Annotated in this window: 103 protein-coding genes, 3 tRNA genes and 3 pseudogenes (2 of these 109 cut by a window edge); 66 read left to right on the plus strand and 43 right to left on the minus strand. The window is 64.0% G+C overall.

From position 1 onward, the window contains the following. The 11 genes from CR105_RS10690 to CR105_RS10740 form a co-directional block, all read left to right on the plus strand. Positions 1-586, plus strand: partial view of a 3'-5' exonuclease gene (locus CR105_RS10690; RefSeq protein WP_099788439.1) — the 3' portion only. It extends 62 nt beyond the left edge of the window; only the last 586 of its 648 coding nucleotides appear in the window; the start codon falls outside the window, past its left edge; it ends in the stop codon at positions 584-586. Positions 587-607: 21 nt separating this feature from the next. Beyond that, positions 608-961 carry a hypothetical protein gene (locus tag CR105_RS10695; protein ID WP_099788440.1) on the plus strand — a complete coding sequence of 118 codons (354 nt, stop codon included), beginning with the start codon at positions 608-610 and terminating at the stop codon, positions 959-961. A gap of 78 nt (positions 962-1,039) precedes the next feature. Further along, positions 1,040-2,401, plus strand: coding sequence for a putative porin (locus CR105_RS10700; protein ID WP_099788441.1), 1,362 nt, complete (start codon positions 1,040-1,042; stop codon positions 2,399-2,401). A 9-nt stretch (positions 2,402-2,410) separates the two neighbouring features. Then, the gene (locus tag CR105_RS10705) at positions 2,411-3,325 is read left to right on the plus strand and encodes a metal ABC transporter substrate-binding protein (RefSeq protein ID WP_099788442.1); all 915 of its coding nucleotides are present in this window, start codon (positions 2,411-2,413) and stop codon (positions 3,323-3,325) included. After that, complete coding sequence (locus CR105_RS10710) at positions 3,322-4,092, plus strand: metal ABC transporter permease (protein ID WP_099788443.1); 771 nt, start codon at positions 3,322-3,324, stop codon at positions 4,090-4,092. The genes CR105_RS10705 and CR105_RS10710 overlap by 4 nt, the downstream gene beginning before the upstream one ends. A gap of 201 nt (positions 4,093-4,293) precedes the next feature. After that, positions 4,294-5,688 (plus strand): tetratricopeptide repeat protein, encoded by a 1,395-nt coding sequence (locus tag CR105_RS10715; RefSeq protein ID WP_099788444.1) that lies wholly within the window; start codon positions 4,294-4,296, stop codon positions 5,686-5,688. 186 nt (positions 5,689-5,874) lie between these two features. Beyond that, positions 5,875-6,507: a methylamine utilization protein gene (locus CR105_RS10720; protein WP_229413879.1), complete on the plus strand. Its 633-nt coding sequence runs from the start codon at positions 5,875-5,877 to the stop codon at positions 6,505-6,507. A 2-nt stretch (positions 6,508-6,509) separates the two neighbouring features. After that, the gene (locus CR105_RS10725; RefSeq protein WP_099788445.1) at positions 6,510-8,945 is read left to right on the plus strand and encodes a putative bifunctional diguanylate cyclase/phosphodiesterase; all 2,436 of its coding nucleotides are present in this window, start codon (positions 6,510-6,512) and stop codon (positions 8,943-8,945) included. A gap of 70 nt (positions 8,946-9,015) precedes the next feature. Continuing rightward, a complete protein-coding gene (locus CR105_RS10730; RefSeq protein WP_370660680.1) occupies positions 9,016-11,178 on the plus strand; it encodes a prolyl oligopeptidase family serine peptidase in 2,163 nt (720 codons plus the stop codon). Between the two features lie 195 nt (positions 11,179-11,373). Then, entirely contained in the window at positions 11,374-12,708 is a 1,335-nt protein-coding gene (locus CR105_RS10735; protein WP_099788447.1) for a TrkH family potassium uptake protein, read from the plus strand. After that, positions 12,698-13,399 carry a potassium channel family protein gene (locus tag CR105_RS10740; protein ID WP_229413880.1) on the plus strand — a complete coding sequence of 234 codons (702 nt, stop codon included), beginning with the start codon at positions 12,698-12,700 and terminating at the stop codon, positions 13,397-13,399. The genes CR105_RS10735 and CR105_RS10740 overlap by 11 nt, the downstream gene beginning before the upstream one ends. Positions 13,400-13,528: 129 nt before the next feature. Here the strand turns inward: CR105_RS10740 and CR105_RS10745 are convergent, their stop codons facing one another. Beyond that, the gene (locus CR105_RS10745; protein WP_099788448.1) at positions 13,529-14,104 is read right to left on the minus strand and encodes a helix-turn-helix domain-containing protein; all 576 of its coding nucleotides are present in this window, start codon (positions 14,102-14,104) and stop codon (positions 13,529-13,531) included. 204 nt (positions 14,105-14,308) lie between these two features. Here CR105_RS10745 and kbl point away from each other — a divergent pair, with 204 nt between their 5' ends. From kbl to moaD, 6 genes are all read left to right on the plus strand, one after another. Continuing rightward, positions 14,309-15,526, plus strand: coding sequence for a glycine C-acetyltransferase (kbl, locus tag CR105_RS10750; protein WP_099788449.1), 1,218 nt, complete (start codon positions 14,309-14,311; stop codon positions 15,524-15,526). A gap of 47 nt (positions 15,527-15,573) precedes the next feature. Further along, the gene (locus CR105_RS10755; protein WP_099788450.1) at positions 15,574-16,536 is read left to right on the plus strand and encodes an NAD-dependent epimerase/dehydratase family protein; all 963 of its coding nucleotides are present in this window, start codon (positions 15,574-15,576) and stop codon (positions 16,534-16,536) included. 35 nt (positions 16,537-16,571) lie between these two features. Beyond that, complete coding sequence (locus CR105_RS10760; protein WP_099788451.1) at positions 16,572-17,969, plus strand: L-serine ammonia-lyase; 1,398 nt, start codon at positions 16,572-16,574, stop codon at positions 17,967-17,969. A gap of 157 nt (positions 17,970-18,126) precedes the next feature. Continuing rightward, positions 18,127-19,593, plus strand: coding sequence for a threonine synthase (gene thrC, locus CR105_RS10765; protein ID WP_099788452.1), 1,467 nt, complete (start codon positions 18,127-18,129; stop codon positions 19,591-19,593). Between the two features lies 1 nt (position 19,594). Then, the gene (locus CR105_RS10770) at positions 19,595-20,845 is read left to right on the plus strand and encodes a molybdopterin molybdotransferase MoeA (protein ID WP_099788453.1); all 1,251 of its coding nucleotides are present in this window, start codon (positions 19,595-19,597) and stop codon (positions 20,843-20,845) included. 6 nt (positions 20,846-20,851) lie between these two features. Continuing rightward, entirely contained in the window at positions 20,852-21,109 is a 258-nt protein-coding gene (moaD, locus tag CR105_RS10775; protein ID WP_099788454.1) for a molybdopterin converting factor subunit 1, read from the plus strand. Positions 21,110-21,388: 279 nt separating this feature from the next. Here moaD and CR105_RS10785 read toward each other — a convergent pair whose 3' ends face one another. The 13 genes and pseudogenes from CR105_RS10785 to CR105_RS10845 form a co-directional block, all read right to left on the minus strand. Next, positions 21,389-21,577: a hypothetical protein gene (locus CR105_RS10785; RefSeq protein ID WP_099788456.1), complete on the minus strand. Its 189-nt coding sequence runs from the start codon at positions 21,575-21,577 to the stop codon at positions 21,389-21,391. A gap of 63 nt (positions 21,578-21,640) precedes the next feature. Beyond that, complete coding sequence (locus CR105_RS10790) at positions 21,641-22,537, minus strand: acyltransferase domain-containing protein (protein WP_099788457.1); 897 nt, start codon at positions 22,535-22,537, stop codon at positions 21,641-21,643. Next, positions 22,534-23,421, minus strand: a complete 888-nt coding sequence (gene mdcB / locus CR105_RS10795; RefSeq protein WP_229413898.1) for a triphosphoribosyl-dephospho-CoA synthase MdcB — start codon at positions 23,419-23,421, stop codon at positions 22,534-22,536. The genes CR105_RS10790 and mdcB overlap by 4 nt, the downstream gene beginning before the upstream one ends. Beyond that, entirely contained in the window at positions 23,421-24,065 is a 645-nt protein-coding gene (mdcG, locus tag CR105_RS10800; protein ID WP_099788459.1) for a malonate decarboxylase holo-[acyl-carrier-protein] synthase, read from the minus strand. The genes mdcB and mdcG overlap by 1 nt, the downstream gene beginning before the upstream one ends. Then, entirely contained in the window at positions 24,049-24,765 is a 717-nt protein-coding gene (gene mdcE / locus CR105_RS10805; protein ID WP_099788460.1) for a biotin-independent malonate decarboxylase subunit gamma, read from the minus strand. Before mdcE ends, mdcG begins: the two co-directional genes overlap by 17 nt. Next, positions 24,765-25,661 carry a biotin-independent malonate decarboxylase subunit beta gene (locus tag CR105_RS10810; protein WP_099788461.1) on the minus strand — a complete coding sequence of 299 codons (897 nt, stop codon included), beginning with the start codon at positions 25,659-25,661 and terminating at the stop codon, positions 24,765-24,767. Before CR105_RS10810 ends, mdcE begins: the two co-directional genes overlap by 1 nt. Then, on the minus strand, positions 25,658-25,972 hold the full coding sequence (mdcC, locus tag CR105_RS10815; RefSeq protein ID WP_099788462.1) for a malonate decarboxylase acyl carrier protein: 315 nt from the start codon (positions 25,970-25,972) through the stop codon (positions 25,658-25,660). The genes CR105_RS10810 and mdcC overlap by 4 nt, the downstream gene beginning before the upstream one ends. 9 nt (positions 25,973-25,981) lie before the next feature. Further along, positions 25,982-27,649: a malonate decarboxylase subunit alpha gene (mdcA, locus tag CR105_RS10820; RefSeq protein WP_099788463.1), complete on the minus strand. Its 1,668-nt coding sequence runs from the start codon at positions 27,647-27,649 to the stop codon at positions 25,982-25,984. Between the two features lie 59 nt (positions 27,650-27,708). Continuing rightward, positions 27,709-27,930 (minus strand): annotated as a pseudogene (locus CR105_RS10825) (TRAP transporter large permease); the annotation flags it as partial. A gap of 76 nt (positions 27,931-28,006) precedes the next feature. After that, positions 28,007-28,213 carry a hypothetical protein gene (locus tag CR105_RS10830; protein WP_099788464.1) on the minus strand — a complete coding sequence of 69 codons (207 nt, stop codon included), beginning with the start codon at positions 28,211-28,213 and terminating at the stop codon, positions 28,007-28,009. A gap of 10 nt (positions 28,214-28,223) precedes the next feature. Then, the gene (locus CR105_RS10835; protein WP_099788465.1) at positions 28,224-29,147 is read right to left on the minus strand and encodes an alpha/beta fold hydrolase; all 924 of its coding nucleotides are present in this window, start codon (positions 29,145-29,147) and stop codon (positions 28,224-28,226) included. Beyond that, complete coding sequence (locus CR105_RS10840; RefSeq protein WP_099788466.1) at positions 29,144-29,347, minus strand: helix-turn-helix transcriptional regulator; 204 nt, start codon at positions 29,345-29,347, stop codon at positions 29,144-29,146. Before CR105_RS10840 ends, CR105_RS10835 begins: the two co-directional genes overlap by 4 nt. Further along, entirely contained in the window at positions 29,344-29,733 is a 390-nt protein-coding gene (locus CR105_RS10845; RefSeq protein ID WP_099788467.1) for a hypothetical protein, read from the minus strand. Before CR105_RS10845 ends, CR105_RS10840 begins: the two co-directional genes overlap by 4 nt. A 134-nt stretch (positions 29,734-29,867) precedes the next feature. On the opposite strand from CR105_RS10845, the gene CR105_RS10850 reads away from it, so the two are divergent. Continuing rightward, entirely contained in the window at positions 29,868-31,130 is a 1,263-nt protein-coding gene (locus tag CR105_RS10850; protein ID WP_099788468.1) for a TIGR03862 family flavoprotein, read from the plus strand. Here the strand turns inward: CR105_RS10850 and CR105_RS10855 are convergent. The 6 genes from CR105_RS10855 to hpnC form a co-directional block, all read right to left on the minus strand. Further along, a complete protein-coding gene (locus tag CR105_RS10855) occupies positions 31,120-31,932 on the minus strand; it encodes a head GIN domain-containing protein (RefSeq protein ID WP_099788469.1) in 813 nt (270 codons plus the stop codon). The two genes, CR105_RS10850 and CR105_RS10855, sit on opposite strands and share 11 nt — an antisense overlap. A gap of 2 nt (positions 31,933-31,934) precedes the next feature. After that, entirely contained in the window at positions 31,935-32,705 is a 771-nt protein-coding gene (locus CR105_RS10860; RefSeq protein ID WP_099788470.1) for a DUF1700 domain-containing protein, read from the minus strand. 36 nt (positions 32,706-32,741) lie between these two features. Beyond that, positions 32,742-32,903, minus strand: a complete 162-nt coding sequence (locus CR105_RS28285) for a hypothetical protein (protein WP_180288153.1) — start codon at positions 32,901-32,903, stop codon at positions 32,742-32,744. A 133-nt stretch (positions 32,904-33,036) separates the two neighbouring features. Next, positions 33,037-34,410, minus strand: a complete 1,374-nt coding sequence (gene hpnE, locus CR105_RS10865) for a hydroxysqualene dehydroxylase HpnE (protein WP_099788471.1) — start codon at positions 34,408-34,410, stop codon at positions 33,037-33,039. 326 nt (positions 34,411-34,736) lie between these two features. Next, positions 34,737-35,570: a presqualene diphosphate synthase HpnD gene (gene hpnD, locus CR105_RS10870; RefSeq protein WP_099788472.1), complete on the minus strand. Its 834-nt coding sequence runs from the start codon at positions 35,568-35,570 to the stop codon at positions 34,737-34,739. Between the two features lie 71 nt (positions 35,571-35,641). Then, positions 35,642-36,472, minus strand: coding sequence for a squalene synthase HpnC (gene hpnC / locus CR105_RS10875; RefSeq protein ID WP_099788473.1), 831 nt, complete (start codon positions 36,470-36,472; stop codon positions 35,642-35,644). Between the two features lie 151 nt (positions 36,473-36,623). Between hpnC and CR105_RS10880 the strand changes: the two genes are divergently transcribed. Beyond that, positions 36,624-37,676, plus strand: coding sequence for an efflux RND transporter periplasmic adaptor subunit (locus tag CR105_RS10880; RefSeq protein WP_131021681.1), 1,053 nt, complete (start codon positions 36,624-36,626; stop codon positions 37,674-37,676). After that, on the plus strand, positions 37,673-40,768 hold the full coding sequence (locus CR105_RS10885; protein WP_099788474.1) for an efflux RND transporter permease subunit: 3,096 nt from the start codon (positions 37,673-37,675) through the stop codon (positions 40,766-40,768). Before CR105_RS10880 ends, CR105_RS10885 begins: the two co-directional genes overlap by 4 nt. A gap of 141 nt (positions 40,769-40,909) precedes the next feature. On the opposite strand, the gene CR105_RS10890 is transcribed toward CR105_RS10885, so the two are convergent. Further along, complete coding sequence (locus CR105_RS10890) at positions 40,910-43,159, minus strand: TonB-dependent receptor (RefSeq protein WP_229413884.1); 2,250 nt, start codon at positions 43,157-43,159, stop codon at positions 40,910-40,912. 35 nt (positions 43,160-43,194) lie between these two features. Here CR105_RS10890 and CR105_RS10895 point away from each other — a divergent pair, with 35 nt between their 5' ends. The 13 genes from CR105_RS10895 to pbpG all read left to right on the plus strand — a co-directional run bounded on the left by CR105_RS10895 (position 43,195) and on the right by pbpG (position 55,557). Next, positions 43,195-44,364 carry a PepSY-associated TM helix domain-containing protein gene (locus CR105_RS10895; RefSeq protein WP_099788475.1) on the plus strand — a complete coding sequence of 390 codons (1,170 nt, stop codon included), beginning with the start codon at positions 43,195-43,197 and terminating at the stop codon, positions 44,362-44,364. Then, entirely contained in the window at positions 44,354-44,521 is a 168-nt protein-coding gene (locus tag CR105_RS28290; RefSeq protein ID WP_180288154.1) for a hypothetical protein, read from the plus strand. The genes CR105_RS10895 and CR105_RS28290 overlap by 11 nt, the downstream gene beginning before the upstream one ends. Positions 44,522-44,665: 144 nt before the next feature. Beyond that, positions 44,666-44,752: transfer RNA gene (locus CR105_RS10900), tRNA-Leu, on the plus strand. 34 nt (positions 44,753-44,786) lie between these two features. Then, entirely contained in the window at positions 44,787-46,127 is a 1,341-nt protein-coding gene (gene tig, locus CR105_RS10905; RefSeq protein ID WP_099788476.1) for a trigger factor, read from the plus strand. Positions 46,128-46,169: 42 nt separating this feature from the next. Beyond that, positions 46,170-46,787: an ATP-dependent Clp endopeptidase proteolytic subunit ClpP gene (gene clpP, locus CR105_RS10910; RefSeq protein ID WP_099788477.1), complete on the plus strand. Its 618-nt coding sequence runs from the start codon at positions 46,170-46,172 to the stop codon at positions 46,785-46,787. Positions 46,788-46,938: 151 nt separating this feature from the next. Further along, entirely contained in the window at positions 46,939-48,207 is a 1,269-nt protein-coding gene (gene clpX, locus CR105_RS10915) for an ATP-dependent Clp protease ATP-binding subunit ClpX (protein ID WP_099788478.1), read from the plus strand. Between the two features lie 280 nt (positions 48,208-48,487). Then, positions 48,488-50,896 carry an endopeptidase La gene (lon, locus tag CR105_RS10920; protein WP_099788479.1) on the plus strand — a complete coding sequence of 803 codons (2,409 nt, stop codon included), beginning with the start codon at positions 48,488-48,490 and terminating at the stop codon, positions 50,894-50,896. 225 nt (positions 50,897-51,121) lie between these two features. Continuing rightward, the gene (gene hbs / locus CR105_RS10925; RefSeq protein ID WP_099788480.1) at positions 51,122-51,394 is read left to right on the plus strand and encodes a non-specific DNA-binding protein Hbs; all 273 of its coding nucleotides are present in this window, start codon (positions 51,122-51,124) and stop codon (positions 51,392-51,394) included. Positions 51,395-51,480: 86 nt separating this feature from the next. Next, positions 51,481-51,557 (plus strand) — tRNA-Asp (locus CR105_RS10930). A gap of 16 nt (positions 51,558-51,573) precedes the next feature. Then, positions 51,574-51,650: transfer RNA gene (locus CR105_RS10935), tRNA-Asp, on the plus strand. A 132-nt stretch (positions 51,651-51,782) separates the two neighbouring features. Continuing rightward, entirely contained in the window at positions 51,783-53,678 is a 1,896-nt protein-coding gene (locus CR105_RS10940) for a SurA N-terminal domain-containing protein (RefSeq protein ID WP_099788481.1), read from the plus strand. A gap of 227 nt (positions 53,679-53,905) precedes the next feature. Next, positions 53,906-54,409 carry a pyridoxamine 5'-phosphate oxidase family protein gene (locus tag CR105_RS10945; protein ID WP_099788482.1) on the plus strand — a complete coding sequence of 168 codons (504 nt, stop codon included), beginning with the start codon at positions 53,906-53,908 and terminating at the stop codon, positions 54,407-54,409. Between the two features lie 98 nt (positions 54,410-54,507). After that, entirely contained in the window at positions 54,508-55,557 is a 1,050-nt protein-coding gene (gene pbpG, locus CR105_RS10950; protein WP_099788483.1) for a D-alanyl-D-alanine endopeptidase, read from the plus strand. Positions 55,558-55,560: 3 nt separating this feature from the next. Here the strand turns inward: pbpG and CR105_RS10955 are convergent, their stop codons facing one another. Then, positions 55,561-57,099 (minus strand): CYTH and CHAD domain-containing protein, encoded by a 1,539-nt coding sequence (locus CR105_RS10955; protein ID WP_099788484.1) that lies wholly within the window; start codon positions 57,097-57,099, stop codon positions 55,561-55,563. 375 nt (positions 57,100-57,474) lie between these two features. Here CR105_RS10955 and tssA point away from each other — a divergent pair, with 375 nt between their 5' ends. From tssA to tagF, 18 genes are all read left to right on the plus strand, one after another. After that, positions 57,475-58,515, plus strand: a complete 1,041-nt coding sequence (gene tssA, locus CR105_RS10960; RefSeq protein ID WP_099788485.1) for a type VI secretion system protein TssA — start codon at positions 57,475-57,477, stop codon at positions 58,513-58,515. 51 nt (positions 58,516-58,566) lie between these two features. After that, positions 58,567-59,067 (plus strand): type VI secretion system contractile sheath small subunit, encoded by a 501-nt coding sequence (gene tssB / locus CR105_RS10965; RefSeq protein WP_099788644.1) that lies wholly within the window; start codon positions 58,567-58,569, stop codon positions 59,065-59,067. Positions 59,068-59,090: 23 nt separating this feature from the next. After that, on the plus strand, positions 59,091-60,578 hold the full coding sequence (gene tssC, locus CR105_RS10970; RefSeq protein WP_099788486.1) for a type VI secretion system contractile sheath large subunit: 1,488 nt from the start codon (positions 59,091-59,093) through the stop codon (positions 60,576-60,578). A gap of 95 nt (positions 60,579-60,673) precedes the next feature. Then, complete coding sequence (locus tag CR105_RS10975; protein ID WP_099788487.1) at positions 60,674-61,168, plus strand: Hcp family type VI secretion system effector; 495 nt, start codon at positions 60,674-60,676, stop codon at positions 61,166-61,168. A gap of 71 nt (positions 61,169-61,239) precedes the next feature. Further along, a complete protein-coding gene (locus CR105_RS10980; RefSeq protein ID WP_099788488.1) occupies positions 61,240-62,034 on the plus strand; it encodes a type VI secretion system accessory protein TagJ in 795 nt (264 codons plus the stop codon). Further along, a complete protein-coding gene (gene tssE / locus CR105_RS10985; RefSeq protein WP_099788489.1) occupies positions 62,027-62,536 on the plus strand; it encodes a type VI secretion system baseplate subunit TssE in 510 nt (169 codons plus the stop codon). Before CR105_RS10980 ends, tssE begins: the two co-directional genes overlap by 8 nt. Then, entirely contained in the window at positions 62,533-64,392 is a 1,860-nt protein-coding gene (gene tssF, locus CR105_RS10990) for a type VI secretion system baseplate subunit TssF (RefSeq protein WP_099788490.1), read from the plus strand. Before tssE ends, tssF begins: the two co-directional genes overlap by 4 nt. Further along, positions 64,377-65,393 carry a type VI secretion system baseplate subunit TssG gene (tssG, locus tag CR105_RS10995; RefSeq protein WP_099788491.1) on the plus strand — a complete coding sequence of 339 codons (1,017 nt, stop codon included), beginning with the start codon at positions 64,377-64,379 and terminating at the stop codon, positions 65,391-65,393. The genes tssF and tssG overlap by 16 nt, the downstream gene beginning before the upstream one ends. A gap of 13 nt (positions 65,394-65,406) precedes the next feature. After that, positions 65,407-68,070: a type VI secretion system ATPase TssH gene (gene tssH, locus CR105_RS11000; RefSeq protein ID WP_099788492.1), complete on the plus strand. Its 2,664-nt coding sequence runs from the start codon at positions 65,407-65,409 to the stop codon at positions 68,068-68,070. Positions 68,071-68,138: 68 nt separating this feature from the next. Beyond that, on the plus strand, positions 68,139-69,206 hold the full coding sequence (locus tag CR105_RS11005) for a M35 family metallo-endopeptidase (protein WP_180288155.1): 1,068 nt from the start codon (positions 68,139-68,141) through the stop codon (positions 69,204-69,206). Continuing rightward, the gene (locus tag CR105_RS11010; RefSeq protein WP_099788494.1) at positions 69,197-69,646 is read left to right on the plus strand and encodes a hypothetical protein; all 450 of its coding nucleotides are present in this window, start codon (positions 69,197-69,199) and stop codon (positions 69,644-69,646) included. The genes CR105_RS11005 and CR105_RS11010 overlap by 10 nt, the downstream gene beginning before the upstream one ends. Positions 69,647-69,655: 9 nt before the next feature. Next, positions 69,656-70,045, plus strand: coding sequence for a DUF4280 domain-containing protein (locus tag CR105_RS11015; protein ID WP_099788495.1), 390 nt, complete (start codon positions 69,656-69,658; stop codon positions 70,043-70,045). An 8-nt stretch (positions 70,046-70,053) separates the two neighbouring features. Further along, a complete protein-coding gene (locus tag CR105_RS11020; protein WP_180288156.1) occupies positions 70,054-71,949 on the plus strand; it encodes a type VI secretion system Vgr family protein in 1,896 nt (631 codons plus the stop codon). 14 nt (positions 71,950-71,963) lie between these two features. After that, positions 71,964-73,325, plus strand: a complete 1,362-nt coding sequence (tagH, locus tag CR105_RS11025) for a type VI secretion system-associated FHA domain protein TagH (RefSeq protein WP_099788497.1) — start codon at positions 71,964-71,966, stop codon at positions 73,323-73,325. Between the two features lie 10 nt (positions 73,326-73,335). Then, positions 73,336-74,676: a type VI secretion system baseplate subunit TssK gene (gene tssK, locus CR105_RS11030; RefSeq protein WP_099788498.1), complete on the plus strand. Its 1,341-nt coding sequence runs from the start codon at positions 73,336-73,338 to the stop codon at positions 74,674-74,676. Next, entirely contained in the window at positions 74,673-75,980 is a 1,308-nt protein-coding gene (icmH, locus tag CR105_RS11035) for a type IVB secretion system protein IcmH/DotU (RefSeq protein WP_229413886.1), read from the plus strand. The genes tssK and icmH overlap by 4 nt, the downstream gene beginning before the upstream one ends. Beyond that, positions 75,977-79,525, plus strand: coding sequence for a type VI secretion system membrane subunit TssM (gene tssM / locus CR105_RS11040; protein ID WP_099788499.1), 3,549 nt, complete (start codon positions 75,977-75,979; stop codon positions 79,523-79,525). Before icmH ends, tssM begins: the two co-directional genes overlap by 4 nt. Before the next feature lie 2 nt (positions 79,526-79,527). Continuing rightward, positions 79,528-80,160, plus strand: a complete 633-nt coding sequence (gene tagF / locus CR105_RS11045; RefSeq protein ID WP_099788500.1) for a type VI secretion system-associated protein TagF — start codon at positions 79,528-79,530, stop codon at positions 80,158-80,160. 590 nt (positions 80,161-80,750) lie between these two features. Here tagF and CR105_RS11050 read toward each other — a convergent pair. The 5 genes from CR105_RS11050 to CR105_RS11070 form a co-directional block, all read right to left on the minus strand. After that, positions 80,751-82,625 (minus strand): putative bifunctional diguanylate cyclase/phosphodiesterase, encoded by a 1,875-nt coding sequence (locus CR105_RS11050; RefSeq protein WP_180288157.1) that lies wholly within the window; start codon positions 82,623-82,625, stop codon positions 80,751-80,753. Between the two features lie 460 nt (positions 82,626-83,085). Further along, on the minus strand, positions 83,086-83,907 hold the full coding sequence (locus CR105_RS11055) for a PP2C family protein-serine/threonine phosphatase (protein WP_099788502.1): 822 nt from the start codon (positions 83,905-83,907) through the stop codon (positions 83,086-83,088). A 10-nt stretch (positions 83,908-83,917) separates the two neighbouring features. Next, entirely contained in the window at positions 83,918-85,342 is a 1,425-nt protein-coding gene (locus CR105_RS11060) for a serine/threonine-protein kinase (RefSeq protein WP_099788503.1), read from the minus strand. Between the two features lie 16 nt (positions 85,343-85,358). Beyond that, complete coding sequence (locus CR105_RS11065; protein WP_099788504.1) at positions 85,359-86,237, minus strand: Tll0287-like domain-containing protein; 879 nt, start codon at positions 86,235-86,237, stop codon at positions 85,359-85,361. Positions 86,238-86,252: 15 nt separating this feature from the next. Beyond that, positions 86,253-87,041, minus strand: coding sequence for a hypothetical protein (locus tag CR105_RS11070; RefSeq protein WP_131021680.1), 789 nt, complete (start codon positions 87,039-87,041; stop codon positions 86,253-86,255). A gap of 257 nt (positions 87,042-87,298) precedes the next feature. On the opposite strand from CR105_RS11070, the gene CR105_RS11075 reads away from it, so the two are divergent. Beyond that, complete coding sequence (locus CR105_RS11075) at positions 87,299-88,924, plus strand: acyl-CoA synthetase (protein ID WP_099788506.1); 1,626 nt, start codon at positions 87,299-87,301, stop codon at positions 88,922-88,924. Between the two features lie 40 nt (positions 88,925-88,964). Next, positions 88,965-89,741 carry an enoyl-CoA hydratase gene (locus CR105_RS11080; protein ID WP_099788507.1) on the plus strand — a complete coding sequence of 259 codons (777 nt, stop codon included), beginning with the start codon at positions 88,965-88,967 and terminating at the stop codon, positions 89,739-89,741. Here the strand turns inward: CR105_RS11080 and CR105_RS11085 are convergent. Next, positions 89,728-91,257: a PEP-CTERM sorting domain-containing protein gene (locus tag CR105_RS11085; RefSeq protein WP_099788508.1), complete on the minus strand. Its 1,530-nt coding sequence runs from the start codon at positions 91,255-91,257 to the stop codon at positions 89,728-89,730. The two genes, CR105_RS11080 and CR105_RS11085, sit on opposite strands and share 14 nt — an antisense overlap. Before the next feature lie 157 nt (positions 91,258-91,414). On the opposite strand from CR105_RS11085, the gene CR105_RS11090 reads away from it, so the two are divergent. Beyond that, a complete protein-coding gene (locus CR105_RS11090; protein ID WP_099788646.1) occupies positions 91,415-91,615 on the plus strand; it encodes a DUF2905 domain-containing protein in 201 nt (66 codons plus the stop codon). 37 nt (positions 91,616-91,652) lie between these two features. Here CR105_RS11090 and CR105_RS11095 read toward each other — a convergent pair whose 3' ends face one another. Further along, on the minus strand, positions 91,653-92,855 hold the full coding sequence (locus CR105_RS11095; protein WP_218968688.1) for a family 1 glycosylhydrolase: 1,203 nt from the start codon (positions 92,853-92,855) through the stop codon (positions 91,653-91,655). A gap of 196 nt (positions 92,856-93,051) precedes the next feature. Here CR105_RS11095 and CR105_RS11100 point away from each other — a divergent pair, with 196 nt between their 5' ends. Together CR105_RS11100 and CR105_RS11105 are read left to right on the plus strand one after the other, a co-directional pair. After that, on the plus strand, positions 93,052-93,429 hold the full coding sequence (locus tag CR105_RS11100; RefSeq protein WP_099788647.1) for a four-helix bundle copper-binding protein: 378 nt from the start codon (positions 93,052-93,054) through the stop codon (positions 93,427-93,429). A gap of 39 nt (positions 93,430-93,468) precedes the next feature. Continuing rightward, entirely contained in the window at positions 93,469-93,891 is a 423-nt protein-coding gene (locus CR105_RS11105) for a hypothetical protein (protein ID WP_099788510.1), read from the plus strand. Positions 93,892-94,007: 116 nt separating this feature from the next. Here the strand turns inward: CR105_RS11105 and CR105_RS11110 are convergent, their stop codons facing one another. Beyond that, the gene (locus CR105_RS11110; protein ID WP_099788511.1) at positions 94,008-94,226 is read right to left on the minus strand and encodes an aminotransferase class I/II-fold pyridoxal phosphate-dependent enzyme; all 219 of its coding nucleotides are present in this window, start codon (positions 94,224-94,226) and stop codon (positions 94,008-94,010) included. Continuing rightward, positions 94,226-94,612, minus strand: coding sequence for a GntR family transcriptional regulator (locus tag CR105_RS11115; protein WP_099788512.1), 387 nt, complete (start codon positions 94,610-94,612; stop codon positions 94,226-94,228). The genes CR105_RS11110 and CR105_RS11115 overlap by 1 nt, the downstream gene beginning before the upstream one ends. 139 nt (positions 94,613-94,751) lie before the next feature. Here CR105_RS11115 and CR105_RS11120 point away from each other — a divergent pair, with 139 nt between their 5' ends. The 5 genes from CR105_RS11120 to CR105_RS29705 all read left to right on the plus strand — a co-directional run bounded on the left by CR105_RS11120 (position 94,752) and on the right by CR105_RS29705 (position 98,070). Further along, entirely contained in the window at positions 94,752-95,318 is a 567-nt protein-coding gene (locus CR105_RS11120) for a rhodanese-like domain-containing protein (RefSeq protein WP_099788648.1), read from the plus strand. Beyond that, positions 95,206-95,688 carry a GNAT family N-acetyltransferase gene (locus CR105_RS28295; protein WP_267873893.1) on the plus strand — a complete coding sequence of 161 codons (483 nt, stop codon included), beginning with the start codon at positions 95,206-95,208 and terminating at the stop codon, positions 95,686-95,688. The genes CR105_RS11120 and CR105_RS28295 overlap by 113 nt, the downstream gene beginning before the upstream one ends. Positions 95,689-96,156: 468 nt before the next feature. Next, complete coding sequence (locus tag CR105_RS11135; RefSeq protein ID WP_099788514.1) at positions 96,157-96,600, plus strand: Hsp20/alpha crystallin family protein; 444 nt, start codon at positions 96,157-96,159, stop codon at positions 96,598-96,600. Between the two features lie 114 nt (positions 96,601-96,714). Then, positions 96,715-97,305, plus strand: a complete 591-nt coding sequence (locus CR105_RS11140) for an NAD(P)H-dependent oxidoreductase (RefSeq protein ID WP_099788515.1) — start codon at positions 96,715-96,717, stop codon at positions 97,303-97,305. A 681-nt stretch (positions 97,306-97,986) separates the two neighbouring features. Beyond that, entirely contained in the window at positions 97,987-98,070 is an 84-nt protein-coding gene (locus CR105_RS29705; RefSeq protein ID WP_446685948.1) for a small membrane protein YohP, read from the plus strand. Between the two features lie 102 nt (positions 98,071-98,172). Here the strand turns inward: CR105_RS29705 and CR105_RS11145 are convergent, their stop codons facing one another. The 5 genes from CR105_RS11145 to ggpS are packed head-to-tail and all read right to left on the minus strand — an operon-like array spanning position 98,173 to position 104,612. Then, a complete protein-coding gene (locus tag CR105_RS11145) occupies positions 98,173-99,279 on the minus strand; it encodes a mechanosensitive ion channel family protein (protein ID WP_099788516.1) in 1,107 nt (368 codons plus the stop codon). Next, complete coding sequence (locus CR105_RS11150; protein WP_099788517.1) at positions 99,276-100,154, minus strand: PIG-L deacetylase family protein; 879 nt, start codon at positions 100,152-100,154, stop codon at positions 99,276-99,278. Before CR105_RS11150 ends, CR105_RS11145 begins: the two co-directional genes overlap by 4 nt. Then, a complete protein-coding gene (locus tag CR105_RS11155) occupies positions 100,151-101,431 on the minus strand; it encodes a family 4 glycosyl hydrolase (protein WP_099788518.1) in 1,281 nt (426 codons plus the stop codon). Before CR105_RS11155 ends, CR105_RS11150 begins: the two co-directional genes overlap by 4 nt. Continuing rightward, positions 101,419-102,297 carry a carbohydrate kinase family protein gene (locus tag CR105_RS11160; protein ID WP_099788519.1) on the minus strand — a complete coding sequence of 293 codons (879 nt, stop codon included), beginning with the start codon at positions 102,295-102,297 and terminating at the stop codon, positions 101,419-101,421. Before CR105_RS11160 ends, CR105_RS11155 begins: the two co-directional genes overlap by 13 nt. Then, positions 102,294-104,612: a glucosylglycerol-phosphate synthase gene (ggpS, locus tag CR105_RS11165; protein WP_099788520.1), complete on the minus strand. Its 2,319-nt coding sequence runs from the start codon at positions 104,610-104,612 to the stop codon at positions 102,294-102,296. The genes CR105_RS11160 and ggpS overlap by 4 nt, the downstream gene beginning before the upstream one ends. A gap of 290 nt (positions 104,613-104,902) precedes the next feature. Between ggpS and CR105_RS11170 the strand changes: the two are divergent. From CR105_RS11170 to CR105_RS11180, 4 genes and pseudogenes are all read left to right on the plus strand, one after another. After that, positions 104,903-105,088: pseudogene (locus tag CR105_RS11170) on the plus strand (LysR substrate-binding domain-containing protein); the annotation flags it as partial. Between the two features lie 109 nt (positions 105,089-105,197). After that, positions 105,198-105,674, plus strand: coding sequence for a helix-turn-helix domain-containing protein (locus tag CR105_RS11175; protein WP_099788521.1), 477 nt, complete (start codon positions 105,198-105,200; stop codon positions 105,672-105,674). Further along, positions 105,656-105,814: a hypothetical protein gene (locus CR105_RS28845; RefSeq protein ID WP_229413887.1), complete on the plus strand. Its 159-nt coding sequence runs from the start codon at positions 105,656-105,658 to the stop codon at positions 105,812-105,814. Before CR105_RS11175 ends, CR105_RS28845 begins: the two co-directional genes overlap by 19 nt. A gap of 44 nt (positions 105,815-105,858) precedes the next feature. Continuing rightward, entirely contained in the window at positions 105,859-106,221 is a 363-nt protein-coding gene (locus CR105_RS11180) for a hypothetical protein (RefSeq protein WP_229413888.1), read from the plus strand. Between the two features lie 10 nt (positions 106,222-106,231). Here the strand turns inward: CR105_RS11180 and CR105_RS11185 are convergent. Continuing rightward, positions 106,232-106,363, minus strand: a pseudogene (locus CR105_RS11185) (helix-turn-helix domain-containing protein); the annotation flags it as partial. Between the two features lie 221 nt (positions 106,364-106,584). On the opposite strand from CR105_RS11185, the gene CR105_RS11190 reads away from it, so the two are divergent. After that, positions 106,585-107,808, plus strand: coding sequence for an MFS transporter (locus tag CR105_RS11190; RefSeq protein ID WP_099788522.1), 1,224 nt, complete (start codon positions 106,585-106,587; stop codon positions 107,806-107,808). Here the strand turns inward: CR105_RS11190 and CR105_RS11195 are convergent, their stop codons facing one another. From CR105_RS11195 to CR105_RS11215, 6 genes are all read right to left on the minus strand, one after another. Next, positions 107,809-109,824, minus strand: coding sequence for a nitric oxide reductase activation protein NorD (locus CR105_RS11195; protein WP_099788523.1), 2,016 nt, complete (start codon positions 109,822-109,824; stop codon positions 107,809-107,811). Between the two features lie 11 nt (positions 109,825-109,835). Continuing rightward, a complete protein-coding gene (locus CR105_RS11200) occupies positions 109,836-110,663 on the minus strand; it encodes a CbbQ/NirQ/NorQ/GpvN family protein (RefSeq protein WP_099788524.1) in 828 nt (275 codons plus the stop codon). After that, positions 110,635-112,008, minus strand: a complete 1,374-nt coding sequence (locus CR105_RS11205; protein WP_099788525.1) for a cbb3-type cytochrome c oxidase subunit I — start codon at positions 112,006-112,008, stop codon at positions 110,635-110,637. The genes CR105_RS11200 and CR105_RS11205 overlap by 29 nt, the downstream gene beginning before the upstream one ends. Before the next feature lie 53 nt (positions 112,009-112,061). Further along, positions 112,062-112,925 carry a c-type cytochrome gene (locus CR105_RS11210; protein ID WP_099788526.1) on the minus strand — a complete coding sequence of 288 codons (864 nt, stop codon included), beginning with the start codon at positions 112,923-112,925 and terminating at the stop codon, positions 112,062-112,064. Between the two features lie 808 nt (positions 112,926-113,733). Next, the gene (locus tag CR105_RS28300) at positions 113,734-113,889 is read right to left on the minus strand and encodes a hypothetical protein (protein WP_180288160.1); all 156 of its coding nucleotides are present in this window, start codon (positions 113,887-113,889) and stop codon (positions 113,734-113,736) included. Positions 113,890-114,220: 331 nt separating this feature from the next. Continuing rightward, positions 114,221-114,301: the 3' end of a YbaN family protein gene (locus CR105_RS11215; protein ID WP_099788527.1), read on the minus strand. It continues 318 nt past the right edge of the window; 81 of the gene's 399 nt are visible here — the last part of the coding sequence; its start codon lies beyond the right edge, outside the window; the stop codon is at positions 114,221-114,223.

A 114,301-nucleotide genomic window follows, 5' to 3' on the forward strand; every position in this document is an offset into this window, starting at 1 on the left:
GATGGGCGACCGCATCACCGAGGTGGCGGCGCTGCGCATTGTCGGCGGGATCGTCACCGAACGCTACGTCTCGCTGATTAATTGCAACGCCCGCATTCCATCGTTCATCACCTCGCTGACCGGCATTACCCAGCAGATGGTCGACGCTGCGCCGCCGGTGCGCCAGGTGTTGCCGCAGCTGCTAGAGTTCATCGGCAGCGACACGCTGTCGGCCCACAACGCCAGCTTCGACGAAAAGTTCCTCAAGGCCGAGGCGGAGCGGCTCGGCATGTCGACCGCCCACCAGGCGCTGGTCTGCTCGCTGAAGCTGTCGCGCCGCATCTTTCCCGGCATGCCAAGCTATAAGCTCGGCTTGCTGTCCGGCCAGCTCGGCATCCGATTCCGCAGCGCGGCGCACCGGGCCGAGTCAGATGCGGAAGTCGGCGCCGAGCTGCTCAACCACATCGGCCGCCACCTCGGCCAGTCGTTCGGCATGCAGCAGGTCGAGTCGCAGCTGCTGGTGTCGGTCAACAAACTGAGCGCGGCGAAGGTGCCGGCCTACCTCGAAAAATACGCCACTGCAAAAAAATCCGCAGCAGCGGGCTGATCGCATTACAATATTGGCACCATGAGCCGCCAATCCATCATCCGTATCCTGCTGTCGCTATTGCTGCTGCTGTCGCAGCAGATGGCGATTTCGCATGGGATGACGCATTGGGCCGGCACCCACGGTGGCGGCGCGGCCCAGCTGCACCAGGCCGGGTTGCATGAAGATGCGGGTGTCTCGTCGGCGTTCGCCCAGGACCAGACGTGCGAAAGGTGTCTCGGCTTCGCCCAGATCACCGGTGGCATCGGCAGTACCCAACGCTGCTTCATCGCCGACAACGGCGCGTCGTGCGCCACCGGGCCCAGCCCGACCGAACCGGGCTGCGCGCGCACGCACTGCGCCTTCCAGCCGCGCGGACCACCTCCCTTCGAATAGAACCGGCCCTGTACTCGAGTCGCCGCGCCTGCCGCGCTGCGTCTCGCCATATTCTATTTGCCAGGAAGTTAATTTATCATGTTGAAAACCACTGTACTGAGTGCGGCGATTGCCGCTGCATTGTTCAATCCGCTGTCCGCATCGGCCGCCGACGACAAGGAACTGGCGGCCATCCGCGCCCAGATCCGCGACATGAAAGAGTCGTACGAAGCGCGCCTGCAGTCGCTCGAACAACGCCTGCAGGATGCCCAGTCCGCCGCTGCCCAGGCCCAGAACGCCGCGCTGGCCAGCCGCCAGGCGCCGCCCGCCGCGGCCGCTGCGCCGTCGGCGCTGGCCGCAGCCGCGCCTGCCGGCAAGAATGCCTTCAATCCGAGCATCGCGCTGGTGCTCGGCGGCACCTACGCCAACCTGTCGCGCGACCCGGACCAGTATCGCCTGCAAGGTTTCCTGCCGCCGGCCGGCGAAGTCGGCCCGGGCCGGCGCGGCTTCAATCTGGGCGAATCGGAGTTGACGATGTCGGCCAGCATCGACCCGATCTTCTCCGGCCAGCTGACGTTCGCGTTGTCGGGCGAGGATGAGGCCGAGGTCGAGGAAGCCTTCGTCCAAGCGCGCGGCCTGGCGAACGGCGTCAACATCAAGGCCGGCCGCTTCCTGTCCTCCATCGGCTACCTCAACAACAAGCACGCCCACACCTGGGACTTCGTCGACGCACCGCTCGCCTACCAGGCCTTCCTCGGCGGCCAGTACAAGCCGGACGGCTTGCAGGCGACCTGGCTGGCGCCGACCGACACGCTGGTCGAACTCGGCGTTGAAGTGGGCAGCGGCAGCAGTTTTCCTGGCAACGAGCGCAACAAGAACGGCATCGGCGCGGCCGCTGTGTACGCCCACGTCGGCGACGACATCGGCGCATCTGGCAGCTGGCGCGCCGGCCTGTCGCTGTTGCGTACCGGATCGGCCGAGCGCCAGTTCGACGACATCGGCTCGTTTACCGGCAGCTCGCGCATGTTAATTGCGGACGCCATCTACAAATGGGCGCCGAACGGCAATGCGACCCAGCAAAACTTCAAGCTGCAGGGCGAGTACTTCCGCCGCAAGGAGACGGGCGACCTGAGCGATGGCGCCGACACCGGCAGCTTCAACAGCACCCAGTCGGGCTGGTATCTGCAGGGCGTCTATCAGTTCGTGCCGAACTGGCGCGCCGGCCTGCGCTACGACCGCCTGACGTCGGGCACGCCAGCGATCGGCCTGGCCGGCAGCTTCCCGCTGCTGGACGCATTTTCGCCGGTGCGCACCAGCGCCATGCTCGACTACAGCCCGTCTGAATTCTCGCGCCTGCGCCTGCAGCTGGCGCGCGACCGCTCGCGTCCCGGCGTCACCGACAATCAGATCTTCCTCCAGTACATCATGAGCCTGGGCGCCCACGCAGCCCACGCCTTTTAAGGAGTCGCCATGAACTTCAACCGTAAATTTGTTGCCGCTCTCGCGTTCGGCGCTGCCGCCTTGCTGTCGGCGTCAGCCCACGCCGAGCTGAACGTGCTGGCGTGCGAGCCGGAATGGGAAGCGCTGACCAAAGAACTCGGCGGCGACAAGGTCAAGGTCACCAGCGCCACCAACGCGCTGCAGGATCCGCACCGCATCGAGGCGCGCCCGAGCCTGATCGCGCGGACCCGCAATGCCGACTTGCTCGTCTGCACCGGCCTCGAGCTGGAAGCAGGCTGGCTGCCGTTGCTGGTGCAGCAATCGGGCAACGCGAAAATTGCCGCCGGCCGGCCTGGCTATTTCGAGGCCGGCGCCTTCGTGCCGCGCCTCGACGTGCCGGCCCGGGTCGACCGCAGCGAGGGCGACGTCCACGCGGCAGGCAACCCGCACATCCAGCAAAATCCGCGCAACATCGCGCTGATTGCCGTTGCGCTGGCCAAGCGGCTGGCCGAGCTCGATCCGGCCAATGCGGCCTGGTACCAGTCGCGCCAGGCCGACTTTGCCGGCCGCTGGAACGCCGCCATGCTGAAGTGGGAGAAACTGGCGACGCCGCTGCGTGGTGTTGCCGTCGTTGAACACCACAAGAACATGGAGTACCTGGTGAACTGGCTCGGCATGCGCGTGGTCGGCACGCTCGAAGCGAAGCCCGGTGTCGAGCCGGGCGCGGCGCATCTGGGGCAACTGCTTGCCCAGCTGCAGCGCCAGCCCGCCAAGATGGCCTTGCGCGCCGGCTACCAGGACGCGCGGCCGTCGCAGTGGCTGGCCGAGCGCGCAAAAATCCCGGCGGTGCTGGTGCCGTTCACGGTCGGCGCCGACGACAAGGTCACCGATCTGTTCAGCCTGTTTGACGTTACGGTCCAGCGCTTGCTGGAAGCTAACAAATGACCTCGGGCGGGTTCGATCTGCTGATCGTGCTGCCGGCCTTCCTGGCCGGCCTGCTGGTGCTCGCCACACACATCCCGCTCGGCGCCCAGGTGCTCAAGCGCGGCATCGTGTTCATCGACCTGGCAATTGCGCAGATCGCCGCGCTCGGCGTCATCATCGCCGGCTCGGGCAGTCTCGACCCGCATGGCTGGGCGGTGCAGCTGGCCGCCGGCGTCGCCGCCGTGCTCGGCGCCTTGCTGCTGACCTGGACCGAAAAGCGCTGGCCCGAGGTGCAGGAAGCGCAGATCGGCGTGTTGTTCATCCTCGCCGCCAGCGCCAGCCTGCTGCTGGTGGCGCACAATCCGCACGGCGGCGAGCACTTGCAAGACCTGCTGGCCGGCCAGATCCTGTGGGTCAACTACAACCAACTGTTGATGCCTGCGCTCGGCTCGGCCGTCATCGTCGCCGTGCTGGCCGTGTTCGGCGACCGCCTGCCGCGGCTCGGGTTTTACCTGGTGTTCGCGCTGGCCGTCACTGCCTCGGTACAACTGATCGGCGTCTACCTCGTGTTCGCCAGCCTGATCGTGCCAAGCCTGGCGGTGCGCCACTACGCCGGCCGCCGGCGCCTGGCGTTTGCCTACCTGACCGGAGTGGGCGGCTACGCCAGCGGCCTGGTGCTGTCGATCCTGCTCGACCTGCCGTCCGGCGCGCTGATCGTCTGGTGCCTGGCGCTGCTGGCGATGGTGGTCTATGCCGTCGGCCCCAAACCGGCGGCCCAGCCCGCTTGATTCTTTCCGATTGAAATCGAACCCCGCCGGTGCGGGGTTTTTTTACGCCTGCGCATGCTGACAACCTGATAGCACGCTTGTGCGCAGTCAAACTCCGACACGCTGCGCCTATTAAAATTTTTACAATACTTATCAGGTCGCTTGCGTTATCCTGCAGCCGATATTTCTGCGTTGTCACGGCCAGCCTGCCGGAGGATCAGCATGAACCGCCAGAATATTACACGCGAGAACTACCAAACCTATGTGTGGTTCCGCCAGGCTGCTGAGCGCGGCGACGCCTATGCCCAGTTCAACCTGGGCCTCATGTACAAGAAAGGCGAGTGCATCGAGCGCGATTACGCCAACGCCTTCAAGTGGCTGCGCCAGGCCGCGCTGCAGGGGCTCGCCTTCGCCCAGAACCACCTCGGCGCGCTGTACTACAACGGCCGCGGCGTCGAAAAAAGCGATCCCGAGGCGGCCTACTGGTTCCGCCATGCGGCCGAGCAGGGCGACGCCTCGGCCCAGCAAAACCTTGGCCAGATGTACCGCAAGGGCCGCGGCGTCGAGCAAAACCACGAACTGGCGCTGGCCTGGTTCTATCGCGCCGCCGAGCAAAGCGTCGCGACCGCGCAAAACCTGCTGGCCGAATGCTACCTGTACGGCCACGGCGCCAGCGTCAACTATCCGCTGGCAATGGCCTGGTTCCGCAAGGCCGCGGTGCAGGGCGAACCGCAGGCGCAACTGAACCTGGGCATGATGTACAAGCGTGGCCAGGGTGTCGAAGCGAGCGACGCCCAGGCGCTGTGCTGGTTCCGCCAGGCCGCCGCGCAAGGCGATCCGGTGGCGCAGCGCCAGCTTGGCATGGCCTATTCCGAAGGGCTCGGCGTGCGCGCCGATCCGCTGCGCGCGGTGGCCTGGCTGCAGCGCGCCGGCGACCAGGGCGACAAGGACGCCCAGTTCCACCTCGGCGTCATCCTGTCGGGCGGGCAGGGTGTCGAGCAGGACGAGTCCCGCGCCCTTGTCTGGTACCTGCGCGCCGCCGAACAGGGCCATGTCGCCGCCCAGTACAACCTCGGCAGCATGTACGCCAACGGCCGCGGCGTCGGCCGCGACGAGCAGCGCGCGCTCGAATGGTACCGCCGCGCCGCCGACCAGGGCGCCGCCAATGCCCAGTTCAACCTCGGCGTCATCTTCGCCAACGGCCAAGGCGTCCCCAAGGACGACGTCAAGGCGGCGCACTGGTACCAGCAGGCCGCCGAGCAGGGCGACGCCAGCGCGCAAAACAATCTGGGCGTCATGTTCGCCAGCGGCCAGGGCGTTCCGCGCGACGACGCCATGGCCGTCTACTGGTACACCCAGGCAGCCGAGCAGGGCCATGCACTGGCCCAGTACAACCTCGGCACCATGTATGACGGCGGCCGCGGCGTCGCCCGCGACACCGTGCGCTCCTACATGTGGATGCTGCTGGCGGCCGAGGGCGGCGACGAGACCGCCGGCGCCAACAAGAGCGTCGTCGCGCGCCGCTTGTCGCCATCCGAAATCGGCTGTGCCATGGACCTGACGCGTCAGTGGCAGGTCACCCACGCCGGCGTTGACGGCCAGCCGCGGCCCTGCTGACCGCGTGCCCCATCGTCCCTATCGCGCCGGCTGAGCCGGCGGCATTGCGTTGCGAAACTACCCACTACGTTGTATTTGTGCAGTAACGGAAAGTTCCCGAAGGAATTTTTTGCCGCCAGCACTACATTTGCCGGGCGCGATGCCGTAACATGAGTATTACTTCTGTACATCATTTTGATCGCGTTCATGAAAATTGTTACCCGCGGCGCCGTGTCGGCCTGGTTTTGCTTCCTTTCCGTCCCTGTTTTCGCCTCGGCTGTCGTTGTGCAGGTCAATGACGCCGCCGGCAAGCCGCTCGCCGATGTGGTGGTCTACGCCGAACCGGAATCGGGCGCGGCAGTGCCGGGCAACCCGAAACCGGCGCTGATCGAACAGGCAGGCCTGCAGTTCAAGCCCCTGGTGAGCGTGATCCAGGCCGGCAGCCAGGTGTCGTTTCCGAATAACGACAAGGTGCGCCACCATATCTACTCGTTCTCGCCGGCCAAGAAATTCGACCAGAAGCTGTATTCCGGCGTCGCCGCCGCGCCGCAGGTGTTCGACAAGGCCGGCACAGTCGTCCTCGGCTGCAACATCCACGACCGCATGATCGCGTACGTCAAAGTGGTCGACACGCCGTATTTCGCCAAGTCCGGCGCCGACGGCGTCGCCAGGGTCGACGTGCCGGTCGCCGGTAAATACACCCTCAGGGTGTGGCACTTCAACATGGCAGCAGGCGCCGCCGCCGAACAGCCCTTGACCGTCAAGGCCGGTGACGCCGCCGCTATCTTCAAGCTGGCCATGAAGCCCCCCGTCGCCGGCACCGAAACGCACGCGCACTGACAATGAAATTTGGCTTCCACAGCCTGGAAGGGCGCATCGTCACGCTGTTCCTGGTGCTGATCATCGCACTCCAGGTATTCGCCCTGGTGGTGATCCAGAAGGGTATCGACAGCAACGCGCGCGCTTCGATCGCCACTGAACTTGCCAACGGCGAGAAGGTGTTTCGCAAGCTGATGGAACAGAACGCCCAGAAGCGCCGCTTCGGCGCACAGGTGCTGGCGCGCGACACCGGCTTCGTGCAGGCGGTCGGCAACGACGCCGGCGGCGACCGTGAAACGATCAAGTCGGCGCTCGAAAACAGTGCCCGGCGCGTCCGCGCCGACCTGACCATGCTGGTCGACGGCGAGCGCAAGGTGATGGTCTCGACCGGCATCGGCCGCGATCCGGCACTCGAAAAACTGGTCCTTGGCCTGCTCGACGAGGCAGAGCTGAGCGACGGCGCCATCGGCACCGCGCTGGTTGGCAACAAGCCGTTCCAGATCGTCGTCATGCCGGTCAAGGCGCCGATCACCATTGCCTGGATCGTGATGGGCTTTGCCATCGACCGCCAGCTGGCCGTCGACATGAAGGCGCTGTCGGCGCTTGACGTGGCGATCGTCGCGCGCGGCGCCGATGGCCGCTGGCTGCCGGTCGAGGCCACCGTCGCCCCGGCTGTCGCCGGTGCCATGGCCGCCAGGCTGCCGGCCGCCGCGGCGGACCTGAAAAGCGCATTCGACGTCGAGATCGACGGCGATCAATACAGTGCCCGCCTGGTCGACATTGGCCGCGACGGCGAGCGCGGCGCCGGCGTCATGCTGGCGCGCTCGATCGAAGAAGCCACCGCCGAATATACACGCCTCGAACGGCGCCTGATGGTCCTCACCATCGTCGGCATCATCATCGCCGTCGTCGCCAGCGTATTTACCGCCAAGCGTATTGCGCAGCCGTTGCGCCAGCTGGCCGGCATCGCCGCCCGGCTCGAACGGGGCGACTACCGCGTGCAGACCGGCTTCGCCGAGCGGCGCGACGAAATCGGCGCGCTCGCCCACGCCTTCGACAGCATGCGCGAAGGGATCGCCAAGCGCGAACAGGAAATCCGCCGGCTGGCGTACTGGGACCCGCTCACCAACCTGCCGAACCGCGCCCAGTTCGTGCTGCTGCTGAACGAATCGCTGGCCGAAGCGAAAAAGCGCGAGCAGCAGGTGTTCTTGCTGATGATGGACCTCGACCGCTTCAAGCACGTCAACGACGTGATGGGCCACAGTTTTGGCGATGCCTTGCTGCGCCAGGTGGGCGGCCGCCTGCAGTTGCAGCTGGCCGGCGCCCACGCCGACGCCCACGTCGCGCGCCTGGGCGGCGACGAATTTGCCGTGCTGCTGCCGGCCTGCGACATCGACGGCGCACACGTCATCGCCGCCAACATCCGCGCCGCGCTCGAGCAGCCGCTGTCGCTCGACGACCAGACTGTCGACATCGGCGCCGGCATCGGCATTGCCGGCTATCCGGTGCACGGCGACGACGCCGAGGCGCTGCTGTCGATGGCCGAAGTGGCGATGTACAACGCCAAGCAGCGCAACGACGGCGCGGTGGTCTACGATCCGATGATCGACAAGGCCAGCGAAACGAGCCTGTCGCTGCTCACCGAACTGCGCAACGCCATCGAAAACAACGAGTTCCGCCTGCACGTGCAGCCGAAGATGAAGCTCGCCACCGGCGAAGTGGTCGGCGTCGAGTCGCTGGTGCGCTGGGCCCATCCGGTGCGCGGCAACGTCTTCCCCGACGAATTCATTCCGTTCGCCGAGCAGACCGGTTTTATCCGCGTATTGACGCACTGGGTGCTGGAACAGTCGGCCGCGCTGTGCCGCGAAATGGCCGCCAAGGGCATTCACCTGAAGGTGTCGGTCAACCTGTCGACGCGCGACCTGCTGGACCAGGAACTGCCCAACAAATTCGGCGGCATCCTGGCGCGCCACCAGGTGCTGCCGCAGTCGTTCTGCCTGGAGATCACCGAGAGCGCCATCATGGACGATCCGGTGCGCGCCCAGCAGACGCTCGAGCGCTTGCACGCGATGGGCGTCGACCTGTCGATCGACGACTTCGGCACCGGCTATTCGTCGCTGGCCTACCTCAAGCGCTTGCCGGTGGACGAACTGAAGATCGACAAGTCGTTTGTGCTGAACATGGAAAACGACATTGGCGACACCAAGATCGTCCGTTCCACCATCGACCTTGGCCACAACATGGGCCTGCGCGTCGTCGCCGAGGGCATCGAGAGCGAAGCGGTGTGGCGCCTGCTCGCCGCGCTTGGCTGCGACGAGGGGCAGGGCTACTTCATGAGCCGTCCTATCCCCGGCGACAAGCTGGTCGATTGGATCCGCAACTGGGTGCCGCCGGTGCGCTCGCCGCTGCCGTACGCCGACACCCGCGACAGCGCCGCCACCAGCAACACCATCGGCTGAGCAAAACGCGCTATCATCTCGGCGGGCGGATCCGCCCCTTCCTCAACTCTTCACCGAGAGATCACAATCTATGCAAATGAGACATGCATCGCTGGTCGTCAGCCTGCTCGCAACGTTCGGCGCCAACGCGCTGGCCCAGACCTGCCCAGGCGGCCCTGCCGTAACGGCCTATCCGGCCTCCAAGAAGGTCGACCAGCAGGATAACTATCACGGCACCACCATCGCCGACCCGTACCGCTGGCTCGAGGACGCCAACAGCGCCGAGACCAAGGAGTGGGTCGATGCGCAGAACCGCGTGACCCAGTCGTACCTGGGCCAGATTCCTGCGCGCGAGGCGATCAAGCAGCGCCTCACCAAGCTTTGGAACTACGAGCGTTACAGCGTGCCGTACAAGGAAGGCGGGCGCTATTTCTACAGCCGTAACGACGGCCTGCAGAACCAGTCGGTGCTCTACACGATGGACAAGCTGGGCGACGCGCCGCGCATGCTGCTCGATCCGAACACCCTGGCGCTTGATGGCACCGTGGCTTTATCCGGCGTCGCCGTCAGCCCGGACGGCAAGCTGCTCGCCTACGGCACCGCCGCTTCCGGCTCCGACTGGAACGAGTGGAAGGTGCGCGACATCGCCACCGGCAAGGACCTGGACGACCACGTCAAGTGGGTCAAGTTTTCGGCCACCTCGTGGACCCGCGACGGCAAGGGTTTCTTCTACAGCCGCTACGACGAACCGAAGGAAGCGACCAAGCTGGCCGACGTCAACTACTTCCAGAAGCTGTACTTCCACAAGGTCGGCACGCCGCAAAGCGCCGACGTCCTGGTGTACGACCGCCCCGACCAGAAGGAGTGGGGCTTCAGCGGCCAGGTCAGCGACGACGGACGCTACCTCATCATCTCGGCCAGCCAGGGCACCGCGCGCAAGAACCGCGTGTTCTACAAGGACCTGAGCCGCCCCGATGCGAAAGTCGTCGGGCTGATCGAAGTGCTCGAATCGGGCTACCGCTTCATCGATAACGACGGTCCGGTGTTCTACTTCTCGACCGATAACAAGGCGCCGCGCCAGCGCATCGTCGCCATCGACACGCGCAAGCCGCAAGAGGCGAACTGGAAGGTCGTGGTGCCGGAAGGCGCGCAGACGCTGGTCTCGGCCAACATGCTCAACAACCAGTTCGTCGCCAGCTACCTGGCCGACGCGCGCAGCATGGTCAAGGTCTACGACCGCAACGGCCGCATGGTGCGCGAAGTGGCGCTGCCTGGCATCGGCGCGGTGGCCGGTTTCGGCGGCAAGCGTGGCGACAGCGAGACGTTCTACTCGTTTACCGGCTTCACCAACCCGACCACGATCTACCGGCTCGACCTGAAGAGCGGCGAGAGCACCGTGCTGCGCCAGCCGAAGGTCGACTTCGACCCGTCGCAATACGAGACGCGCCAGCAGTTCTTCGCCAGCCGCGATGGCACCAAGGTACCAATGTTCATCGTCTCTAAAAAAGGCCTGAAGCTCGACGGCTCTAACCCGACCTACCTGTACGGCTACGGCGGCTTCAACATCTCGATGACGCCGGGCTTTTCGCCGGCTAACCTGGCGTGGATGGAAATGGGCGGCGTCTACGTGGTGGCTAACCTGCGCGGCGGCGGCGAGTACGGCCAGGCCTGGCATGAAGCGGGCACCAAGCTGCAAAAGCAGAATGTGTTCGACGACTTCATCGGCGCGGCCGAATGGCTGATCGCCAACAAGGTGACGTCGCCGGCGAAACTGGCGATCGGCGGCGGCAGCAACGGCGGCCTGCTGGTCGGCGCGGCGATGACGCAGCGTCCGGAGCTGTTCGGCGCGGCGATCCCGCAGGTCGGCGTGCTCGATATGCTGCGCTTCCATAAATTCACCATCGGCTGGGCATGGGCGTCGGACTACGGCTCGTCCGACCATCCGGAGCAGTTCAAGGCGCTGGTGAAGTATTCGCCGCTGCACAACCTGAAAGCGGGCGGCTGCTATCCGGCCACGATGATCACCACCGCCGACCATGACGACCGCGTGGTGCCGGCGCACAGCTTCAAGTTCGCCGCCGCCGCCCAGGCAGCGCAGGCCGGGCCCGCGCCGATCCTGATCCGCATCGACGTCAAGGCCGGCCACGGCGCCGGCAAGCCGACCGCCAAGCAGATCGAGGAAGTGGCCGACCGCTGGGGCTTCCTCAGCCGCGCGCTGCAGATGGACACACCGGCCAAGGTTGCCGCCAAGTAAGCACGCTTTGAGTGAAGTTGGTCCGAGCCAGCACGGCCTGTGATGCAAGGCGTGGCTGGCGGAACGATTGACGAGCAAGACTTGGCCCAGTGGTTCCGGCAGCGCGTGATATCGGGAACACTGTAGATAAATAGTGAGGCGGCCAGGTTTATTTGCGCCGCCGAGTAAGCGCTGATTCGGGAAAAATGGCAACAAATGATCAGACAACGATTACTCCACCCCGCGCGCATAGTAGCGCTTGCATTTTTTGTCTTAATCGCTGTTGGCACTGTACTGTTGATGATGCCGCTCGCCAGAGCCGAAGCAGGTTCAGCGCCACTGCTCGTTGCGCTTTTTACCGCCGTATCGGCCGTGTGTGTAACTGGGCTCGTCGTGGTCGACACGGGCACGTATTGGTCTCCTGCTGGACAAGGCATCGTTTTGGTACTTTTCCAACTGGGCGGCTTCGGCATGATGACTGCCGCGACATTGCTGGGTTTGATGGTGAACCGCTCGCCCAGGCTGCGGCTTAAACTGATCACACAAACCGAGACGCATTCATTGGGTCTGGGTGATGTCGCCAACGTGGCCAGGCTTGTTCTAACGGTCACCGTAGCCGCCGAACTTATTGTTGCGCTAGTCCTAGCTTGCCGCTTCCATTTCGCGTACGGTCTACCCTGGCCGCAGGCGACGTGGAGCGGCTTTTTCCATGCGGTCTCCGCATTTAACAACGCTGGTTTCTCGATACACGCTGACAGCGTCATGCGTTTTGCGACGGACGCGCTTGTTTTGCTGCCACTCATGCTGGCTATTGTTGTCGGCGGCATCGGCTTTCCAGTCATGCTGGATCTACGGAACAAGTTCAGATCGCCCCGCAGCTGGTCGCTCCATACGAAACTCACGCTGGCAGTAACCATTGTGCTGTTAGTACTCGGTTTTCTCGGCGTGCTAATGTTTGAGTGGGCGAACGCAAAAACCCTGGGGGTAATGCCGCTCCCCGATAAGATACTGACGGCCGCGTTCACTTCGGTATCAGCCAGGACCGCGGGATTCAATTCGATCGATTTCGCAGTGGCTAGCCGGGAAACCTTGGCGCTTCATTACCTGCTCATGTTTGTCGGAGCCGGAAGCGCCGGAACTGCCGGCGGCGTCAAGGTAGGCACTGTCGCAATCCTGGTCTTACTTGTCATTGCGGAGATACGTGGCCAGCCTGATAGCGAAGCATTCGGTCGGCGCGTCGGCACTGCCGCGCAGCGCCAGGCGATCACGGTCCTGGTGCTGGGCAGTGCGATGGTGGTATTGGGGACGATGATTTTGCTGAGGGTGAGCGACGCCTCGACTGACCGCATTATTTTTGAAGTAATTTCCGCGTTCGGTACCGTCGGACTGTCGACAGGAATTACTGCCGACCTTCCGACGGAAGGACAACTTGTACTCGTCGTACTAATGTATTTGGGCCGTATAGGGACGATCACCCTTGCTACGTCGCTCATACTTGGCGAGCGGCGCATGCCGTATCGCTATCCTGAGGAGCATCCAATTGTTGGGTAGAATTTTCACAGAACAGTTCGCCTTTTCGGCGGGCGACAGCGTATTAGTCATCGGCTTGGGCCGCTTTGGTAGTGCGGTGGCGCAGTCTCTTGTCCGACTGGGGCACGATGTTATGGGCCTCGACAGTGACAGCGAACGCGTACAGCTGTGGGCAGACAAGCTCACGCACGCAGTGCAAGCGGATTCCACCAAAGAAAATGTCATGCTTCAGCTCGGCGCCGCCGACTTTTCCCATGCGATTGTAGCCATAGGTGGTGATATCGCGGCCAGTCTCTTGACGCTGATGGTACTGACCGAGCTAGGAATAAAAGACATCTGGGTCAAGGCGCTTGACCATGATCATGGGCAGTTGGCGAAGAAAATGGGCGCCCATCATGTCGTAACCCCCGAAGCCGACATGGGAGAGCGCGTCGCGCACCTCATCACAGGTCGCTTGATTGACTTCATTGAATTCGACGATGGATTCGCCATTGCAAAAATTCATGCTCCTTCGATCACCCACCACAAGACCTTGATGGAATCGCGGGTACGTGAGCAGTTTGGCGTCACGGTCGTTGGCGTGAAGCGAACAAATACAGACTTTCAGCACGCGACCCCAGAGACATCGGTTGAACCCGGCGATTTGCTAATCTTGTCGGGGCCGACGCGCAAAATCGAATTGTTCGCCAGCGGCACTCAGCGGAAGAAATAGGCGGTAGGGAGTCGGTTAAAGCGACGTATGTATTGTCAGATGCCCACATTGATCCAGCCTCGAAGGGCGGCGCCTTGCGACTCGATGAAACTACACCTGCGCTGAGCCGACTGTCCGGGCCGAACAAGTTCAGCGGTGCACCACCACCAGCAGCGCCTTCGCCTCGGTCTTGCCGATGTTGCGGATCACATGTCCCTGGTCGGCCGCGTAGCGTGCAGTGGCGCCGATCTTGACCTTCTTCTTGATCACGCCTACTTCGACTTCGAGCGCGCCGTGCGTCACCGTCAGGTGTTCGCCGGTGCCCGGGTCATGCGCCTGCGACGCCAGCTCACCCCCCGGCGCCAAGGTCAGTTCATACCACTCGTACTTGCCGGCCAGGTCCATCGGGCCGAGGATGCGCAGCACATAGCCGGCGTGGGCGCCGGGCAGGGTAGGGGTCTCGTGCGCCTCGAGCACGCGGATCGGCTCGACTTCGCGCGTTTCCGCCGTCAGCAATTCGCTGATCGCCACGCCCAGCGCATTGGCCAGGCGCCACGTGATGGCGATGGTCGGGTTGGCCTTTTCGCGCTCGATTTGCGATAACATGGACTTCGACACCCCGGCGATGCGCGACAGGTCTTCCAGCGTCAGTCCGCGCGCCAGCCTCAGCCGCTGCAAGGTGGCGCCCACTTCAGGCGGGGAATTGCTTGATACAGGTGTAGTCATCGTCTTGTTTAGTGTAAATGATCGGGACTATCCACAATGGAAGCTTGCCAAGTTCAACCGGCTTGGGTAATATCCATTATATTGAATACGCGTTCGACATAGTGGATTTACGGAATTCCATTTAAATCGTTCAGGATACGCAACAGACGGTACAGCATACCGCGACAGTCGGTCAAGCCGGCATTCACCACCATGAGGATAAAGATGAGCGACCAAGCGAAAGCCACGTTTTTCAGCGCGCTGCAAACCAGCCTGGACACACTGCGCGAGCAGGGGCTGTACAAGCCCGAGCGCGTGCTCGCCTCGCGCCAGGGCGCCGAAGTCGAAGGCGCCGACGGCCGCCACCTGATCAACATGTGCGCCAATAACTACCTCGGCCTGTCGGGCGACCTGCAAACCCAGCAAGCGGCCATCGCCGCCACCGAAAAGTACGGCTACGGCCTGTCGTCGGTGCGCTTCATTTGCGGCACCCAGACCGTCCACAAGGAACTCGAGCAGGCCATCTCGAGCTTCCTCGGCATGCAAGACACGATCCTGTACGCCGCCGCCTTCGACGCCAACGGCGGCCTGTTCGAGCCGCTGTTCGACGAAAACGACGCCATCATCTCGGACGCACTGAACCACGCCTCGATCATCGACGGCATCCGCCTGTGCAAGGCGGCGCGCTACCGCTACCAGAACAACGACATGGCCGACCTCGAAGCGCAGCTGCAGGCCGCGCACGCCGCCGGCAAGCGCCACAAGGTGATCTGCACCGACGGCGTGTTTTCGATGGACGGCACCATCGCCAAGCTCAACGAAATCTGCGACCTGGCCGACAAGTACGGCGCCCTCGTCATGATCGACGAGTCGCACGCCTCCGGCTTCATGGGCGCCACCGGGCGCGGCACCCACGAGCACCACAACGTCATGGGCCGCATCGACATCATCACCGGCACGCTCGGCAAAGCGCTCGGCGGCGCGATGGGCGGCTTCACCGCCGCGCGCAAGGAAGTGATCGACACCTTGCGCCAGAAGTCGCGTCCCTACCTGTTCTCCAACACACTCGCGCCGATGATCGCCGGCGCCTCGCTGTCGGTCCTCGATCGCATCACCGCCTCGACCGAACTGCGCGACCGCCTGCACGAGAACACCGCCTACTTCCGCAAGGAGATCGAGCGTATCGGCTTCACCATCAAGCCGGGCACCCACCCGGTGGTGCCGGTGATGCTGTTCGAGGCGCCGGTTGCGCAGAAATTTGCCGCCCGCATGTACGAACTGGGCGTGCTGCTGTCCGGCTTCTTCTACCCGGTGGTGCCGATGGGGCAGGCGCGCGTGCGCGTCCAGCTGTCCGCCGCCCACACCCGCGAGCAGCTCGACATCGTGCTCAAAGCGTTCGAGCAGGCCGGCCGCGAACTCGGCATCCTCAAGCATCAGTCGTAACAAGATCAACCGTAACAAGATCAACCGCAACAAGAACAAGGCATCTCATGGAACGCATCCTCATCATCGGCGCCAACGGCCAAATCGGCAGTGAACTGGTCGGCGCGCTGGCAGCGCAGCACGGCGAAGCGAACGTCTTCGCCGCCGACATCGGCGCCACCAACGTCTACCACGCCAGGTGCTACGTCCAGCTCGACGTGCTCGACAAGCCGCGCCTCGACGCGCTCGTCGCCGACGAAGGCATCACCCAGGTCTACCAGCTCGCCGCGTTGCTGTCGGCCACCGGCGAGCAGATGCCGCTCAAGGCGTGGACCTTGAACATGGACGGCCTGCTCAACATCCTCGAAGTGGCGCGCGAGAGCGGCGAAGCGGGCAAACCGCTGCGCGTTTTCTGGCCGTCGTCGATCGCCGCCTTCGGCCCCAACACGCCGCCGGTCAATACGCCGCAATACACGGTGATGGATCCGACCTCGATCTATGGCATCAGCAAGCTCGCCGGCGAACGCCTGTGCGAGTACTACTTCACCAAGTACGGCGTCGACGTGCGCAGCATCCGCTACCCCGGCATCATCAGCTTCAAGTCGCCTCCGGGCGGTGGCACCACCGACTACGCCATTGCGATTTTTCACTCCGCGCTGCGTGGCGAGCCATACGAGTGCTTCCTCGAAGCCGAGACCACGCTGCCGATGATCTACATGCCCGACGCGATCCGCGCCACCATCGAACTGATGGACGCGCCGGCCGCCAAGGTCGCCATCCGCTCTTCCTACAATGTCGCCGGCGTCTCGTTCAACCCGCGCGAACTGGCCGCGGAAATCAAGCGCGTGCTGCCGGCCTTCGAGATCACCTACAAGCCCGATAGCCGCCAGGCGATTGCCGCAACGTGGCCGCAAAGCCTCGACGACAGCGCCGCTACCGCCGACTGGGGCTGGAAAGCGCAGGTCGGCATCCCCGCGATGGTGGCCGACATGCTTGAAAATATCGACGTCGGCCTCGGCCAGGCCGCCTGATTCGTCCCATAATAAGAATATATTCGGAGACAACGATGGACATGAGTGTGTTTGACCTGTTCAAGATAGGCATCGGGCCTTCCAGCTCGCACACGGTGGGGCCGATGGTCGCGGCGCGCCGCTTCCTGGTTGAATGCGGCCCGCTCGACGACGCCACCGGCATCGAAGTCGGCCTGTATGGCTCGCTCGCGCTGACCGGCATCGGCCACGCCACCGACAAGGCCATCATCCTCGGCCTGATGGGCGAGACGCCGCAGGGCGTCAACCCCGGGCAGGTCGACGACATGCTGGCCGAAGTCGAACTCGATGGCGCCATACGGCTGCTGGGCGTGAAGGAAGTGCCGTTCAGCGCGAAAACCGGCCTGGCCTGGAACCGCTCGTCGTCGCTGCCGGAGCACCCGAACGGCATGCGTTTCAAGCTCACCAAGCTTGACGGCAGCATCATCGAGCGCATTTTCTATTCGGTCGGCGGTGGCTTCATCCACGCCGCCGGCGAGTCGCACGCGCGCCAGGGCGCCGGCGCCGGCACCGCGCCGATTCCCTATCCCTTCGATACGATGGACCAGCTGCTCGCGCACGGCAAGGCGAGCGGCCTGACGATTCCGCAAATGTTGCGCACCAATGAGTGCGCCCACATGAGCGAGGAAGACCTCGACGCCGGCATCGACAACATCTGGCAGGTCATGCGCGACTGTATCGCCCATGGCCTGGTCACCGACGGTCAGCTGCCCGGCGGCCTGAATGTGAAGCGCCGCGCCGCCAACCTGTGGCGCCAGGCGCTGGCCGCAAAAAATGGCGACAACCGCGCCAACGACCTGCCGCACGACGCGCTGCATCAGGTCAGCCTGTATGCGATGGCCGTCAACGAGGAAAACGCCGCCGGCGGAAGAGTCGTGACGGCGCCCACCAACGGCGCCGCCGGCATCATCCCGGCGGTGATGCGCTACTACGCCGAGGATTGCCGGCCCAGCGATCCCGTCAAGGGCGTGCGCGAGTTCATGCTGACGGCAGCTGCCATCGGCATGCTGTGCAAGAAGAACGCGTCGATCTCCGGCGCTGAAATCGGCTGCCAGGGCGAAGTCGGGGTGGCCTGCGCGATGGCCGCCGCCGGCCTGGTGGCGGCCCTTGGCGGCTCCAATGAACAGATCGAGAACGCGGCCGAAATCGGCATCGAGCACCACCTCGGCATGACGTGCGACCCGATCGGCGGCCTGGTGCAGATTCCGTGCATCGAGCGTAACGGCATGGGGGCGATCAAGGCGATTACCGCAGCGTCGCTGGCGTTGAAGGGCGACGGCACCCACTTTGTCAGCCTCGATGATGTCATCGAAACGATGCGCCAGACCGGCGCCGACATGCAGGACAAGTACAAGGAAACGTCGCTGGGCGGCCTGGCCATTCACGTCGTCACCGTCAACCACGCCGCCTGCTAGCTGATTCGGGGTCTGACCTAGGTCAGACCACATCAGAGCATTGTAAGTTCAGTTAAAAGAGGCGCCGGCTCCGCCCGGCCATGCCGCTACCCAAGAAAATCCCGGTCGCACTATAATAAACGCTCGATCGCAGCGCAAACCGGACTTTTCTCACTGTATGCAATACGTCTCTACTCGCGCCACGCCGGCGTCCCAACCCCAGCAATTTTCCAGTATCCTGCTCGGCGGCCTCGCGCCCGACGGCGGCCTGTATCTGCCGGCCGCATATCCACAAGTGACAGGCGCCGAGCTCGATGCCTGGCGCAAGCTGCCGTACGCCGACCTGGCATATGAGATTCTGAGAAAATTCGCGACCGACATCCCTGACGCCGACCTGAAGGCGCTGACGGCCAAAACGTACACACCGGCGGCATACCGCAATGTGCGCGAGGGCGAATCGGCGGCCGACATCACGCCGCTGCGGGTGCTCGAACAAGACGGCGACAAGACCCTGATCCTGCAAGCGCTGTCGAACGGCCCGACGCTGGCGTTCAAGGACATGGCGATGCAGCTGCTCGGCAACCTGTTCGAGTACACGCTGGCCAAGGAAGACGCCGAGCTCAATATCTTCGGCGCGACGTCGGGCGACACCGGCAGCGCCGCCGAATACGCCATGCGCGGTAAAAAAGGCATCCGCGTCTTCATGCTCTCGCCGCACCAGAAGATGAGCGCATTCCAGAGCGCGCAGATGTTCAGCCTGCAGGATCCGAACATCTTTAACATCGCCGTCGAAGGCGTGTTCGACGACTGCCAGGACATGGTCAAGGCGGTGTCGAACGACCTGCGCTTCAAGGCCATGCAGAAGATCGGCACCGTCAATTCGATCAACTGGGCGCGCGTCGTCGCGCAGGTGGTGTACTACTTCCGCGGCTACCTGGCCGCGACGACCGACAACGGGCAGAAGGTGTCGTTCACTGTCCCATCGGGGAACTTCGGTAACATCTGCGCCGGCCACATCGCGCGCATGATGGGACTGCCGATCGACAAACTGGTGGCCGCCACCAACGAGAACGACGTGCTCGACGAGTTCTTCCGCACTGGCGTCTACCGTGTGCGCAAGTCGGCCGAGACGTATCACACCAGCAGCCCGTCGATGGACATCTCGAAGGCGTCCAATTTCGAGCGCTTCGTGTTCGACCTGGTCGGGCGCGATCCGGCGCGCGTTGGGGTGCTGTTCCACAAGGTCGAGACCGAGGGCGGTTTCGATTTGTCGGGCAAGCCTGGCAGCGACGGCGACGAGTGGACGCAAGTGGCCCGGTATGGCTTCCTGTCGGGCCGTTCGACGCACAAGGACCGTGTCGCCACGATCCGCGACGTGCAGGACGACTACGGCATTACCATCGACACCCATACCGCGGACGGCGTCAAGGTCGCGCGCGAACACATGGCGCCGGGCGTGCCGATGATCGTGCTGGAAACCGCGCTGGCGGCAAAATTCAACGAGACCATTCTGGAAGCGCTGGGCATGGACGCCGAGCGGCCGGCCGGATTCGAGGACATCGAATCGCTGCCGCAGAAGTTCGTGGTCATGAAGGCGGACGTGGCGGCCATGAAAGCCTACATCGCCGCCAATACGGGGCTGTAACATGAGCGAACCCGCCAACAGGCCGCCGATGCTGGCGGTGCGTGATGCGCTGGACATCCTGATGGGCGCGGCGCGTCCGGTGACGGAGTCGGAGATTGTCGCGACGCTGTGCGCCAACGGGCGCGTGCTGGCCGAGGCGCAGGCGTCGACGATCGACGTGCCGTCGGCCGACAACACCCAGATGGATGGTTACGCGGTGCGCTCGCAAGACTGCGCCGGCGGCGCGGCCACATTGACCGTCAGCCAGCGTATTCCGGCCGGCCAGGTCGGCAAGTACCTCGATGCCGGCAGCGCCGCGCGCATCTTCACCGGCGCCATGATCCCGGACGGCGCCGACGCGGTCGTGATGCAGGAGCAGTGCACGGCGAACGACGACGGCACGGTGACCATCAGCCATGCGCCGCAGGCCGGCGAATGGATCCGCCGCGCCGGCGAGGACATCACCAGCGGCGCTGTGATCCTGGCGGCCGGCACGCGCCTGCGCAGCCAGGAACTGGGACTGGCGTCGTCGGTCGGGCTGGCGATGCTGCCGGTGCGGCGCAAGCTGCGCGTGGCGGTGTTCTTCACCGGCGACGAACTGACGATGCCTGGCGAAGCTCCGGGCGGCCAGCTGGCGCCTGGCGCCATCTACAATTCGAACCGCTTTACCTTGCGCGCGCTGCTGGAAAACCTTGGCTGCACCATCGCCGATTTCGGCATCGTGCCCGACACGCTCGAGGCCACGCGCGCCACGCTGCGCAATGCCGCGCGCGAAAATGACCTGATCATCACGTCGGGCGGCGTGTCGGTCGGCGAGGAGGATCACATCAAGCCGGCGGTGGAAGCGGAAGGGCGGCTGAACATGTGGCAGATCGCCGTCAAGCCAGGCAAGCCGCTCGCTTTCGGCGAAGTGCGGCGCGACGGCGGCGAGGCGTTCTTCCTCGGCCTGCCAGGCAATCCGGTATCGAGCTTCATCACATTTTTGCTGTTCGTGCGGCCGTTCATCCTGCGCCTGCAGGGAGTGACGACGCCGGTGGAGCCGCGCGCTTTCGCCATGCGCGCCGATTTCGACTGGCCCAAGGCCGACCGGCGCAATGAGTTCCTGCGCGCGCGCATCAATGACGCAGGCGGGCTCGATCTGTTCCCGAACCAGGGGTCGGGCGTGCTGACGTCCACCGTATGGGGCGATGGTCTGATCGACAATGCGCCAAACAAATTAATTGCGCGCGGCGACACCGTGCGCTTCATCCCATTTAGCGAATTACTGCATTAGGCATCCATGAACATCAATCTGCGTTTTTTTGCCAGCGTGCGCGAGGCGCTCGGCGTGTCGCAAGAAGTGGCGACCCTGCCCCCCGGCGTGACCACTGTCGGCGGCGTGCGCGATTTCCTGCATGCGCGCGGCGGTGCGTGGGCCGAGGCGCTGGCGCCGGAGCGGTCCCTGCGAATGGCCTGCAACCAGGTGATGTGCGATGCCGGTACCGAGATCAGCGACGGCTGCGAAGTGGCGTTTTTCCCGCCTGTGACAGGCGGCTAGACGATTTCTCGGCCGACGGGATTGGTGCGATTCCACGCGGCGAGGTCCGCAGGCATCCTGGCCCGCATATCACATTGAGCAATCAGGTCGCCGAGTAAGTAAGACGTCTCGACTCGGGTCAACTGCAAACCGTCCGGACTAGCGTTCACTTCAACGCTGTCCCCAATCGAAGCTTTCAATCTCGTGAGCATTGAAAGGGGCAAGCGAAGCGCGGCGCTATTGCCCCATTTCCTAATCGGCAGCTTCATATGTAAGCATCCTACCGCTGTATTGCTGATTCTAGCCCTTGCGCGAACGCAGGTAGCGGGCGCCGATGAAGATTGCCGACGCCGCCAGCGCGAATATGAGCGACAGCCAGATGCCGTCGCCCAGCTGTTTGCCGCCGATCAGGTCGACGACGACGAGCAGCGCGAACATCGAGGCCGCGGCCAGTACGTACTGCAAAATCCAAAATCGAGCGCCTTGCATGGTGTGTCTCCCGTGTAGTTATGAAGTGATCATAACCGACGCCGTTCGGTCACGCCACCGCGATTAGCCGGCCTGGCGTTCGAGCCAGGCGACGATGCCGTCCAGGCTGCGAAAATCCGCCACTGAACGGCAGGCGATCTGCGGGTGGCGCGCCTGTAGCATGCGCGCAAGCGCAGCGCCTGGCCCCAGCTCCAGCGCGACCGTCATGCCGGCTTCGGCGGCGGCGTCCATGCAGTCGCTCCATACGATCGTCTCGCTCAGGTGGCGCGACAGCGTGTCGACGGCGCGCGCCTGGCCGGTGACGGCCTCGGCGCCGATGCCCGACAGGACAGGGAACGCCGGCGACTGAAACGGCGCGGCCCGCAGCGCTGCGGCAAACGGCTCTACCGCGTCTGCCATCAGGGAAGTGTGCGAGGCGATACCGATCGGCAGGCGCTGCAGCCTGCCGCCGGCAGCGGCCACCGCCTGGTCGAGTGATGCCAGCGTGACCTCGAGCCCGCCGGCGATGCAGGTGTCGACGCCGGTGACGATGGCGACCTCGAAACCGGCCGCGGCGGCGAGCGCGCGCGCACGCTCGACCGGCACGCCGCTGATCGCTGCCAGTGCCTGCGGTTCGGTGACGGCGCCAGTCATCAGGGCGGCGCGGGTTGCCGCAAGCGACACTGCATCGGCCGGGTCGAGCGCCTCGGCCACGCCGTAGGCCGACAGTTCACCGACGCTGTAGCCGGCCACCAGCGATGGCGGCATGACGCGATGGCGCAGCGCTTCCCACATGGCCAGCGTGGCGCCAACGATAGCCGGCTGCGCCACGCGGTTGTCGAACATGGTGGCCGGGTCGGCGTCCGCAAGGCCGCATGCATCGAGCAAGGCCGCGGCGCCAGCATCGGTGCGCGCGAGGTCGAACATGCCGGCGTGCTGGCCGCCCTGGCCGGGACAGAGCAGCAAAAGGCGCGCGCTCATGGATGCGCGACCGCGTGCACCAGGCAGGTGGCGGCAAGCAGGTCGGCCGCGCCGCCAGGCGACAGTTTTTGCGCGACCAGGATGCGATGGCACTCGAGTGCGTAGGCCCGCCAGCCGGGATGCGCGGTGCCGCCCATGTCGACAAAGCCGGCAGCCTGCCGCCGCACTGTGGCGGCGCCTTGCGCGCCGCCCCGATAGCACACATTGGTGTCGCTGACGTGGGCCATCAGCGCAAACAGCGCATCGATGCGGGCATGGTGCATGCCGCGGCCGGCCGCGAGCGTGCGCCGCAGCGCCGGCAGGCCAACCCCGAACACCGACGGCAGGCCGAGGGCGCCTTCTTCGCGCGCGCCGCTGGCGGCATGGCGGTCGGCCACCTGCAAGCCGTGCGACCTGGCGTTAGCCGGGCGCGTGTGCGCGGTCAGATCTTCGCCCCAGCGAACGAGCATGACGGCGCGCAGCGAGTCGCCTTCGGGCGCAATGGCCTGCGCGCGGGCGCGGCCGATCGCCGCGCACAGCATGCCGAGGCTGAAGATGGCGCCGCGGTGCGTGTTGATGCCGGCGGTGGCGCCCAGCATGCGCACTTCGGCGTCGATGCCAAGCTGCCTGAGGACCGCGAACGGCGCATCGTCGAAACCAGCGCGGCAAATGCGCGCAAAGTAGTGGCGCAAACTGAACATGCTGCGCATGAAGGTGGCCGCGTTCATGTCGGCGTGGCTGCCGTTGTCGACCAGCGAGACCAGGCCAGGCTTGGGGTACAGCACCAATTCGGCGTGCAGGCAGCCGACTGCGATGCGCGCCGTCTCCGTGCAGAACGCCCGCAGCCCTAACCCATCGGGCAGCGTGCGCGTGACCGGATTGAAGAATGCCTGTTCGTGAGCCATCATGCCGCCTCCAGCGTGGCCAGCAGGTCAGCCATCGGCGCGAGCCGCACCGCGCCGGCGTCCTTGACCAGCACGCGCGCCTTGACCGGGCCGGCGCCGATCCACTCCTTCCAGGACACCGCGGCCCCGGTCGGGAAGACGATTTCGCCGTCGAGCGGCAGCAGGGCGGCATGCCGCTCGAGCAGGGCGAGCCCGGCGCACAGCGTGTCGCCATCGGTCGGGAAGAACAACACGTCGATGTCGGACGTCGCCGTCAGATAGGTTTGGCCAGTCAGCGCCTGCATGGCGAGCGATCCGTAAGCGCGCAGCGGCATCCTGTCAGCGAGCAGCTTGAGCGCGGGCCGCCAGCGCTCGGGCGCCGCGGCAGAGGCGTCCTCCAGCGCAAGCGCATCGCTGTGGCGGGCGACGTCGGCGCTCGATGCGTTGAAGGCGATGCGGCCCTTGGTGCCATCGCTTGCCGGCGGCCAGGGTATGCCAAGGCTGACGTGCAGTGGCGCCAGGCCGGGGTCGGCGCGCCGCACGACCGCCGGCCAGTCCTCGCGCCGCCATTGGTCAACGGCGGCGTGCTGGCCGGCTGCGGCGCCGGCGAACGCGGCATCCCAGCCGCGGCCGGTCAGCCACACGAGGTCATGGCGGCAGAACATCGCTGTCGGTCAGGATGGCGTCGATGACGCGCTGGGCCAGTTTGCGCCCGCCGCGCGCCTGGCCGAGCAGGCTGCGCAAGTCGCCGCCGCTCGGCGCGGCCAGCGCCTTTTCCAGCTGCGCGGCCAGTTCGCCGCTCCAGATTTCGTGCAGGCCGCCCATGCGCAGGTAGTTGATCGGGCCGGGCGCGAACACCGGGTTGTCGACGGCAAGCTCGATCAGCCGCTCTTCGGGCACCTTGGTGATGCGCGCCATCGCGGGCAGGCCCATTACGCGGATGCTGGCGTCGGGCAGCGCGTAGCAGGCATCCGCCATCAGGCCGCTGGTAATGAAGCCGCCCGACAGCGCCTGATCGTACACCAGCCCGATAACTCTATGGCCCTGGCGGCGCGCCAGTTCGACGCACTTGCCCAGGTGAGCCATGTAGCTGTTGATGCCCAACATTTCATCGCGGTGGCGCAGGCGCTGGCCCTGGGTGTCGACCAGCATCAGGATCGGCCGGCCGGGATGCTCGCGTACCGTCTGCAGCACGAAGCGCGCCTGCGCCAGCGCGATTTCGATGCCGATCGGCGCGTGGCCGGTGGTGCCGACGACAGCGACGGTCTGCTCGCCGGCGTGCGCGCTGCCCGACAAAAAATTGTCGGCTTCGGTGATTGCGTGCCCGCGCGGGAACAGCTGCGCGGCCAGTGTTTGCCAGTCCATCAGCGGCCTCCAATCCGGTGCGCGCCGACGGCGGCGACGAATTCCGACGCTTCGAGCATGGCAATGGCGTCGGGCTGCTCGACGCCGAGGGCAGACCAGATCTCGAGCGGATCGGTCATGGCGCCGAAGCGGTCGATGCGCTCGCCCAGCATGGCTTGTTCATGTTCGAGTTCGTCCAGGGTGAGGGCGGTGGACTGCCGCCGGCACGCGGCGATGGCGTCGATCGCTGCCTGGCGGAACGCGGCGACGGAGTCGGCCACCACCATCTGGCAGTCGCCCAGCAGGTAGCGGTGCTTGCCGCCGGTGGTGCGCCACACCAGGGCGCGGTCGCGCGAATCGAATTCTTCGACGCCGCTGGCTGTTTCGATGACCTCGGGGCCGGACATGGCCAGCCGGCCTTGTTCGGACATGACGACGGCGTTGGTGCAGCGGGCAACGATGCCCATGCCGCCGAAGACGCCATTGGCGCCGCCGGCCAGGGTGATCACGGCGATGCCGGCGTGGCGGGCGTCGAGTACGGCGCGCATCACCTCGGACACGGCGATCAGGCCGGCGTTGGCTTCGTGCAGGCGCACGCCGCCCGTTTCCATCAGCAGCAGCACGGCGTCGACGGGTTCGGTGATGGCGCGACGCAGCAGGCCAACGAGCTTGGCGCCGTGGACTTCGCCGACGGCGCCGCCCATGAAGCCGCCCTCCTGCGCGGCGGCGAACACCTTGTCGCCATTTAAAAAGGCCTGACCGACGGCGACGCCATCGTCGAACGAGACGGGAGCGTCGAGCTGGGCGAGATGCGGGCTGATGACGCGCGCCGACGGCGGCAGGAATTCGCGGAAGCTGCCGGCATCGAACAGGCGCGCGATGCGTTCGCGCGCGGTCGATTCGATGTAGCTGCTCATGGCGCGCTTACCAGCATCGTTTCGACCGCCTGGTCCAGGCGCAGGCTGACCACGGCGGGCGTGGCGCCCATGTCGTTGATGGCGATGCGGGCGTCGGCCAGCTGCCAGCGCTGGTGGAAGTCCTGCATCACCGCCTGCCAGGTGGGGCCGAAGCCGATCGCCGCGGTCTTGATTTCGATGGTGCAGGCGCCGCCCTGGGGCGCCGATTCGATCAGCACTTCGAGGTTGCCGGAACCGACCACGCCGACCACCTGCGGCTGCGCCGGCAGCGCCCGCGTGCCGTTCTCAAACCGATATTCCAGAGTTTCCATATTGGTTCCTTACCAGTTGCGGAAGCGGCGCGGCGGCGCGTACAGGCCGCCCGATGCGCGCACCAGGTCTTTCATGTTCTTGGCCGCCAGCAGGTCGCGCGTTGCGAGCCGCTTGTCGACGGCGATGTCTTCGGCGCGCTGGACGATGCCGCGGTCGCGCAGGTTTTCGACCATGCGCTTGTCGCGCGCCATGCCGACCGGCGTGTAGCCGGCCACGCCGCGGATGGCCTGTTCGCGTTCTTCGTCGGTGCGGCACAGCAGCAGGTTGGCGATGCCTTCCTCGGTCAGGATGTGGGTGATGTCGTCGCCGTAGATCATGACGGGCGGGATGTCAAAGCCGGCCTGCTCGGCCAGCGTCCACGCGTCGAGGCGGTCGACGAAGGCCGGCTGCATGTGTTCGCGGAAGGTTTCGACGATCTGCACGACCAGCTTCTGGCCGCGCGGGATGGTGTTGCGGCCTTCGCGCGCCTGGCGGCCGGCCTTCAGCCATGCCGGGCTGGCGTGGCGGCGACCGCGCGCGTCGGCGCCCATGTTGGGGGCGCCGCCGAAGCCGGCGATGCGCCCGGCGGTGGCGGTCGACGAATTACCCTGCAAGTCGATCTGCAGGGTCGAGCCGATGAACATGTCGCAGGCGTAGTGGCCGGCGGCCTGGCTCATGGCGCGGTTGCTGCGCATGCTGCCGTCGGGGCCGACGGCGAACACGTCGGGCCGCGCGCGGATGTATTCTTCCATGCCCAGTTCGGAGCCGAACGAGTGCACCGTTTCGACGAAGCCGGCTTCGATGGCGGGAATCAGGGTCGGGTGGGGATTCAAGGCCCAGTGGCGGCAGATCTTGCCCTTCAGGCCGAGCGACTCGGCGTAGGTGGGCAGCAGCAGTTCGATGGCGGCGGTGTCGAAACCGATGCCGTGGTTGAGCCGCTGGACGCCGTATTCGGCGTAGATGCCCTTGATGGCCATCATCGCCATCAGCACCTGGATTTCGGAGATCAGTGCCGGGTCGCGGGTAAACAGCGGCTCGATATAGTAAGGCGCCGGCGAGCGGATGACGAAGTCGACCCAGTCGCCCGGGATGTCGACGCGCGGCAGCACGTCCATGATGCGGTTGACCTGGACGATGACGACGCCGTTCTTGAAGGCGGTCGCTTCGACGATGGCCGGCGTGTCTTCGGTATTCGGACCGGTGTAGAGGTTGCCGTGGCGGTCGGCCGCCTCGGCGGCGACGAGGCACACGCGCGGCGCCAGATCGATGAAGTAGCGGCTGAACAGTTCGAGGTAGGTGTGGATGGCGCCGATGTTGAGCTGGCCGGAGGCGACCAGCCTGGCCACGCGGCCGGCCTGCGGACCGGAGAACGAGAAATCGAGGCGCGAGGCGATGCCGCGCTCGAACACGTCGAGGTGTTCGGGCAGCGCCAGCACCGACTGCAGCATGTGGATGCCGTTGACGCGGGCCGGATCGAGACCGGCCAATGCCTTGGCGAGGAAGTCGGCCTGCTTCTGGTTGTTACCCTCGAGGCAGACACGGTCGCCGCACTCGATCACGCTGTGCAGCAGGTCGTTGATGCGCGCCGCCGGAACGGACTTGCCGTCAAGGTCGGCGCCGACCGCCGCCCTGGCGCGGCCCACCCGGGCAGCGCGATTGGCCTGCAGGGTGTTCCAGGCTTTCGGCGGCGTGCTCACTATTTTGCTCTCATCATCATGTCGGGCAGGCCTGTTGCGATTCCCGGGAATACGCACAGCAGGAACATGTCGACTACCCACTGGGCGGCTGACTGGCTGATGTGCAGGAAGCTCATCACGTACGAATAGTACAGTGACATGCAGATGATCAGCAACAGCATGGTCGATCCCTTGATGGTCGAGGTCAGTATAGGCGCCAGTTTTTTCGAACGCCATACGTTATAGACCGCAGCGATCGGCACAAGTGCCAGCAGGGCGCCCAAACCAGCCGTTTCCGATGGAGGGCGATCGCTTCGCGGAGCTGATGGCGTCGCTGCCGCTGCTGGCCAATCGCGCTTCCTAGTCTTCGACGGTAGCCTAGCACAGCGCGCAGGCGACGCCCTTGCGGGCCTTGGTGTAGCGCGCGCCGGTGAAGATGGCTGACGCGATCATCGCCCAGGTGATCGATTCGGTCAGCGCCTTTTCCACAGGGCGCCCGCGCAGCAGGCTTGCCGCCAACAGAATCGCGAATGTGATGGCGACTACCAGGCAGAAACGGCCAATCCAGAAGCGTGTGCTTTTCATGTGGTTCTCCTTACAGCGATTTGAGGAAGGCGCGCAGCGCGTCGGCGAGCATCTGCGGCTGGTCGATCATGACGAAGTGGCGCGCCGGTGCGATCGATACCACCTTCAGCTTTGGCGTGCCGGCCATCAGGGTCGTGTAGTAGGCAGTCTTGGCTTCGCGCGTGAGGCCCATTTGCGAGGAATCGGGCTCGAAGTAGGGCGCAATGAGCAGCACCGGAACCTTTATGCCAGGCAGCGCCGGGCGCAGGTCGAGCTCCACCGCTTCGCCCATGGCGGCCAGCATCGCGCCCGGATCGCTGCGCGCCGACAGTTTGGCCAGTTCGTCGGCGCGGGCCATGTCGGTAACGCCGATGCCACGCATGTATTGCTGCTGCTGGAGTGCGAACGCCTTAGGGTCGGACACCGGCATGCGCGCCTTGAACCCAGCCGCCAATGCCGAGCGCTGATCGGCCGGCGCCATTTCGGTGCCGGGGAAGACGGGCAGGCCGTCGATGGCGATCACGCCGCGCACCAGGCTCGAGTCTTGCGCGGCGAGCGTCATGGCGATCACCGCGCCGATGCTGTGGCCGATGACGACCGGACGATCGAGCTTGCGCGACACGATCAGCTGGCGCAAGGAGCGCTGCGCGCCATCGAGCATTTGGCCGGCGGCCGGCTTGCGGCCATCAAAGCCTGGCAGCGTGACCACATACACCACGTGGTCGGCGCTGAACTGGCGCACCGTGTCCTGCCACACCCAGGCGCCGCTGCCGAGGCCCGGCACCAGGATCAGCGGCGTGCCGCGCTGGCCGTGGCGTTCGACCAGCAAGGGGCCGGCTTCGAAACGCTCGGCCGGCACGATGGTCGCGGCAAAGCGGTTGGTCGGCGGCGGCGCATCGGCGGCGAAGGCCAGCGTGCCGGCCAGGGCAAGGGCGAACAACAGTGCTGCTTTCATTTGGACTCCTGGTCAGGTGTGAAAATCGATTCGATGGGACGGGCAAACAGCGTCGAGATGGCAAAGGCGAGCGGCAGGCTGGGATCGTAGCGGCCGGTCTCGAGCGCGTTGACGGTCTGGCGCGACACCTCGAGCAGGTCGGCCAGGTGCGCCTGGCTCCAGCCCTGTTCGGCGCGCAGCTCGCGGATGATGTTGTTCATCGCTTCAGTAGCCAGCGGCCAAGGCAGACCACCATCCACGAGGCGCCCATGATGGGCCAGACGGCGAACATCGACAGGCGCGGGAAGCCGGCCGTTTCGAGAAAGCCGTAGCTGAAGGTGACGGCGGCGGTCACGGCAGACCCGATGGCGAAGGTGTCGAGCATGATGCGGCGCTGGTATTCGTCGATGCGGCCCAGGTGGCGGGCGACGGCCCAGATGGCGAGAAAAAAGCCGATCATCGGCACCAGCAGGATCGCCGTGCGCAGGACCCCGTCGGGCAGCGGCCGGCCGAACTTCATGGCGCCAATCAGCAGCACGACGTACACCACCATCGACAGCACCATCTCGCGCAAGTAGGCGCGCGCCACCTTCTTTTCATGCCCCATCAGGTCACCTCCGGTTGTAAAGTATGCTTTACATATTAGGGAGGCTGGGCGGTTGTGTCAAGTATCCTTTACATCTTTTTCTGGCCCCTGATCTCGACTACAATTCGGCACCCCACACTTCGATCGCTCCTGCCATGGCGCCCAGCATTCCCAGTACTTTCCGCGTCGCCGTGATTGGCGGCGGCCCCGCCGGCCTGATGGCGGCGGAGGTGCTCAGCCAGGCCGGCGTGCGAGTCGACCTGTACGATGCGATGCCGTCGGTGGGGCGCAAGTTCCTGTTGGCCGGCAAAGGCGGCATGAACATCACGCATGCCGAGCCGGCTGCCGATTTCGTGCAGCGTTACGGTGCGCGGGCCGGCCAGATAGCTCGCTGGCTGGAACCGTTCGGCCAGCAGGCAGTGCGCGACTGGATTCACGCGCTGGGCATCGCTACCTTCGTCGGCACGTCCGGGCGCGTGTTCCCGGCCGATATGAAAGCGGCGCCGCTGCTGCGCGCCTGGCTGCACCGGCTGCGCGAAGCGCGCGTGCAGTTCCACATGCGCCACCGCTGGCTTGGCTGGCGCGACGGCCAGCTGGTGTTTGCCAGCCCGGATGGCGAGCGGCTGGTCGCGGCCGACGCGGTGATCCTGGCGCTCGGCGGCGGCAGCTGGGCGCGGCTCGGCTCTGACGGCGCCTGGGTCGAGCTGCTCGAGCGAGAAGCGGTGGACGTGGCGCCGCTGGCGCCGTCGAACTGCGGCTTCGATGTCGACTGGAGCGCGCACTTCAGCGGCAAGCATGCGGGCGCGCCGTTGACCACCGTCGCCATCGAATGGATTGGAGCGGATGGCCAACCGGTGCGCCGGCAGGGGCAGTTCGTGGTGACGGCCACCGGCGTCGAGGGAAGCCTGATCTACGCGCTGTCGGCGCCGGTGCGCGACCAGATCGCGGCGGCCGGCAGCGCCACCATCTATCTCGACCTGGTACCGGACTTCAACGCGCAGAAGGTGGCGGCGGAAGTGGCGCATCCGCGCGGCGCGCGCTCGCTGTCGAGCCATTTGCAGAGCCGCCTCGGCATCAAGGGCGTCAAATCGGGCTTGCTGCACGAGTGCCTGACGAAGGAGCAGTTTGCCGATCCTGAGCAGCTGGCCGCCGGCATCAAGCGGCTGCCGCTGGTGCTGCGGCGCGCGCGCCCGATCGACGAAGCCATCAGCAGCGCCGGCGGGGTGCGGTTCGATGCGATGGATGCGGATACGCAGATGCTGCGCGCCTTGCCGGGCGTGTTCGCTTGCGGCGAGATGGTCGACTGGGAGGCGCCGACCGGCGGCTACCTGCTGACCGCGTGCTTCGCCAGCGGCCGGGCGGCCGGACGCGGCGCGCTGGCGTGGCTGGTCGCGGACAGCGCCGACATCAAGGCTTGAAGACGACTTCGCCGGAGCCGTGGCGGTCGACGGTACGGTCTTCCGGGCCGCCGTAGACGACGACGTCGCCCGCGCCGCGCAGCACGATGTGGGCCGACTTCTGTGCGGTGACGGCGGCGTCGCCGGTGCCCGACAGCTTCAGGTCGACCTCGTCGGCGCTGAGGTGGCGGGCGTAGATGTCGCCGGTGCCGCTTTGCTCGGCCTTGAACTGTTTGCTCGACCCGACCACCGTCATGTTGCCGGTGCCGACCAGCTTGACCTCCACCTTGTCGCTGGCGCCGCCATTCATTTCGAGTTCGCCGCTGCCGTTGATGCCGGCGCGGACCTGGCGGAAGCGGCCGTTGAATTTAAGGTTGCCGGATCCGGACAGTTCGACGTCGATACGCTCGCCGCTGAAGCCGTTGATGGTGCTCTCGCCGCTGCCACGCACCGACACGTCCTCGATCGACGGCAGCACCAGGGTCACCTCGATCGGCTGACGGTGAAACAGCAGCATGCCGGTCGGGCGGATGTGCAAGGTGCCGTCGCTGCCGGTGGTGGTGTCGACGTTGGCGAGCAGGCGTTGCTCGCCGCGCACCACCAGCGATGGCACGGCGCCTTGGCGCAAGGTCATGTCGATCGGGCCGTCAAGATCGATCGCACGGATGTTCTTGCCAAGGGCGCGCGTGTCGCTTTCGACCACCCGGCCGGCCGGGTTGGCGCTGCCGCTGACGCCTTGCGCGCGCAGCATGCTGTAGGACAGGCCGATCAGCAGAAAGGCCAGCACCAGCAAGGCGAATCCAACTTTAAGTAATGCGCGCATGGTCAGTGTCCCTTCAGCAGGGAGTAGTTCATTTCGACGTAGCGGCGAATGCCGATCAGCGTGTACTTGGTCACCACGAGGCTGAGCAGGAACAGACAGATCGAGCCGACCACCATCGACAGGCCGAAGAAGGTCTGGGTGGCGCGCGAGCCGGAATCGATGTCGGTGGAGATGACGATGCCGTTGCCGGCCACTTCCTCGGCGCGGCGGATCACCGGTTCGCGGGCGTCGCTGGCCGCATTGTCGGCCGCTTCGGGCAGCTTTTCCTGGAACACGCGCACGCCGTGGTCGCCGATGGTGATCTTGGTTTGCGAGTCGGGGGTGGCGTTGTCGGCATCCATGACGAGGTGGCGCAACGGTCCGTTGAGTACCAGTTCGTTGGCGCCGGCCAGGCCGCTGGCGGTAATGGCAATGCCGGCGATGTAGAAGCCGAGCGCGCAGGCGTACATGGCGGCCAGCAGCGACGCGTAGACCGCGGCCGGCACCACCATGAACAGATTAAAGATGAACAAGCCGAGCGCCGACACGACCATGCGCAGCAGGTTGGCGGGATTGCGTTTTTGCTCGAATGCGGCCAGATGCGAACTGGCGCGCAAGGTCATGGCGATCTTTTTAGCGTCGTCGAGTTCGGCGGCGATTTCGGTTTCGCTCAGGCCGGCGGCGAGGCCGTCGACGAAGTGCTGTTCGTAGTAGGCGAGCGTCTTGGCCTGCAATTCCGGCGCCAGGCCGGTCATTGCACGCTTGAGCGCGTCGAGATATTCCAGTTTGCCCATGTTTGAGTTCCGTTTGCGGTGTGGCCTAAGGGTGGCCTAAGGGTGGCCTACAATGAGCATGTGATTGAGTGTGGGCGATTGCGGCGCAGCGGCGCCGACGATCAGTTCCGGCGTGACGATCGCCACGGTGCTTGCGGCAACGAATGCCAGCAGGGCGGCCATCAGGGCGAGGGGGCGAAGTCCAGGTTGCGTTTTCATGCTTGAGTCCGGTTGAAGGGGCCAATGTCGATGATGGCACTGTACCGATCGGGCCGGGCGCGCGCCATTCGCGTGCGATGAACTGCACGATTGGCGGCGCAGGCGGGCGTATGCGGGGATAGCCGCGCGGCTGTCATGATGCCGCTGGCGCGGAAATTGCCTTAGCCGCTGCCGCGCCGCTGCGGACTGCGGATTCGAGTGTTGCCGGATAGTCACTGGCAGTGTAGTCGCCGGCGAGCACCAGGCCGTCGAGGCCGGTTGTCGTGGCCAGCCGCTGCAGGCTGGGTGTGCAGGCGAAGGTGGCGCGCTTTTCGGTGATGACCTGGGTCCATTGCGGCGCCGCCATCTCGGGGCGTTGCAGCACGGCGGCAAGCTGGGCGGCGATGGCCTGCGCCAGTGCGGCCTGGCCCATGTCGGCAGCCTCGGCCGAGGCGCTGATCACCACCGAGCACAGGCCGTCCTGGCCGGCGTCGAGCTGGCCGCGGTCGAAGACGAACTGGCCCCAGTGGCCGGCGGCGGGATCGTCGACCAGCGCGTAGAACGGCAGGTCGAGGCGCAAGCCGGCCGGATATTGCAGGTAGCAGGTGGTGATCGGCTCGTAGGCGAAGGCGGCGAGCTGGTCGCGGATGCCGTCAACCGGCAGGCTGGCGAGCAGGCTGGCCGCGGCCGGCGGCGGCACGGCCAGCACGACGGCGTCGAACAGCGCGCTGCGATTGCCGCCGACGGCCTGGCCGCTGGCGTCGACGCGCCACTTGCCGCTTTCCTGGCTCAGCGCGGTCACCTTTGCGCCGCAATGGACGGCGCCGTTCTGCTTCTCGATGAAGGCCGCTGCCGCCTGCGGAAACAGGGCGCTCAGCTGCTGGCGCGGCAGCAGCATGTCGGACGCGCTGCGGCCGGCGCCGAGACTGTCGCGCAGCACCGCCAGGAAGACTTGGGCGGAGGCGCGTTCGGGTGGCGTATTGAGCGCGGCGAGGCAGAGCGGGCGCCACATCAGCTGGACCAGGCGTTCGGTCTGGTCGAAGCGCTCGAGCAATTCGGCGACGCTGCAATCGGCGTGCAGCTGCCAGCCCATCCAGCGCGCGGTGGTGGAAAAGCGCGCCAGCGACATCTTGTCGGCGATTGTCAGGCCGGTCGCGCGCAGCAGGGCGACGGTCATGTGGAACGGCGCGGGCAGGCGCGGGGCGACGAAATCCATGCCGCCGCTGCCTGGCGGATAGCGCATCTGCAGCGGCAGGTTGAGCAACGCGGCTTTCGGGTCGACGCCGACCTTGCGCAGCAGGCGCATCGTCTCGGTATAGGCCCCGAGCAGGATGTGCTGGCCGTTGTCGATCATCGTGCCGTTGACTTCAACGCCGCGCGCGCGTCCGCCCAGGGTGCGGGCTGCTTCGAACAGCGTAACCGTGCAGCCGGCAGTGGCCAGGTCGACCGCCGCGGCGCAGCCGGCCCAGCCGCCGCCAACGACGGCGATGTGTTTCGCTGGAACCGCTAAATTTGCACGTTGCCGCATTTTCAACTTTCAATAACGCTGGGGTCAGGTCTGACATTCGGACAAACGCGTGGGGTCAGGTCTGACACTCGGACAAAATTCCGGGGTCAGGTCTGACATTCGGACAAACCGCGACATGAAAATGTAGCCACGAGAATATTCTCTCCGCCGGGTCGAGCGCAGCGGCAGCAGAATGTCAGACCTGACCCCAGCCAAATGTCCGAATGTCAGACCTGACCCCAGCAAAATGGTCAGCAGAATGTCCGACCTGACCCCAGCCAAATGTCCGAGTGTCAGACCTGACCCCAGCAAAATGTCCGAATGTCAGACCTGACCCCAGCTAGTGTTTAGCCACGGATATAGGTTTTCCACGCCAGCCACAGCTTGCGCAGCGGCGTCAGCGACGTGCGCTGGGTCAGCACCTTGAACTGGTCGCGCTCGATTTCGTCGAGCACGGCGCGGTAAATGGCGGCCATCATCAGGCCGGGACGCTGCGCGCGCCGGTCCTGCTGCGGCAGCAGCGCGAAGGCTTCGTCGTACATCTTTTGCGCGCGGTCGGTCTGGAACTTCATCAGCTGCTCGAACTTGTCGCTGTGGCGCGCGTTCAGCAGGTCGGCCGCGGTGACGCCGAATTGCTGCAGCTCGCTGATCGGCAGATAGATGCGGCCCTTGCGCGCATCTTCGCCGACATCGCGGATGATGTTGGTGAGCTGGAACGCCAGGCCGAGTCGCTCGGCGTATTCCAGCGTGCGCTTGTCGGTGACGCCAAAAATGCTGGCCGACAGGATGCCCACCACGCTGGCGACGTGCCAGCAATAGGTCTTCAGCGCTGGATAGTCGAGGTAGCGCGACTGGTTCAGGTCCATTTCCATGCCGTCGATAATTGCCTGCAGGTGCTTTTCCTGCAGGTCGTAGACGGCCAGGTGCGGCTGCAGCGCCTGCATCACGGGATGGGTGCCGTTGCCCTTGTACATGGCCGACACCTCGGTGCGCCACCAGGCCAGCTTGATGCGGGCGATCGATTCGTCGGTACACTCGTCGACGGTGTCGTCGACCTCGCGGCAAAAAGCGTACAGCGCCGTGATCGCGCGCCGGCGCTCCGGCGGCAGGAACAGAAAACTGTAGTAGAAACTGGATCCGCTCTGGACGGTTTTTTGTTGGCAGTATTCGTCGGGGGACATGGTCAGAAGTGCAATGGATGGCGAATCGAAGCCGCTATTCTATAGGCATGCAGCGCGCTACGGGGAGCGTGCTAAGCTTTTTGCAACTTTTTGCGCATCCACAGCGCGCGCCAGGCCAGCACGATCCAGTCGCGCAATCCCAGCTTGGGCCGGCGCGTAAACACGTCGTAGTCGACCCGCTCGATCGCTTCGAGAATGCGCAGGCCGCCCTGGACGACAAGCCGCAGTTCCCAGCCGATGCGGCCTGGCAGGCGCAATGCCAGCGGCGCACCCGACAGCATCAGCGCGCGGGCGCGGTCGACCTCGAACTTCATCAGCGCGCGCCAGGCGGCATCGGCATGCCAGCCGGCGAGCTGGGCGGGATCGACGCCGAAGCGCAGCAAATCGTCGCCCGGCAGGTAGATGCGGTCCTTCTCGCGGTCGATGGCGACATCTTGCAGGAAGTTGATGAGTTGCAGCGCCGAGCAGATGGCGTCGGAATCGCGCACATTGGCCGAGCGCGCGGCGCCGTAGAGCTTGAGCATCAGCAGGCCGACCGGGTTGGCGGAGCGCCGGCAATAGTCGAGCAGGGAGTCGAAATCGGCGTAGCGCTTGACCGCGACATCCTGCTTGAAGGCGGACAGCAGGTCCTGGAACGGCTGCAGCGGCAGGCGGTACTGGGCGATGACGGCCGCCAGGCGGGCAAACATCGGATCGTCGCGCCGTTCACAGCGCCCGATCGCCGCGATTTCATTGTCATAGTGTGCCAGCGCCGCCAGGCGTTCGCCCGGCAAGGCGTCGCCCTCGTCGGCGATGTCGTCGGCACTGCGGGCGAAGGCGTAGATCGCTTCGACCGCCGGCACCAACCGCTTCGGCAGCAGGAATGATGCGACCGGGAAATTTTCGTAGTGTTCGACAGGCATGAAAAATAGATGACAGGAAGTAATTTTGAGGTCGGGCGGCAGTTTATAATTACCAGTTGGAAAGACTTTCACGCACGCCGATTGCATCTTAAAGGAAATCACCGTGTTCGCCCCGAATAAAACGCGTCGTGCCGGCAGACTGCTGCTTCCCATGCTGGGGTTGCTTCTGGCCGCCTGCTCCAAGCCGGCCGACAAGACCGAAGACATCCGCCCCGTGCGCTCGATGGTGCTGAGCGCGAGCAACGTCGGCGTCAATGCCGAGTTTGCGGGCGACGTGCGGGCGCGCTTCGAATCGCGGCTGGGCTTTCGCGTCGGCGGCAAGATTACCGCGCGCAAGGTCGACGTCGGCAGCACGGTGCGGCGCGGCCAGGTGCTGATGCAGCTCGATCCGCAAGACTTGCGGCTGTCGCAGGAGCAGTCGATGGCCAACCTGCGGGCGGTCGAAACCAATCGCGACCTGGCCAAGGCGGACATGAAGCGCTATCAGGAGTTGCGGGTCAAGAATTTTGTCAGCCAGGCGGTGATCGACGGCAAGGTGGCTGCATGGCAGGCGGCCCAGGCCAGCGTCGACGCGGCCCAGGCCGGTTATCGCGGCCAGGCAAACCAGGCCGGCTACGCCACCTTGGTATCCGACCTCGACGGCGTGGTGACGGCCATCGAGGCCGAGGTCGGCCAGGTGGTGGCGCCCGGCACGCCGGTGGTGCGGGTCGCGCGGGTCGACGAGAAAGAAATTGTCATCGGTATCCCGGAGGACAAGGTCGATGCGCTGCGCAAAGTGGCGGACGTGACGGTGCGCCTGTGGGCCAGCCCGACGGCCGTGATCCAAGGCAAGATCCGCGAAGTCTCGCCAGTGGCTGATCCCGCCACCCGCACCTACGCCGTGAAGGTGTCGATTCCGCCGGCCTCGCCTGACGTGCGGCTCGGCATGACGGCGACGGTGCAGTTCTCGTCGACCACGCCCACGCCGCTGATCGCGGTGCCGCTGACCGCGCTGCACCAGGAAAAGAACGTGACATCGGTGTGGATAGTCGAGAACGGCGCCGTGCGCTTGACGCCGGTGCAGATGGGCGGCGTGGCCGGCAACCAGATCTTGCTCGTGGCCGGCGTCAATCCCGGCGAGACCGTGGTCACCGCGGGCGTCAACCTGCTCAAGAACGGCCAGAAAGTCAGCTTGCTCGCTGGTGAACCCGCGAGCGACAAATGAACGGTTTTAACCTGTCGCGCTGGGCGCTGGAGCACATGCCGCTGACGCGCTACCTGATGGCGGCGCTGCTGATCGGCGGCATCGTCAGCTACGGCACGCTCGGCCAGGATGAAGATCCGCCATTTACCTTCCGCGGCATGGTGGTGCGCGCGGTGTGGCCGGGCGCCACGGCGGTGCAGATGGCCGAGCTGGTTACCGACAAGCTCGAGCGCAAGGTGCAGGAAACGCCGTACATCGACAAGATCCAGAGCTATTCGAAGCCGGGCGAGACGGTCATCATCATGCAGCTGCGCGAATCGACGCCGCCGCGCGAGACGGCCGCTTCCTGGTACCAGGTGCGCAAGAAGCTGATGGACATCGCCGGCACCTTGCCGCCGGGCGTGCAGGGGCCGTTTTTCAATGACGAGTTCGGCGACACGTACGGCTCGATCTTGGCGCTGTCGGGCGACGGCTTCAGCTATGCGGAAGTGAAACGCTATGCCGATTCCGTGCGCCAGCAATTGCTGCGGGTGCCGCTGGTGGCCAAGGTGGAACAGTTCGGCGTGCAGGACGAGAAGATCAACATCCTGTTCTCGGGCAAGAAGTTTGCCACGATGGGCTTGACGTTCGAGGCGATCGTCAGCCAGATCGCCACGCAAAACGCGATCGAATCGACCGGCGTGCTGGTCACGCCGACCGACAACCTGCAGGTGCGCGTCAGCGGCGCGCTGAAAACCGTCAAGCACCTCGAGGAGCTCGAGCTGCGCGCCGGCGGCTCGACCTTGCGGCTGGGCGACATCGCCGAGATCAAGCGGGAATACACCGATCCGCCGCAGGACAAGATGCGCTACAACGGCAAGGAAGTGATCGGCCTGGGCGTCTCGATGGAAAAGGGCGGCAACGTCATCGCGATGGGCAAGGGCCTCGACGAAACGATGGCGCGCATCAAGGCGCAGCTGCCGGTCGGCATCGAGCTGCACCGGGTGACGGACCAGCCGCGCGCGGTGAAGGAATCGGTCAGCGAATTCATCAATACCCTGATCGAGGCGGTGCTGATCGTGCTGGCGGTCAGTTTCGTCGCGCTCGGCCTGCACAGCAAGCCGCTGCGGCTCGACGTGCGGCCCGGCCTGGTCGTGGCGCTGACGATTCCGCTGGTGCTGGCCATTACGTTCCTGTTCATGAGCCTGTTTGCAATCGACCTGCACAAGATTTCGCTGGGCGCGCTGATCATCGCGCTGGGCCTGCTGGTCGATGACGCCATCATCGCCGTCGAAATGATGGTGCGCAAGATGGAGGAGGGCATGTCGCGCTTCGACGCGGCGACCTACGCCTACACGTCGACGGCAATGCCGATGCTGACCGGCACCTTGATTACCGCGGCAGGTTTTCTGCCGATTGGCCTGGCCAAGTCGGCCGCCGGCGAATACACGTTCTCGATGTTTTCGGTGAACGCGATTGCGCTGCTGGTGTCGTGGGTGGTGGCGGTGATGTTTACGCCTTACATCGGGTTCATGCTGCTGAAGGTCAAGCCGCACGGCGCCGGCGAGAGCGCGCACGACGTCTTCAGCACGCCGGGCTTCGAGCGCTTTCGCCGCGTCGTCACCTGGTGCGTCGAGTGGCGCAAGAGCACCATCGCGCTGACCTTGCTGGTGTTTTTCCTCGGCGTGTTCGGCTTCAATTTTATCGAGAAGCAGTTCTTTCCCGATTCGAGCCGGCGCGAACTGATGGTGGAAATGTGGATGCCGGAAGGAACCACGTTCGCCGCCAACGAGGCGCAGGTGAAAAAGTTCGAAGCCCTCATCGGGCGCGACGCGAAAGTCGAGAGCGTCACCAGTTATGTCGGCACCGGCAGTCCTCGTTTTTATCTGCCGCTCGACCAGATATTTCCGCATTCGAACGTGTCGCAGATTGTCGTGCTGCCGAAAGACCTGGCCGCGCGCGAAGCGTTGCGCAAGAAGATCGTGGCGATGTTCAAGGCCGACTTTCCGGAAGTGCGCGGGCGCGTCAAGCTGCTGCCAAACGGGCCGCCGGTGCCCTATCCGGTGCAGTTCCAGGTGTTTGGCCCGGACATCGCCACCGTGCGCGGCCTGGCCGACAAGGTCAAGGACATCATGCGCGCCAATCCAAACACGCTGGGCGTGAACGACAACTGGAACGAGTCGGTAAAAGTGCTGCGGCTCGACCTCGACCAGGACAAGATGCGCGCGCTCGGCGTGTCCTCGCAAAGCGTGATGCGGGCATCGAACACGATTTTATCGGGCACGCCGATCGGCCAGTTCCGCGAAGAGAACCGGCTGATCGACATCGTGGCGCGCTTGCCGGCCGAAGAGCGCGCCACGATGTCGATGCTCAACGACTCGATCGTGCAGACCGCGTCGGGCAAGTCGGTGACGATCTCGCAGCTGGCGCGCCCGCATTTTGTGTGGGAGCCGGGCGTCGTGTGGCGCGAGGGGCGCGAGTGGTCGATCACGGTGCAGTCGGACGTCGTCGACGGCATCCAGGGGCCGACCGTATCGAGCCAGATCAGCGACAAGCTCGGTGCGCTGCGCGCCGCGCTGCCGGCCGGCTACGTCATCAAGCTGGCCGGCGCCGCCGCCGACAGCAAGGCGGCGGAAGCGTCGATTACGGCCAACGTGCCGCTGGTGCTGTTCATCGTCTTCACCTTGCTGATGCTGCAGCTGCACAGCTTTTCGCGCGCGCTGATGGTGTTCCTGACCGGGCCGCTGGGCGTGGCGGGAGCGGCGATGGCGCTGCTGATACTGGGGCGGCCGTTCGGCTTCGTCGCCAACCTCGGCGTCATCGCGCTGTTCGGCATGATCATCCGCAATTCAGTGATTTTGGTCGACCAGATCGAGCAGGACATCGCCGCCGGCGCCGAACCGTGGCACGCGGTGATCGAGGCGTCGGTGCGGCGCAGCCGGCCGATCATCCTGACGGCGGCCGCGGCGGCGCTGGCGATGATTCCGCTATCGCGCTCGGTCTTCTGGGGACCGATGGCGGTGGCGATCATGGGCGGCCTGGTGGTAGCGACGGCGCTGACGCTGCTGTTCCTGCCGGCGCTGTATGCCGCCTGGTTCCGCGTAAAGCGGCCCACAGCACCTGCCACGACATGAACCAAAGCGCCTTGCGAACGGGCTAAGCAACCGGTCTGCGGCTGCGACTACTTCGTAAGGAGCGATGTCACTGGCTGCAGCGAAAAAAACCTTCCAGCTCGACGATGGCTGCAAGGTTTTTGGCGACGACTGCACGGGCAATCAGAACATGCGGCTCCAGCTTGCCGCGAGGGTGCGGCCGCGACCAGCGAAGGTATTGCCACGGTCAGTTGCCGCAGCCGCTTGAGAGTAGTAGCCAACGTATTGCTTGTCGAGCAAATTCTCAATGCTCACGCCAAACTTGCCGTGGGACGTATCAAAGGTTGCGGCCGCGTCGACCAGGGTGTAGCCCTTGAAGTGTTCTTCGAGCTTGCTGGTGCCGACCACACGGCCGATATTGATGTCGCGGTTAAACAGGTGGGTCGCCTGCAAACGCAGCTGCGACGTCGGCAACGGCTTCCAGTTCGCAGCCAACACAGCTTTGGTCGGCCCCTGCGAGCGCGCACCAAGCGAAATGTCCATCGGCGCGCCCTGAGCTGCGGCGGTCTTGCCGTCGGTCCGGGCGTAGCTGCCGGAGATCGACAACGGCTTGGTCGGACGCCATTCGCCGCTCACTTCCCAGCCCTTGACGGTGGTGGGAACGCGCTCGACAAGTCCGACTCCGGCCGAGTTGATCCGGATCACGCTGCCCAGCCTGGAGCGCGAATCATAGCGCGAAATGCCGAATTGTCCCTTGGCGGCGCGCCAGTTGACGCCGATTTCATTGTTCCGCGTGACGATAGGCTGAAGACTGATCAGACTCGACACGGACTGCCCCGGCGTTGCCACCCCGCGCAACACCAGGCCCGCGTCTGGCAAGCCAAATCCCTCGGAGCTGGCGACGAACGCCGACCACGCTGGGGCAAAGCGCCAAATCGCGCCAACGTTCTTGACCGACTCGGAAAACTGTGCGGAACCGCCTTGTACAAGGCGACTGCCATAGGCAGCCAAGGTGGTGTACGTATCGACACGTAGTTTAGCGTTTTCGTGGCGCACGCCCCCGCGCACTGTGATCGGGCCATACTCATATTCAAGTTGGGCGAAGGGCGCTGTCGAACTAAATTTCAACAGCGGCACCCAGGTGCGCTCAGTCAGCGCCAGTCGTTGTTCGGTCTGATCGCGCAGAAAATCCACGCCAAAGGTCGCCTCGAGGCCGGTGACGAGTGTATCCGGGCGCACGAAAGTCACGCGCGCGCCCAGTTTGTCAGCAATGATCTGGGATTGATCCCACAAGGTGCCGCGCGGGGCGATGCGAGTGTCCTGGAAGGTGGCCACTTGGGTCGCCCCGTACAAGGACTCGAAGTCGTGGCTGAACAGTTGCGCGCTGAAGCTGCCGCCAGCGAGATCGGCGTGGCGATAGTCCAGGCTAGCGCTGCGCACCTTGTTGCGGGCAGCCATGCCCACCGGAGTGCCTGGCAGGGAGCTGGTCGGAACGCCCTCGGCCAAGATGCCGGGATCGTTCATGTAGTCGCCGTCGCCTTCAAGGTTGAAGCGATTGAGCGACAGTTGCAGGCGCTGTGCGCCGAAGGTCTTGCCGATCTTGAAGAACAGATCGTCCCCATGAGTGTCAAGGGTATCGCCCTGGACTGTGTCAATGCCGAGACGGCGGCCCTTTGCGTCGTAGCCCATGCCGCGCCGTTGCACGGCTGCATAGCCGAGGAAGTCGAAGGCATCGGACTTGTGGGCGATCGAGTAGCCGGTCTTCCAGTCGAGATTATCCGACCGGAACTGGGTCGAAGCGCGCACGTTGACTCCGTAAGTGGTGCCACTGGTGCGCGGCGACTTGGTGATGTAATTGATGATGCCGCCGGTCGCGCCCATCCCCTGTACCGCAGATGCGCCGTTGATCACTTCGATACGTTCGATGATGAAGCTGTCGGCGAAATAGCCTTCGCGCATGCCGGCGCGCAAAGGATTGGACTGGGGAATGCCATCCAGCAGGATCAGCGGTTGCCGCCCGCGCAACGATTCCCCGGTTGAGGTCATTTTTTGGCGGCTCGGTGCGTAGCCAGGGATGAAGGTGGCGAGTGCCTGCGATGGATCGTCCGCGATCAGATATTGCGACGACAGGTCCTGCTGGCTGATGACGGCAATCGCACCGGGGATTTTGTCGATGGCTTTTTCGCCGCGCGTGGCAGTCACCACGACTTGAGCCGTCAGGCCCTCTGCATTGATATCTGCCTGCTGGGCAAGGGAATCGGCTGTCGCCATGGCCAGGCACGCGAAAGCAACGGCAAGGGCGACGGGCTTGATTGAGGGCATACGATTACAGTCCTTAAAAATTGTGCGGTGATCTTTCCCGCAGAACAATGTAAAATGAGAATGATAACCATTATCATTCACTTCTTCAAGTGTATTGAGAACTATTCTCATTTATTCTCATCGGTAAAACTTGCTCTGATACTCATATGAAAAATTTCGCCCTCGCCCTGCATCTGTGGACAGGCCTCGTGTTTGGCACAGTTCTCGTCGTGCTTGGGTTGACCGGATCTGCGCTAAGCTGGATGCACGAGCTCGACGTGCTCTTCAACCCGGACCTGTTGCATGTGGCTCCGCCGCCCGGAATGCGCACGGGCGACCCGTTTCGGTTCGACCCAGCCCTGATCGAGTCCGTCGGTGACGCATTGGTGCGCGATTCGCGCTACGGCAAGCCGAGCACACTGGAAATGCCTGCACGCGCCGGCGATGTTTTCGTCGCGTCGTACCGGTTACCGCCTGGGCGCGGAAGGGCGCCTTGGGTTCAGTCCGTCACGCGCCAGGTAATGATGGATCCTTCGACTCTGCGCGTAACCGGTGAGCGCAACTGGGGGCAGTTTGGAATGTCGCGCCCGCTGTTGATGCCGACGTTGTTCCATATTCACCGTTACATGGTCGCCGGTGAAACAGGCAAGGTGACAATAGCGGTGACGGGCGTCGCGCTTGTGCTGACGGTACTGACCGGCATGATCCTATGGTGGCCGCGCTTGATCGGCTCCGCGATCTGGAATGCGGTGACGGTTCGGCATGGCGGGTCGTGGCCACGGTTCAGCTTCCGGCTGCACCGCGCGGGTGGCTTCTTCGCCGCGCCGGTGCTGCTGGTTTCCGCACTGTCGGGCATCTACTTCAATATGCCGGATTGGGTGACGGCGGTTGTAGGCGTCATTTCGCCGGTGACGCCAAATCCCAAATTAATGAACCAGAGTAGCGGCTCGGGCGAAGGCGCGTCGGTTGCCGGCGCGGTAATCGCGGCGCAGGCAAAGTTCCCAGATGGGCGCATTTCGCGTGTGTCCTTCCCAGTCAAGACCGGCCAGCCATTTGAAATTCGCGTGCGCCAGCCCGGCGAACTTCGTCAAGGGCCTGGCGCGACGCGCATCAGCGTCGATTCAGGGAACGCCATTGTGCTTCGGGTGATCGATCCCGAGCGGGCCCGAGGCGGCGATAAATTCCTCAGCTGGCTGTTCCCCTTGCATACCGGTGAGGCTTTTGGCTTAGGAGGACGGATATTCATCAGCCTGTTCGGATTCATGCCTTTGGCATTTTTCATGACGGGCTTGGTGATATGGGTAAAGCTGCGCAGAAAAAAGATTTTTGGAAAGTGAAGTACTGCACGGCATCGGGAAAATGCTTCGTTTGCCGCTGTCTTTCCTCGAACGGATCGAGCACAGGGAGCTGTTGCCCCATGCGCGCCTCGGTGAGCCACGCACAGCCATCCTCGATGGCGACGAAAAAACCCTGTCGTGTCAGAAAATCCAGTAAAATAGCGGGTTGAAGTTGTAGCCCCTGACCAGGGGCAAAGGCAGTGCAGGGCGGCCGGTTTCATCGTCGGGCGCCCTTTGTTGTTTCCGGCGGCCGGTGCAGGCCGGCCGACCAGGTGCAGCCGGTAGCCCCGGCTGCGATCCCGCGAGGATGGCGAAATTGGTAGACGCACCAGGTTTAGGTCCTGACGCCAGCAATGGTGTGGGGGTTCGAGTCCCCCTCCTCGCACCACGAATATAGACACTTTTTTTGGACGATTTTTACAATGGCAACTGCAGTCGAAACCCTGGGTAAACTCGAGCGTCGCATGACGATCTCTTTTCCGCTGGCTGAAGTCCGGACGGAAGTTGAAAAGCGCTTGAAACAGCAGGCGAAAACGGCCAAGGCGCCTGGCTTCCGCCCAGGCAAGGTTCCTCTGAAAATGGTCGCAGCCCAATACGGCTACCAGATCGAGTCCGATGTCCTCAACGACAAGGTCGGCCGCGCCTTCAACGACGCCGCCAACGAGAACGAGCTGCGCGTCGCCGGCTTCCCGAAGATCGATGCCAAGGACGACAGCCCTGAAGGCGTCCTGTCCTTCGACGCGACCTTCGAAGTCTATCCGGAAGTGTCGGTGGGCGACCTCGCCGCCGTCGAAATCGAGACCGTCAAGGCCGACGTGTCGGACGCCGAAATCGACAAGACGATCGAGATCCTGCGCAAGCAGCGCGTGCATTACCACACCAAGGGCGAGGCCGGCGAGCATGGCGACGGCGGCGCGCCGATCGCAGCGAACGACGACCGCGTGACGGTTGATTTCACCGGCGTCATCGACGGCGTTGAATTCCCGGGCGGCCAGGCACAAGACTACGCATTTGTACTCGGCGAAGGCCGCATGCTGCCGGAATTCGAAGCGGCCACCATCGGCCTGAAGGTCGGCGAGTCGAAGACTTTTGACCTGGCATTTCCAGAGGATTACCATGGCAAGGACGTGGCCGGCAAAACCGCCCAGTTCACCATCACGCTGAAGCAGCTCGAGTGGGCGCACCTGCCGGCAGTCGACGCCGAATTTGCCAAGTCGCTGGGCATCGAAGACGGCGACGCTGAAAAAATGCGCGCCGACATCAAGGTCAACCTCGAGCGTGAAGTCGCCGGCCGTGTCAAGGCGCGCAACAAGGAAGCCGTGATGGATGCCCTGATCAAGGTCACCGACATGGAAGTGCCGAAAGTGATGATCGAGCAGGATTCCGAGCGCCTGGCCGAGATGACCCGCCAGGACATGACCCAGCGCGGCATGGATGTCAAGAACATGCCATTCCCGCAAGAGCTGTTCGCCACCAAGGCCGAGCGCCGCGTGCGCCTCGGACTGATCCTGTCGCAACTGGTTGGCGACAACAAGCTGCAGGCAACGCAAGAGCAGGTCAAGGCGCAGATCGAAGATTTCGCGCAGAGCTACGAAGATCCGAAGGAAGTGCTGAAGTACTACTACAGCGATCGCCGGCGCCTGGCTGAAGTCGAAGCCCTTGTATTGGAAGAAAACGTCGTCAACTATGTGCTCGGTAAGGCGAAAGTAACCGCGAAAGCAGTTGCATTCGACGAATTGATGGGAAGCAACGCACAAGCTTAAGAATCTTTTAAGCTATCGTCAGACAACGCGCAAGGAGAATTCATGAACCACAATCCGGCTTTGGACACACAAGCACTCGGCCTGGTGCCGATGGTGGTCGAGCAGAGCGGGCGCGGTGAACGCGCCTACGACATTTACTCGCGCCTGCTGAAGGAGCGCGTGATTTTCCTCGTCGGTCCGGTCAACGACCAGATGGCGAACCTGATCGTGGCCCAGCTGCTGTTCCTGGAAAGCGAAAATCCGGACAAGGATATTTCGCTGTACATCAATTCGCCAGGCGGATCGGTTTCGGCCGGTCTGGCGATCTTCGATACCATGAACTTCATCAAGCCTGACGTGTCGACCTTGTGCACCGGGATGGCCGCCTCGATGGGCGCCTTCCTGCTGGCAGCGGGCACCAAGGGCAAGCGCTTTTCGCTGCCGAACTCGCGCATCATGATTCACCAGCCGTCGGGCGGCTCGCAGGGCATGGCTTCGGACATCGAAATCCAGGCCAAGGAAATCCTGTACCTGCGCGAACGCCTGGCCAAACTGATGGCCGACAACACGGGCAAGACCGTTGAGCAGATCCACAAGGATACTGACCGCGACCGTTTCATGTCGGGCGACGAAGCGGCGGACTATGGCCTGATCGACAAAGTGTTGACCACCCGCGGCTAATGCACTTGCAACGGTGTTGCTGAAAAAACGCCCGGGCGCTACAACGTTCGGGCGTTTCGTTTTTATTTCGGGTAGCATGGCAGTTTACGAGCACCTTGTTGCGCTCCCGTATTAGCGTTATCTTTATAGTAATTTACTAGAAACCTGCCCCATGTCAGACAAAAAATCCTCCAGCGGCGAAAAACTCCTGTACTGCTCGTTCTGCGGCAAGAGCCAGCACGAGGTGAAGAAACTCATCGCCGGACCATCGGTGTTCATCTGCGACGAGTGCATCGACCTGTGCAACGACATCATCCGTGACGAGACCTCGAACGTCGAGACCGTGGCCGGCGCCAAGTCGGACCTGCCGACACCGCACGAGATCGCGGCCTTGCTCGACCAGTACGTCATCGGCCAGCAGACCGCCAAGCGCATCTTGTCGGTGGCGGTCTACAACCATTACAAGCGGCTCAAGCACCTGGGCAAGAAAGACGACGTCGAACTGGCCAAGAGCAACATCTTGCTGGTGGGCCCGACCGGCTCCGGCAAGACCTTGCTGGCGCAGACGCTCGCGCGCATGCTCAACGTGCCGTTCGTCATTGCCGATGCCACCACCTTGACCGAAGCCGGCTATGTCGGCGAAGACGTCGAGAACATCATCCAGAAGCTGCTGCAAAGCTGCAACTACGAGGTCGACAAGGCCCAGCGCGGCATCGTCTACATTGATGAGATCGACAAGATTTCGCGCAAGTCGGACAATCCGTCGATCACCCGCGACGTGTCGGGCGAAGGCGTGCAGCAGGCGCTGCTGAAGCTGATCGAGGGCACCATGGCATCGGTGCCGCCGCAGGGCGGGCGCAAGCATCCGAACCAGGACTTCGTGCAGATCGACACCACCAACATCATGTTCATCTGCGGCGGCGCGTTCGACGGTCTGGTCAAAATCATCCAGAACCGGTCCGAAAAGGGCGGCATCGGCTTCTCGGCCAGCGTGAAAAGCTCGGCGCAGCGCGCCAACAGCGAGATCATGCTCGATGCGGAACCGGAAGACCTGATCAAATTTGGCCTGATTCCGGAACTTGTTGGCCGTCTGCCTGTCGTAGCTACCCTGAGCGAATTGACGGAAGACGCGCTGATCCAGATCCTGGTCGAGCCGAAGAATGCGCTGATCAAGCAGTATTCGAAACTGCTCGAAATGGAAGGCGCTGAATTGGAAATTCGCCCAGCAGCGATGCACGCCATTGCAAAGAAAGCATTGGCGCGCAAAACCGGTGCGCGCGGATTGCGCTCGATTCTCGAACACGCTTTGCTCGATGTTATGTACGAATTGCCAAATCAGCAGAATGTCATCAAAGTCGTGATTGATGAAAATACGATCACGAACGGTGCAAAACCTTTACTGATTTATAGCGAAACTGCCAAAGCATCCGGAGAAAATTGAAAATTACCCGTCCGCACACAACAAAAAGGGCTGCGTCTGGGAATTCTTGGCGGTACAATTTATCTCAATAAAAGAAGCAGGCTTCAATCGAAAAGCCACTCGCGGCGCTGCCGCGCGGTGGCTTTTTTATATTTTGTCTGTCTTTAATCTTTTAGACCAAGCCGGTGATTTTTAGCACGAAGATCCAATTCGATAACAAATCGAAATATTTTTTTCAAACCGGCCTTGTTTTTAGGCAGCCAGTGCCAACATCTGATTCACGCTTTTTATAAGGTATGCCATGACAACTTCCAATTTAACCGAGCAAACGACGCTGCCATTACTGCCGTTGCGCGACGTGGTCGTCTTTCCGCATATGGTAATACCATTGTTTGTTGGCCGGCCAAAATCCATCAAGGCGCTTGAAGCGGCGATGGAGCAGGGCAAAAGCATCATGCTGGCGGCCCAGAAGGCGGCTGCCAAGGACGAGCCGTCGCCGACCGACATCTACGAGATCGGTTGCGTTGCAAATATCCTGCAGATGCTCAAGCTGCCGGACGGCACCGTCAAGGTGCTGGTCGAAGGCGCCCAGCGCGCCCGCATCAACCACATCAGCGATTCGCCGACCCATTTCATCGCCGACCTGACCCCGCTCAATTCGGAAATCGGCGACGATTCCGAAGTCGAGGCGATGCGCCGCGCGATCGTCCAGCAGTTCGACCAGTACGTCAAACTGAACAAAAAGATTCCTCCTGAGATCCTCGCTTCGCTGGCGGGCATCGACGACGCCGGCCGCCTGGCCGACACCGTCGCCGCCCACCTGCCGCTCAAGCTCGAACAAAAGCAGGTGATCCTCGAGATCTTCAACGTCGCCAAGCGCCTCGAGCACCTGCTCGGCCAGCTTGAAGGCGAACTCGACATCTTGCAGGTCGAAAAGCGCATCCGCGGCCGCGTCAAGCGCCAGATGGAAAAGTCGCAGCGCGAGTACTACCTCAACGAGCAGGTCAAGGCCATCCAGAAAGAACTGGGCGAGGGCGAAGACGGCGCCGACATCGACGAACTCGAGAAGAAGGTGATTGCCGCCAAGATGCCGAAAGAGGCACTCGACAAGGCCACCAACGAGCTCAAGAAGCTCAAGCTGATGTCGCCGATGTCCGCCGAGGCGACCGTCGTGCGCAACTACATCGACACCCTGGTGAACCTGCCGTGGAAAAAGAAGTCGAAGGTCAACAATGACCTGACCAACGCCGAGAAAGTGCTCGAGGGCGATCACTACGGCCTCGACAAGGTCAAGGAACGCATCCTGGAGTACCTCGCGGTGCAACAGCGCGTCGACAAGCTCAAAGCTCCGATCCTGTGCTTCGTCGGCCCTCCGGGCGTCGGCAAGACCTCGCTCGGCCAGTCGATCGCCCGCGCCACGAACCGCAAGTTCGTCCGCATGGCGCTTGGCGGCGTGCGCGACGAGGCCGAGATCCGCGGCCACCGCCGTACGTACATCGGTTCGATGCCGGGCAAGGTGCTGCAATCGCTAGCCAAGGTCGGCGTGCGCAACCCGCTGTTCCTGCTCGACGAAATCGACAAGATGGGCGCGGACTTCCGCGGCGATCCATCGTCGGCGCTGCTCGAGGTGCTCGATCCGGAACAGAACCACACGTTCTCGGACCATTACATTGAAGTCGATTTCGACCTGTCGGACGTGATGTTCGTGGCGACGTCGAACTCGTATAACATCCCGCCGGCGCTGCTCGACCGGATGGAAGTGATCCGCCTGTCCGGATACACCGAAGATGAGAAGACCAGCATCGCGCAGCGCTACCTGCTGCCGAAGCAGATCAAGGCGAACGGGCTGAAGGAAGACGAGATCAAGGTCGACGAATCGGCCCTGCGCGACATCATCCGTTATTACACCCGCGAAGCCGGCGTGCGCTCGCTCGAGCGCGAAATCTCGAAGATCTGCCGCAAGGTCGTCAAGATGCTGCTGCTGAAGGCGTCCGATAAAAAGGTCCTCATCAACGGCAAGAATCTCGACAAGTTCCTCGGCGTGCGGCGCTACGATTTCGGCGTCGCCGAAAAAGAGAACCAGGTCGGCCAGGTGGTCGGTCTCGCATGGACCGAAGTGGGCGGCGATTTGCTCACCATCGAGGCGGTGCAGATGCCGGGCAAGGGCGGCGTGATCCGCACCGGTACCCTGGGCGACGTCATGAAAGAGTCGATCGAAGCGGCGCGCACGGTGGTTCGCTCGCGTGCCAATCGCCTCGGCATCCGTAACGACGTGTTTGAGAAAGCCGATATTCACATCCACGTGCCGGAAGGCGCAACGCCAAAGGACGGTCCATCGGCCGGCGCGGCGATGACGGTGGCGCTGGTGTCGGTATTTACCGGCATCCCGGTACGCGCCGATGTGGCGATGACCGGCGAGATCACACTGCGCGGCGAGATCCTGCCGATCGGCGGCCTGAAAGAGAAACTGCTGGCGGCGCATCGCGGCGGAATCAAGACGGTGCTGATCCCGGAACAGAACGTCAAGGACCTGGCTGAAATTCCGGATACCGTGAAAAACAAGCTCGAAATCGTCCCGGTTCGCTGGATCGATAAAGTGCTCGAGATCGCCCTGGAACGCATGCCGGAAGCGGTCGTCGACACTCCGCCGGTGGCTGCCGTTACCGCAGCGCCGCAAACGGATGGACAGACCGACGTGGTGAAGCACTAAGCCCCGGCAGTCTTACTCGGCAGGTAGATCAGGCGCCTTCGTGGCGCCTGTTTTTATAGCGGGCGCATATACAAGCGCAGCAATCTTCCTTGACACGCGGGAGGCCCAGCTTGTTTAATACGGCCTGCGGATTTTTTCCGCCGCGCGGGCCGCGCGAATCAGGCAGGATTGAAGCAAACCAGATGGCGCAGTATCGCGGCATCACACCAGGCGACGAGGAACCGAGTGAACAAAGCAGAATTGATTGAAGAAATCGCGAAGTCGGCGGACATTACCAAGGCATCCGCCACACGCGCGCTCGACGCCATGATGGACGCGGTAACCACCAGCCTGAAGAACAACGACAGTGTCACGCTGGTCGGCTTCGGCACCTTCACCGTCGGCGAGCGCGCCGCGCGTACCGGACGCAATCCGCGTACCAACGAGGCGATCAAGATCGAGGCCGCCAAGGTGCCGAAATTTAAAGCTGGCAAAGCACTCAAAGATGCAGTAAACTAATGTCCTCCGATGTGGTGACAAACGTCGGAGGCTAGCTGGGCAAACCGCAAGGTGCGGCCAGGTAGAAGCAGCAAAGCGTATTTTTAGGAGCGGTAGTTCAGTTGGTTAGAATACCGGCCTGTCACGTCGGGGGTCGCGGGTTCGAGTCCCGTCCGCTCCGCCATAAAATACACAGATTAGGAGTGGTAGTTCAGTTGGTTAGAATACCGGCCTGTCACGTCGGGGGTCGCGGGTTCGAGTCCCGTCCGCTCCGCCAGCATTAGGTAGATTCGAAGTTGCCCCATGAGGGAATTTCCTTTCCGCCAAAAGAAGAAGAGGCGAACGAGAGTTCGCCTTTTTTTTCGTATGCACCGTTTAATCGCATTCTCTCAACAAGACTTGGCTGACCATGTTTGAATTTATTCGTAACCACAAGCGCTTCATGCAGGTTTTACTCATGTTGCTGATCGTGCCATCGTTCGTGCTGGTCGGCGTCAGCAGCTACGAGAACAAGGGCGACGACGCCAATGCGGTCGCCAACGTGGACGGACAAAAAATCACGCAGCAGGAATGGGACACCGCCCAGCGCAACCAGATGGACCGCTATCGCCAGATGCTCGGCGAACGCTTCGACCAGAAGATGTTCGAAACGCCGGAAGCGAAGCAGGCCATCCTCGACAACCTGATCGCCGAGCGCGCGCTGGCAGCCGAAGTGGCCCGCCGCAACCTGACGATCACCGACGCCACGCTGGCCAAGGTCTACGCCGAACAGTTCAACGGCGACGTCAACCAGTACAAGCAAACCGCCGCCAGCCTCGGCCTGACCACGCCAGGCCTTGACGCCCGCGTACGCCGCGACATGGCGCTGGCCCAGATCAGCGGCGCGGTGCAGTCGACCGCATTCGCGCCACGCTCGGTCACTACACGCCTGTCCGACATCAACGATCAGGAACGTGAAGTCCAGGAACTGGTCTTCCCGGCTGCTCAATACATTTCGCAAGTCAAGGTCACCGACGAGATGATCAAGGCGTTCTACGACAAGAACGGCACCATGTTCCAGATTCCGGAGCAGGTCAAAGCCGAGTACGTTCTGTTCACGCCGGAGACGGTCGAAAGCCAGGTCGCCGTGACGGACGCGGAAGTGGCCGATTTCTACGCCAAGAACCTGAACAATTTCTCGACCGGCGAACTGCGCGTTGCCAGCCACATCCTGATCAACGCCAAGAAGGACGCGCCGGCAGCTGAAAAAGCAGCCGCCCAGGCCAAGGCCGAAGCGATCCTCGCGCAGCTGCGCAAGAACCCGGCGGATTTCGCCAGGCTGGCCAAGGCCGAGTCGCAGGATCCGGGTTCGGCTGAACTCGGGGGCGACCTCGGCACGGTCGAAAAGGGCGCCTTCGTCAAGCCGGTCGAAGACGCGATCTATCAGCTCAAGCAAGGCGAGATCAGCAACGTGGTGCAGTCGGAGTACGGCTACCACATCATCACCGTAACCTCGCTCAAGCCGGCTGCCGTCAAGCCGCTCGAGGAAGCCAAGACAGCGATCGCCGAAGAACTGAAGAAACAGAAGATGTCGAAGAAGTACTCGGAGCTGGCCGAAGCGTTCAGCAACACCTTGTACGAGCAGTCGGACAGCCTGAAGCCGGCCGCCGACAAGTTCAAGCTGAAGGTCGAGACGATCGACAGCCTGACCCGCACGCCGTCGCCGGCACTGGGCGCCGCGCCGTTCAATTCGCCAAAATTCCTGGCCGCGATCTTCTCGGAAGAGTCGTTGAAGAACAAGCGCAACACCGAAGCCGTACAGGCCGGCCCGAACGTGCTGATTGCAGGCCGCGTGATCGAGTTCAAGCCGGCGTCGAAGCGTCCGCTGGCTGAAGTAGCCGATGCGATTCGGCAGCGCGTCACCGTCGAAGAGGCCGCGAAACTGGCCCGCCAGGCCGGCGAGGCGAAGATGGCAGCAGCCAAGGCCAGCGGCGACGCTACCGGCTTCGGGGAAGCGAAAGTGGTGAGCCGCAGCAAGCAGCCGCCAATCAACCCAGCGGCGGCAATGGCCGTGTTGAAGGCCGACGTCACCAAGCTGCCGGCCTATGTCGGTGTGGACGTGCCAGGCCAGGGCTATGGCGTGTACCGCATCGGCAAGATGTCGCAGGCAGCAGTGCCCGATGCCGAGCGCCGCAAGGCCGAGGTCGAGCAGATCAGCAATGCGCTGGGCCAGCAGGACATGTACAACTACACCGAGATGCTCAAGCAGAAGGCCAAGGTCAAGGTCCTGGTCAAGCCTGCTGGTGCCGTCACCGCCGCCAACTGATCTTCGTTTGGCGAACAGAAAGCCCGGCCGCGTAAGCGGACCGGGCTTTTTTTCGCCTGTCTTGCAAGGTTTGACATTCGGACAAATGTCCGAATGTCAGACCTGACACCAGCGTTTTCTTCGCCTGGTCCACCGATCCTTCCGCTGCGTACGCGGCCGCACAGAATTTGTCCACGACAACGACTACGATGACTACTTATTCAACAGTTATCCAAGAGGAATATCCCATGTCCACACTCGACCATGCAAACCACGTCGCCGAACTCGCCGCCAAAATCAAGCCGGTACGGTTCGGCATGTTTACAACCGTCGATCAGCACGGTCACCTGACCAGCCAGCCGATGACCAACCAGGAAATTGACAGCGAAGGCGGCCTGTGGTTCTACACCTCGACCCTGACCGACCTGTGGGAAAACATCGCCGCCAATCCGAAAGTCAACGTCAGCTTCGCCGAACCTGAAGACATGCTGTTCGTGTCCATCAGCGGCACCGCCGAACGCGTTGTCGACCGCGCCCGCATCAAGGAACTGTGGAATCCGATGGTTGCCGCCTGGTTCCCGAACGGCGTCGACGATCCGCACGTCGTGCTGGTGCGGGTTGCGGCCCGTTCAGTGCACTACTGGGACTCGAACGACAACAAGATGACCAGCATGTTCGACATCGCAAAAGCTGCCATCACAGGCACCACGCCGGAAGTCGAGCCTGGCGAACACGGCAAGTTCCAGCTGTGATTTCAGGCGAACTCGTCTGCGGCGTTGCTAGCATCTGACAACCTGGTCTACAATACGTCTCGCCGGCAGTATGCCGGCGCTACTTATCGGATTACGCAATGCTCAGGTTGGTTTGGTTGATGATGTTGGTATTGACGGCAGGGTTTTCCCTGCCGGTTCAGGCTGAGGCCGGTCGCAGTCGCGCGCAGGCGGGCAAGGTGGTACGGGCTGGCGCGCCCGCCAAGACCGTCAAGGCCGCCAAGGCGACCGCGCGCAAGCCGCCTGCCGTCAAGGCGCGCGGGAAGCGTCTAAAGGCGACCCGGGCAGTGCCGGCCACCTCCGCGCGCCAGGTCGTGCGCATCAAGCGCCCACGGGCCCACCAGCACTACCGCGCCGCGACCGTCCAGTCCGATCATCCGGCCGCGCTCGCATCGAACGCCGTGCTGATCCTCGATCCGGCTACGCGCGTGGTGCTGTTTGAAAAAAATGCCGAGTCGGTCATGCCGATTGCCTCGTTGACCAAGCTGATGACCGCGCTGGTCGTTGTCGAAGCCAGGCAAGACATGGACGAAGTCATCGCCATTACCGATGACGACATCGACCGTATGAAAAATTCCACCTCGCGACTGCGCGTCGGCACCAGGCTGCCACGTTCGGCGATGCTGCACCTCGCATTGATGAGCTCCGAGAACCGGGCGGCCAATGCACTCGGCCGCAACTTTCCCGGCGGCGCCCGCGCCTTCGTGGCGGCGATGAACGCCAGGGCCAAGTCGCTCGGCATGACGCGCACGCGCTATGTCGAACCGACCGGACTGTCGAGCGCCAACGTGTCGACCGCCGGCGACCTGGCCAAACTGGTGGTCGCCGCCCAGCGCCATCCGCTGATCCGGGAATACTCGACGGATGAAGACCATACGATTCAACAGGCCGGCCACACCACCCCTTACCACAACAGCAACCGGCTCATCTCGAACGCCAGCTGGGATATCGACCTGCAAAAGACCGGCTACATTTCGGAAGCCGGACGCTGCATGGTCCTGCACACTGAAATTGGCGGCCGCGATGTCGTCATGGTGTTCCTCGACTCCCAGGGCAGCATGTCGCGCGCGGCGGATGCCAACCGGGTGCGCGCCTGGCTCGCCTCCGACCACCGTTCGGCGCAGCAATAGCATTCAGCCAGGTACACGCATCTTGTCGACGCGTTTCCACAGCGTCGAGATCTCTTTGTTGCGCCCGACTGTGGCCGCCGTCATGAAGCCCGTGATGAATCCGACCTCCGCCGACAGATCAGGTCGTGCGTCGGCAATGCCGGACAGCAGGCGATCGGCGACGGCCGCATCGTTGAGCAAGCCGAGTTCGTCCTGCAGGCAAGTCAGGGCCTTGACGTAAGGCTTGACCTGCCTGGGCGAGAACAGGGACCCGAAGAACTCGGCCGCATAACGGTTTTTCTTGGCGGCGATGCGCACCCGGTGCCGCGCCTCGACCGTTGCGCGGTCCAGATTGGTCCCGCGCGAATGCAACCGGCGCCGGTTGCGCTTCAGCGTCGCGCTGGCAAACGCCATTACCGGCGCCATCAGCTGCTTTTCCCCGCCTTTGAGCGAAGGCAGCTCGTCATGCCAGTCCATCGCCTGGACCCATCGATTGATGCCCAGCATGAGCCGCGTGTAGCGGGGGGAGGCGACGGCAGCGGCCGCCGCCTCACGGTGTTGCCGCGCATTTTCCTCTGCCGCGCCGCGCACCGCATCGATCTGCCGCGGCTCGGCCAGCTGCCGCGCCAGCGTTGGCAAAGTCGAGCCGGCCAGCACGTCCCAGTCGCGTGCGCCGCCCAGCTCGGTCGCCAGCCAGTCTAGTTCCTGCTGCAACTCCACAGGAAGGCGCAGCAGGCGTTTGTACATGCTCAGCGCCAAGCGCAGGCGCCGCATGCCGACCCGCATCTGGTGCAGGCTCTCCACGTCATGCCGCTCGGCCACACCTTCGGCGTTGTCATGGATCTGCGCGGTCGTGTTGAACATTATTTCTTGGAAGGCTCGTTCGGCCGTCATGTCGCGTGTCAGCGCGAGCCTGGTGGCCTTGACCGCTGCCGGCACGGCCGGCGCGAGCAAGGCGTAGCCGCGGTCGGCGTTGCTGCGGGTGCCGATCTGCAGCGGGATATCGTTTTGCAGCGCCAGTGCCAGGTCGAACAGGTGCGCCGGGTCGCCCGACTTCATCTCGAGCTCGAGTTCGTGGATCGAACTGTCCTTGCCGTCGCATTCGAGCCGGCCCTGGTCGAAGGCGAGCGCGATGAGGCCGCCTTCTTGCGGGTGCAGTTCCCACGCGATGCGCCTGACCGTCGTGGTAAACACGGGCGCCAGGCCTTTCCCGCTCGCGGCAGCGTCGAGCACGTTGCGGCGGGTACGCTTGTCGTCGACGACCTCGCGCAGGCGCCGCAGTTCCGGCGTGGCGCCGCTGACGGGCGACGCCCACTCGTGGCGAAAATGGATGGCGCCATGCACGCTGTCGCCGTGCTCGATGTTCTGCACCCAGCCGCCGTCGACGCTGCGCACGCGCAGGCCGATGTCGCTCTGGCGCAGGCGCAGGTCCGGTGTATCGAAATAGGTGTCCGACACGGTTTGCTCGCGCGGCGCCGACGCCGACTGCCCATTGAGCAGCGGATGCTGCAACAGTGCGTCTTGATCCTGTGGATCGATTACCAGCTTCAGTTCTACTTCCATTATTCATCCTCCGATCGATACTGTTAGACCGCTCAACGGGCGCGAAGTGCGGTGGTTTTTATGCCTGACGCATTTGATCGGAAGACACCGTAAGTCAACATTCTGTGGCGCTCGGAACAGCATCTTTCCTGTCCGGAAAATCACCGAAAAGCCGCGCTATTCACTGCGCATGTTTGTGTAGTTTTCAATACACAAGCTTCCAAAAAAACATAATTTCCGCGCAAATCGTACCGTATAGTGAAAGCACAGATCAGCCGGATTTGGTAGCCAACGGTGAACATGAACGGGTATGCGGGTCGCATGCGTTGTGCTGTATGCGTGCGCCTTTTTTTTCCAGGAAGGCTAGGGCGATGTGCTATTTGATGGGGTGCCTGGATGAGTAAGGTCGACGTCGACGCAGTGCTGCGCGAAGTCGACGCCACCGCGCCATGCGGCCCCAATCTCGAATACGATCCGGTGTTCGTCGAACTCGAGCAGGCGGTACAGGGCAAGCCCGAAGTCCAGTACGGCGACACCATCAGCGCGGCCACGCAGCCCGACTGGAAAGCGGTCGACCGCCTCGCCAGCGGCCTGCTCGAGCGCAGCCGCGACCTGCGCCTGGTGCTTCATCTGATGCGCGCCCAGGTGGCCTTGCATGGCCTCGATGGCCTGGCCGACGGCATGCGCATGCTCGAACGCCTGCTCGACGAACGCTGGGACAGCGTGCACCCGCAGCTCGACGCGGACGACGGCATGGATCCGACGCTGCGCATCAATTCGCTCGCCGTGCTGACCGACCGCACCTCGCTGTTGCGCGAACTGCGCGAGGCCAGCCTGCTCGTGCTGCCCGGCCTCGGCCCGCTCAGCATGCGCAGGCTCGACATCGCGCAAGGCGACCTGGCCGCAGCCGACGGCGAGCAAAAGCTGGCGGTGGCGTCGATCGAACTGGCGTTGGCCGACCTGGTCCCCGGCGCGTTGGCGGCGGCAGTGGACAAGCTGCAGCGCGCGCTCGACAGCGTGGTCAACATCGAAACGCTGCTGGTGCGCCAGGTCGGCAGTTCGCAGGCGCTCAATCTAGACGAGTTGACCCGGCCGCTGCGCCGCGGCCGCGATTTCCTGGCCAGCCGGCTGGCGCCTGCCGCAGCCGTCGCCGCAGTGGGCGTGGCCGATACGGCTGCCGCGCCGTCCGGGCCCGCCGCGCCGGCACGCATCAGCGGCGACATCGCCAGCCGCGACGACGTCGTGCGCACGCTCGACAAACTGATCGCGTATTACCGGCAGCACGAGCCGTCAAGCCCGCTGCCGATCCTGCTGGAACGGGCCAGGCGCCTGGTCCCCAAGAGCTTCCTCGAGATCATCGCCGACATCGCGCCCGACGGCATGAGCCAGCTGATGGTGTTCAAGGGGGCGGACGGTTCGAACGAGGAGGGCAGTTAAATCAAGTGAGCAGGCGGTCATCGTGTCGTTAAATTCTTGGAGGGTTCAATCGTGGGCAAAGAAAGCAGCCAGAAATTCATCGCGCGTAACCGCGCGCCCCGGGTGCAGATCGAATACGACGTCGAAGTCTACGGCGCCGAAAAAAAAGTCCAGCTGCCGTTCGTGATGGGCGTGATGGCCGACCTGTCGGGCCAGCCGAAAGATCCGCTGGCGCCGGTGGCCGAGCGTAAATTCCTCGAGATCGACGTCGACAATTTCGACGAGCGCCTCAAGTCGATGAAGCCGCGCGTGGCGGTGCAGGTGCCCAATACGCTGACCGGCGAAGGCAACCTGTCGGTCGAGATGACGTTCGAGAGCATGGATGACTTTACGCCGGCGGCGGTGGCGCGCAAGGTCGGCTCGCTGGGCAAGCTGCTCGAAGCGCGCGGCCAGCTGTCGAACCTGCTGACCTACATGGACGGCAAGACCGGCGCCGAGGACCTGATCGCCAAGCTGCTTGCCGAACCGGCCCTGATGCAGGCCCTCACGTCGGCTCCCAAGCCACAAGAATAATCCCTATCGCCCTGGAGGATAAGATGGCTGAACTTCAAGAACAAATCCCGCAGGTGGGCGGCACGCTCGAAATGAGCGAATTTGGCAGCCTGCTGCAAAAGGAATTCAAACCGCAGTCGGACCAGGCCCGCGAAGCGGTCGAGCATGCGGTGCGCACGCTCGCCGAGCAGGCGCTGGCGGGCACCAACATCATGTCGGGCGACGTGCTCGGCACCATCGAAGGCCTGATCGCGGCGCTCGATCGCAAGCTGACCGAGCAGGTCAACCTGATCATGCACGCGCCAGAGTTCCAGGCGGTGGAAGGCGCATGGCGCGGCCTGCACTACCTGGTCAACAACACCGAGACCGACGAGATGCTGAAGATCCGCGTGATGAACATCTCGAAAAACGAGTTGGGCAAGACGCTGAAGAAATTCAAGGGCACCGCCTGGGACCAGAGCCCGGTCTTCAAGAAGATGTACGAGGAAGAATTCGGCCAGTTCGGCGGCGAGCCGTTCGGCGCCATCGTCGCCGACTACTACTTCGACAACAGCCCGCCGGACGTCGAGCTGCTGACCGCAATGTCGAAGGTGGCCGCGTCCGCCCACGCGCCGTTCATCGCCGCCGCCGCGCCATCGGTGATGCTGATGGAATCGTGGCAGGAGCTGTCCAATCCGCGCGACCTGACCAAGATCTTCCAGACGCCCGAACACGCCGCGTGGCGCTCGTTCCGCGAGTCCGAGGACTCGCGCTACGTCGGCCTGGCCATGCCGCGTTTCCTGGCACGCCAGCCATACGGCGCCAAGACCGATCCGGTCGAAGCATTCGACTTCGAGGAAGACACGTCGGCCGCAGCGAGCAAGAACTACACCTGGGCCAACGCGGCCTACGCGATGGCGGTCAACATCAACCGCTCGTTCAAGGAATACGGCTGGTGCTCGCGCATCCGCGGCATCGAGTCGGGCGGCGCGGTCGAAGGCCTGCCGGTGCACAGCTTCCCGACCGACGACGGCGGCGTCGACATGCAGTGCCCGACCGAGATCGCCATTTCAGACCGGCGCGAAGCGGAGCTGGCGGCCAACGGCTTCATGCCGCTGGTGCACAAGAAGAACACCGATTTTGCCGCCTTCATCGGCGCGCAATCGCTGCACAAGCCGGCCGAGTACGACGATCCGGACGCCACCGCCAACGCCAACCTGGCAGCGCGCCTGCCATACCTGTTCGCCACCTGCCGCTTCGCCCACTACCTCAAGTGCATCGTGCGCGACAAGCTCGGCTCGTTCAAGGAAAAGGACGAAATGCAGCGCTGGCTGACCAAGTGGATCATGCAGTACGTCGACGGCGACCCGGCCAGCTCGAGCGAAGCGACCAAGGCCAAGAAGCCGCTGGCGGCCGCCGAAGTGGTGCTTGAAGAAGTCGAGGGCAACCCGGGCTACTACACGTCGAAGTTCTTCCTGCGTCCGCATTACCAGCTCGAAGGCCTGACCGTGTCGCTGCGCCTGGTGTCGAAGCTGCCGTCGGCAAAAGGCTAGACGTTTCGCGTTTATGCAGCGTGGGCGCGATCCGTCCACGCTTTGGGATGTTCCACCACGCCAGCCAATGGTGACTGGCACAAAAGGAGAATGACATGGCATTAGATATGTTCATCAACATGGGCGCCATCAAGGGCGAGTCGCGCGACAAGACGCAGGGCAAGGCCGGCGACATCGACATCCTGGCGTGGAGCTGGGGCATGAGCCAGTCCGGCACCACCCACACCGGCGGCGGCGGCGGCGCCGGCAAGGCCAACTTCCAGGACCTGTCGTTCACCAAATATATCGACGCCTCGTCGAACGCGCTGATGAACGCGCTGGCCAAGGGCTCCCACCTGGAGAAGGCGGTGCTGATGGTACGCAAGGCCGGCGAAGGCCAGAGCAAGTACATCCTGATCACGATGGAAGAAGTGCTGGTGACGTCGGTATCGACCGGCGGCAGCGGCGGCGAAGACCGCCTGACTGAAAACGTCACGCTCAATTTCGGCAAGGTGACGTTCGCGTACACGCCGCAAGACAGCAAGGGCACGGTTGCCGGCGACAAGACCTTCACCTGGAACATCGCCGAGAACGACGGCAACGTCGCTTGATCGTGCGGAAAAGCTGCGCTGCCGCCGCACCTTGGCAGCGCCGCACTGTCTAACAATGAAAGGAGCTACGCATGCTTGCGCAACAGCTTGTTCGAGACGGTAATCCGGGCGCCGCGCTGGCCGCGCTGCAGGATGCGGTGCGCAAGGATGCGGCCGACGTCAAGCTGCGGATCTTCCTGTTCCAGCTGCTGGCGGTCATGGGCCAGTGGGGCCGCTCACTCACGCAGCTCAATGTGGCGGGCGAACTCGATGCCGGCGCTTTGCCGATGGTGCAGACCTACCGCGAGGCGATCCAGTGCGAGGCGCTGCGCTCCGAGATCTTCGCCGGCAAGCGCGCGCCGCTCATCTTCGGCGAGCCGCAGGCCTGGCTGGCGCAGCTGGTCGAGGCGCTGAGCCACGACGCCAACGATCCCGCGCGCGCCGCGGCCATCCGGGCCGCCGCGTTCGACACTGCGCCGGCGTCGTCCGGCACCATCGACGGCAAGCGCTTCGCATGGCTGGCGGACGCCGACCAGCGCCTTGGCCCCGTGCTCGAGGCGATCGTCAACGGCCGCTACTTCTGGATTCCGTTTTTCCGCATCAGCCGCATCGACCTCGAAGAACCGGAAGACCTGCGCGATACCGTGTGGACGGCGGCGTCGTTCACCTGGTCCAACGGCGCCCAGACGGTCGGCCTGATTCCGACCCGCTACCACGACGATGACGCCGGCGGCGACGCCGCCCTGCTGCTGGCGCGCCGCACCGAGTGGGACGACAGCGGCCGCGGACGTGGCCAGCGCATGCTGGTCAGCGACCGCGACGACCACGCGCTGATGGACGTGCGCGCCATTGCATTTGATCCTGTCTCTGATTCGCACCATGGCTGAACTGGCGCCACGCGAGCGGCTGCAGCCGTCCTTGCTGGACCGCCTCAGCGACGACGAGCCCAGCACCGACAGCGAACCGCGCGAGCGGCGCGTGCTGTCGCTGCGCACGCTGCGCCAAGGCGTGCTGCGCGACCTCGCCTGGCTGCTCAACACGACCAACCTGTTGTCGGTGCGGGACGCAGGCAAGCTGCCGCACCTGGCAAACTCGGTGCTCAACTACGGCGTGCCCGACTTGTCGGGACATTCGCAGGCCAGCCTCGACGTGGCCGCGCTCGAACGCGCGATTCGCCAGGCCATCTGGGACTTCGAGCCGCGCCTGATCCGCGCCACCGTGTCGGTGAAGGCGTCGGCCGGCAACGTCGACACCAACAAGCTCACTTTCGAGATCGAAGCCGACCTGTGGGCGCAGCCGTATCCGGAGCGGCTGTACCTGAAAACCGTGGTCGATCTCGAACGCGGCGCCGTGGTGCTGGCCGAAACCGAACCGGGGAGGGCGCCATGAACCCGCGCTTTCTGCGCTACTACAGCCAGGAGCTGCAGCATCTGCGCGAAATGGGCGGCGAGTTCGCCCAGGACTATCCGAAAATCGCCGGCCGCCTGGGCCTCGACCGTTTCGAGTGCGCCGACCCGTACGTCGAGCGGCTGCTGGAAGGCTTCAGCTTCCTCGCCGCGCGAGTCCAGCTGAAGATCGACGCCGAATTCCCGCGCTTCACCCAGCACCTGTCGGAACTGGTGTATCCCCATTTCCTGGCGCCGACGCCGTCGATGGCGGTGCTGCAGCTGCAACCGGACCTGACCAATCCGGCGTTGCAAAAAGGCGTGGCGATCCCGGCCGGCAGCGCGATGCGCAGCGTGCTTGGCAAAGGCGACAACACGGCCTGCGAATACCGCAGCGCGCACGCGCTGACCTTGTGGCCGGTCGAACTGGTCGAGGCGCGCTATTTCACGCACAGCGGCGCCCAGGCAGGATTGACCCTGCCGCCGGCAGTCAAGGCCGGCGTTCGCCTGCGCCTGCGCACCAGCGCAGCTGCATTTCGCGACCTGCCGCTCGACCGCTTGTCGCTGCACCTGCGCGGCGCCGACGACCTGCCGGTGCGGATTGTCGAAAAGCTGCTGGGCAGCGTCGAAGGCGTGCTGGTCGCGCCGCCTGGTCACAGCGGCGTATTGCTGCCGCGCGGCGCTTTGCAGCCGCTTGGCTTCGACGAGGCGGAGGCGCTGCTGCCAGGCGGCGGGCGCACTTTCCAGGGCTACCGGCTGCTGCAGGAGTATTTTGCCTTTGCGCCGCGCTTTCACTTTATCGAACTGCGCGGCCTGCAAGCGGCCTTGCGCCAGTGCGCCGACAAGGAAGTCGACATCACCATCCTGCTCAGCCGCACCGACGCCCAGCTCGAAAAGACGCTCGACGCCTCCAACTTTGCGCTGCATTGCACGCCGGTGGTGAACCTGTTCCAGCGCCGCGCCGACCGCATCAACATCAGCGGCGAACAATTCGAATACCACGTGCTGGTGGACCGCACCCGGCCGATGGACTACGAGGTGTTCCAGGTCGATTCCGTGACCGGCTACGGCAGCGGGCCCGATTCGGTGCAGCAGTTCCAGCCGTTCTACACGGCGCGCGACATCGGCGCGCTGCACCAGGACAAGGCGTTCTTCCAGATCCGCCGCGAGCAGCGCGTGGTGTCGCAGCGCCAGCGGCGCGACGGCCCGCGCTCGAGCTACATCGGCAGCGAGGCGTTCATCTCGATCGTCGACGCCGCCGAAGCGCCGTACAGCGGCGACTTGCGCCAGCTTGGCCTGTCGGTGTGGTGCACCAACCGCGACCTGCCGCTGTCGATGCCGATCGGCGTCGGCAAGACCGACTTCATCCTCGACGCCGGCGCGCCGGTGACCTCGGTGCGCTGCCTGTCCGGCCCGAGCCAGCCGTATCCGTCGTTCGCCGAGGGCAGCGTGGCCTGGCGCCTGCTCAACCAGCTGTCGCTCAATTATCTGTCGCTGGCCGACAGCGACCCGCTGCAGGGCGCGGCGGCGCTGCGCGAACTGCTCGCGCTGTATTGCCACCCGGCCGACCTGAACGCCCAGCGCCAGGTCGAAGGCGTGCGCTCGATCGCGTCCACGCCGGTCACCCGGCGCATGCCGTCGCCCGGCCCGATCACGTTCGGCCGCGGCATCCAGATCAGCGTCACGCTCGACGACGCCGCCTTCGAGGGTACCGGCCCATTCCTGCTGGGCGCCGTGCTGAGCGAATTTTTCGCCCAGTACGTATCGATCAACTCATTCACCGAAACGGTGATCCGTACGCTCGGTCGCGGCGAAATCATGCGCTGGCCGGCGAAGGGAGGCGCATGCCCGATCCTGTAGAACTGGACGCGCTGCTCGAGCGGCAGGCCGCGCGCATGGATTTTTTCCAGGTGCTGCGGCTGATCGAAAACGCCCACCCGCAGCTGCCGCGCATTGGCGCCTCGCTGCGCCCGCGCGACGACGCGGTTCGCTTCGGCCAGGATCCGGCGCTAGTCTTCCACGCGACCACGCTCGGCCAGTTCACCCGCGCCAGCGGCGAAGCGCGCGCCCGCCTGGCGGTCAATTTCTTCGGCCTGCTCGGCGCCAACGGGCCGCTGCCGATCCACCTCACCGAATACGTGCGCGACCGGCTTCGCCAAGGCGGCGACGCGACGATGCTGGCCTTCCTCGACGTTTTCCACCACCGCATGCTGTCGCTGTTCTACCGGGCGCGCGCCAGCGCCGAGCCGGCGATCAGCCTTGACCGCGCCGACGGCGACCGCTTCTCGGTGTTCGTCGGCAGCCTGTTCGGCATCGGCGCGCCGGCGCTGCGCAACCGCGACCACATCGGCGACTTCGCCAAGCTGCATTTCGCCGGCCTGCTCGGCGGCAGGACGCGGCCGGCGTCGGGCCTGGCCACCATCCTGCGCGAATACTTCCAGCTGCCGCTGCACATCGAGCAGTTCGTCGGCCACTGGATGGCGCTGCCGCTTGAGATCCACAGCAGGATCGGCGCCGGCGGCGACGGCAACCGGCTCGGTGCATCGCTGGTGCTGGGGCGCAAGGTGTGGGACTGCCAGCACAAATTTCGCGTCGTCATCGGCCCGCTGGGATACGACGACTACCGCCGCTTCATGCCCGGCGGCGACAGCCTGCGGCGCCTGCGCGACTGGATCAGGATGTACGCCGGCCTGGCGCTCGACTGGGATGTGCGGCTGATCCTGAAAAAGGAAGACGTGCCGCCACTGGCGCTGGGTGGCACGACCCGGGTCGGCTGGAGCACATGGCTCACCAGCACCGCACCATACCGCGATCCGGACCAGATGCGGATCGGCCGGCGCGCCATCGAATCAACCACTTGAAGGATAGACGATCATGGCCGACATCAGTCGCGTTGCACTGTTTGGAAAGCTGAACAGCCTGTGCTACCGGGCGATCGAGAGCAGCACCGTATTCTGCAAATTGCGCGGCAACCCGTATGTGGAGGTCGCGCACTGGATGCACCAGATCCTGCAGCTGCAGGACTCGGACCTGGTGCGCATCATCAAGCAGTACGACATCGACCAGGCGGCGCTGGCGCGCGACCTGACCGCCGCGCTCGACCGCCTGCCGCGCGGCTCGACGTCGGTCACCGACCTGTCGTCGCAGCTGGAAGAATCGGTCGAGCGGGCCTGGGTGTACGGCACGCTGATGTTCGGCGAATCGCAGATCCGCTCCGGCCACCTGGTGATCGGCATGCTGAAGACGAACGGCCTGCGCAACTCGCTGTACGGCATGTCGAAGCAGTTCGAAAAGATCAAGCTCGAGCACCTGGGCGACAATTTTGCCAGGCTGCTGAACGCGTCGCCGGAAGCGCAGATGAGCGCCACCGACGGCTTCACCGGCGGCGGCGCGGCGCCCGGCGAAGCGAGCGGCGCGATCGCCCCGGCGGCGATGGGCAAGCAGGAAGCGCTGAAAAAGTTCACCGTCGACCTGACCGAGCAGGCGCGCAGCGGCAAGATGGACCCGATCGTCGGGCGCGACGACGAGATCCGCCAGATGGTCGACATCCTGATGCGGCGGCGCCAGAACAATCCGATCATGATCGGCGAGGCCGGCGTCGGCAAGACGGCGGTGGTGGAAGGCTTCGCCCAGCGCATCGCGCGCGGCGACGTGCCGCCGTCGCTCAAGGACGTCGAACTGCGCACGCTCGACGTCGGCCTGCTGCAGGCCGGCGCCAGCATGAAGGGCGAATTCGAACAGCGCCTGCGCTCGGTCATCGACGAGGTTCAGGCCAGCGCCAAACCGATCATCCTGTTCATCGACGAGACCCACACGCTGGTCGGCGCCGGCGGCGCGGCCGGCACCGGCGATGCCGCCAACCTGCTCAAACCGGCTCTGGCGCGCGGCACCTTGCGCACCATCGGCGCGACCACCTTCGCCGAGTACAAGAAGCACATCGAAAAGGATCCCGCCCTGACGCGGCGCTTCCAGAGCATCCAGGTCGACGAGCCGAGCGAGGAGCGCGCCATCCTGATGATGCGCGGCGTAGCCGCCACCATGGAAAAGCACCACAAGGTGCAGATTCTCGATGAGGCGCTGGAGGCGGCAGTGAAGCTGTCGCACCGTTATATCCCGGCGCGCCAGCTGCCGGACAAGTCGGTCAGCCTGATCGACACCGCCTGCGCGCGCGTGGCCGTCAGCCTGCACGCCACGCCGGCCGAAGTGGACGACAGCCGCAAGCGCATCGAGGCGCTGGAGACCGAGCTTGCCATCATCGGGCGCGAGAGCGCGATCGGCATCGATACCGGCAAGCGCGGCCCGGACGCCGACGCGCTGCTCGGCGAGGAACGCAGCCGCCTGGCCGGCCTGGAGACGCGCTGGACCGATGAGCGCGCACTGGTCGACCAGCTGCTGTCGCTGCGCGCCCAGCTGCGCGACGGCCCGGCGGCGCTGGAACAGCGTGCCGACCTGATGGAGCAGCTGCAGGCGGTGCAAGCCAGCCTGGCGCACCTGCAGGGCGAAACGCCGCTGATCCTGCCGACCGTCGACTACCAGGCGGTGGCCGCGGTGGTGGGCGACTGGACCGGCATCCCGGTAGGGCGCATGGCGAAAAACGAGATGGAGACGATCCTCAACATCGCCGCGCAGCTGGCCGAGCGGGTGATCGGCCAGGACCACGCGATGCAAATGATCGCAAGGCGCATCCAGACCTCGCGCGCGGGGCTCGACAATCCGAGCAAACCGATCGGCGTGTTCATGCTGGCCGGGACCTCGGGCGTCGGCAAGACCGAAACCGCGCTGGCCCTGGCCGAAGCGCTGTACGGCGGCGAGCAAAATCTGATCACCATCAACATGAGCGAGTACCAGGAAGCGCACACGGTGTCGACGCTGAAGGGCGCGCCGCCGGGCTATGTCGGCTATGGCGAGGGCGGGGTGCTGACCGAGGCGGTGCGGCGCAAGCCGTATTCGGTGGTGCTGCTCGACGAGGTCGAAAAGGCCCATCCGGATGTGCACGAGATGTTCTTCCAGGTGTTCGACAAGGGCTCGATGGAGGACGGCGAGGGCCGCTTCATCGACTTCAAGAACACGCTGATCATCCTGACCACCAACGCCGGCACCGACCTGATCGCCGGCCTGTGCAAGGACCCGGAACTGATGCCCGACCCGGACGGCATGGCCAAGGCGCTGCGCGAGCCGCTGCTGAAGGTGTTCCCGCCGGCGCTGCTGGGGCGCCTGGTGACGATTCCGTACTACCCGCTGTCGGACGACATGCTCGCCAAAATCGTCAGGCTGCAGCTCAATCGCATCAAGAAGCGCGTCGAAGCGCGCTACAAGATTCCGTTCGAGCACAGCGAGGACGTCGTCAGGCTGGTGGTGTCGCGCTGCACCGAGAGCGAATCGGGCGGCCGCATGATCGACGCCATCCTGACCAACACGATGCTGCCCGATATATCCAGGGAATTCCTGATGCGGATGATGGAAGGCAGCCCGGTCGAAACGGTGCGGGTCGTCGTGGCGAACGGCGACTTCAGCTACACCTTCGGCGCGCCGCGCTAATGCCAGGCACCAGTCATATTTGCAGCCTTCACTACTGAATGGCAATCGAGTTTATACCCGGAGGAATCATGGCTAACGAACGATTTGGTACCGAATACGAAGCGCAGCGGCAGCTGCTGGAATCCGCCACCCTGGCCGGCTCGGTGGCCGGCATGCAGGACCTGAAGAAGGTGCTGCGCTCCAGCGGCCCGGATCGCAACCACGCCGCCGCGCTGGACAACTTCCGCAACATCGCGCTCAGGTTCAAGCAGGGCGAGCGCCTCATGGAGGCGGCCGACATGAGTCCGACCGGCACCGGCACGCCGGCCGAGGCCAGCGTCGAAAAGGCGGGATTGCTGAAATTTTTGCGCCACCTGTACCTCGTCGGTGAGCGCGGCAGCCAGCAGGTGTGGGTGTTGTCGACGCCGGCAGCCTACCGCAACTTCCCGCGCGACGAACTGCTCAGCGCCAAAACGAGCCACGCGGCGGTCAAGGCCAAGCTCGACGACGTCATCGAAAAATTCGACCCGGACACGCGCAAGCGCTTCGGCGAAGCGACCCAACTGGGGCTGGCGTGGATCGAGGCGGCCAAGGCGGTATTGGCGAGCGCCGGCTCGGACGCCAAGTCGATGGCCAAGGTGAAACGCTGGTTCGCCGCCAGCACCACGCCGGACACCGACCTGAATGCGACGATCGCCAGCGTACTGGCCGGCTTCAAGAAGATGGCAAGCAGCCTTAATAGCAACCTGGTGGTCATCACCGACCTGCCGCAAAAGCGCAACGATCCGAACCAGGAGTACACCGAGGCCTTCATGTACTCGATCGGCGCGGCGGCCGAAAGCCCGCGCACGATCTACATCGAACAGGCCCTGTTCCACAATTTCGACATCTCGGTGCTGCACGACATGAAGAAGAACTGGACGCGCGTCATCGTGCACGAGTGCTCACACATCGACGGGCGCACCGCCGACAAGGCATACGCCCATTCGGGCATCGGCGTCGGCACCCACATCACCGCGGCGGAAGCGGCCGTGAATGCCGATTCGTGGGCGTTCTTCGCCGCCGATTGCGGCGGCGCCCTGACCGATGGCGACATCTTGCGTGCCACCGGCGGCACCGCCGGCACGCTGACCAAGCTGGCGGCCAATTGGAACTGAAAACAGCGGCGGCCCGCTGCGCCATCGTGGCGCTGGCCATCGCCTGCGCTGCGTGCACCAGCGCGCCGCGTCAACACTTCAAGGAGAATGCCATGTCATCCGAAATCACCAGCAGCGCCAGCAGGGTCGGCATGCCGGCGCTGCCACCGATCACTTTCGAAGGAAAGCGCTACCAGCAGATCATGAACGGCGAACGCGAAGGCCTGGGACAGCGCACCGGCCTGATGTCGGTACTCGACCTGGCCAGCGGCGCCGAGCCGAAGGTGGTGAAAATCTATGACTATCCGCGCGAGGCGGGGCTGGAAGCGGACGCCGGCGATGTCTTCTTCAAGGTATTCGAACTGGACGCCGGCCGGCGCGTGCTGCAGATCGAAAACGAGCGGCGCCAGCGTTTTGCCTACGGCATCGACGACGGCATCGTGCGCGAACTGGCGCCGTAAGGGGACGCCATGCCGAACCAGGTTTCGATGGGAGCACTGATGACCTGCACCTTTGGCGCGGCGCCGTCGGCGCTGGTGGTCCTGCCGAAGAACAAGGTGCTGTGCGAAGGGCCGCCGGCGGCCAACATCATGGACCACGTCCCTTTGATGAACATCATGCCGTTCGCCGTCTGCAGCTCGCCGGCCAATCCGGTGGTGGCCGCGGCGACGGCGGCGGCGCTTGGCGTGCTGACGCCAATGCCGTGCATCCCGGCCACCAGCGCGCCGTGGGTGCCGGGTGCGCCGACGGTATTGATCGCCAATATGCCGGCGCTCGACAATATCTCCAAATGCATGTGCAACTGGGGTGGCGTGATCGCTTTCAGCAGCGCCGGCACCGTCAAGACCATGATCCCCTAAGAGACTGTATGCCAGCCATCCAAGCCAATCGCCAGGTATCGGTCAAGACCGCGCTGGCCGACGACGTGCTGCTGTTTGCCTCGATGAGCGGCTCCGAGCAGCTCGGACGTCTGTCCGAATTTCGCGTGCGCCTGCTCAGCCTCGACAACAGCGTCAGGATCGCCGACGTGCTTGGCAAGCCAATGTCGGTCGTTCTCGACACGGACGCCGCCGGCGAAGTGCGCCACTTTCACGGCATCGTCACCAGGTTCGGCAGCACCGGCTGGCGCGGCGACTTCGCCACGTACGAGGCGACCATCCATCCCGGCCTGTGGCTGCTGACGCGCTCGTCGAACTGCCGCATCTTCCAGAAGATGTCGGTGCCCGATATCGTTGGGCAGGTCTGCGGCGCGTACGGCGCCAGCGTGGCGCTGTCGTCCAGGGTCGAAGGCAGCTATCCCGTATTGACGTATTGCGTGCAGTACCGCGAGACCGACTTTCATTTCGTCTGCCGATTGCTAGAAGAAGCCGGTATCTACTTCTACTTCACCCATGGCGCCAGCGCGCACACGATGGTGCTGGCCGACTCGTACAGCGCGCACGACAGCATCGCCGGCTACGACACGTTGAAGTTTTCTTCGGCCAGCCGCGGCAGCGCCGACGTCGGCGAGAGCATGACGCATTGGTCGGCCAGCGGCGAGATCCAGTCGAGCAGTTATGCGCTCAACGACTTCGATTTCGAAAAGGCCGCCTCCAGTGCCAGCGGCGGCCTAAGGTCGACGGCAAATATCGCTGCCGGCTTCGGCCAGCCAGCCTACGACATGTTCGATTACCCGGGCAATTACAACGCCGCCGCCGACGGCAACGCGCTGGCGCGCGCGCGCATGGAAAGCCTGCACGGGCAGTGCGAGCAGGTCAGCGCGCGCACCAACGCCCGCGGCCTGTTCCCGGGCGGCCTGTTCACGCTGGCGGACCATCCGCGCCCGGACCAGAACCGCAGCTACCTGGTTACGGCGGCCAGCTACGAAATCACCAGCAGCGAGTACACCGGCGGCGGCGGCGCACCGGCGCTCGACTTCGAATGCCGCCTGAGCGCGACCGGCAAGGAATACGCCTACCGGCCAATGCCGACGCTGGCCAGGCCCGTCGTGCAGGGGCCGCAGACGGCGATGGTGGTGGGCCCGTCCGGCCAGGAGATCCATACCGATAAATATGGCCAGGTCAAGGTGCAGTTCCACTGGGACCGGCTCGGCAAGAGCGACGAGAACAGTTCGTGCTGGCTGCGGGTGGCACAGGGCTGGGCCGGCAAGGGATGGGGCGCGATGACGATCCCGCGCATTGGCATGGAGGTAGTGGTCAGCTTCCTCGAGGGCGACCCGGACCGCCCGCTGGTCACCGGCTGCGTCTACAACTCCGATGCGATGCCGCCGTACGGTCTCGACGGCGCGCAGACCGTCTCGACCTTCAAGACCAATTCGTCGGAGGGCGGCGACGGCTTTAACGAATTGCGCTTCGAGGACAAGAAGGGCGAGGAGGAAGTGTTCATTCAGGCCGAGCGCGACTTCAAGCGCCTGGTGAAGAACAACGACACGCTCAAGGTGGGCTTCGAGGTGGCCGACAAGGGCGACCAGACCATCGGCATCAAGAACGACCAGGCGCTCGATATCGGCAACGACCAGAAGGTCGACATCGGCAACGACCAGAAGGTCAAGGCCGGCAACACCATCGTCATCGAGGCCGGCACGTCGATCGAACTGAAGGTAGGCAGCAGCAGCGTCAAGATCGAGGGCGCGAAAATCACCATCAAGTCGGCCGAAATCGAAGTGGCCGCGACCGCCAACGCCAAGTACAAGGCCGGCGCCATGATGGACCTGAATGCCGGCGGCGTGATGACGCTGGCCGGGGCAATTGTGAAGATTAACTGAGAGGCGAACGTGGCATGCTGTTGACCTTACGGATTCTGAGTTACCGCAACCAGCCGGTGCCAGGCGGGGGAGCCGGGCGCTTCGCCGCGGCCGGCGGCACGCTCGGACGCGGCGCGGACAACGACCTGGTGCTGGACGATCCGGGCAAATACATCTCGCGCGTGCATGCCAGGGTGTCGCTGCGCGATGGCGCCTTCTACCTCGAGGATGTCGGCAGCAACGCCAGCGTGATCAACGACCGCCCGCTCGGCAACGGCCGGGAGACCGCGCTCGGACATGGCGACCGGGTAGTGATCGGCGACTACCTGTTGCAGGCGGTGCTGGAGGAAGAGGAAGTATCCGCGGTGGCGCCGGCGCCCGTCAACAACGTCGAACTGCCACTGTTTGTACCGCCGCCGGTTGCGATGCAGGCGCCCTTGCCGCCGTTCGAGCCGGTGGCGTTGGCCCAGCCTCCCGCGCCGGCGCCGCGGTTTCCCGATGCGCTGGCCGGCGCCAGCATCCTCGACGTCGGCGCGCCGGGCCAGTTCGGGGCCGACCCGCTGGGCCTGAACCAGTTCGCGCAGGCGCCGGCCAAACCGGCGCACGCAGCCGACAGCGACCATGTGTCGCCCGAACTGGCCGCGTTCAGCATGCCGCAGCCGGCGGCATTTGCGATCCCGCACGACTACAATCCGCTGTCCGACCTGTTTCCGCAAGCGGCGCCCGCGCCCATGCCAGAGCGGGCTGCCGCGCCAGCGCCGGAGCGGCCTGCCGCGCCGCTGGCCGGCGACGACAACGAGGTGATGGCGGCGCTGCTGCGCGGCCTTGGACTACCCGGGCTGAAGCTCACCCGTACCGGCGCCGAGGTGGCAGAGACGGTCGGCGCCATGCTGCGCGAAGCGACCGCCGGCACCGTCGACGTGCTGATGGCGCGCGCGCTGACGAAGAAAGAAAGCCGCATCGAGATGACGATGCTGGCCGTACGCGCCAACAATCCGCTCAAGTTCTTCCCCAACGCGGAGGGCGCCCTGACCCAGATGCTGAACAACTCGATGGCCGGCTACCTGCCGCCGGTGCAGGCAATGGCCAGCGCCTTCGACGACCTGCGCGCGCACGAGCTGGCGGTGATCGCCGGCATGCGCGCGGCGCTGGCGGCGGTGCTGCACCGCTTCGATCCGCAGCAGATCGAGCGCCGCCTGGCCGAACCGACCGTGATGGACAAGATGCTCAGTTCGAACCGCAAGGCCAAGCTGTGGGATGGCCTGGTCGACGTATATGGCGAGATCGCGCGCGAAGCGGACGACGACGTCCAGCGCCTGTACGGCGAAAAATTTTCGGAAGCATATGAAGAGCAGGTCGCGCGGCTGCGGCAGGCGAAGGCCGTACGTAATCACTGAACGGGACACCATGGCCTGGAAAAACAAAGTAGTCTGGTCCGAAGGCATGCTGCTGCAACCGCAGCACCTGCAGCAGCATGACCGTTACTGGCAAAGCCAGCTCGAGGCGCGGGTCGGCGCACTGCGGCCCTACGCATGGGGATTCTCGGAATTGAGAATCGACGAGCAGCAGCTCGCGCTGGGCAAACTGGCGCTGCAGTCATGCAGCGCCGTGCTGCCCGACGGTACGCCATTTTCACTGCCGGCGGACGACGACCTGCCGCTGCCGATCGACCTGCCGCTCGATGCGCGCAACGTTCTGGTGGTGCTGGCCTTGCCGCTGCGCCGCCATGGCGTGGCCGAAGTGGGCGACGGCGCCGGCGCCGACAATTACGCCCGTCACCGCGCCGACGATTTCGAAGTCTGGGACAGCAATGGCCTCGACAACAGCGCGCTGATGCAGGTCGGGAAGCTGCGGCTGCGGCTGGCCCTGGAGGGCGAGGTGGCCAACGCCTACACCGCGCTTGGCGTGGCGCGCATCGTCGAGCGGCGCGCCGACGAGCGCGTGGTGCTCGACCCCGAGTACTGCCCGCCGTGCCTGGATTTTCGCGCCGCCCCGCGGCTGGCCGCGTTCGCCGACGAACTGGTCGGCCTGTTGCACCAGCGCGGCGACGCGCTGGCCGGACGCCTGGCGCAGCCCGGCGCCACCGGCGCTGCCGAAATTGCCGACTTCCTGCTGCTGCAGTTGCTGAACCGCGCCGAGCCGCTGTTCATGCACCTGGCCGGGGCCACCGGCGTGCATCCCGAAACGCTGTACCGCGCCATGGTCGAACTGGCGGGCGAACTGGCCACCTTCACCGAAGCGGGCAAGCGCGCGGCCGCCTATCCCACCTACCGCCACGCGCAGCTGGCCGAGTCGTTCGCACCGGTCATCGCCGACCTGCGCCGCTCGCTGTCGATGGTGATGGATGCACAGGCGGTGCCGCTCGTGCTCGAAGAGCGCCAGTTCGGCATCCGCGTCGCGGTGCTGCCGGACCGCGAGCTGCTGCGTTCAGCCACCTTCGTGCTGGTCGTTTCGGCGCAGCTGCCGCCGGAAGCGCTGCGGGTCGGCTTCCCGGCGCACTTCAAGATCGGATCGGTGGAAGACATCCGCGACCTGGTCAATCTGCAGCTGCCCGGCATCGCGCTGCGGCCGCTGCCGGTGGCGCCGCGTCAGTTGCCGTTCTATGCCGGCCACACCTACTTTGAACTCGACAGCAGCAGCGAGTACTTCCAGCACCTTCACAAATCGGCCGGCTTCGCGATGCATGTGGCGGGCGAATTTCCGGGGCTGCAAATGCAGTTCTGGGCCATCCGCGGCAGGCCAGCGTGAGCACGCAGCCGCCGCCGCAGGAGCCGCAGGATCCGGACCGGACGATGCTGATCCCGACGCCGGGCGGCCGGCGGCCGGCGCCGGCCGTCGCCGCCGCGCAGGCACCGGCAAGCCAGCCGCAGCATCAGCCGGCGGCCGGATTGGCCGGACGTGGCCTGAACGCGCTGGTACGGGCGGCCAATCCGCTGCTCGACCTGGTGGCGCCGCTGCGCACGATGGCGCAGCCGCCCGATCTGCAGCAGCTGCGCGAACGCCTGGCGCTGGCCCTGAAGACGTTCGAAAGCGATGGCCGCCAGGCCGGCGTCGACAGCGAAGCGATCGCCGCGGCGCGCTACGTGCTGTGCACACTGCTCGACGAAACCATCGCCAGCACCGCTTGGGGCAGCGGTGTGTGGGGAACGCGCAGCCTGCTGGTGGCGTTTCACAATGAAGCTTCCGGCGGCGAAAAGGTGTTCCTGATCCTGCAGCGCCTGACCCAGAATGTCGCCGCCCACATCGACCTGCTGGAGCTCATATACCTGTGCCTGGCCCTTGGCCTGGAGGGGCGCTACCGCCTGCTGGCCGGCGGCAAGGACCAGCTGGCGACGCTGCGCGAGCGCCTGCTGCAGCTGATCAAACAACAGCGCGGCGGCTACGAGAGCGACCTGTCGCCCGGATGGCGCGGCGAAAGCGTGCAGACAGCGTCGCATGCGCGCGTGCCCGTGTGGGTGATCGCCGCAGGTCTGGGCGTGCTGCTGCTGGCCGCGCAGATCACTGCCGCCATGCTGCTCAACGGCGCATCGGACCCGGTGTTCGCTCACCTGGCGCGAATCCGCGTGGCGCAGGCGGCGGTCTTGCCGGCGCCACCGGCGGCACTGGCGCCGGCGCGGCTGGCCGGCTTTCTCGCGCCCGAAGTGGCGCATGGCCTACTCAGCGTCGTCGATACGGCCGAACGATCGGTCGTCACGCTGCGCGGCGACGGCATGTTCGGTTCCGGCAGCGCCGAAGTGCAGGACAAGCTGGCGCCGCTGCTTGCGCGCATCGGCGACGCCCTGAAGACGACGCCGGGCAAGGTGATCGTCGTGGGTCACACCGACAGCACGCGGCCGGCGCTGTCGGCGCGCTATCCATCGAACTACGATTTGTCGAAAGCGCGCGCCGGCGGCGTGATGCAGGCGCTGGCCGAACGCGCCGGACCGGCGCAGCGCTATAGCGCCGAGGGGCGCGGCGACACCGAGCCGCTGGCGGCGGACGACACGCCGGCCAACCGCGCGCGCAACCGGCGCGTCGACATCATCGTGCTGACGCCGGCGGGTGCCTTATGAAACGACTGTCTTCCTGGCTGTTCAAGCGCTGGGCGTGGACGCTGCTCGGGGTGCTGATGCTGTCGCTGCTGGTCTGGTACGCCGGACCGCTGTTCGCCTTTGCCGGGCGCGAACCGCTCGCATCGAGCACCGCGCGCTGGTACGTCATCCTGCTGATGCTGGCACTGTGGGCCGGCTACTTCATATGGAAGTGGGCGGCCGCGCAGCTGGCCAACCGGCGCCTGATGGCCAGCCTGGCCGCCGCCAACGAGCCGCAGTCAGCGGCCGCGCCGCCCGAAGCGCTGCAGGAACAAGCCTTGCTGGCCAGACGCATGCAGGAGGCGCTGGCGGTGCTGCGAAAAGCGGCGCCCGGCAAGCAGCAGTGGAGCGGTCAATACCTGTATCAGCTGCCGTGGTACATGTTCGTCGGCGCGCCGGGCAGCGGTAAGACCACCACGCTGCTTCATTCGGGCCTGCGCTTTCCGCTGGCCGACACGCTCGGGCCGGGTGCGATCGGCGGCATCGGCGGCACCCGCCACTGCGACTGGTGGTTCACCGACGAAGCGGTGATGCTCGATACCGCCGGCCGCTACACCACCCAGGACAGCGATGCCGCCGTCGACCAGGCCGGCTGGCACGGCTTTCTTGGGCTGCTCAAGACACACCGACCACGGCGGCCGATCAACGGCATCATCGTCGCCGTCAGCGTGGCCGACCTGCTGCAGCAGGGGCCGGCGGCGCGCCAGGCGCAGGCGCTGGCGATCCGCGCCCGCATCAAGGAGCTGCACGAGCGCCTCGGCAGCAGCTTCCCGGTGTACGTCACGGTCACCAAGTGCGACCTGCTGGCCGGCTTCGTCGAATTTTTCGACCACCTCGGGCGCGAAGAGCGCGCGCAGGTATGGGGCATGACTTTCCCACTGCCGGCCGAAGGCGTCGCGGGCGTGCCACTCGCTTCGTTCAGGGAACGCTTCGACGCGCTGGAGCGGCAGTTGCAGGTGCGCGTGCTCGAACGGATGCAGCAGGAGCGCGACATCCAGCGGCGCGCACTGCTGTACCGGTTTCCGCAGCAGTTCGCCGGAATCGGCGAGGTGCTCGGCGGATTCCTCGACGCGGTGTTCGCGCCGACCCGCTTCGAACAGGCGGCGCTGCTGCGCGGCGTCTACTTCACCAGCGGCACCCAGCAGGGCAGCCCGATCGACCGGGTGATGGGCGCGCTGGCCGCCACCTTCGGACTTGACCGCAAGGTGCTGCCGCCAAATGCCGTCAGCGGGCGCAGCTACTTCATCACCAACCTGCTGCGCGAACTGATGTTCAGGGAAGCGGGCCTGGCCGGCACCGACGCGCGGTTCGAGCGGCGCCGCCGCCAGCTGCGCTGGCTCTCTGGCGGCGCCCTGGCGCTGCTGCTGTTGCTCGGCGCCGCCGGCCTGGTCACCAGCTACGCGCGCAACCAGCAGTACGTCGCGCAGGCCGCGCAGCGCGCCGCGCAGCTGGACCAACTGGCGCAAAGCCTGCCGCCCGCGGGCGGCCCCGCCGAGATCCTGCCGCTGCTCGACGCCGCACGCAGCCTGCCGGGCGGCTACGCCGAGCGCGATGCCGGCACGCCCCTGCTGAACCGCTTTGGCCCGAACCAGGCCGACAAGCTGGGCGCCGGCGGCCAGGCCGTGTACCGGCGGCTGCTGCGCACCACACTGATGCCGCGCATCGCCAGCCGCTTCGAACAAGCGCTGCGGCGCGGCGACGCCAACAACCAGGAATACCTGTACGAGACGCTGCGTGCCTACCTGATGCTCGGGCAGCCGCAGCATCGCGATGCCGAATCGGTGCTGGCGTGGCTCGATATCGACTGGCGGGCCAGCCTTGCCGATATTGGCCAGGAGCCGCGCGAGAGGCTGGCCGCACACGCGGCGGCGCTGTTCGATGCGGGCGACGAAAGCGCCGAGCCGCAGGCGCTCGACCTGGCGCTGGTCGCGCAAACACGCCTGACGCTGGCGATGATGCCGCTGCCGGAGCGCGCCTACAACCGACTCAAGCGCCAGGTGGCGCGCGCCGCACTGCCGGAGTTTTCGGTCAATCGCGCCACCGGGCGCGACGTCTCGACCGTGCTGGCGCGCCAGAGCGGCGAACCGCTCACGCGCGGCATTGCCGGCGTGTTCAGCGTGGCCGGCTACCGCGAACTGCTCAAGCAGGCGCCGGCGGCGATGGCCGACATCGCCAGGGACGGCTGGGTGCTGGACCGCCGCGAGGGCGATGGCGCGCTCGCCGCCATCAGCGGCGATGCGCTGCGCTCGGCGGTGCTGCAGCTGTACTACGCCGAGTACATCCGCCAGTGGGATGGCCTGCTGGCCGACGTCCGGATCGCGCCGTTCGCGAGCCTCGACCAGGCCGCGCGCATCACCAACGCGCTGGCGGCGGCCGACTCGCCGCTGCGCACGTTCCTTCAGGCGGCGGCGCGCGAGACGACGCTGGACGGCGCACAAACATCGGCGGCGCCGAAGATCGATGCCAAGGTGCTGGGCAAGCTGTCGGCGGCGCGCGACAGGCTGGCCGCGACGATGGGCGCCGGCACTCCGGTGCCCGAGACGCAGGCCGGCAATCCGGTCGACCAGCATTTCGACGCCCTGCACAAGCTGGTGGGGCCACCTGGCGCGACCGCGCCGGCGCCGCTGGAGGCGATGCTGGCCATGCTGAAGGACGCGTCGCAGTATTTCGACGCCGCCGACAACGCGCGCCGCGGCGGGGCGCCGGCACCGTCGGCCGAGGTGCTGCAGCGGGTCAAGCGGGAAGCCGACGGCAAGCCCGCGCCGCTTGGCGGCATGCTGAAAAATATCGACCATGCCGGCGCCGGCCTGACGCTGGGCAGCGAACGGGCGCGCCTGCAGGCGGCGTGGAGCGCCGGCGCCGCCGCGTTCTGCCAGGCCGCGATCGCCGGCCGCTATCCGCTGGTGCGCGGCGCCGGCAAGGAAGTCACGCTGGAGGACTTCGGCAAATTCTTCGCGCCGGGCGGCGTGATGGATGAATTTTTCACGCGGAACCTGGCGACCCAGGTCGACATGGCCGGCAGCCAGTGGCGCTGGCGCAGCAGCGGCGCGGCGTCGATCGGCATCCCGCAGGAGGTGCTGAACCAGTTCCAGCGCGCCGCACGGCTGCGCGACATGTTCTTTGCCGCCGGCGGCCGTCAGCCAGGTTTGCGGTTCGAGCTGAACCCGGTCACCGCCGATCCCGCGCTGACCCGGGTGCAGCTCGATATCGACGGCCAGGTGGTCAGTTATGCGGCCGGCACGCCGGCGCGGCCGGTGGCGATCGCGCTGCCAAGCGGGAAGGGCAGCGGCCAGGTGCGGCTGGAGGCAACGCCGGCGCTGCGCGCCGAATTGCGCAGCGACGGGCCGTGGGCCTGGTTCCGCATGCTCGACAAGGGCCAGCTCGAGCCGGGCGCGCAGGGCGAGCGTTACAAGGTCAGTTTCGACCTGGACGGGCGCAAGGTGGTCTACGACATGACCGCCAGCAGCGTGATCAATCCGTTCCGGCGCGACGCGCTGGAGCAGTTCCGCTGCCCGACGGGATGGTAGGCATGGTCGGCTTCTTCGGCAAGGTCAGCACGCACGGCGACTTTGTGGCGCGGCGCCTGGCGCCGTCGTTCCAGCAGCCGTGGGACGCGTGGCTGCAGGCAGGCTTGCAGGCGAGCCGCCAGGCGTTAGGGGAGAGGTGGCTGGCCACTTACCTGTGCAGTCCGATCTGGCGCTTTGCGCTGGCACCCGGCGTGTGCGGCGAGCGCGCCTGCGCCGGGGTGCTGATGCCGAGCGTTGACCGCGTAGGACGGCATTTTCCGCTGACTGTGGCCAGCGAAGGCGGCGCGCCGCTCGACCAGTTGATGCAGCAGGGCCACTGGTATGAACGGCTGGAAGAACTGGCGCTGTCGGCGCTGGGCGAACATTTTTCGCTCGATGCGTTCGATGCGGCGCTGTGCGCGCTGGCGATGCCGGCGCAGACGAAGGCGCCGCCGGCGGTATTGTCGTTCGAGCGCGGGCAGGCGGTCGACGAGCGCTTGCTGCGGGCGATTGCGGCCGCGGCCCTCGATGAACACAGTATGTGGTGGAGCGATGGTTCGGCGCAGGTGGCGCCTTGCCTGGTGGTCTGCCGCGGTTTGCCGGCGTTCGCGGCACTGCTTGGGGCAAGCTCGGAACAGGCAAAGATGCAAGGCTAGGGGGCGCCAGACCTGGTTGTCAACGGCGCCCTTGCGCCAGTCGATGCGCGCGTTGCGCGGGTGCTGTCGCGGCGTTTTTGTGAATGAATGTTGCCCTTTTGGTCCGTCAGGCCATTCAATGTGTCTAGCCTGAATGTTTCATAAACTGCCCCTAAGGCGCCGGCTCGTCGACACAGGACTTTCCCGGCCGGATCGCGATGTCGCGGGCAATGGCGCCCCTACCCAATTGAACGGGACATCAAATGAAGCGGCATGAAGGTTGGATGGTTAGCGGTGTGATGGTTAGTTCTCGGCAGACCGGACGTGCCGTACTCAGGACGAGTTGAGGGACTTGGCCGGCGTCGGCAGATACACCTTGCCAGCATTCCGGGCGATTCTCTGCCGGGTATAACTGCAACGAACAGCCCCCGTCAAACCCGGTTTAACTGGAAATGAGCCTGCATTTATTCGCGCGGACCTGCATTCCATCGCCGCGAACCAAGATTATTTGCGACTGACCCGACTGACGCTGTTATTCCGGCGGGCGGTCGATCAGAGGATTTCGCAAAATGCGTCGCCGGCGGTAGTCCATGTTCCAGACGGCGAGACCGTTATTTTTGCGCATCGGCAACGACGCCGCCATCGGCCAATAATGGCCGCTCGCAATCGACATAGTTTGCGTAAAATGTCTCGGCCGGTATCGGCCGGGAAAACAGGAAGCCTTGCCCCCGTTCGCAGCCAAGGTCGACCAAGGCCTGTCGTTGCACGGCCAGTTCGATTCCTTCCGACAGCACCGTCATGCCTAGTCCATGGCCGAGCGCAATGATCGATACGATCACCAATCGTTCGCGCTCGCCCGCGTTCATCTTGCCGACGAATTGTCGGTCAATCTTGATCACGTCGAAAGGCATGCTGGCCAGCCGGCCCAGCGATGAAAATCCGGTACCGAAATCATCGAGAGCGAGCCGCACTCCGATATGCTTGAGCTGGGCAAGCTTGCTATTGGTGAGCTCCTCGTCGAACAGCATCGACTCGGTCAATTCAATCTCGATGGCGCCCGGCGCCACCTTTTCTTCACGCAGGATGTGCGCCACTGAATCGACAAAATCATGTTCGATGAACTGGCGCGCGGAAACATTAACGGCAATATGAAAGTTGGGCAGCGTCTTGCGCCACGCCATGACTTGTCTGCAAGCGGTGCGCAAGACCCATTCACCGACGGGCACGATCAGCCCGGAATATTCCAGTTCCGAGATGAAATCGAGCGGCGACACCAGCGCACCAGTTTCGGAATCGCGCCACCGGATCAAGGCCTCTGCGCCGATGACCTTGTCGTCGAGCAAACGCACCAGCGGCTGATAATGGAGCTCGAATTCCTGGCGCTGGAGCGCCTGCTTGAGTCTGGCGCGCAGGTGCACTTCGTGATTCACTTTATCCGTCATGGCCGGATGGTAAACTTTCCAGCCGCTGTTGCGCGTCGACTTTTGGGCATACATGGCCGTATCGGCACGCTGGATCAGCTGCTCCGCCTGATCGCCGTGGTCCGGCGCCAGCGCGATCCCCACTGTTACCGTAATCGCCACCTCGTGGCCCAAGCAAACCTGTGGCAATGAAAAAGCATTACAAATGGATTCTGAAATCCGGTTGAGCACGGCTCCACCGTCGTTCAGACTGAGCAGGATGATGAATTCGTCGCCGGACAAGCGCCCGAGGAAGTCCTCGTCCCGAATACAGCTTCGCATTCGGGTCGCGGACGCCTTGAGTACTTCATCGCCTACGGCATGGCCAAAGCTGTCATTGACTGCCTTGAATTTGTCGAGATCGATAAAGAACACGGCGGTCAGGCATTGCTTGTTGCGGGCCAGCCGCCTTTGTAGTTCTTCAATGACTTCGCGCCGGTTCGGCAGTTCAGTGAGCACATCGAAGCGGGCGCGGTGCGACAGGTTTTCTTCCAGCAGGCGCAGGCGGCGCAGGACAAAACGGTTCAGCGCGTAGACTAGCAGGGCTGAACCGAACAGCGATACCAGGAAAATGGCGCAGGTTTCATACGCGATGTTGGCGAGCGAGCGCGCGATATAGAAATAGCCGACCGTTTCGTCATCGGCCTTGATCGGCGCCCGATGGGAAACGACGGGCCAGGCGAGTGGGTGCTTCGGAAACTTGGCGAAGACTTGCTTGCCGTTTGCAGCGACGATGACCCTCGCTTCAGACCAGTCCGCGCTCTTGAAAACGACGTCTTCCGTCACGAAACGCGAAAGGCCAGCGTTGGTGATGCGCCAGCCGGGATTTTCTTCCAGTTTTTCAGTAATGAAGTCGGCATTGACGTCACCTTCCGAGTCGACCTGGCCTTGCTGATATTCCAAATGGATAAAGAAATAGCTTGCCGGAATGGCGATAGTAAAAACGGTGAAGATGAGCAACATCATGCAGTAGACGATGGCGGTGAAGGTGAAGTGCCGGCCATGCCTTGAAATTAGATTAGCCATGCTTGACTTTGATGTTCTTTCGAAAGCGCCGTGCGTCGGGAGCATATGGACAGGATCGTGAATCTGATTCTTTCTCACTGCCCCAAAGCGCAATCAGGCGGGCAGCGGCAAGCGATCGCGGAGCGAAATTCTGAGCGGGATCGGACTGAGTGAGTCCTAGTTCGCCCGAACGTGGTGGGATGATTGCAACAGGGGTAGGGTTGCGGTGGGGAGAGGAAGAAACTGCAAGACAACGAACTCAAGCAAGTGTCAGAGTATTGCAAAAATTGATCCGTGGCAACAAACTATTGGTATTTGTTGTTTGTCGGAGCTCCCCTGCTGACTCTTGCAACAAATGCTATCCTCCTCTTGATCGCCACCGCCACCGGCACGGCAGAGGAAATCGACATCCTGACGTCCTGCTCGAGGGTGGGAACGGAAAATGTAATCGTTGCGCGCGCGTAACGATTGTCGCTTCGATTTAGCCGTCACACAGCGCCAATAGCACGGTGATGTTGTCACGGCCGCCGCAGTCCTTGGCCATCTGGATCAGCCGGCGGCAGACCGCTTCCAGCGTAGCCGCGCTGACCGCGGCCAGTGCGGCCTCGATGTCGCCGTGCGGCACGCAGCCGTGCAGGCCGTCGCTGCACAGCATCAGCAGGTCGCCCGGCTCGGCGAAGATGGTGCGCACCTCGGGCGCCACCGTCGGCGATGGCCCCATCGCCTGCAACAGCACGTTGCGCGCAGGGAGGTCGCGGATGGCGCCGGCGTCGATCGCCTGCTGGTACAGGGTCTGGTCGCACGTCAGCTGGTCGAGCCGGCCGCCGCGCTGGCGATACAGCCGGCTGTCGCCGACATGGAACAAGGTCAGCGGCTGGTCGGCGCCGGGCCGCCAGAAACCGGTCAGCGTGGCGCCCATGCCTTCGCCTTCGCGGCAGCCGTGCGCCACGTTCTGCGCGTACAAGACGCGGTTGGCGGCGCCGATAGCGTCGTGCAGCAGCGCGACCGCGCGCATGATGGGGTCGGACCAGGTGGCGTCCGGATCGGAGAGAACGATGTCCTGGCCGGTGGCATCGCCGGCGTGCTTCTCGAGATACTCGCGCAGCGCTTCGAGCACACCGGTGCTGGCGACTTCACCGCCGGCGTGTCCGCCCATGCCGTCGGCCACCATGACGAGCCCCAGCGTTTCATCGATCAGGAAGTTATCCTCGTTGTTGCGGCGCACCGGGCCGATGTCCGTGACGCCGAACGCCACGCACAAGGGCAGGCGATGCAGGCGGCTGGGGCTAAGGGGCGGCGTCATGCGGATGGCCTCAGTCGGCGCCGGCTTCGGCCAGAAAATGGCTGCGTTCCGCCGTCGACTCGATCTGGACTGCCAGCAGTTGCAGGAATTCGGCGCGGTCGCCGGTCTGGCGCGCGGCGCGCCTTGCCACCACGCGCGCGATCGGGCCGATGAAGCGGGTCAGGCGCAGGGCGACGCGCTCGGCGTAGGCATCGTCGACCGGTTCGGCAGGGCGGATCGCCGATTGCGTCGCAGTGCTGGCGATGGCCGTTGGGGGGCGCGAGCGCGAGCCGCTGGCCGCGTTGCCGCAGCCGGTGCCGTTGGCGGCCAGCTTCTTCTTCAGCAGTTCCACCGCTTCCCAGAACTGGCTGCGTCCATGCTGCGACGGGATGTGCTGCAGCAGCAGTTCGCACAGTTCATCCATGCTGTCGGCCTTCGAGCCGGCTTTTCGCAGCAGCAGGCGGGCCATCGGGCCGATCTGGCGCGACAGCACCGATTCGAGTTCAGGGAAGGACTCGACCTTCCACGGCGTCAGCGTGTCGGCGCCGTTGGTTACCACGGCGCCGGATGACGACACGCCGCCCGTGGCCACGGTGCGCGCGCCGGAGCCCAGCGTGGTGGCGTCGGGATCGGCGCCGCCGCCACTACGCGCTGCGGCCATCAGGGCGTCGAGGAAGGCGCGCGCCGACGGGAAGCGGGCCGACGGCGACTTGGCCATCGCCCGCGCCACCACGTCGTCGAAGCCGCGGCCGAGCGCGGGCAGCAGCGCCGACGGCGGCGTCGGCTCGTCGTTGAGGATCTGCTGCATCACCACGGTGGCGCTGCCGACAAAAGGCCGCACGCCGGTCAGCATCTGGTACAGCACAATCCCGGCCGAGAAGACGTCGGCGCGGCCGTCCACCGGGTCACCGCGAAACTGCTCGGGCGACATGTAGCTCGGCGTGCCGACCATCGAGCCGGTCTGCGTCAGGGTCGACGACTCCATGCGGGCGATGCCGAAATCGCCGACCTTGACGTGGGCGCTGCCGGCCAGGAGCAGATTGGCCGGCTTGATGTCGCGGTGGACCACGCCGCGCGAATGGGCGTATTCGAGCGCCAGCAGCAAGTCGCCCATCCAGGCGGTCATGTGCGCCAGCGGGGTGGGGCGCGCCTGCTTCATCAGCGTATCGAGGCCGGCGCCGTCGACGAATTCCATGGCGATGTAGGCCGACTCGTTGTCCTCGCCATAGTCATACACGGTGACGATGTTGGCGTGGTTGAGGCGGCCGGCGGCCTGCGCCTCGTTCTTGAAGCGGCCGATCAGTTCGGCCTGCTGGCCTTCGCTGAAGAGCTCCTTGCGGATCGTCTTGAGCGCGACGGTGCGCGCGATCAGCGGATCGTATGCCTTGTAGACGACTCCCATCGCGCCTTTGCCAAGGACGCTGTCGATCCGGTACTTGCCGAGCCGCTCGATCATGCCGCCATGCTCCGCTTCATTCTTCCAGCATCTTCATCGCGCTCGCCAGGCTGGTGCGCATGCGGGCGAACGAGCGCGCCAGCGTCGACAGTTCGTCGTTGCCTTTGGCCTCGAATTGTTCGGCATCGAACTTGCCCATGCTGACTTCATCGGCCAGGCGCGACATCACGGTAATGCGGCGCGTGACGAACATGTGGACCATGACGTTCAGGGCGATGAGCAGGAAGACGAAAATGCCCAGCGTCGACAGCATGTACGTCTGCAGCATGGCGTTGGCGCGCTGCAGCGGCACCGCCATCGGCACCGACACCACCTGGGCGCCGACGATCTCGTTGTGCTTCCAGCCGAACCCGTTGTTGCGCCCATAGATGTCGGTCATCGTCGCCGGCGCCGCGTCGGGCACGCTGTGGCAGCGCAGGCAGGCTTCGCTCTTGATCTGCAGCGGCCGCGCCACGTACAGCGCCGGCCCGACCGAGGTGTTGCGCTGACCGACCAGCTCGGACGTTGTCGGCTTTGCCCGCAAGGTGTTGACCAGGTCGGCCTCCCAGTCGGCGGCGCGGTCGCGCAGGTTGGTCGGATTGAGCGTCGCTTCCTTGTAGCTGAAGTCGGGGTAGGCCTTGAGCAGCTGGTTGAGGTGTTCGGTGGCGGCAAACGACGGCACCGACTGCGGCAGGAATTCGTACTTGAGGCGCGTTTCGAGCAGCGGCGAAATCTGCGCCGACGTGTAGGAGCGCGCGGCCAGCGCCGACTGCATCAGCACGCGCGCCTGCTGCAGCGTTTCCTCGCGCGCGTTGTTGCGCAGCAGTTCGTTGGTGACGACGCTGGCGCCGATGAAGCCGACCGCGAATATCGTCAGGAACACCACATTGAACTTGGCCGCGAGCGACAATCTCATGGAGACTCCTTAGCGTTAGTAAATGATGTTGCGGACGTGTTGGGGTGCCGCGGCGGGCTGTTTCGGTGCCTGGAAGCGGCGCTGCATTGCCTGGCGCAGGTCGGCGTGCTCCGCCACCCACGGCGCCACGTCGACCAGCGCGACTGCGCGTTCGAGCCTGGGCTCGGTCGCTGCCGCCCTGGCCCCGACTGCCACGAGCGGGTCGAGAAACGCGCGCGGCATGGCGCCGAGAAACTCTTTAGTTGCACGAACCGCCGTCTTGAGTGGCTCGGCGCCATTGCGCACGGCGTAGTGTTCGCGCTTGACGGTGGTGCGGCGCAGCACCTTGCCGGCATCGAGCTCGTCGACGCCGGGATCGCCCGATTCGACGAACAGCTCGGTCTTGCCGGCGGCGGCGCGCACGATGACGGAGGCGCCGGCGGCATCGAACCTGGCGCCGCTGGTGGCGGCGGTAACCGGCAGTGCATCCTTGGGCGCGCGCGACTGCAGCTTCATCCAGCCCGACAGCAACACGTAGTCAGTGCCGCCGGCGCCGTTGCTGACGTACAGGCGCGACGCGGGGCCGAGCGCCACCGTGCTGGCGCCCCAGCCGATAACCTGGATCGTGCTCGTGGCGGACTCGACGATATCGCCGCTTTGCAGCCGCGCGCCACGCCCGGCCAGGTAGAACGATTTGTCGCGCAGCAAGCGCACGGGCTGTTCGGCGTACGCGATTGCGGCGAACTCGGCGGCGTTGACCGGCGCTACAAATCCGGCTTGCGCCAGGAGCAACAGCAACGACACGAGGAAGACGGTTCTGTTCACTTCGATCCCTCGGGAAGGCCAGATGGGAAACGGCAACAAACTGCGGAATGCAAAAATATTGTACCGCACAGGTTGACTGAAAGTTACAGTTTTTGTACGCCTTTGGCGTGCGCGAGCGCAATCTGTGGCTATCCGGACAACACCGCGCCGGGCGTCATCCGATGCGGGTAATTTTCGCGTTATCACGGTGCCTGCCGGGCGGTGCTACGATAGCGCCACGTCAGCTAAATCCAACTTATAAAGACACGAGCGCAACGATGATTGGACCTCAACATTATTTGGCCGATGGGAAAGCGTGCTACCTCTGGGACGTGCCGCGCCATTTCAATATCGCTCACGAAGTTTGCGACAAGTGGGCAGATGGGTCAGGCAAGACCGCGCTCATTTGCGAAGACAAATCCGGCCAGGTCGTCCGCTATTCGTTCGACGAGATCAAGGCGCTTTCCAATCAGCTGGCCAACGCGCTTGTTAAGGCGGGCCTGCAACGCGGAGACCGTATCGGCATATTCCTGTCGCAAGGGGTCGAGACGCTGCTCGCGCACGTGGCCGCGTATAAGATCGGCGCCGTTACCGTTCCCTTGTTCTATTTGTTCGGCCCCGATGCCATTGAATATCGCCTGGGCGACAGCGAAGCAACAATCCTTATTACCGACCCGGCCGGCATGGCCAAAATGGGGAATTTGCGGCCCAAGCTGCCGGCGCTGAAGGAAGTGTTTTATGTAGCGGAGGATGGGGGCGCACACCCCGCCGAAACGCGGTGTTTGTGGTCGAGCATTCGATCGGAATCCGATCAATTCGAACTTGCCCCGACGCTGGCGGACGACCCGGCCATCATTATCTATACCTCTGGCACGACCGGAAAGGCGAAAGGCGCGCTGCATGCGCATCGCGTGCTGCTTGGCCATTTGCCTGGCGTGGAAGTGTCGCACGACCAGTTCCCGCAACCGGGCGACTTGTTCTGGACGCCCGCGGATTGGGCGTGGATTGGCGGATTGTTCGACGTGCTGATGCCGTCGCTGTATCACGGCGTGCCGGTATTGGCCAAAAGGCTGGAGAAATTCGAGCCTGAAGCCGTGTTTGCGCTGCTTGCCAAGCACAATGTACGCAACGTTTTCTTCCCGCCGACAGCGCTCAAGATGCTGCGCTCCGTCGAGCAGCCGGCCACAAGATGGAATTATCACGTTCGTTCGATTGCCAGCGGCGGCGAGTCGCTCGGTGGCGACTTGATCGCGTGGGGACAGAAAGTCTTTGGCCTCACCATTAACGAATTTTACGGGCAGACCGAGTGCAACCTGACGGTGTCGTCGTCGTCGCTGCTGTATCCGACCAGGCCCGGCACCATCGGCAGGGCAGTGCCGGGGCACGACGTGCAGATTGTCGACAGCGGCGGCGCGGTGCTGCCGCCCGGTACGACGGGCAGCATCGCCGTTCGCCGCGGCGACCCGGTCATGTTCCTCGGCTACTGGCATAACGCGCAGGCGACCCAGGAGAAGTTCGCCGGCGAGTTCCTGCTGTCGGGCGACCTCGGTTCCATCGATGCCGAAGGTTACATCACGTATCTGGGCCGCGATGACGACGTCATTACCAGTGCCGGCTACCGCATCGGACCGGGCCCGATCGAAGAATGCCTGATGCGCCATCCGGCCGTCCAGCTGGCGGCGGTCATTGGCGTCAAGGACGAAGTGCGCACCGAGAACGTCAAGGCATTCCTCGTGCTTAAGCCTGGCCACGCTGCATCGCCAGAACTGGTCAAGGAGATCCAGAAATTTGTACGGGACCATCTGGCGGCGCACGAGTACCCGCGAGAGATCGCCTTCGTCGACTCGCTGCCGATGACGGCAACGGGCAAGATCATGCGCCGCGCGCTGAAACTGGCCGAATAGCGCCAGCACACTAACCATTCATATTCCAGGAGCGATCAACATGCATGACAGTCTCGTAATCACCCGCATCGAAGGCCGAGTGGGCATCATCCAGCTCAATCGTCCGTCGCATTTGAATGCGCTGAACGACGCGTTGATGGACGCATTGGGCGCCGCCCTGATCGAGATGGAAAAAAACGATGACATCGGCTGCATCGTCCTGACTGGCAGCAGCAAGGCCTTTGCGGCCGGCGCCGACATCTCGGCGATGCAGAAGCTGAGCTACCACGATGTGACGAAGGATGACCTCATTTCGAGGAACTGGGAAACGATGCTGCAGGTGCGCAAACCGGTGATTGCCGCGGTGGCGGGCTATGCCCTCGGTGGCGGCTGCGAAGTGGCGATGATGTGCGACTTCATCATCGCGGCCGACAACGCCAAATTTGGCCAGCCTGAAATCAAGATCGGCACCATTCCGGGCGCCGGCGGCTCGCAGCGTCTACCGCGCGCGGTATCGAAATCGAAGGCGATGGACATGGTACTGACCGGGCGCATCATGGACGCGGTCGAAGCGGAGCGGGCAGGGCTCGTTTCGCGCATCGTGCCGCTCGATAAACTCAACGACGAGGCACTGGAAGCTGCCACCGTGATTGCCGGGATGTCGCTGCCGATTGCGATTGCGGCCAAAGAGGCCGTCAACCGCGCCTACGAGACTACCCTGCGTGAAGGCGTGCTGTTCGAACGCCGTACCTTCCACGCCACGTTTGCCACGCAGGATAGAAAAGAGGGCATGACCGCGTTCGTCGAGAAGCGCGAGCCTCACTTCACGCATCAATAGCGTCCCGACGGCTTCGGCGTATCCGCATTGAGGCGAACGCCAGGCCGCTCAGCAGCATCGCCCATGCGCCTGGCTCAGGTATTGGCGAGACGCCGATCGCAGTCGCACCCGCCTGTGCCCTGACGCTGCCGATCCCGGGCAACTGGCCTGTAAAGGCATGCACGGCCAGGCGTAAGGCAGCGCTACCGGGCGTCGGCGAAAAGAGCTGGCTGTCGAACTGCGTCCGCTGACCGGCACCGGTTGTCATCTCGCCGAACAGGCCGGCATAGGCCTCGCTGAGGTCAGGCGGGTTGAAGAGGTGGTCATGCATAAGGAAGGTTTCGGCGATGGCCGAAAACACGGCGTGGGTGTTGGGACTGAGGATAAACGCGTAACCGGAGCTGCTGCCGGCTGAAAATGCGCCGCGCCAGGCGATTGCATCTGCCGTGGCGCTGCCTGGCGCCACGCGCGCTGATGCACCGCCCGGTCCTTTTTCGATCGCGGAGACGCCGTAACTGGTGATGACGAGCGTTTCATCCCACGGATTGCCGAGCTCATTGTTCACATTGGCGTACGCGCTGCCATTGATAATGGCCGACGTGAAGGTCAGCGACGGGGTAACGCCGTCGGCCGGAGCAAGATCGATCAGCTGGTACGAAAAATTGCGGACCGACGCCGAGCCCGACGACGCGTGCGCCAGTCCCGGCGCGGCGATGGCCCCCAGGCCACACGCCACGGCCAGTCCGGCCAGGTGCGGCCGTGCCCGACAGCGACAGCGATGACGCAAGCCGGCAAGGCGGGCGGACGGTCTGGCGCGCCAAGACGTCACGGCAAACAGTGTCAGGCCGGCCAGCAACATGCCATATTGTCCGGGTTCGGGAATGGGCAACGCACTGTTGGCATAGACGTTCCCGCGCAGCGATATGTCGCCGGTGGCGACCTCGTCGCCGGATGCCGTCTCGACCGCAACTGGCAAGGTGCGTCGTCCCGATTCAGTCATCACATTGAATGCTTCGAAATTGACGAACTGGCCAACGACGCTGTTGAGGTTCCCGGTCAGGCCAACCACGGCGATCGCCGACCCGTCGCCGACGGCAGTGACAAAGGACTCCGTCAGCGAGCTGAACACGGCGCGCGTACGCGGCGTCAGCGTAAAGGTGAAGCTGTCATTGATTGCCGCGGCATATGCGCCGCCTCCCGTCGAGGTAGCGCCGGCCTCGATGAACGCGTTCAGCATCACCACCCATGATGCGCCATCGGTGTCGGCCAGCCTGATGCCACCGCTGTCGAAGATGTGCGTCTCGCGCAACGGCGGCGAGCTCGACTCCGGCAATGAATACTGCGAGGCGGAGCCGAAGCGCTCCGTCTCGACCAGCGTCATCTGCGGCGTGATGCCGTCGGCCGCGTTCAGGTCGAATAGTTGTACGTCAAGTCCGTAGAACGTGACGAACGCCAACGGGTCGGATCTGGCGGTGGTGCAAAACAGGCCAAGCATCAGCACCAGCCAGGTGGTACAAAGACGTATCGTCGACGACATGAGACCTCCGGGATCGACCGGCGATTGCCTGAGCGGCGCCCGCAAGTTCACTATGGGCGTCCAACATTGCGCGCGTTTAGCCGGCGTCAATCGTTCCCGTGAACTCTTGCGGCTGAACGGTGTCGTTAGAGTGTGAACGGCCTTGAAGGAGGGTGACATGCAACGGTTCCTGATCGTTCTCGGCGTGGTACTGCTTTCGTCGGGGCTGGCGTGGCCTTGGCTACGCAAACTCTCGCTAGGGCATTTGCCGGGCGATATACATATCGTCAAGGAAGGCGTCAGCTTTCATTTTCCGATCACTACTTGCATCGTCATTTCGCTATTGGTATCGCTGCTGATATGGTTCTTCCGTCGGTAACAGGATCTTTCGGTGATCGACAGTCGAATGCGCGAAACTAGTCGAGACTGATCAAGCCACTATGGACTCGTCCCCGCCAGGTCTTGATCAAGTCTCTGTAGGCATCACCGGCAGGACGAATGCGCCGTTCGAGGTCGGACAGGCCGTAATGGTTGATGGTGCCGTTCTCTTCGGTGAGCAGCGTGTCCCAGTCCATCTGATCCACAAGGCTGTACCATGTAAAGCCAATGATGGGGACGCCGTCCTCTTTCAACCGGATCAGGTTTGACCATTGACGGCGCAGCCATACCGGGGCGTCGTAGTCCGTATTCTTGCCATTGCGATTGTTTGTTTCGGTGTGCATGACTGGCAGACGGTAGCGGTCATAGTACTGCTTGGTAATGACGTAGTAGCCAAAGATTTCGCACTGCTCGGTCCGACCATCAGCATATACAGTATGTTCATTGGTCGCATAATAGTCATTGCCCATGACACTGACGGACTCGACATTGCGATCGCGGAAAAAGTTGTACTCCTGTAGCGTCATGCCATTTTCCATCAGGTAGATCAACATGGATGCGGACACGTCAACGCCATAGTTCAAATCGAGTGGAAGGAAGCGGAGTTGGTTGAGATGTCGCGCGACTATCTCGGCATCCGGGTCGGCCGGATGGAAGTACTCCGAAGACTCGCTCTGAATGAACTTCGCGCTTGGATTAACCGACAGTATCGCCTCCGCGGCCAGGATGTTCGCCCTGGCCAAGTGCTTCGTCGCGGTGACAAAAGCTCGCTCCGAACACAAGCGTTCGTTCCAGATTCCCAGCCGTGCCGAAAAACGCGCCGCAACGTACATTTCGTTTATCGGGTTGTAGAGTTTAATCCAGGGAAATTGCAGCGCGAACGCTTTGGCATACTCGGAAAAGAACCGGGGGAACTCAGGATTCTGGAAGTTTCCCAGCCAGTCAGGAACTCCGAAATGACACAGATCGATGACAGGGGTGAGCCCCAGTTGGCGGATTTCACCCAGCACATCGTGCGCGAACGACCAGTCGTAGCGTCCCGGCGCGAGGTGGGTCCGATACAGCGGCACGCCGTAACGCAGGACATCGATGCCAAGCTCCTTGACCAGGCGGAAGTCGTGACGCCAAAAACGATAATGGCCGGTCTTTTCCATCTCGTCAATGCGGCGGGCGCTGCCGTCGGGAAGCTGCACGACTGGATAGCTGTTCTCAATGCCGGTTGCAAACATAAAGTTGTTCACGTCACGCTCCAACAGAAACTGTCTCTACGAGGGACAGTCAAGCCGCGCGGACGTTCCTTGCGGGGCTGGCCAAGGCAGCGGCGCGGGCCGGCAAGGTAGCGCGATCAGCGCCTCAATGGCGGCAAACTCGCGCCGCGCAACCCGCGGAACTGCGAACATGAAGTCCCTTCTACAAACGAGAAACAAGGAGCGAGCCATGCAAACCCAACAGTTTCAGACCGCGATTGATGCATGCAACGCCTGTGCCTTGGCGTGCGATGCATGTGCCAGAGCGTGCCTGCGCGAGGAAGATGTGAAAATGATGAGCGAATGCATCGCACTCGACATGGATTGCGCACAAATCTGCCGGCTCACGGCAAGCTTCCTGGCGCGTGACAGCCAGTTCTCCGGATCGTTGAGTCAAGCTTGCGCCGAGGTCTGTGACGCCTGTGGCGAAGAGTGTGCACGGCACCAGGCACAGCATTGCCAGGAGTGCGCACGTGCTTGTCGCCTTTGCGCCGAGGCCTGCCGCCAGGCCGGCGCAGGTGGCGGCCCGGCCAGGTCGACTGCCGGCACTACCGCCACGCCACATTAGCAAGCAAGGGGCCCTGCTGTCTCACCGAGGAGAACTCACATGAGCTATTCGTCTGCCGAAGATGCTGGCGCCGCAAGCGCCGACAGGGTGCGCCGATCTACGCCACAGCACATCAATGAGAGAATTGATCGAGAAGCCGAGACGTCCGTTGCCACTTTCTCACGGCAACGCCCGCATGCGATCGAGCGGCGTATCGCGCAACTGGACAAGGAATGGGACGTCGAGCGCGTTTTGGAAGTGAACGCGTCGACGCTGGCGCTCACCGGCCTTGTACTCGGAACCACAGTGAACCGGCGATGGCTCTTGTTGCCAGCGGTGGTACTGCCGTTCCTGTTGCAGCATGGCTTGCAAGGCTGGTGTCCACCGCTGCCGATCCTGCGCCGGCTGGGGGTAAGGACGCGGGGCGAGATCGATCGCGAAAAATACGCCTTGCTTCGCGCGCTGTCGGGCGCAGCTGCCTGATCGCAGCGATTTGTCTTGAAACGCGCAGAGAACGGATCTGGACAGAGATGTTTGCCGAGAATCCGCTACGCTGGGGCCTGCATGACCTTGGCGACCGACGTACTGACGCCGTCGCGTCATCGCTTACAACTAGCGCAGTGTCGCCAGGCATTTGATCGCGGCCAGACGACATCGCCGTCGTCGAGCAGCATTTGCGCCAGCAATTGCAGGCATTGCTGGGAACTCGTCAGCACAAGCACCTGCTCGGGATAGCAGCGTACGGCGCGCGAGTGCGCCAGGTAGCCGATGATGGCGGCGCGCAGGTCGGGCCGGCCTTGCGGATCGCTATAGCGCATCACTTGCTCGGGATCCAGGCGCAAGCGCCGGTTGAGCAGGCGCCGCCAAAGCGCCACCGGGAAGGCGCGCAGATCCGGGCTGCCGGCGGGAAGGCCTGCAAGCGCATCGGTTCCATGCAGCCGCCGGTTTCAAGCAGGCGCCGGCCGCGCTGCGAAAACGGGGTGAACGAGCCGGGTGACCGGTGCGGGGCAGGGATGGGCGATTGCGACCCCGCGCCCAGATCGATGGCGACAAAGCTGCCCTTGCCGACGTTGCGCCGTAGATACCCTTCGATGGCGAGCTGGCCGTAGGCCGCCTCGACGGTGACACGCGACAAGGACAAGTCCCGCGCCAACATGCGCGTCGAGGGCAGGCGTTCGCCCAGGGACAAGGCGCCGCTGCGCATCGCTTTCGAATAAGCTGAGCCACGTTGGCGGCCTGGGCTGTTGCATGGGTCTTATCTGCTGTGATGAATTGGTATCAATTTTAATGTCAAATCGGCCGAAAATTCAATCTGTCAATTCAACTCACAAAGAAAGCCTGTCATGTCAAACGCCAACTCCGCGATACTTTCCTATCCGGCCGCAACGCCGGAGCAGACCCGCGATTATATGTTGCATAAGCTCAGTTTTCATGCCGACGCCTGGGACGTGGCCGAAGACCTGCGCATGGGGATCGACTCGATTGTGGTCATCGACACGCGTTCGGAGGCGCTGTACGCGCAAGGTCATGTGCCTGGCGCCATCAGTTTTCCGCATCGGACGATGACGGCCGAGAGCACGGCCGCGCTTGATCGCAGCAAGACCTATGTGACCTATTGCGACGGCATCGGCTGCAATGGCTCGACAAAGGGCGCGTACAAACTCGCCGCGCTAGGTTGCACGGTGAAGGAGATGCTCGGCGGCCTGGATTTCTGGATCCGCGATGGCCAGCCGCTTGCGCTTGGTGCGGAACCGGGGCGGATCGACCGCGCTACGCCCGCATGGAATGCGCCTGCTGATGGATCGCGCCGAGGCGATCCGGGTGCGGCCAGCCCAGGCCGGCGACGCCCAGGCGTTGGCCGCGTTGTGTCGGGCGCATGCCGCCTTCGAGGAACTGCCCTACCAGGCTGACGGGCACACGAGCCGTCTGGCGCAGGCCTTGGAAAATTCGCGATTGCACGCGTGGGTGGCGGAGCGGGACGGCGACATCGTCGGCTACGCCAGCGCCACGCTGGACTTTTCGACCCTGTGCGCCAGGACGTTTGTTCATCTCGATTGCCTCTACCTGGACCCACAGGCGCGCAACTGCGCTCTGGGTAGTGCATTGATGGCGGCGGTGGCGGAGTTCGGGCGGCGCAAAGGCTACCGCGACATGCAATGGCAAACGCCGGCGTGGAACGAGGCCGCGCTGCGTTTCTACGATCGCAGCGGGGCGCGGAGGCTGAGCAAGCAGCGTTACACCTTGCCGCTTGCTGCAGTCGTCGGAGGCGCTAGTGCCTGAGCGGGGCCGAGTCGCCTGAGTTCGGCCAGGTCGCGCTCCATCATCGTGATGACCGGATCGGTCAGGATGGCCTGGCCGGTCGATTCATCCCCGAGGAGGTAACTGTAAGTGCTCGATCCAGGCTCAAACAATTATCGGATAATCATTTCCCCCCCCCGCCTTCGGATCTTGTGCTGACTGATCTGCTGGACCAGATTTCATTCGCCCAGCGCGCCGCCATTTTATCTTCAGTCAGAACTTGTCTGCTGCGTTTGCGATCCCTCAATCCAGCGTGCGCACGGTTCGTCCTTGAGACCGGTTACGACGGAACCCGTGTTGCGTACTGCCAAGACGGCGATGATCTCGCAGCGCCACTAGCTTGACAAACCGCACAAGTGTTTCGGATTCAGCGCCTAAGATCGGAAGTCGGCGTCCCAGTTTGGCGCCCCAGGTCTCGATCATCCAGCACACTTTAAACAGGAGAAAAACATGGCCGGCAGCATACAACGCTTTGAAACTCAAGGCGGGATGTCCCGATTTGAACCGATGCGTGGCATAGGGAATATGTTCGACATGTTCGACTTGATGCGTCCCGCACGTGTGTTCGAAGCTGAAAGTCTCAGAATCGATGTCAACGAAACCGACCAGGCCTATCTGGTCAAAGCAGAGATGCCAGGAATAAAAAAGGAGGACATCAAGGTTTCGATCAACGGCGACGAGGTAACGATCAGCGGCGAGCGCGATTCCCAGGAAGAGCGAAGGGAGGGCAACGTTGTGTGTCGCGAGCGCTACCAGGGCAGGCAATACCGCAGCTTTACCCTGCCCCAATCGGTTGACGAAGAAAAAGCGACTGCCACTTGCCATGACGGCGTGCTCGAGCTGAATCTACCGAAGAAGGCCGGCTCTGGCGCAAAACAACTGACGATTCTATAACCGTTTTTCAGCTGTCGCTTCGAGCGCGACCGTGCTGAGCGTTTCAAGCGAACAGGGGCGACCGGACGAAGTATCGGGAAGTCCAGGCCTAGCGGTCTCTAGCAGAGGAGTGGCATGACCAAGCGAATCTTACTCATTCAGGGCCATCCAGATGCGGGCCATCACCACCTGTGCGAAGCATTGGAACAGGCATATCAAGAAGGGGCGGTAGGGCAGGGGCATGAGGTGCGTCGCATTCACCTGTCCGAACTCAATTTTCCTTTGTTGCGAAGCCAGCACGAGTGGGAGCACGGGGAGCTTCCCGTGTGCCTTCGGGCTGCCCAGAATGACGTTCGCTGGGCCCAACACATCGTATTTTTCTTTCCGCTCTGGCTGGGAGACATGCCGGCCTTGCTAAAGGGCTTCCTTGAACAGATAGCCCGCCCAGGATTCGCGTTTGGCGAGGTGGACGGCACAACGTCGATGCTGAAGAAAGGCTTGCTAGGCCGCTCGGCACGCATCGTCGTGACAATGGGAATGCCCGCTACTTTGTACAAATTCTATTTCCGCGCTCACAGCATCAAGTCGATGAAGCGAAACATCCTTCAGTTTGTCGGCATGAATCCAGTGGACGATACGGTGATCGGCATGGCGGGACAAATGGATGCCGATAAGGCTGACCGCTGGCTCAGGCGTCTGGCCTCCATGGGGCGCTCTGCGGCCTGATGACCGTGACGTTCAATATACGTATGCACTAATTGAGAATTGGAGTCCGTAATGAAAACTATGAGAACCAGGCGATCGTGGCTGGCTTTTGCGTTTGTCCTGGCCGCCTTGTCAGGCTGCAGTATGCCCGGGGCAGGGCCGCACCGGATGCATCATGCGGGAGCGGGAGAATCGACGAGCGCGCAGGGACGGCACAACAGCCAGGGAATGGGCATGGGACAGGACGATATGAGGGCGATGTGTTCTGGTGTGCACGACAGGCTTCGCTCAGCAAGATCGGCCGACGAACGCGCGGCCATCATGCAGGAACATATGAGGGGACTGTCTCCTGAAATGCGGAAAAAAATGGATGAACACATGCGCTCACAGTCTCCCGAGGACCGCGCGCAACGATGCATGCAACCCTGGTAGCAATGCCAGAGTCTTGATACGTGGCATCAGTGCGGGTGTCCAGCGTCTGCTCGCCGTGCAATCTGATATTGCACCAGGTGCGATCACTGGGACCCAATAGGAGTAGGCAAGCATGAACCGGGTACTCATCGCTCTCGCGGCGGCGGCGCTGATCACTGCGCTCGCCCGTGCCGTTCTGTTTCTTGTGACGCGCGACTAGCAAGCAGACCAGCGGCACGGGAAGACGCTATTCTCCCCAGGCATACGCCTCACAACTTAAATGGAGGCAACATGAAAATACTGCTATGGATTATCGCCATCATCTTCGTCATTGGCCTGCTGGTCGTCAGTGGATTGCTGAAACTGGTTTTCTAGCCGGGGCCGCCTTAGTGCCGGCTTGCAGCGGAACCAGGCCGGGGCGCCGGTATGGTTCCTTCGAGTACGTGTGCCAAGTGGTGCAAACGTTGCCGTCATGAACTACGACATCGACTGTTCCTCGCGCAACGACGCGCCGGGCGCCTGCTGTGAGCACACCGCCGGCGGCGCCACGCCGACGTGGTACAGCGTCTGGGTCGGATAGGCGAACTCGATCGACTCGCGCGCAAAGCAGTTGACCAGGGCCAGGTTGATCGCTTGCTGGATGTCCATGTAGATGTTGAAGTCCGCGCTCTTGACGATATAGACGATCTCGAAATCGTACGAGGAGGCGCCAAAGCTCTTGAAGTGGGCACGGTCGAACGTCGCCTGTGCCTGGCTGGCGACGATGTCGCGGATCAGCCCCGGCAGCGCCTGCAGTTGCTGCGGGCTGGTCTGGTAGGTGACGCCGATCTGGAACGCGATGCGCCGTGTCTGCATGCGCTTGTAATTGTGGATTCTCGATTTCAGCATGGCTGAATTGGAGAACACAACTTGTTCGCCGCCGAGCCCGCGCAGGCGGGTTGTCTTGAGGCCGACAAATTCCACCGTGCCGGGCACGTCGTCGACAATAATGAAATCGCCGATGACAAACGGCTTGTCGAGCACGATCGACAGCGACGAAAACAGGTCGCCCAGGATGTTCTGGAGCGCCAGGGCGACCGCGATGCCGCCGATACCCAGGCTCGCCACCAGGGTGGTGATGTTGACCCCGAAATTATCCAGGATCATCAGGATGATCAGCAGCCACGTGATGGCGCGCGCCACGAAGCCCAGCGCCGCGGTCGAGGTCGTGCTTGCGGCGTCGTTGCCATTGCGGTTTCTGCGGTAGTGAAACAGCCATTCCTTGATGCCGAGGTCGCACCAGAGTGCCACCTGCAACAGGCCGGCGACCACGATGCCGTTGGCGACGAACAGGGTGGCCCGGGGCGTGAACGCGAGGGCCTGGGCGCCGGCAAACAGCGCAACCACGCCGATGAAAACGGGACTGGTCGATGCGAGCACACTGACGGCGACGTCGTCGAGATAGGTTTCCGTGCGCACCGCCACGGCGCTCAGGTGGCGCACCAGGATTTTCTTGACGGCGGTGACGATCGCGAAGGTGAACAGCATGACCGCCAGTGCGATGCTCCAGGCAACGGCGCCGTTGCCGAGGAAGGTATAACTCATGGAACTGCCTTTCGTTTGCGCGGTGTCGGCGCTGCCGGCCTGGCGGGTGTGTCGATGCCGGTGTTGCGGGCGCGCCAGTAGCGCTCGCAAGCCTGGCCTTCATGCGCATTGCCTTCGATCGCGGCGCGCATGTTCTCGTCGCTGCCGAACAGCACCGGTACCTGCGACACGTAGTGGCGCAATACCCGCATCTTGCCGTCGACGTCGACCGGCACGACCAGCCGCTTGGCCGGCGCCAGGTGCAACCGGGCCAGCGCCGCGAGCGGACCGTCGGCGTCGCCGCGCCCGCTGTGGGCCTGGGCGACATACGGAAAATCCTCGTAGAACAACAGGCTGGCGCCGGCCGCCGCCGCCGCCAGCCGCATGGCGACGCGGGCCGTGATCTGGTGGTCCACATGGTCACCGATCCCCATCGGGCTGACCAGCAGGACAGGACCGAGGTCGAGGCAGATGCGCCGCAGCAGCTGGAACAGTTCCTCGATATGGGCGGCATCGCCGGCGTGCGGCGCGGCCCAGCGCTCGCGCGCGCTGCGATAGATGAGTTTGCCACTGTCGGGGCTGCGCCGGTATATCGAGTCGGGAAAGCTCAAGTGCACGAATTCCGCGTTGATGGCCCGCATCGCGGCAATGTCTTCGGCGCGCCGGATGCGCGGGCTGACATGGCCGCGCCGCGCCGGCAACTTGGCGCGGCCGTCGGTGCTTGACACCGGCGGCGGGTTGCCGCTGCAGAGCGTGACCACCAGCGTCGACACCCCTTGCAAGGCATGCAGCAAGCCGCCGCAGCTCAGGGCCGCGTCGTCCAGGTGGGGAGAAAGGATCACGACGCGCTCGAAAGCGTCGAAGTCGAGCTGGTCGAGCAGCAGGTGGCTCTTCATGCCTCGAACCTGATCAGGTCGCCATAGCGGATGCGGGCCTGCGCCAGCATTTGCCTGGCGAGACGGACATCGCCCACCATCGGATTGGCGGCCAGCGCGGCGGCGCGCGGACCGGAAGCGACTCCGGCCGCCGCCCGCGCGCTCAGGCGCTGGTAGTGCTCCAGCTCCCAGGCGAGCGCCTTGAACGACATCGGCAACGCGGGCGCCCGAAGTCGTTCGATGCCACGGCGCGACACCATCGCCTGCGTTTCGATCACCGTGTCGTAGGCGAACGAGGTGGTCGCGCCGCGATTGGCCAGGTTGAGCACCAGTTCACGCGGGCGCTCGGCGCCGAGCGCGGCAATCACGTTGGCCGCCATGTCGCCGAAGCCGGCCGCGCCGCGATAGAAACGCAGCTGCGGTTGCGCCAGGGCGGCCTGTTCGGCGAAATGGGCGTAGTAGCGCGGCAGCGAGGCGGCCACGACGTCGCTGCGCGGACCGGCCAGCCGGGCTTGCGCCACGAAGGCGTGGGGAAACAGATAGTAAGGCAAATAGGAGTTGGGCCAGGAGCCGTCGGCCTGTTCGCGCGCCAGCGCCAGGCTGTAGTCGAAGCGCAGGCGATGCTCGTCGTCGTATTCCGCGGGCGCTTCCAGCGTGGCCGGAAAGTCGCCCAACGCAACGCCATCCACGCTGAGGTCGCGGTACCAGGTCGCGTGGTTGAGTCCGATGCACCTGCAGCCGGGCTGGCCGGTACGGCCCATCGCCAGCGCCAGCGCCGCCAGGTCTTCGTCGGACTGGTCGCACATGCCGATCACTGGCACCTTGCCCTGGTCAACCAGGGCCTGGGTGACGATATTGCTCGGATTGGTGTAATTGAGCAGGATCGCGCCGGGCGCCAGCGCCGCCATCGCATCGGCCACGCGCAGCGCTTCCGGCACCGAGCGCAAGGCATAGAAAAAGCCGCCCGGACCGACCGTCTCCTGGCCCGGAACACCGAACTCGAGCGGGAGCGTTTCATCGATGCGGCGCGCCGCCAGCCCGCCCGGCCGGGTGGAATTGAGCACCAGTGAGGTCCCCCGTACGGCATCTTCCAGCGTCGACGCCGCCGTCACCGTAAACGGCGCGCCGGCGCTGCGCGCCATCGCCGCGCACAGCCGGGTCACGATGTCGAGGCGCACCGGGTCGGTATCGTACAGGCGCACGCTGCGCAGCGACATCTCGCCGGCCTGGCGGATCAGGGCTTGCAGCAGCCCGGGGGTATAGGCGCTGCCACCGCCGAGAATGGTCAGTATTTCCATGGGATTTCCTTTCGTAGCGCGGCAATGCGCAGCGGGTCCTGCAGCAGGCCGCCGGCTTGTTGCAGCAAGTGGGAGGCGGCGCAGACGCCGAAGCGCAGGGCCGCCGCAGGTGCGAGGCCGCGCATCAGGGCCGCGAGCAGCGCGGCGCAGAAGGCGTCGCCGGCGCCGGTCGGATCAAGCACCTCGACCGCCTGGGCGCCGACGCGCACCGGCGCGCCGTCGACTACGCCAAAGGCGCCGGCGGCGCCCAGCGTGACCACCACCGAGCGGGCACATGCGGCAAGCATGCGCGGCGCCTGCGCGACATCGCCGCACGCCGCTTCGGCTTCCTTTTCATTGAGTACCAACAAGTCCCACAGCACCTCGGGTTGCCGCGCCAGTTGCGCCAGCCGTCCTGGTTGCCAGCTGCCGCTGACGGCGACCCGGCTGCCGGCGGCGCGCGCGCGCGCCAGCGGCCCGGCCAGCCGGGACGCTTCCTCCAGGCCCGGCACATGGATCCAGGGCGCCTCGGGCAAGTGCTGGAGGCGTTCGAGGGCGGAAAAATCGGCGGCGCTGACGAAGGTGCGCTCGCGCGCATCGGCGAAGACGAGCGAGATGGCCGGGTCGTCGCTGGAAGGCAGGGCGTCGAGCGCGATACCGAGGCGCTCGGCAAGCGCGCGCAGCGCAAGATCGGCGATGCCGCAGCCGACCGGCGCGCACAAGGTGACTTGCAAACCGAGCGCCGCGGCCACGCTGGCGCTGTTGGCGGCGCCGCCGAAACTGAGCCTGATGGCGTCGACGAACAGTTCCTCGCCCGGCGGCGGCGGCGCCGTGCGAGGCACCAGGACATCGAGGTAGCACATGCCGGCCACCAGCAGTTCGCTCATGCCGCCTCGCCCAGCGGCGCCGCGCGATCGATGACGCCTGGCTCGCCCGCGCCGGCGGCGGCGCGTTCGAAATCGGCCGCCCAGCGCGTGACGTCATGCTCGGTCACGATGGCTGCCATGCGGGCCGTGCGATAGGCCCGCTCATCCTCGCCCATCGACAGCGCCTGATGCAGGCCGGCCACCATTGAACGCCCATCGTAGGGGTTGGTGAGCACGGCGCCGTGCAGGTCGACAGCGGCGCCGGCGAACTCGGACAGGATCAGCACGCCGGATTTGTCGATCGCCTTCCTGGTGGCGACAAACTCCTTGGCAACAAGGTTGAGGCCGTCACGCAGCGGCGTGATCCAGGCGATGTCGCACGCCGCGTAATGCGCCACCACTTCGTCGAACGACAGCGAACGGTAGAAATATCGCACGGGCACCCACAGCAGCGTCGAGAAGCGGCCGTTGATGCGGCCGACGACCCGGTCCACTTCGAGGCGCAGGCTTTCATAGATCTCCATCCCGGCGGCGGCCGGCGTGATGATGTTGATCAGGGTGACCTTGCCGGCGTACTCCGGGTACTGCTCGAGAAACTGTTCGAAAGCCTCGAGTTTTTGCAGCGACCCTTTGACGTAGTCGAGCCGTTCGATCGAGATGACGCCGGTGACCCCGTTCAGGTAGTCGGTGATGCCGTTGGCCTGTTCGACGACCGCGGGCGAGCGTGCCAGCTGTCCGATCAGGGTGACGTCGGTGCCGACCGGATGGGCGCCGAGGCCGATGCGGCGCGCGCCGACCTCGATCGCCGTGGTCATCGTATCGACCCCGAGGGCGCAACCATAGGTCAGGAAGCGCGGCGCGCAGGCGGTGGTGCCCAGCACTTCGACCGGCGCGAACGAGCGCGTGGCGTCGACGAAGTTCTCGACATAGCGGGGAATGTGAAAGCCGACGTAATCGCACTGCAGCAGGCTGCCGATGATGTCGCGGCGCCACGGCAGAATATTGAAGATATCGCTGGAAGGGAAGGCCGTGTGATGGAAAAAGGCGATCCGCAGGTCCGGGCGCAGGGGGCGCAGGAAGGCCGGCACCATCCACAGGTTGTAATCGTGGATCCATGCCAGCGCGCCTTCGGCCGCCTCGCGCGCGGTTTGTTCCGCGAACAGCCGGTTCACTTCGAGAAAGCGCTCCCAGTGCGCCTGCTTGAATTCCGCCTTGTCCGGGAAGGAAAAGATGATCGGCCAGAATGCCTCTTTCGAAAACTTCTTGTAGAACAGGTCGACATCGTCGGCCGTCAAGGCGATACGCGCCGCATGCAGCGCCGGGTAGCGCTGCGCGTCGACGCTGACGCGGCTGTCGAAACCGGCCGGCTGGCGGCTGTCCTGTTGCGACCAGGCGACCCATGCACCCTTGCGCTTGCCGGCAAAAAAGCGCAGCAAGGTCGGAATGATGCCGTTCGGGCTCTTCGGACTGCGCTGCACGCAGACGCCGTCTTCGACCACCTCGTCGAACGGCAGGCGGTGATAGACCATCACGAGATCGGCCTGGCCGCGCGCGTCGTTGCGGACCTGGGCCGCGGCGCTGGTCTCGACCAGGGTGCCATGATGGGCCAGTCCCTGCAGGATGCCGCCGCAGCCTTCGGCGCTGGCGATATGCACCCGTTTCAGCTTGCGGACCTGCTCGATCAGCGCCGGCTCGGCGCCGCCGACGACGATGCCGCGTAAGCCGCAGCGCAGCATGGCCAGGTCATTGAGGGTGTCGCCGGCGACGACGATATCGGCGTGATCGATGCCTTCGGCGGCGGCCAGGCCGAGCAGGGCGGCGCCTTTGTCCACCCCGCGCGGCAGCACGTCGAGATAGCGGCCGGCGGAGAACATCAGGTCGCAGCCGAGCGCGTCGACGGCGGCGCGCAGTTCAGCGGTGATGCCGCTCTCGCCGACCAGGAAGGAGCAGCGGCGTTCCTGCGGAACACTCTGGCGCTGCAGCGAAAAGGCGGCCAGCGCGCGCAGTACCGCCTGCGAGCCGGGCCAGCGCGCGGCGATGTCGTGCTGCAAGGGTTCGACCGGGCGCAAATCGCCATGCACGATGGTGGCGCCGACGTCGGCGACGATATAGTGGGGAGCAGGAATGGTGGGGTCGCTCAGCAGCGGCATGATCGACTCAAGGCTGCGGCCGGTGACAAAAACGATCCGGGCGCCGGGCAGCCCCCCGCTGAACAGGTCGCGGATGCGGCGCCGGCTCGCGTGGGTGCCGGCAAGCAGCGTGCCATCGAGGTCGGTGGCAAGGATTAATTTCCCCGTACTACTAATTTCAGGTCGAAGGGATTCAACTAGATTCATGGCGGCTCTCTCCAAGGGTTGATTGCGTCGCGGCAGCAAGACTGCGTGGCATTTGGACCCGGTGAGGCCTTGTCCATCGGCGGACCGTGCTGGATGGGACAGCCAGTGCTCTCGCGGCGATTCGGCAGGCTCGATTCTGCGCGCCTCGGTGAGGCGAACGCATCGATCGCCCGGCCGCACCCGGCGTGTCAGCGCAGGTGCGCCATGGCCCGGATCAGCACCACATCATACCGGCCGAGAATTAGCAAAGTCTTAGCGAGCACACGACAGCCATGAAAGGCACGCGTGAAGCGGCTGCACCGCAGGGCCGGATTCGGGGCGATGTGCCCAGTCCGCTGGCGACAATGATCCTGGTGCCGGCATTGCCTCAGTTTCACGCAAGGTACCCGGACATTCAGTTCGACATGGGCGCCAGCGACCGCAAGGTCGATGTGATCGGCGACAACGTCGATTGTGTTGTCCGCGGTGTTAGATTACCGACCAATCACGTGGTGTAGAAATCGACAAGCATAGCGAGAGAAAGAGTTGGAAAGAGCCAAAATGACGCTACAATGTTAAATATACTTTACATGAATAGTGGCCGATATGAATCTCGCGCAAATTGGTGAGGAAATTCAAAGCAAACGTGTCCACGCCGGCCTGCTGCAGGAGCACGTGGCCAGATTCGCCGGGCTCTCGCGGGTGACCATTAACCAGCTAGAAAACGGAACGTTGAAAGACCTCGGCTATACGAAGCTGAAGGCGGTGATGGAAGTGCTGGGCCTCGACATGGAGACCGTGCAGCCGTCGGGTTTGACGAGCGCGCTGGCAGTGGCGGCGCGCAGCATCAGCACTAGCTATCGCGACGTGATCACGGCCGATATGCTGTCGACAATGCTTCGTTCTGGCGTCGCGCCGGAACAGTTCCAGCCGCACCTGATGGCCTTGCTTGACGAGACGCCGTTGCCGGTGGTCGTGAAAGCGGTCGCCGAGGCGGCCACTCCCGAAGTTCCCACCAAGAAAATCATGAAACACCTCAGCCTGTGGGCGAAGGAATGGAAAGTATGCAGAACGGTCTGGTGATGATCGGCGCTGCGGGCATTCCCCTGAGTTGGGAGACGCTATTCTCCCAGGCCGTAAGGGTTATCGGTGAGATCGCCGAGCACGGCCGCGACAATGCCTTCTGGACCTTCGGTGGCGGCACCGTCCCAATGCTGCGCTAGCCTGCTACGTCAAGCTGTACCTACCGGAAGGCGAGATCGACTTCGTGGCCGCGCCAAACCTGACCTCTCCAGGGTTTGAAATCGAGACCGTTCTTGGGCATCAGGTACGCGTGGAGACGTCGGTGGAAATCATCGCGAAAACGATTTGGCACCGGGGCGACCGCATCACGGGGCGCGACATCTTCGACTTCGCTCTGATCGCCGAGCGCGAGCCCGCAGTGCTGATGCAGGCGCGTCAATTTATGACCAGACATGCGGTAGCGGTGTTCCAGCAGCTCGACGAGCGATACGTCCAGCTCAAACAGCAATTCGACGCCATCGACGTACTCAATTTTCACCCGACCTTCGACCGTGCCTGCCACATCCTTAGAGTTAGCCTGACTGAAATGATAGAACCACCCGGATAATGTCGAAAGCGGCTTCGAGCGATCGCATGATGTGGCTGATCGCGGACTGCGTCATGCCCAGTTTTGCCGCCGCCTTGGTAAAACTGCTTTCGCGGGCCACCGCGATGAAGACGAGAATGTCGTTGATGTTTTCACGCGCCACTGTGTTGGTCCTGTCGGTTGTCATGGTTTTGCTGAATGCCGCTACCTGGAGCGCCATGCTGATTGATGCAGCAAACAAATTATGTCGGGGTAATTCAAGCAGGCATTCATGATCATCCTTCATAAGCCCATGAAGAAACCGGACCGTTCCGGACGCTGGTATCCGGCTACCATTTTGCCTCGCCGCGAATCACGCGCCTTGAACACCAACTGTTAAAAGCCATGAAGAAAACAATCACAACCGACGGCCTGTTCGACCGAAACCAGCCGGCTGCCTGGGGTGCGGTCTTTGCCGTCGCGCTCGGCGCCTTTGTGCTGGTCGCATCCGAATTCATGCCGGTCAGCCTGCTGACACCGATCGCGGCCGATCTCGGCATCACGGAAGGCCAGGCGGGGCAGTCCATCGGCATCTCGGGCGCCTTCGCTTTATTTACCAGCCTCTTCATCGCCCGGCTCGCCGGTCGCCTCGACCGCAAACTGCTGCTGGTCGGGCTGACACTGCTGATGATCCTTTCCGGAACGCTTGCAGCGTTCGCGCCAAGCTATTTCTGGTTCATGGTCGGCAGGGCGCTGATCGGTATGGCGATCGGCGGGTTCTGGTCGATGTCGGCCGCAACGGCGATGCGGCTGGTGCCGATCGACAAGGTGCCGATGGCCTTGGCGATCGTCAACGGCGGCAATGCGCTTGCGATGGTGGTGGCCCCGCCGCTCGGCAGCTACCTTGGCGCGGTAGTCGGCTGGCGCGGCGCATTCTTTTGCCTTGTCCCGGTCGCCGCAATTGCGTTGGCGTGGAAGATGGCCTCGTTGCCTTCAATGCCGGCCACAAAGGGGCAGGGTTCAGCAAACGTACTGGCGCTGCTGAAGCGGCCGGCCACCGCATTGGGCATGGTGGCGGTCAGCGTGTTTTTCATCGGCCAGTTTGCACTGTTCACTTACTTGCGGCCATTTCTCGAGCAAGTGACCCGCGTCGACGTCGTCACGCTGTCGTTGCTGCTGCTCGCGATTGGCGTGGCCGGATTCGCCGGCACCACCTTGATCGGGCGCTTTCTCCGCCATCATTTGTACCGGATCCTGATCGTCATCCCGGTGATGATGGCGCTGATCGCCGTCGCGCTCATGGCGTTTGGACACGTGCTGCCTGTCACTGCGGTTCTGCTGGGCATTTGGGGATTTGTCGGCACGGCCGCTCCGGTGGGATGGTGGACGTGGCTGGCGACGACGCTGCCAAAAGATGCCGAGGCCGGCGGCGGCCTGATGGTGGCCGTGGTCCAGCTGGCGATCATGCTCGGCGCGACGGTTGGCGGTATGCTGTTCGATGCCGCAGGCTACAGGGCAACGTTCGGCAGCAGCGCGGCCTTGCTCGTCGCCGCCGCAGTGCTCGCAATCATGACAGCGCGCGCTAGTCGTACGGTGGAGGACCACGCGGTGCGCAGTGCAACAAGCTGATTACGCCGCAACTAGCTTGCGCAACCACCCAAGCAGCACACCGGGCAACAGCTCCGCACGCTGCAGCAGCGCATATGCGTGCTCGCCGAACACAGCTGGAAGGTAGTTCGCCGCATGGCGGTCGATGGTCAGGCAAAATGGCGAAATGCCTTGCAGCCGCGCTTCGGTGACGGCCTGTCGCAGGTCCTCGACGCCATATCGACCATCGTACTCATCCACATCGTTCGGTCTGCCATCGGACAACAGGATCAGCAGTTTGTGTTCCGCGCCCTGGGCCATCAGTTCAGCGCTCGCATGGCGCAACGCGGCCCCGGCCCTGGTGTAATTTTCAGGTTCAAGCCCGGCGATGCGCAAGGCAATGTCTTGGTTGTACGATTCGTTAAACCCCTTGATTGCCCGCACCACCACGCCATGGGGGCCTTCACCCGAAAATCCAGTCACGCTAAACGGTTCGCCGAGCCCATCGAGTGCCACGCACACCATCAGCAGCGCCTCGCGTTCGACGTCGATCACTCTGCACTGTCCGGATACCCAACCGTCCGTTGAGCCGCTGATATCGACTAGCAGCGTGACGGCAATGTCACGCCGACCGCGCCGCTCGCTTTCGTACAGCCGCTGTTCGAGGCGCCCGCCCGCCCTGATCTGCGCCTGGTTGTCGATCCATCCCTGGATGTCGATCTCGTCCCCATCGAGCTGGCGCCGCAGCCTGGTGCGCTGCGCCCGCAATAGTTCGAACTGGCGGCGAATTGCCTGCAGCATTTCGGCATGCTTGTGGAAAATGGCGTCGACCATGGCCTGCGGTCCCGGCATGGCGGTGCACACGGTGACGGTGGCGCCGGGGTCCTTGTAGGACGCGCTGCGCCAATCCCATTCCGGGTAGACGCTGACCTCGCAGTCGGCGGCATGGACTGACGCTGCGAGGTCCCTGGCTTGCTGTTCCGGCGGATCATCCGACAGCAGAACTTCGCGCGTCGCGCCCGGGGTTGACACCAAGCGCGCCTCGGGGAGCTCCGACAGGGCGTCGGCAAAATCGTCGGCGGCGGTATCGGTATCGCGGTCCGTAGGGCGCTGCATCCCCATCGCGTCTTCAGCCTGCTCGTGTGGCTGGGCCGTCTGGACCATCATCGGTCCGGGCGAGGCGTCATCATCCTCGCCCTCAACCGGCTTGCGTGCTTGCGGACGCCGCACTAGCCGTCCGATGCGCGGCAGCCCGGCGCCAATATCATCAGCATCCTTGCCAAGCTTGCCGTGCGCCTGTGTCACGGGCGGCTCGACGAACTCGCCCAGCCAGTAGTCCTTGACCAGCACACGCCCCCGCAGTTGCTGAACTTCGGCGCTTAGCGTGGATGCAAGGCGCTGCGCTTGCGCGAGGACTTCGGTAGCACTTGCCGGGCCATGCGTAGTTTCCATGTCCTCCGATTGCGCCGCCTGCACCATGCGTTCAATGTCGTGCAGCTGCGCAGGCAGCGTGCGCAGCGGCGGCCGGGCTGCCATCGAGGCCAGCCGGAAGCGCTGGAGCGGCGCCGAGATGCCCGGCAACAGTCGAACAAGCTCGTCGTCTGAGGCGCGCGCCTCAAGGATGTGATAGCAGGCTTGCAGCACGGCACTTTGCCCGTACGGGAAGTGCTGGGCGCTTCCCCGCCCGGCGCGCATCGCCTGTTGCAGCAGCATCAACCGGTAGCGCTCGGTCGTGCTGGCGTCGCTTTCCGCCATATCAAAACTGCGCGGCAGCCAGATGCTAGCTCCGTCCGTTGCGGGAAGGGCCAGTGGTGCCGGTGGAGCTTCGTGGCGCCTGATGAGCTTGTCTAGCCACGTGCGCGGCGCTGGCGCTTGCGCCGGCCGCAGGCGAAACCCGCGCCCGAACACCGCATTGGCCAGCAGGTCCAGGCGGGGCGCCACGTCGGCCAGTTCAACCTGGCGCGGGCGTTCGCGGTGCCGGTGGCGCCGCCATAAATTCTGGACAAAGATAGTGCCATGCCGGGCGACATCGGTAATGACGTCTTCTGCCTCTGCCATAAGCGGCTGTCCTAGATGAAGCTGGCGGCGACCAGATCGCGCATCGCACCGATCAGCACAGGCTCGTCAGACAATGGCGAGACGATCGCGGCGTAACACGCATCCTGCACGGCAATACCGCTGCCGATCAGGCGCGCGGCGGCGATCAGAAGGCGCGTACTAGGCACTTCGGCCAGACCGCGGTCGCGTAACTGTCGCAAGCGGTTTCCCAATGTCACAAGGGCGTGGGCGACACTGGCGTCGACGCCTCCCTCGTGCGCGACAATGGCAGCTTCCCGCTCAGGTGGCGGGAAGTCAAAATCAAAAGCGACGAATCGCTGGCGCGTACTTGGCTTCATGTCCTTGAGCATGCGCTGGTAACCGGGGTTGTACGACACCACCAGCTGGAACCCCGGCGCTGCGATAACTGTCTCGCCGGTCTTGTCGATCGGCAGCATGCGCCTATGATCGCTCAACGGGTGGAGAACGACGACGGTATCCTGGCGCGCCTCCACCACCTCGTCCAGGTAGCAGATGGCGCCTTCGCGCACCGCACGGGTCAAGGGACCGTCATGCCAGGCCGTACCGTCGGTGCCAATCAAAAAGCGCCCGACCAGGTCGGCGGTGCTCAGGTCGTCGTGGCAGGAAATCGTGACCAGCGTACGCTTGAGGCGCCACGCCATGTATTCCACGAAGCGCGTCTTTCCGCAGCCAGTCGGGCCTTTCAACATCACCGCAAGCTTGCGGTGGTGGCATTGTTCAAATAACGCCACCTCGCCTGCAGTTTCAATATAGTACGGTGCGGTCGTGGAACGCTCGTCGTCCTTCACATCAGGTCCCCGGCTTGAGCTGCAGACCATCTTCTTGGTCGCCAGCTGCTCGGTACGTCATGTCGAACCTTGGCGCGAAACGGAAGAAGTCGATAACGAACAACGCCACGCCGATGGCAAACAGCGAGCCGGTGACGAGCAGCATGACGAAGTGGATCTGGATTTTCAGCTGGGCGTCAAGGAAGCCCAGGCCCATGATGCGCTCAAGGTAGACCTGCCCGATGCCGGCAGTGGCGAACGACAACGTCATGCCGAACATGCCGCCCAACTGCAGCCAGAACGACCAGTACCCCATTGCCGTCCCTTCTTCCGGACGCTTGGTGAGGCTTGGCGCGGCGTACGTGATCATCGCCAGTACGATCATGGCGTAGGCGCCATAGAACGCGGCGTGCCCGTGCATGGCCGTGATCAGGGTCCCATGGGTCCACTTGTTGACGGCTGGGAAGGTGTGCGCGAGGCCCAGCAGTCCGGCGCCGAACAGTGTGAACACTGCGCTGCCAACGGTCCAGTGCAGGGCGAGCTTGTTGGGGTGCGACATGCCCGAACGCTTGATGGTCGAGTAGGCGAACATGGCCATGCCAACGAGCGCGAGAGGTTCGAGCGCGCTGAAGATGCCGCCGATCGGAAGCCAGTATGCCGGCACGCCAACCCAGTAATAATGGTGCGCCGTGCCCAGGATTCCAGCGATGAACACCAGACCGACAATCACGTACAGCCATTTTTCCATTACCTCTCGGTCCGCTCCTGACAGTCGGATCAGCAGGTAAGCGAGGAAGCCGCCCTGAATCATCTCCCATACTCCCTCCACCCACAGGTGGATCGTCCACCATCGGTAGTAGATCGATACCGTATAGTTTTCGTAGTGGAGCAGGGCGGGCAAATACAGGAGCGCTGCCAGCCCGAGTCCGCCCAACAGCACGCCCTCAGTGGTGGTCAATCGGCCCGACTTCTTGATCGTCATACCTATGTTGTAAAGGAACATCAGCATGACGATAACGATGACGATCTTGTGAGGCAATGGCTGCTCGAGTAGCTTGTTTCCCGTACCCCAGCGAAACAGGTAGCCGATCACTGCGGTAACACCCATCAGTACCCACAACACAAGCTGGATGTACGCAATCTTGGTGCTATGCAGTTCGGTGCGCGATTCGTCCGGCACCATCCAGTACGTAGCACCCATGAAGCCGCACAGCACCCAGACAATCAGCAAGTTGGTATGAATGACCTTGGTGACGTCGAAGGGAAGGATGTACAGCAAGGGGTCAGGCCCCAGGTACTTGGTGGCCGAGAGCAATCCAAACACCAGCTGCAGGCCAAAGAGGGCCAGCGCGACGGCGAAGTACCAATATGCAACAGACTGCGACTTATATTTCATGACAAATAGCTCCGGCAATAATTTCGAATCAGGCCGGTAACCCGGCGCTCGGCTTATTTCAGCGAAGTGAGGTAGGCGACCAACTGGTTGATCTGGTCTGGCGTCAAGTCCTTGCCGTAGGTGTTGGGCATGAAGGACTGGCCGTTAGCTGAATACATTGCGCCCGGTACCACGTGTGCGCTCGGACTCACTACCGCTTCCCGGATATAGCCGTCGACATCGGTGGCCTTGCCCTTGTAGTCAGAGCCCGCTAGTAAGGTTGAAGTGCGCGCCACCAGGCCGGCAAGGGTGGGGCCAGCCATGTTGACGCCCGGTGCGATGGAGTGGCAGGCGGTGCAGGCAGGTGCGGCGCTGCGAAATACGCGCTCGCCGAGGGCGATCGGATTATCGGAGCTAGTCGTCGGACGCGCAGCCGGCGGGGCGCTTCCGGGCGCCTTGCCGGCACCGGCGCTGGCCGGGGCGCTGACGTCGGAACCGGGAAACGTTGCGCCGGTGACAAGCAGGGGCCGTGGCGGCCAGCCCTGATTGTCGACATTTGAAACCCAATCGAGGAACGCGATCAGCGCGGCGATTTCCACATCGCTGATGTCCTGCTTGGGCATCAGGCGGCGGTGTTTCTGTTCGTCGTAGAATTTCGACGGGTCTTTCATGTACGCGGTCAGGTATGCTTCGCCGCGCAGCTTGGTGATCTTGGTCAGGTCAGGCGCGTAATAGGCGCCTTCCCCAAAAAGCGTATGGCAGTTGATGCAGTTATTTTTGTGCCACACGTCTTTGCCCAGCGTGACCTGAGGTGTAATTTTGTCGGCATTCGTCAAGCGACCAAACTGGCGATGGCTATCAAGCGTCAGGCCTAGGAAGGCAACGGTGGCGACGATGGTCGAGCCGATGGCGAAAAGACGAGCTTGTCGTTTGTTCATTGCCGTCCCCTAGACTGAAATGGCCGGCCAATATCGGACTGAGATGACGGTGGCATAAACGATGGCACCAGCCATAAGCAAAATGACTGTGTAAGCAAATAATTTAAGGGAAAGAATCCATCGTTGCATAACCGCCTCCGGATTTATGTGGAATCAGAATAGCATAAATACAATGCTGACCGGCGCTGTTCGGCCTATTCGAACGAAATGAATGTCCAAGTTATATAGCGACGTGACCCCAGCGATCGGCTGCGCCAAATAGCGCGCCATCGGTGAGTCCGGACAGTTGTCCATGCCACGCCAGCGTCGACCGGGCATAGCCGCGGGCGGGACTTCAAGAGTCGGTGACAGAACTTATCGCCCGATTTTTCGGTTTTCCTTTTGCGCCATTTATACGCATTCAATTTATAGAGACGCGGCGGGGTCGCATGAGGAAACTCAATTTAACATAATATAAATTATACGAAATCGAAGGTTTATCTAGCTGCGCGGCGAGCTGACGAGCAAAACGGCACGAAGTTCCACGGTATTCCACTAGGCGGATCCGTCGGCTTATCAAAGCCGAACTCTTAGCCGGGCTGAGGCTAACTTGCCGCTTACCGTAGCCAGTCTTGCTCCAAGCCGCGTGGGTCTTGATGTGCGGCCTACCCTCAAAATTGAAACCAGGGACCCGATTGCCGGCCCAGGGCTGCAAGACCGCGAACAGATCGCCAGCCTGTGCGCCGCCGCTGCCGCCATGACCGCTCAACGTGCCAAGATCAGCGCGGCAGTCGACGATGCGCGCCAGTTCGCGTGCCGTCGCCGCGCTTCATCGCAAACGTAAAATGGCAGGCGCACCACGTATCGGACTCAGTTCGCCGGAGCGGCGCTGCTTCGCAGGGATGCCGAGGACCACGTTCTCGGCAATCCAGTTGCGCCATTCCGGTGTCAGTTGCGCCAATGGCGCCGCAGCTTGATGTTCCATACCGTGCTCCCTGTTTTTTCACCACGGGCATCTTGCCACCGATCGCCCGCACGAGGTGCCGCATTGCGGTGCTACACTGGGCCATTGAAAAATAGGTATCCAGCCAGCAATGAATCAACAGATTTTCATCAGCATGGCGTCCTATGTGGAGCCCATGTTGTTCTTCACGCTAGAGGTCAGGCATACCATAACGCCCACCAGGAAACGTATTCCATTGTGCTTGTCGGGGTGACTACCTTAACGGCTAGCCGCGACATCTTCACGGTGACGGGATAGGCAGCGTGGCGGCGGCAACGATGCCGCCTCTTTCGCCTTCTGTGTCGTAGTCTCCTCAAGGCGGGCCATCGTCAGCGCCAAGCTTGCCCCCTCGGCCCAGCTTGGCCGGCAGTATTTTGACGAGATAGATCGTGAC

It is taken from the genome of Massilia eurypsychrophila (assembly GCF_002760655.1).
Taxonomy (GTDB): Bacteria; Pseudomonadota; Gammaproteobacteria; order Burkholderiales; family Burkholderiaceae_D; genus JAFCUW01.

Excerpts from the sequence above, each read along its gene's own strand:
- CR105_RS10695 (WP_099788440.1), top strand. The coding sequence starts at position 608 with ATGAGCCGCCAATCCATCATCCGTATCCTGCTGTCGCTATTGCTGCTG.
- CR105_RS10700 (WP_099788441.1), top strand. The coding sequence starts at position 1,040 with ATGTTGAAAACCACTGTACTGAGTGCGGCGATTGCCGCTGCATTGTTC.
- CR105_RS10705 (WP_099788442.1), top strand. The coding sequence starts at position 2,411 with ATGAACTTCAACCGTAAATTTGTTGCCGCTCTCGCGTTCGGCGCTGCC.
- CR105_RS10710 (WP_099788443.1), top strand. The coding sequence starts at position 3,322 with ATGACCTCGGGCGGGTTCGATCTGCTGATCGTGCTGCCGGCCTTCCTG.
- CR105_RS10715 (WP_099788444.1), top strand. The coding sequence starts at position 4,294 with ATGAACCGCCAGAATATTACACGCGAGAACTACCAAACCTATGTGTGG.
- CR105_RS10720 (WP_229413879.1), top strand. The coding sequence starts at position 5,875 with ATGAAAATTGTTACCCGCGGCGCCGTGTCGGCCTGGTTTTGCTTCCTT.
- CR105_RS10725 (WP_099788445.1), top strand. The coding sequence starts at position 6,510 with ATGAAATTTGGCTTCCACAGCCTGGAAGGGCGCATCGTCACGCTGTTC.
- CR105_RS10730 (WP_370660680.1), top strand. The coding sequence starts at position 9,016 with ATGCAAATGAGACATGCATCGCTGGTCGTCAGCCTGCTCGCAACGTTC.
- CR105_RS10735 (WP_099788447.1), top strand. The coding sequence starts at position 11,374 with ATGATCAGACAACGATTACTCCACCCCGCGCGCATAGTAGCGCTTGCA.
- CR105_RS10745 (WP_099788448.1), bottom strand. The coding sequence starts at position 14,104 with ATGACTACACCTGTATCAAGCAATTCCCCGCCTGAAGTGGGCGCCACC.
- kbl (WP_099788449.1), top strand. The coding sequence starts at position 14,309 with ATGAGCGACCAAGCGAAAGCCACGTTTTTCAGCGCGCTGCAAACCAGC.
- CR105_RS10755 (WP_099788450.1), top strand. The coding sequence starts at position 15,574 with ATGGAACGCATCCTCATCATCGGCGCCAACGGCCAAATCGGCAGTGAA.
- CR105_RS10760 (WP_099788451.1), top strand. The coding sequence starts at position 16,572 with ATGGACATGAGTGTGTTTGACCTGTTCAAGATAGGCATCGGGCCTTCC.
- thrC (WP_099788452.1), top strand. The coding sequence starts at position 18,127 with ATGCAATACGTCTCTACTCGCGCCACGCCGGCGTCCCAACCCCAGCAA.
- CR105_RS10770 (WP_099788453.1), top strand. The coding sequence starts at position 19,595 with ATGAGCGAACCCGCCAACAGGCCGCCGATGCTGGCGGTGCGTGATGCG.
- moaD (WP_099788454.1), top strand. The coding sequence starts at position 20,852 with ATGAACATCAATCTGCGTTTTTTTGCCAGCGTGCGCGAGGCGCTCGGC.
- CR105_RS10785 (WP_099788456.1), bottom strand. The coding sequence starts at position 21,577 with ATGCAAGGCGCTCGATTTTGGATTTTGCAGTACGTACTGGCCGCGGCC.
- CR105_RS10790 (WP_099788457.1), bottom strand. The coding sequence starts at position 22,537 with ATGAGCGCGCGCCTTTTGCTGCTCTGTCCCGGCCAGGGCGGCCAGCAC.
- mdcB (WP_229413898.1), bottom strand. The coding sequence starts at position 23,421 with ATGGCTCACGAACAGGCATTCTTCAATCCGGTCACGCGCACGCTGCCC.
- mdcG (WP_099788459.1), bottom strand. The coding sequence starts at position 24,065 with ATGTTCTGCCGCCATGACCTCGTGTGGCTGACCGGCCGCGGCTGGGAT.
- mdcE (WP_099788460.1), bottom strand. The coding sequence starts at position 24,765 with ATGGACTGGCAAACACTGGCCGCGCAGCTGTTCCCGCGCGGGCACGCA.
- CR105_RS10810 (WP_099788461.1), bottom strand. The coding sequence starts at position 25,661 with ATGAGCAGCTACATCGAATCGACCGCGCGCGAACGCATCGCGCGCCTG.
- mdcC (WP_099788462.1), bottom strand. The coding sequence starts at position 25,972 with ATGGAAACTCTGGAATATCGGTTTGAGAACGGCACGCGGGCGCTGCCG.
- CR105_RS10830 (WP_099788464.1), bottom strand. The coding sequence starts at position 28,213 with ATGAAAAGCACACGCTTCTGGATTGGCCGTTTCTGCCTGGTAGTCGCC.
- CR105_RS10835 (WP_099788465.1), bottom strand. The coding sequence starts at position 29,147 with ATGAAAGCAGCACTGTTGTTCGCCCTTGCCCTGGCCGGCACGCTGGCC.
- CR105_RS10840 (WP_099788466.1), bottom strand. The coding sequence starts at position 29,347 with ATGAACAACATCATCCGCGAGCTGCGCGCCGAACAGGGCTGGAGCCAG.
- CR105_RS10845 (WP_099788467.1), bottom strand. The coding sequence starts at position 29,733 with ATGGGGCATGAAAAGAAGGTGGCGCGCGCCTACTTGCGCGAGATGGTG.
- CR105_RS10850 (WP_099788468.1), top strand. The coding sequence starts at position 29,868 with ATGGCGCCCAGCATTCCCAGTACTTTCCGCGTCGCCGTGATTGGCGGC.
- CR105_RS10855 (WP_099788469.1), bottom strand. The coding sequence starts at position 31,932 with ATGCGCGCATTACTTAAAGTTGGATTCGCCTTGCTGGTGCTGGCCTTT.
- CR105_RS10860 (WP_099788470.1), bottom strand. The coding sequence starts at position 32,705 with ATGGGCAAACTGGAATATCTCGACGCGCTCAAGCGTGCAATGACCGGC.
- CR105_RS28285 (WP_180288153.1), bottom strand. The coding sequence starts at position 32,903 with ATGAAAACGCAACCTGGACTTCGCCCCCTCGCCCTGATGGCCGCCCTG.
- hpnE (WP_099788471.1), bottom strand. The coding sequence starts at position 34,410 with ATGCGGCAACGTGCAAATTTAGCGGTTCCAGCGAAACACATCGCCGTC.
- hpnD (WP_099788472.1), bottom strand. The coding sequence starts at position 35,570 with ATGTCCCCCGACGAATACTGCCAACAAAAAACCGTCCAGAGCGGATCC.
- hpnC (WP_099788473.1), bottom strand. The coding sequence starts at position 36,472 with ATGCCTGTCGAACACTACGAAAATTTCCCGGTCGCATCATTCCTGCTG.
- CR105_RS10880 (WP_131021681.1), top strand. The coding sequence starts at position 36,624 with ATGCTGGGGTTGCTTCTGGCCGCCTGCTCCAAGCCGGCCGACAAGACC.
- CR105_RS10885 (WP_099788474.1), top strand. The coding sequence starts at position 37,673 with ATGAACGGTTTTAACCTGTCGCGCTGGGCGCTGGAGCACATGCCGCTG.
- CR105_RS10890 (WP_229413884.1), bottom strand. The coding sequence starts at position 43,159 with ATGAGAATAGTTCTCAATACACTTGAAGAAGTGAATGATAATGGTTAT.
- CR105_RS10895 (WP_099788475.1), top strand. The coding sequence starts at position 43,195 with ATGAAAAATTTCGCCCTCGCCCTGCATCTGTGGACAGGCCTCGTGTTT.
- tig (WP_099788476.1), top strand. The coding sequence starts at position 44,787 with ATGGCAACTGCAGTCGAAACCCTGGGTAAACTCGAGCGTCGCATGACG.
- clpP (WP_099788477.1), top strand. The coding sequence starts at position 46,170 with ATGAACCACAATCCGGCTTTGGACACACAAGCACTCGGCCTGGTGCCG.
- clpX (WP_099788478.1), top strand. The coding sequence starts at position 46,939 with ATGTCAGACAAAAAATCCTCCAGCGGCGAAAAACTCCTGTACTGCTCG.
- lon (WP_099788479.1), top strand. The coding sequence starts at position 48,488 with ATGACAACTTCCAATTTAACCGAGCAAACGACGCTGCCATTACTGCCG.
- CR105_RS10940 (WP_099788481.1), top strand. The coding sequence starts at position 51,783 with ATGTTTGAATTTATTCGTAACCACAAGCGCTTCATGCAGGTTTTACTC.
- CR105_RS10945 (WP_099788482.1), top strand. The coding sequence starts at position 53,906 with ATGTCCACACTCGACCATGCAAACCACGTCGCCGAACTCGCCGCCAAA.
- pbpG (WP_099788483.1), top strand. The coding sequence starts at position 54,508 with ATGCTCAGGTTGGTTTGGTTGATGATGTTGGTATTGACGGCAGGGTTT.
- CR105_RS10955 (WP_099788484.1), bottom strand. The coding sequence starts at position 57,099 with ATGGAAGTAGAACTGAAGCTGGTAATCGATCCACAGGATCAAGACGCA.
- tssA (WP_099788485.1), top strand. The coding sequence starts at position 57,475 with ATGAGTAAGGTCGACGTCGACGCAGTGCTGCGCGAAGTCGACGCCACC.
- tssC (WP_099788486.1), top strand. The coding sequence starts at position 59,091 with ATGGCTGAACTTCAAGAACAAATCCCGCAGGTGGGCGGCACGCTCGAA.
- CR105_RS10975 (WP_099788487.1), top strand. The coding sequence starts at position 60,674 with ATGGCATTAGATATGTTCATCAACATGGGCGCCATCAAGGGCGAGTCG.
- CR105_RS10980 (WP_099788488.1), top strand. The coding sequence starts at position 61,240 with ATGCTTGCGCAACAGCTTGTTCGAGACGGTAATCCGGGCGCCGCGCTG.
- tssE (WP_099788489.1), top strand. The coding sequence starts at position 62,027 with ATGGCTGAACTGGCGCCACGCGAGCGGCTGCAGCCGTCCTTGCTGGAC.
- tssF (WP_099788490.1), top strand. The coding sequence starts at position 62,533 with ATGAACCCGCGCTTTCTGCGCTACTACAGCCAGGAGCTGCAGCATCTG.
- tssG (WP_099788491.1), top strand. The coding sequence starts at position 64,377 with ATGCCCGATCCTGTAGAACTGGACGCGCTGCTCGAGCGGCAGGCCGCG.
- tssH (WP_099788492.1), top strand. The coding sequence starts at position 65,407 with ATGGCCGACATCAGTCGCGTTGCACTGTTTGGAAAGCTGAACAGCCTG.
- CR105_RS11005 (WP_180288155.1), top strand. The coding sequence starts at position 68,139 with ATGGCTAACGAACGATTTGGTACCGAATACGAAGCGCAGCGGCAGCTG.
- CR105_RS11015 (WP_099788495.1), top strand. The coding sequence starts at position 69,656 with ATGCCGAACCAGGTTTCGATGGGAGCACTGATGACCTGCACCTTTGGC.
- CR105_RS11020 (WP_180288156.1), top strand. The coding sequence starts at position 70,054 with ATGCCAGCCATCCAAGCCAATCGCCAGGTATCGGTCAAGACCGCGCTG.
- tagH (WP_099788497.1), top strand. The coding sequence starts at position 71,964 with ATGCTGTTGACCTTACGGATTCTGAGTTACCGCAACCAGCCGGTGCCA.
- tssK (WP_099788498.1), top strand. The coding sequence starts at position 73,336 with ATGGCCTGGAAAAACAAAGTAGTCTGGTCCGAAGGCATGCTGCTGCAA.
- tssM (WP_099788499.1), top strand. The coding sequence starts at position 75,977 with ATGAAACGACTGTCTTCCTGGCTGTTCAAGCGCTGGGCGTGGACGCTG.
- tagF (WP_099788500.1), top strand. The coding sequence starts at position 79,528 with ATGGTCGGCTTCTTCGGCAAGGTCAGCACGCACGGCGACTTTGTGGCG.
- CR105_RS11050 (WP_180288157.1), bottom strand. The coding sequence starts at position 82,625 with ATGGCTAATCTAATTTCAAGGCATGGCCGGCACTTCACCTTCACCGCC.
- CR105_RS11055 (WP_099788502.1), bottom strand. The coding sequence starts at position 83,907 with ATGACGCCGCCCCTTAGCCCCAGCCGCCTGCATCGCCTGCCCTTGTGC.
- CR105_RS11060 (WP_099788503.1), bottom strand. The coding sequence starts at position 85,342 with ATGATCGAGCGGCTCGGCAAGTACCGGATCGACAGCGTCCTTGGCAAA.
- CR105_RS11065 (WP_099788504.1), bottom strand. The coding sequence starts at position 86,237 with ATGAGATTGTCGCTCGCGGCCAAGTTCAATGTGGTGTTCCTGACGATA.
- CR105_RS11075 (WP_099788506.1), top strand. The coding sequence starts at position 87,299 with ATGATTGGACCTCAACATTATTTGGCCGATGGGAAAGCGTGCTACCTC.
- CR105_RS11080 (WP_099788507.1), top strand. The coding sequence starts at position 88,965 with ATGCATGACAGTCTCGTAATCACCCGCATCGAAGGCCGAGTGGGCATC.
- CR105_RS11085 (WP_099788508.1), bottom strand. The coding sequence starts at position 91,257 with ATGTCGTCGACGATACGTCTTTGTACCACCTGGCTGGTGCTGATGCTT.
- CR105_RS11090 (WP_099788646.1), top strand. The coding sequence starts at position 91,415 with ATGCAACGGTTCCTGATCGTTCTCGGCGTGGTACTGCTTTCGTCGGGG.
- CR105_RS11100 (WP_099788647.1), top strand. The coding sequence starts at position 93,052 with ATGCAAACCCAACAGTTTCAGACCGCGATTGATGCATGCAACGCCTGT.
- CR105_RS11105 (WP_099788510.1), top strand. The coding sequence starts at position 93,469 with ATGAGCTATTCGTCTGCCGAAGATGCTGGCGCCGCAAGCGCCGACAGG.
- CR105_RS11110 (WP_099788511.1), bottom strand. The coding sequence starts at position 94,226 with ATGCGCTATAGCGATCCGCAAGGCCGGCCCGACCTGCGCGCCGCCATC.
- CR105_RS11115 (WP_099788512.1), bottom strand. The coding sequence starts at position 94,612 with ATGCGCAGCGGCGCCTTGTCCCTGGGCGAACGCCTGCCCTCGACGCGC.
- CR105_RS11120 (WP_099788648.1), top strand. The coding sequence starts at position 94,752 with ATGTCAAACGCCAACTCCGCGATACTTTCCTATCCGGCCGCAACGCCG.
- CR105_RS28295 (WP_267873893.1), top strand. The coding sequence starts at position 95,206 with ATGGATCGCGCCGAGGCGATCCGGGTGCGGCCAGCCCAGGCCGGCGAC.
- CR105_RS11135 (WP_099788514.1), top strand. The coding sequence starts at position 96,157 with ATGGCCGGCAGCATACAACGCTTTGAAACTCAAGGCGGGATGTCCCGA.
- CR105_RS11140 (WP_099788515.1), top strand. The coding sequence starts at position 96,715 with ATGACCAAGCGAATCTTACTCATTCAGGGCCATCCAGATGCGGGCCAT.
- CR105_RS29705 (WP_446685948.1), top strand. The coding sequence starts at position 97,987 with ATGAAAATACTGCTATGGATTATCGCCATCATCTTCGTCATTGGCCTG.
- CR105_RS11145 (WP_099788516.1), bottom strand. The coding sequence starts at position 99,279 with ATGAGTTATACCTTCCTCGGCAACGGCGCCGTTGCCTGGAGCATCGCA.
- CR105_RS11150 (WP_099788517.1), bottom strand. The coding sequence starts at position 100,154 with ATGAAGAGCCACCTGCTGCTCGACCAGCTCGACTTCGACGCTTTCGAG.
- CR105_RS11155 (WP_099788518.1), bottom strand. The coding sequence starts at position 101,431 with ATGGAAATACTGACCATTCTCGGCGGTGGCAGCGCCTATACCCCCGGG.
- CR105_RS11160 (WP_099788519.1), bottom strand. The coding sequence starts at position 102,297 with ATGAGCGAACTGCTGGTGGCCGGCATGTGCTACCTCGATGTCCTGGTG.
- ggpS (WP_099788520.1), bottom strand. The coding sequence starts at position 104,612 with ATGAATCTAGTTGAATCCCTTCGACCTGAAATTAGTAGTACGGGGAAA.
- CR105_RS11175 (WP_099788521.1), top strand. The coding sequence starts at position 105,198 with ATGAATCTCGCGCAAATTGGTGAGGAAATTCAAAGCAAACGTGTCCAC.
- CR105_RS28845 (WP_229413887.1), top strand. The coding sequence starts at position 105,656 with ATGCAGAACGGTCTGGTGATGATCGGCGCTGCGGGCATTCCCCTGAGT.
- CR105_RS11190 (WP_099788522.1), top strand. The coding sequence starts at position 106,585 with ATGAAGAAAACAATCACAACCGACGGCCTGTTCGACCGAAACCAGCCG.
- CR105_RS11195 (WP_099788523.1), bottom strand. The coding sequence starts at position 109,824 with ATGGCAGAGGCAGAAGACGTCATTACCGATGTCGCCCGGCATGGCACT.
- CR105_RS11200 (WP_099788524.1), bottom strand. The coding sequence starts at position 110,663 with ATGGTCTGCAGCTCAAGCCGGGGACCTGATGTGAAGGACGACGAGCGT.
- CR105_RS11205 (WP_099788525.1), bottom strand. The coding sequence starts at position 112,008 with ATGAAATATAAGTCGCAGTCTGTTGCATATTGGTACTTCGCCGTCGCG.
- CR105_RS11210 (WP_099788526.1), bottom strand. The coding sequence starts at position 112,925 with ATGAACAAACGACAAGCTCGTCTTTTCGCCATCGGCTCGACCATCGTC.
- CR105_RS28300 (WP_180288160.1), bottom strand. The coding sequence starts at position 113,889 with ATGGAACATCAAGCTGCGGCGCCATTGGCGCAACTGACACCGGAATGG.